Raw genomic sequence first — 115,343 nt, 5'->3', positions numbered from 1 at the left:
TATTCCTGTGACTTGGCAAGAGCATGTCGATGATAATTTTATGATTGATCAAGAGTGGTTAAATCGGGTCACTGAAATTATTGATATGAGTTTAGATGAAGGATTTTATGTGATTTTAAACGCACACCATGATGACTGGTACACACCCGATGAAGCGCATTTAACATCAGCAATCAAAAAAGTGAAACTATTATGGACGCAACTTGGCAATCATTTTGCAGAATATGACACGCATCTTTTATTTGAGAGCATGAATGAACCTCGTTTAATTGGAACAGGAGATGAGTGGGCAACTGGTCCTTATGAGTCGCAAAAAATTGTTAATCAATTAAATGAAGTCTTTGTGGAAACTATTCGCCAATTGGAGGGCTACAATAGGGAACGTTATTTATTATTACCTACCTATGCCGCACGTTTCGAAACAGCAGCTTTGAATGCATTTGAGTTGCCTTCAGGAAAACATTTAATGGTTTCAATTCATTCTTATATACCGGACTATTTTACGCAGACAGATCAAAAAGGAACAACGTTTGACCCTGAAAATTCTAAAGATACGAAATTAATCGATACATTTTTTTCAGATATTAACCAACTATTTATTAATAAAGGTATCCCTGTTGTAATAACAGAGTTTGGAGCGAGTCATAAAAATAATTTAGATGATAGACTGGCCTGGACGCAATATTTCGTAGAGAAAAGTCGGACATTAGATGTTCCCTACATTTGGTGGGATCCAGGTGGCGATAACCCCAAACACCCAGATTTTAGTTTATACGACCGCTATTATCAAAAATGGTTATTTCCTGAACTTGTCGATAGTTTAGTCAATTAAGACACTAGAAGACGTTATTCTAGTGTCTTAATTTGTTAAGGAGCTTTTTATTTTAAACAATTTAATTATAAATCTTACCTTTACGCTATGTTATAATTTATAGATGTTTTAAAATAAGGATAGCACATACACAATTTGTGAATGGAGAAAGGATGGGATAATCTATGGGGAAACGCGAAGAAAATAAAAATCAATTTGCGACTACCCGAATAGTTGAACTGGAAAAAGAATATGAACGAATTAATGTGGAGTGGTTAGGTTTTCATTATAAAATAGCGGTAGCTTTTGTTTTAGCAGCAATTTGTATTGAAATTATTGTAAGTATTATTGTGTTAAAACAACAATTGTCAACAGCTACAACGACTATGTATGTATTGAAATATTTAATCATTCCTACGACTAGTAATATCCTCTTATTAATAACGGGAAATATATTGAGGAAGAATCAGAAGCTTTCACATATGCAACGGTTATATAGTGTCTCTATTATGTTTGTGTTAATTAGTTTTGTCATTACGACGATTCATAATATTTCTTCTCCCGTTTATACCTTATACATTCTACCTATCGTTATTACAGGGATCTATGCAGTTCCTCGTTTGACGATGCGAACGGGTATATTAAGCATTTTCTTGTTTCTAAGTGCAGAATTTCTTATTCCGTGGAATCCTTCTCAAAATACTATTTTTGAGTCACCATTACGTTTGTTGGGAATTGTGTTGATTTTTGCTTTGTTAGTTATGTTTACGCTAATTTTTACAATAGGAATGTATTACTTAGAAAAGAAAAATATTGCTAGTATCAATTTAGAATTAGAACGTTATGAACTGGAGCAACAGCTGTATATTGATGAATTAACTGGTATTTTTAATCGATTGGCATTTAATACTGATTTGACTCGATTAAATGAACAGCTTGTCCCGTCACGTTATGTTTTGACAATTGCTGATATTGACCATTTTAAAAAAATTAACGATCATTATGGTCATTATATTGGGGATGAATGTTTGAAATCTTTTGCGACGGTACTTAATCAGTATTCGCAGGAACCTGTTGTGTATCGTTTTGGTGGGGATGAATTTTGTTTGTTGTTTCAAGAGAATACATTACAAGAAGCGTATGAAATTTGTCTGGAATTACAAAAGCAGATTCAAAAAATTACGATACCAGAACATCCAGAGTTAACGATTACAGCGAGTTTTGGTTTGGCAGAATCGACTTCAACAAAAGGAATGTCGGACTTGTTTCTGCAAGCAGATAGCGCATTATATAAAGCAAAACAAGAACGCAATAAAGTGGTGCTGTTTGAAGAAATGTCCTAAAAGTTATTTAATGATTGACAAACATCGGATTCTATTGTAAATTATGATTCAATAACATATACATCCATTGAAGAGAAGAGTAGTTTTCGAAGTCTTTGTAGAGAGGTTCTGGTTGGTGAAAAGAACTAAGAGGTAGAAAATGAAGATGGTCTCTGAGGATAAATCATCGATATGTAGGTGATTTCGGAAGGTTCAATCGTTATCTTGAACACTATTTCTTGTTTTTTAGGAGATAGATTGAGGGAAGTAGTTACTTCCAAACGAAGGTGGTACCGCGATTTATTCGTCCTTTTGTCAGTTTTACTGATGAAAGGACTTTTTTGTTATCTAAAGGAACACACCGTTTTACGGTTTAAATATAATAAAGAAATTAAAGGGGAGACAAAAGATGAAAAGTTTTAAAAAAGTAATCGGATTAGGAATTTTAGGTGCAACATTTTTAGGATTAGCAGCTTGCTCAAATGGCAGCGGCAATCAAACAGAGGATTCTAGTGCTTCAGCGAGTACAGAAGAGAAAACACCATTAACAGTAGGTGCCAGCTCGACACCACATGCTGAAATTTTAGAACAAGTTAAAGATGATTTAGCAGCAGAAGGAATCGAATTAAATGTTCAAATTTTTGATGATTATGTTTTACCAAATACAGCTTTAAACGATGGCGACTTGGATGCTAATTTCTTCCAACATACACCATATTTAGAAAATTTCAATGAAGAACATGGAACAGACTTAGTTTCTGCTGGAAGCATTCATTTTGAACCACTTGGAATTTATCCAGGTAAAGCGAACTCGTTAGAAGACATTTCAGAAGGTGGCAAAGTTTCTATCCCTAATGATGCAACAAATGGCGCTCGTGCCTTATTATTACTTGAAGCAGCTGGTTTAATCAAATTAAAAGAAGGTGCTGATATTACAACAACATCAAAAGATATTGTTGAAAATCCAAAAAATTTGGAAATTGTTGAATTAGATGCTTCACAAATTGCTCGTGCTGTTCAAGATGTGGATGTAGCGGTTATTAATGCCAACTATGCATTAGAAGCAGGATTTAACGTTGAAGAGGATGCTTTACAAAAAGAAGATAAAGATTCTGAAGCAGCACAAACATATGCCAACATTATTGCTGTGAAAGCTGGTAATGAAGACAGTGAAACAATCAAAGCATTGCTTGCTGCATTACAATCAGACAAAATAAAAGATTATATCAATGAAACATACCAAGGAGCAGTCGTTCCAGTCTTTTAATCCAGAAAAAGAGTTGAAGGTTTTCTTCAGCTCTTTTTGTTTGCACAAAATTTTGTTATAGTAGAAAAAAGTGAGAAAGGATGTTTTCGATGAAAGTTCATACCACAAATTATAGAGATACCTTTATTGAAATTCCTCAAAATAGTCCCATCACAACAGCCGGTATCCCTCCAGAAAGAAAACAAAAAACGATTGCTCGAAAGCAATATGAGTTGTTGATTAATCAACCCTATCAACTCACGTCTGATGAAGTCTTGTATACCACAACTGCTTTCCACAAAGGCATTTCCAAAGAAGAATTTTTTTCAAAAGGACAGCCTTGTTTTCGAGCATCTCCCTTAGTAAAGCAATATGGCTGGGGTGTTCATTTTAATCATGAAGAAAAAATGGCGATTTATCCAATGGAATCAGAGGAATATCAGCGTTTCAAACAAGATTCTAGCTTGAAGCATATTCAATCCATGCGCCAAAAAAGATAACTATCATGTACCAATGGGGTGCATGATTTTTTGCATTCATATGAAATTCATATCCATAGTGTTTACTAAAGATAGAGGAGGCAACGGAATGGCTCATATTTTATATTTAGAAGACGATCGTGTCATTCGCGAAGTTGTATGTGAATATTTGTTGTTGCAAGATTATGAAGTCGATTTAGCTGTTGATGGGCAGGAAGCTCTAGTGACATTAACACAAAAAAAGTATGATGTAGCGATTCTAGATATTATGGTTCCTTTTGTATCAGGTTTAGAAGTATTGGAAGTTATTACTCAAACACAACCGCAATGTGCAACCATCATGTTGACGGCTTTAGGGGATGAAAGCAATCAGCTTGAAGCATTTAATCGTCTGGCTGATGACTATATCATCAAACCATTTTCACCACTTGTTTTATTGAAAAGAATTGAAGCCGTTTTACGTAGAACCAGGAATAAACCGGAATTAACGAATGGTTTGGAAGTGCGTCAAGAAAATTTTCAAGTGTATTACAATCAGCAATCGTTGCAACTTACAGTCACGGAGTTTTTAATTTTTGAAGCGATGTACCAACATCCAAAGAGAGTGTATACAAGAAATCATTTGCTAGAAATTATTGCACCAGATGATTTTATGGTGAATGATCGTGTGATTGATGCGCATATTAAAAATTTGCGCAAAAAATTGCCTGTTGAAGTGATTCGAACTGTAATTGGAATGGGGTATTGTTATGAAGAAAATTAGCTTAACAATTACTCAAAAGACAATGATTTATACGGCATTTACAACATTATTATTAGGGAGCTTGATTATTGGTTATTTTCTATGGATGTTACCAGGACTCTATGCTCGTTACAAAACAGATCGGTATTTGCAAACAACCGAAGAAGTGCAACGTCGTTTTATCGAAGGAAAGCTGTTTTCCGATGACTATCAATTATCAGAAAATTTTTTGCTGATGAGTCTAAAGTTGCCTCATACCGGTGAAACCATTCAATTATCTACAACAAATGCGACCATGGATGTTGTGTTGAAAGCTCCAGAAATAAAAGAACTTTATCATAAATTACGCACATCGTTTCAGGTGAAGGATCCTGAAAAAGAATTTACACTTAGTTGGAATGAACAAGATTTTGAACCTGTTGAAAAGCTAATCAAAAACCTATCTACCCCGATTCAACAAGAACTTATTGAAATAAACAATGTCCAAACCTATCCTTTTGAAATGCTGGAAGATTCAGAAAATCAAGAAGTGTATACTACCGCAGATGATATTTTAATTTTTGCGGGGACTGTCGAACAAAATGCTAATAGCTATGCAAGTTATGTCGCTTTTAAAGAAGTTAATCAGGATATTTACGTGACGTTTGCTTCGGCGATGACGCCTAAATTAAATGAACTCTTTCCCATTGTTTTACAAAGTACGCCAATGATTGTTGCTGTTTTGTTGGTGATGTCTTTGCTGATTGCGCGATGGTTTAGCCGAAAATTAGCTTATCCTATCGAATTACTCGCTCAGCAAGCCAGAATTCGTGACAAAGAGCAAGCGCCTGTATTTCATCAGCCCAATAAAGGGGATGAATTAGAAGTCTTAGAAAAAGCGTTGAATCAAATGCATCTGGAATTACAAAAGCAGTTAAAAGAAGTACATCGTCAAAATCAAGAATTGGCAGCGATTAATCACAAGCAACAGTTGTTACTTACTAATGCCTCTCATCAATTAAAAACACCTATTGCGTCATCGTTATTACTAGTTGAAAGCATGATTCATCGTGTAGGAAAATATCAAGCAACCGCAACTTATTTGCCTGAAGTAAAAAAAGAAATTCAAAAAATGCAACAAATTGTCCAACAATTAATGTTTTTATTTGAAGAACATTCAAGAGAAGCAACTAAAGTGATTGCTGTTGATGGTATATTACAAGGGATTTGGCAAATGTATCAAGAAAAAGCCCAACAACGAGAGCTAACGATTGAGTGGGAACTGATGCCGGTTTTTATTGAAACAGAAGAAGCATTATTTGTATCAGTGCTTGATAATTTGATTCAAAATGCGGTGAAATACACGCCACGTAATCAGCGAATTAAGATTCGCTTGACATCACAAGAATTGACGATTATTAGCGAAACTGCCAAAATTTCCGAGCAACTTATTCAGCATATTCACGAACCCTTTATTCGAGATACGAAAGAAGAGGAAGCAGGAACTGGTTTAGGATTATATTTAGTTGATAAATTTGTGCATTTACTGGAAATGACGTGGACGATTAAAAATACAGTTGATGGCGTACAGGTTACTTTAAACTGGAGGGATGAAAATGATAACCATTGAACGATTAAAAGTGGCTTACGGTAAAACCGTTGCATTAGATATTGAACGTTCAATTGAAATTCAAGCAACTGATCGTGTCGGGATTATTGGTTCAAACGGCGCTGGAAAAACGACACTTATTAAAGCTTGTTTAGGATTGATTAAATATGAGGGGAAAATTCTTTCAGAAGTGCGCCCTGAAGACATGGCTGTGCATATGCAGTTTAATCATTATGTAGATACGGTTAGTTGTAAGGTAATTTTAGAAGCGATTTTAAATACATCATATAAACAAAATACGAAACTACAAGAACTTGTTACATTTTTTGCTTTTGAAGAGAATTTAAAAAAGAAATTTAAAGATTTATCTGGTGGACAAAAGCAGCGATTTACCTTAATTTTAGTTCTAATGCAAGATGCACCTATCACCTTTTTTGATGAAGTAACGACAGGTCTGGATTTTGAAACACGTCGCGCTTTAATCCAAAAAATCTTACAATGGTATGAACATAAAAATGCTGCTATTTTATTTGTAACGCACTATTACCAAGAGCTGGAACAATTAACCAATAAATTAATTATCTTACATGAAGGAAAAGTGGTTGCTTACGATTCTCATCGAGCGCTCTTTCAAAAATATTGTGGGCATGCAGTGATTACCTTTGATGAGAATGAAACGATTGCGTTAACGCAGTATCGACAATTAATTGCACCAGAAAATACGGTAGCCATTGCTTGTGACAATCAAGAAGAAGAATGGCAATTAGCCCAGCATTTAATCCAAAAAGGCATCAACTTCAAACGTAGTAATCAAGACATAGAATTATTGACTCTAAATGCGATTGGAGGGAAAATGCGATGAAAAGATATGTAAAATATGAATTGTTAAATTCACTGGGCAACTTTTTCTCTATTTTATTTGGGATCATCTTTCCGATTGTGATGACGTTACTGTTTTATTCGATTTTTAATAAACAAATCCCTGAAAGTCAGCTGCCTCAATTTAGTACACAATTATTTGTGACCAACTTGTTGATTTCGCCATTAGCAGTTATTTACATTGGTTTTGCAGCGCTGTTTTCTCAAGAAATTGAAAAAGAAGTGACTGTAAGAATGGCGTTATTTGGTTACTCAGAGAAAAAACAAATGCAAGCAAAATTTTTAGCACAAGCCATAATGTCGAGTATCTCAGTAGCCATTTATATTGCTGTAGTGACACCGTTTCTTAGCGTTCCTTTGCCAACCATTTTTGGGTTAATGGTTTTTGTTAGTGGTGTGTGCTTGTTGAGCTTTAGTTTGTTTTTAGCAGCGTACGGAATTTCTTTATTAATGAAAAAATTCAGTACAACATTTGGGATTGTGATGTCTACGTATTTTTTAATTATGATTTTATCAGGCATGATGGGGATTCAAACCAATCAATTACCAAAACCTATTCAAAGCGTTGCTAAATTGTTGCCAACCACTCATATGATTCAAGATATGCCTAAATTATGGGAGAAAACTACTTATAATTTAATGCCAATGATTCAATCGATGTTATTTTTATTGGCCCTCTCCATTTTATTATATCTCGCAGGTATTCAATCAAAAAAACGCCGAATCAATTAATTAAAACCTTTAGCAGTCGTGAGCTGTTAAAGGTTTTTAATTTTTCCAATTGTATTTTTCCATAATATCAGCTATTCTACTCAAGAAAAACTATTTTTTGTAGAAAGAAGGAATTGATGAGTTGAAACGATTGGTAGTATTTTTTGGTGGCATCCTACTCGTTTTGAGTATTTTATTTGTTAGTAAAACTTGGTTGGCAAAAGAAACGGCGACGGTAAGCGAAGCGAGTGAAAATACAGTCATTATCTTTAACTGGGGGGAATACATTGATCCCGAGTTACTAGAAGCATTTGAAAAAGAATCTGGTTATCATGTCATTTACAATACATTTGATTCAAATGAAGCGATGGAAACGAAAATCAAACAAGGTGGAACGCGTTATGATGTCGTATTTCCAAGTGAATCGATTATTCCTAAGATGATTGAAGGGGATTTGTTAGTACCGATTGATCACAGTAAAATTAAAGGGATAGAAAATTTATCGAGCTTTTTAATGAATCAAAATTTTGATGAAAATAACCAATACTCATTGCCTTATTTTTGGGGAACGATTGGAATTATGGTGAATACAGATGAGATTGAAGCCGAGGCTATTCAGAAATGGGCAGATTTATGGGAGCCAACGTATCAAAATGATATTTTAATGGTAGATGGTGCTCGTGAATCAATAGGAATTGCATTACAAGCACAAGGATTATCTCTAAATGAATTAGAAAAAGATAAAATTGAACATGGTGTAAAAAAATTAGAAGCCTTGCGACCAAATGTTAAGGCGGTTTTGACTGATGAAATCAAAACATTAATGATTAACAATGATGCACCCATCGGCATTGGTTATTCAGGGGATGCAGCGTTTGTAATGTCAGAAAATCCTGCTGTAGAATATATTGTTCCAGAAGATGGCGGAGCGATTTGGACGGATAATTTCGCTATTCCTAAAACTGTCAGCAATTTAGAAGGTGCGTATGCTTTTATTAATTTTATGCTGCGTCCAGAAAATGCCAAACAGAATGCGGAATATGTTGGTTATGCAACACCAAATGAAAAAGCCAAAGCGTTATTACCAAACGAATTAACTGATAATGCTGCTTTTTATCCGCAACTAGAGGCAATGGAACAAATGGAACATTATGAATATTTAGGAAGAGATGCAGTCGAAATTTACAATGATCTTTTCTTAGAATGGAAGTTGGGGTTATAAGATGACAATTCTACGTTCAAATTACATTTTTGATACGATTACTAAAACGACTTTTGCAGGTTTTATTCAAATAGAAAAAGGCTTAATTAAAAAAATAGGGCCATTAGCAGACATTCCTCAAGGTGAGGTTATTGATTATTCTGAACAAATGATTATTCCAAGTTTTATTGATTGTCATGTTCATTTTTATTTGTCCGCGTTAATTCATGCGGGGCATTTAATTCAATTATCAGGAATATCCGAACAAGAATTTGCGCAACAAGTACCGGCGCTCCCAACAACTCATGGCTGGAAACTGGGTATTGGTTGGTTTAGTAGTGATTTTGGGCAAAACGTCTATCCAACCAAAAATTCAATTGATACAGTTTGTTCTGATGTTCCTGTTATGCTTATTTCTGGCGATGCCCATAGTATTTGGTTGAATACGAAAGCAATGGAAGTTTTACAAATTACCAAAGAAAAAATTCCTCAAGGGATTAGTGGGGAAGCGATTTTTGAAGAAAATGAATTAACAGGTTGCTTTTTGGAAGCAGTAGCGATTAATTATCTTGCTGAAGTATTAGAAATATTTAAAGAAAAAATAGCCGATACCTATTTAGCTTATATGGATCACTTAAATCAAATGGGAATAACGACTATTGGAGATGTCGCATTAACTGGTGAAAGCTGGGATGATTTGGTGTATCCAGAATTATTTCAACAAATTGAAGAAGCAGCCACAACACGTGCCATTTTGTATCCAGCCATGCGCTCTGAAATTACGGAATTGACTGAAATTGCAGCGAAATATTGCTCACCTAAAGTGCAAATGGGTGGTGTGAAGCAATTTTTTGACGGTGTCACAAGTACGCACACTGCTTTTTTAAAAGAAGAATATGAAACACCTTATTTTGAAGGCGATGTAGGCAGTCCGTTAATTGCGACAGAACGGATGCGTCAATTGATTTTATTAGCCAATCAACAAGGATGGCCTATGCGAATTCATACGATTGGTGATGAAGCGATTCATCAAGCATTAACGTATTATCAAGAAAGCTTAGCAAAATTTCCATTGGCACAAGGCAAATACAATACGTTAGAACATTTAGAAGTGATGGATCCTACTGATTTAGCTTTAGTCAATCAAGAACAATTGGTCATCTCAGTACAACCCAGTCATTTATTGGTCGGATACGAGACATTAGAAGAAGAGGTCGGTACAAAACGGGCGGGCGAAATGTTTCCTTTTCAATCCTTCTTAACCCAAGGAGCAACGCTAGCATTTGGCACAGATACTCCAGTTGTAGTAGATGTTACACCGTTAGAGTCAATCTATTATGCAGTAGCTCGTCGGGAAAAATCAGGAGTTCCGACTGAACGTTTGATGCCAACAGAAGTCATCTCAGTAGCAGATGCTCTATATGCGCATACCCAAGGAGCTGCTAAAGCTTTGAGCCGCACGGATATTGGTACGTTAGCAATCGGAAACCATGCAGATATTTGTATTTTGTCTCAAAATTTACTTACTTGTTCAGAAGAAGAAATTTTAGAAACGGAAATACTTGCGACTATGATGGATGGAGAATGGGTGTATCAGAAGTGAGGGCTTGCGATGTTTCGCAAGCTTTTTTCTTAAAAAATAGAACCGTTTTCAATTTTCTGCTATTATAGTAGCAGAGAGGAGCGGATGATATGAAAGCAACAATGAAAGATGTAGCTGCTCTTGCAGGAGTTGGTGTAGGAACAGTTTCACGAGTTATTAATGGTGTACGTGTGAAAGATACCACAAGAGAAAAAGTTACTGCTGCAATTAAAGAATTAAATTATGAACCTGATGAATATGCACGTGGTTTAAAAACGAATAAAAGTAATACGATTGCTCTGATTCTTCCAACAATTTGGCACCCATTCTTTTCTGAATTTGCCTATTTTGTAGAAGTTGAGTTAAGTAAGCGAAATTATAAATTATTACTGTGTAATTCTGATGGAAATGCTGATAAAGAAAAAGAATATATTCAAATGGTGAAACAAAGTAAAGTAGATGGAATTATTGGAATTACCTATTCTGATATCGACAAATATGTCTCGGCTAATTTGCCTTTTGTAAGTATTGACCGTCATTTTTCTGAAGAGGTTGCTTATGTCACGGCAGATAATTTTAGCGGTGGTAAAATTGCTGCAATTGAATTAATCAAACGCGGCTGTAAAAAATTAGCTTATATTGGGGGAACGTCGCCATATCCAAATGAAACAAATAATCGAAAACAAGGATTCTATGAATTTTGTTTACAAAAAGAAATTATTCCTAGTACATTGGATATGTTTGAACCCATTACTAATTTGGAAGAACAACTTACACAATTTTTTAAGTCCCATCAAGAGATAGATGGTATTTTTGCAGTAAATGATTTTATGGGCTTAAAAGTAGTAGATGTCTTAAAAAAATTCGGGAAAGAGCCCATTAGCGACTATCAAATTATTGGTTTTGATGGAGTTAAAATGGCTGCAGATCAATCATTTGTTATTTCTACAATTGTACAACCTATTCAGGAAATGGCGTACCATTCCGTTCAAACAATATTATCTATGATTTCAAATGAAGAATTTCGTAAAAGAATTTTATTGCCAGTTATGTTTAAAGAAGGTAATACAACTAAAGTAATGAATGATTGAGAAGAAAGGAGCGAAAGTCATATGATTTTTGTTTCTTTTTTATTATTTAAAAAAAAAATCAAAAAACAATTGACAGGAAACGTTTCCAATGATATTCTCATTTTACAAACTGAAACGTTTCCAATTTTAAAATAAAACGGAAACGTTTCAAAAATCGAAAGGAGCAACACACATGAAACGAAAATTGTTAGGTTTTGCAGCGCTATCGATATTATCAGTAGGATTATTGGCAGGTTGTGGTGGAGGAAATAGTAAGAAGGAAAGTAGTGATCCAGGTGATATTAAAATTTGGGTTCAATTTTCTGATGAAACACCAGAAGGCGTTGCATGGCAAGAAATTGTAGATGGCTTTAACAAAGAAAATGAAGGCAAGTATAAAGCAGTAACAGAATATATCCCTCGCAGTGGTAGTGGCGGTGGTTATGAAGATAAAGTAAATGCTGCAATTACTACGAATGGACTGCCAGATGTCATTACTTTAGATGGTCCTAATACAGCTGCTTATGCTCACTCAGGTGTTATTGCTCCATTAGACGATTACTTAAAAGATGCTGATATGGATGATGTGTTAGATAGTATTATTCAACAGGGGACGTATGATGGAAAAATGTATGCTTTTGGTTTTTCGGAATCCAATGTAGGCGTTTACTATAATAAAGAAATGTTTAAAGAAGCAGGTATTACAGAAGAACAACTTCCAACACTTGATAACCCTTGGACATGGAGTGATTTTAGCAAAATTAGTGAAACTTTGACTAAGCATTTTGAGGGTCCAGCAATTGATATGCAAATTGCATCAAACGATGAAATGTTAACGTATGCTTATACGCCATTTATTTGGTCAAATGGTGGCGATGTGGTGAATGAAGAGGGAACAAAAGCAACTGATTATTTCAATGATAGCAAAACTGTTGAAGCTTTAGAATTTGTTCAAAGCTTGGTTAAAAATGGGTACACTACAATTAGTCCAATTGAAAAAGGTTTTGAAACAGGTAAATATCCAATGCTTTTAAGTGGTTCATGGACAATTTTTGATTTAGAAGAAAATTACAAGGATATTGATTATGGTATTTTACCTTATCCAGTTTCAGATACAACAAAAGAATTAGTCTCACCAACAGGTAGTTGGCAATTAGCAATGACAACTAAGACAGAGAAAAAAGATGCTTCAGCTGCATTTATTAAATATGCAACAAGCACAGAATCAAGTCGTATTATGAGTCTGGGTAATAGTGTTTTACCAATTCGTAACTCAACCATTGAATTAATTAAAGATGAAGTTTCTGAAGGAATGAGAACGTTAATGGAACAAAACCAACGTTCAGGTCATGCACGTCCAGTAGTTGTAGCATATCCGCAAGTTTCACGTGCTTTCCAACAAGCCATTCAAGATATAAGTTACTTCGAAGAAAATAAAGATGTTCAAAAAGTTGCGGATACACGTGCTGAAGAAATGCAACAAGCGATTGATAATTCACTAAAATAAAACAAATTGTACTCTGACAATTATTTTGTCGGAGTACTCTTTTAACAAAGGGGGAGCAATATGTTCAAGAAACCAACATTGAAAGATAATATAATCGGCTATGGTTTTTTAAGCCCGGCATTGATTTTACTAGCAATTTTTTTAGTTATTCCAGTAGGGATGGTTTTTTATTACGCTTTTACAGATTATTACTTATTAACACCCGATGCTCGACAATTTATTGGCTTAGAAAATTTTCAACGATTGATTAAAGATCCAATTTTTATTAAAAGTATCTGGAATACAGCAAAGTTTGTAGTTTGGATTATTCCCGTTCAACTAGGAGCAGCTTTAGGAATGGCATTAATTATCAACAAACAACGTAAAGGAAATATTTTCTTTAAAGTTGCTTTTTTTGCACCAGTAGTTATGTCTTTAGTTGTTATTTCGATTTTATGGTTGTATTTATTAAATCCTAACGAAGGATTAATTAATACGTTACTCACAAAAATTGGTCTTCCTTCACAACCATTCTTGACTAGTCCAAAACAAGCGATGTATACAATTGTTTTTGTATCAGCGTGGCAAGGAGCAGGTTACCAAATGCTTCTCTTTTTAGGCGGTATGCAGAATATACCCAATGATGTGTATGAAGCAGCCGAAATTGATGGCTTTTCCAAATTCCAACAATTTCGTTATATAACAATGCCTTTATTAAAACCAACAACCATTTTTGTCGTATTAACTACATTAATTTCAGCTTTTAAACTAATCATTCAGCCAATGGTTATGGCACAAGGTGGACCAATGAATTCTACAATGACGATGGTGTATTATATTTATCAAACTGGTTTTACCGATCGCATGGTAGGGTATTCTAGTTCAATTGCGTTAATCTTTACAACTATGATTGGCTTAATTACTCTCGCTCAACGTAAATTGATTAAGGAGGATAATTAAAAATGACAAGAAAAATAGGACCATTAATGATACTTGAATATATTTTATTATTTTTGTTAGCCGCACTTTTTATCTTTCCGATGTTATGGATGTTAGTTTCTTCAATGAAACCAGAAGCAGAAGTATATACAAATCTTACTTCTTTAAAAGCTTTTTTACCGAGTTTGAATCCAGCGAATTGGTTTAAAACATATCAAGAAGTACTGGAACGTTTTAGCATTACTACTTATTTAGCAAACAGTGTGTTTTATGGCTTAACGTTTGCTTTTGGTTCAATTATTGTCAATTCATTAGCAGGTTTTGCTTTTGCTAAAATTAATTTTTCAGGAAAGAAAATCATTTTTGGGATACTTCTGGCATTATTAATTATCCCAATGGAAACAGTTTTGATTCCACAATTTACGATTGTGAATACTTTAGGATTAGTAAATACACGAATGGCAGTTATTCTTCCAGCGATGGCAAGTGTATTCAATATTTATTTATTTAGAAACTTTTTCATCGCAATTCCTGAAGAAATTATTGAATCGGCACGCTTAGATGGTGCCAGTATTGTACGTATTTTCTTTAGTATTATGCTACCTATGTCGAAGCCTGCGATTGCAACAGTGGGAGTATTATCCTTTATTGGTAGTTGGAATGATTATATTTGGCCATTAATGGTACTAACCGATAGCAGCAAATTTTCGATGCAAGTAGCTATAACAACTATTAACACCACTCAACCAGTTTATATTAATCAAGTAATGGCTGTATTGACCATCTCCACGATTCCACTGATTATTATTTATATCGTGGCACAAAAGTATATTTTACAAGGTTTAGGTGGTTCAGGTACTGGTATAAAATAAAAGGACGTGAAATTATTGCATAAAATTGAAGTTGAAAAGGCAAATGAATTTATCAGAAAGAAGATTCACGAAGTAATTCCAACTTATCGTAATCACTACCATTTAATGGCACCCATTGGATGGATTAATGACCCTAATGGTTTTGTTTATTTTAAAGGGGAATATCATTTATTCTTCCAATATTATCCTTACGATAGCGTTTGGGGACCCATGCATTGGGGACATGCGAAATCTAAAGATTTAGTTCATTGGGAAAGTTTACCTGTTGCTTTGGCACCCAGTGAAGAATACGATATTAATGGTTGCTTTTCTGGTAGTGCAATCGAAAAAGATGGTAAGCTGTATCTAATATATACGGGTCATGTGGAAGAAGGAGAATATCGCAGGGAAGTTCAATGTTTAGCTGTTTCTGAAGACGGTATTCATTTTGAAAAATATGTGAATAATCCGATTATTGCAGAAGAGCATATCGATGGTATTGGTAATATTGCCGAGTTTCGAGATCCAAAAGTTTTTCAACATGAAGATATTTACTATACAATTGTCGCGTCACAAACAGAAGATAAACGTGGTCAAATGTTGTTATTTGAATCAATTGATTTATTTGAATGGCGTTTTAAATCTGTTGTGGCAGAAGGAGAAGCAGACCAGGGAGTTATGTGGGAATGTCCCGATTTATTTCATCTAGATGGAAAAGATGTGTTGATTTTTTCTCCAATCGAAATGGAGCCAGTAGATTATTCATATTTGAATACTAGTTCAACAGTAGTGTTTATTGGCGAAATGGATTGGGAAACAGGAAAATTGGCTGTTGAGAATTATCATGAGATTGATTATGGATTAGACTTTTATGCACCACAAACATGTGAAGGTCCAAATGGGGAACGTATCATGGTTGCCTGGATGCAAATGTGGCACCGAACGATTCCGACACATGACTTAAAACATTTATGGTCAGGTTCAATGACGTTACCAAGAGAATTGCATGTCAAAGATAATTGTTTGATACAGACACCACCTAAAGCAATCTACGATGAATTTGAAGAAATAATTAGTATAGAAGACCAAATGATTGCCAGTGGTCAAATTAGTTTTGCAGGTAGTGTCTTTAATCAACAATATATACAATTAATTGTGGATATTGTTGAAGGACAAAAAATTACGTTCTTATATGCTCAAGATAAAGAGTCTTTACGACTTGAATATGATACGTCAACCTCGTTATTAAGTTTTTCACGAGAAAATATGGGTTATGATATTAAAGGGATTGAAAAAAAACAATTAACCAAAAGAGAAGTACGCATTCCGTTAATGGATAATCAGCTAAAATTAGAAATTTTCAGAGACACTTCTTCAGTGGAAATCTTTACTGCAACGGGTGAAACAATGACATTCACATTTTATGAGAAAGAAAAAGGAAACCATATGCATTTGCAAACTAGTGAAGGTCCTTTAGTAATTCAAAAGTTTAAGAGTAGTAAGATTTCTAAATAAGTAAAAACTATGCCTATGCACTACAGGCATAGTTTTTTTCATTTTCACAAGCAGTAACCATAAGCACCTTTCTAAAATGTGATATAATTTTCAATCGTGGAAGTTATTTAAAAATTTTATCTAAAGGAGCTTTCTATGAAGAAACTAAAGATGCAAGAACTTATTTTTACAGGTGTATACACAGCCATCTATTTTTTTGTGGTTGCGATTGTGATGGTTGTTTTAAAATTAGCTGTACCAGTCTTTGATTCCTTATTATTACCGGCTGCGTCAGCACTTTTTTCAGGAATTATTTATTTGTTACTTTTACAAAAAGTACCCCGTTTTGGTGGCATATCTGTTATGGGAGGGGTATTTGGTCTACTCTTTTTAATTACTGGTCATTTTGCTTTGTCATTTATTCCTAGTTTTGTTTGTGCGATTTTGGCTGATTTTATTCAATATCGTTGGAATGCGGATGAAAAATTACGTACATTGGTTAGCTATACAGTATTTAGTTTTGGATTGACAGGACCATTATTGCCGATGTGGTTTATGAAAAATGCGTATGTGGATTCATTAATTCGCCGAGGAAAAGATGCTGACTATATTAATTATGTATTTACACCGATTACAACAACTGGTTTCATTGTCTGTGTCGTATCAGTAATTATTTGTTCGATTGCAGGAATATATATTGGTCGTAAGCTATTAACGAAACATTTCCAAACAAAGAGGTAAACTATGCGTACAGGACTAACATTCGATCCTCGAACAAAATTATGTGTCATTTTATTTGCGAGTTTTAGCTTGATGGTTCCGCTCTCGTTCATTTATGAGTGTTTATTTATGACGATTTTGTTCATTTTATTTTTAGTAATTGGAGAATGGAAAAAAGGTATCGGATATTATTCCGTGTTTTGGTTATTGGCAGGGTTGGACTATTGGATGTATCCGCAAGGGAATCAAGTGATTTTTGGGCTATTATCTTTTGTTTTGATTGGTAGTCGACGGTTGTTGCCAACATTGATGTCTGCCAGTTTTGCGATGAGTGGGACAAAAATTAGTGAGTGGATTGCAGCTTTGCAAAAATTGCGTATTCCTTTTGCTTTGATTGTTCCTTTAACCGTGTTGTTTCGTTTTTTTCCAACGTTATTTCAAGACTTTAAAAATATTCGCAAAGCCTTACGTTTTCGAGGAATTGCGATGAGTTATTGGGAAATGCTGTTACATCCACTTACAACGATGGAATATATCATCATTCCGATTTTAATGTCAGCTGATAATACAGCAATTGATTTATCTGCAACGGCTATGGTTCGCGGGTTAGGCAATGCTAAAAAACATACAAGTATTTATCCTCTGCGCTTTAAATGTCAGGATTATGTTTTAATCGTCGTACTGGTTTTATGTATAGGAGGAAGATTGTTATGGCCATCATTGAGTTAACTGATTTTTCCTTACAATATCAGGAACAGGAACTCTTGAAAAAGATTAATTTGAAAGTTCAAGTAGGAGAAATGCTTGTGCTTTGTGGAAAAAGCGGAAGTGGTAAGTCCTCACTCATTAAAGTATTTAGTGGATTAATTCCAGAGTTATATGAAGCAAAGATGCATGGTGTAGGAACTGTTTTTCAGCAATCGTTAGAAACGCGAGAATTCACCAATCATGTAGAAACGATTGGGATGGTTTTTCAAAATCCTAAGACTCAGTTTTTCACCCAAGACGTGTATTCAGAGTTGGCATTTCCCATGGAAAATGCAGGGATGGCACAACCAGAAATGGTGGAACGTGTAAAGTCGGTGGCAAAAGAATTTAATTTGGCCCATTTATTAGACAAAAGTATGTTTCAACTTTCTGGTGGAGAAAAACAGCTCGTTGCATTTGGTTCTGCGTGTACCTTAGTACCAAAACTTTTTTTGTTAGATGAACCGTCGAGTAACTTGGATGAAGCAATTATTGATAATTTGCGAAATTATTTAGCTTGGTTAAAAAATGAAGGTTTTACGATTGTGATTGCAGAACATCGGCTTTCTTATTTAATGGATAGCGCAGACCATTTTTTGTTTTTACCAGAAGGGATTCATTGGACTAAGGCCAAATTATTAGCTAAGGAATCTGCAGAAGTGGAGCAATTAGGATTACGTAGTTTGCAACCTATTACGATTCAATCCACAGAACATAACTTAGCAACAACGTCGATTCTTAGCGTAGAAAATCTAAGGTATCGCTATCCAAAGCAACAAAATGAACTGACAATTCCTCACTTAACCTTAGCAAATGATGAAATTATTGGTTTAGTAGGTAAAAATGGTTCAGGCAAATCAACACTTTCTCAATTGCTAACAGGATTATTAAAACCTAAACAAGGGAAAATTAGCTATCGTGGCCAAAAAGTATCGATGAGACAGTTAATTAAAGAAAGTTATATTGTCATGCAAGATGTGAATTTACAGCTTTTCTTTGAAACTGTCGAAAAAGAAATTACAGCTAAAGCCCAAAATTTAGAAGCATATGATGAAGTGGTAAGCTGTTTGTCATTAGAATCTTTATTACAAAGACACCCGCAAACCCTATCAGGTGGCGAAAAGCAACGGGTGGCGCTAGCTGCGGCCATTTTGTCAGGAAAAAAAATTCTAATTTTTGATGAACCAACTAGTGGTTTAGATTTAGAACGAATGAAAGAAGTTAGTCAGTTAATTCAATGGCTTCAGCAAAAAGAAGTGTTAATTGTAATTATCACACACGACAAAGAATTTCTACAGATGACTTGTCAGCGAATGTTGGAAATGGACCAAGGGAAAATTATAGCAGATCGCAAAATTATTCCTAAAAAGACTATACTATAGATTAACGCAAGATAAAGTATCCAAACTATAATGAAGTAGCTGTCTATCTAGATAGCTTCACATTTTGACAGTTTGGATACTTTATTAGTGAGTAGATTTATAAGGTAGTCTTTTTTTGTTTAGTAAAACACAAACATTCGTAAGAAAATGTAGAAACTCCCGACACTCTAAATTGCTATCGCAACTTTTTTGATTTACTATGAACAAGAAGATGGATTAAAGGGGAAGTAACATGGAATTAACAATTTTAGCAACAAGTGATATGCACGGCTATCTCATGCCAACCAACTATACAGAACGAGGGTTGGATTTGCCATTTGGGACAGCAAAAGTTGCCACAAAATTAAATGAAATACGACAAAATGCAGTTGGACCGGTTGTTTTAATTGAGAACGGTGATTTTATACAAGGATCGCCTTTAAGTTATTATGTTCGTAAACATCGACATCAAGGTGCACAAGCCATTACAAAAATTATTAATCATTTAAACTACGATGTCAGTGTATTAGGAAATCATGAATTTAATTATGGAATTGATTATTTACAAGAGGTAATTGCAAGCTATCACCATCCAGTCTTAGCCGCTAATATATTAAATGAAGCGGGTGAACCAGCATTTGGTCAGCCTTATGTAATCCTAGAAAAAGCATCAATCAAAATTGCTATCTTAGGAATGGTAACACAATACATTCCTCATTGGGAACAACCACAAATTGTTGAGAATTTAACCTTTGCAAGCGTGATCGATACAGCCAAAAAATATATTCCACAATTACGCAAAGAAGCAGATGTTGTGATTGTTGCGTATCATGGCGGTTTTGAAAAAAATCTGGAAACCGGTGAACCAACAGAACAGTTGACAGGAGAAAATGAAGGCTACGATTTGTTGCAGGAAGTTGCGGGAATTGATGCATTAGTGACCGGCCATCAGCATCGAAAAATAGCCACAAAAATCAACGGTATTCCCGTTATTCAGCCAGGTTTTCAAGGCGCTTTTTTAGGAGAAATTACGTTAAAATTAGATGAAACAAAGACTATTGTGGACAGTAAAGCAAAACTCTATGCAATGGCAAATGAAAAAATAGATGAAGTGATTGCCGATGAATTGGCGGAATTAAACGAAGAAGTCGAAACTTGGTTGGATCAGCCAATGGGACATGTCAAAGGTGATATGCGGATTTGCGATGCCAATCAAGCACGAATTGTGGAGCATCCTTATATTGAATTTATCAATAAAGTACAGATGGATGCCAGCGGAGTAGATATTTCTGGTACAGCATTATTTAATAATGAAGGACGGGGCTTTAATGAAGTAATTACGATGCGTGATATTATTACGAATTATGTTTACCCTAATACACTTGCTGTCTTAGACGTAACAGGCGCAGAGTTAAAAGCAGCCTTAGAACAAAGTGCAGACCATTTTATTTTTAACCATGAGAACATTATCTTTAATCCTAAATATATTGTTCCTAAACCGCAATATTACAATTATGATATGTACGAAGGAATCGACTATGCCATTGATTTGCAACAACCTGTTGGTCAACGAATTGTAACGCTTAACTATCACGAAAAACCAATCCATGCGACGGATCGATTGGAAATTGTATTGAATCAATACCGGGCTGTGGGTGGCGGAAATTATGCAATGTATGGGGCTGAAAAAATTGTTCGTGAAATTAAAATAGATATGGCTGAACTGATTGGGGAATATCTGCGTAAACATCCAATTATTGAAGCGACAGCCAATCATAATTTTAAATTTATTAGTAAAAAACCATGCTGAAGAGGATTTAGCATGGTTTTTTGATGTAGGTGGTTAATGGTTTTTGATACTGTTCTGTTTGCCAAGTGGTTGTATTGAAATAATTCGCCAGTAGATAGCCGATATAAGGTCCTGTAGTTAGTCCCGAAGAACCTAAACCACTCGCTACTACTAGATTATTTTCTAATGGTCCAAAAAACGGAGCGAAATCTGACGTATAGGCACGAGTTCCCACCAAATAGTGTGGTGTTTGGTTCAAGAATAAAGTAGGGTCTGTTAAAAATTTTTGGGTGCCTGAAACTAATTGTTCAAAAGCTGCTTGGGTTGGGGTCAAATCCCAACCACCCTCATTTTCATGAGTCGCGCCTAATAAAATTTTCCCGTTCATAAAAGGAATTAAGTCAGCCTCGCCATCTAACATCGCAACAGGCCAATGGTGACTTTCTTTATAAGGGGTATCAAATGCTAAGAGTTGTCCTTTTTGAGGACGAATATCCACGTCATAATCCAGATTTTTTAAGAGTGGTTGGACAAATGGTCCCGCCGTGAGCGCAACGGCATCAACTTCAAGATTATGAGTAAGGCTAGTAATTTTCCATGACTCATTTAGTGGGTGAATGGTTGCTTTCTCCCGAATAATTGTCACCCCGTTTGCTTCGGCTTGTTTGGTTGCGTGACTAAGATAGGCACGACCGTCTAAACGTCCACCACCTGAAACGTAAAGTGCAGGAGCGGGTGTTAATAAAGGCAGTTGTTGCTGTGTTTGTTCAGCTGTTAGCAGTTGAATCTCACCAATTTCTGGTGCTTCCTGTTTTCTTTCTTCGGCTAGTTCAGCTAGAGAGAGTAAACTATGTTGTTCACGTAATAATAACGTGCCACAAGTGGAATAGATTGTTTCATCTAAAGTTAAATCTTGAATTAATTTTGGGAAAAATGCTGCACCATCTTTGGCAAGCTGGTACCATTTTTTATTTCGTCTTTTGGATAACCAAGGAGAAATAATGCCCGCACTAGCACCGGTTGCTTGACCGATGCCTTCATCAAATAAAGTGACATCAAATTTGGTTGAATCTAAGTAATTAGCTAGAGTTAATCCAATAATTCCTCCGCCAATAATTGCAATTTTTTTCATGAGTGGCTCCTTTCTTCACTAGTTTTAACACAAAAGCGGTATAATATAAAGTGCTTTGTCAATTAGAAGAAATCGGAAAGGAGTAATGAAAATGACCGATTATTTAGATTTTTTTGCAGATTGGTATCCTGAATTTTTGGGAAATCAATTTTATCCAGTTCGAGCTGCTAAAACATTTACCATGAAAGAGCGTGAAGCATTGCTACACACGCTAACTAAAGAGCAGAGACATTTATTAGAACATCATCGAAAATACCGTATTCGCTCGTTGTTTTTAAAAAATAGTTATATGCAATCAACACAATGGCGTTTTTCGGAATTAAAAATTAATCCTTTTTATCCAGATACGTTTCCTGATGGAACAAAACTAACTTGTAAATGTGGAAGACCTTTAAAATTTCAATTTATTTTGCATTCTACAAAAAAAGCCCAAACAATGGCGTTAGGAATCAATCATTTTGCCGATCATTTGCATATTCCGATTGAAGTTGCCCGAGAAATTCAAAAAGGCGTCAATGAGATTGATATTGCCTTAGACGAACTATTATGGCTAAAAAAGCATCAAGTTCAATTTCCCGAACAAGTTTGGCAACGTTATTGTTATGCAGTTTTTCGTAATAATCAACTGGCAAAACCGATTCAAATGAATCAAAAACTACCGCAACGTGTCTTAGATTTCAGAAAAGCCAAGATGCCCATTTACATTGCTGACTACGAAGCCTTAGAAGCAGAAATACGTCGTGTGAATCAGCAAGCCAAAGGTGATTCCGCCCAGTTTTTAGCAAAAAAAGAGCTGTTTGAAAACTTCTATCAGGATTTTTTAGTTGATTTGCAAACGACGAATATCTATTTGGACAAATTATTTTTAACAAAGAAAAGTCAGTTGTTGTTACCAAACGATACCACTCAATCTAAACTACCACGTGAGTATTACTCAGAACTGTTGCATCAATTACAGCAAATAAACAGAGACGATCCTGAAACTTCTTTTTTAATTTTGCAACAGTTTAATGAACGAACCAACTTATTAATAGAAGAAATCATGCGAGTAGTGGTCAGTGTATATTTAAAATATGGCTTCGAACAATCATTCTTTTTAGGAATTCCTAGAATGCTGCGCAATGGGTTATTGCGAGCGATTCGTTTAGAAAAAGAGGAATATGAACAGTTTTTTACCGAAAAAATGACAGAGCTTCCCGATGTTTTTTTTGAGACGTTAACAATGTTGTTAAAAAGTCCTGAAGTTCATAAACAATCGGAAATAGTAACTAGTTATATTCATAGTATTTTAGGTGAAAATCCAGCCTACGTAACGGGTGAACAGTTATTAGATGGTGCACAGCAGCATTTTTTAGGCACATCATTCACTGAAGCATTTGCGTTGATTGACCCACGATTGCAGAAGCGACTGAAAGATTTTTTCTAGAGGAAACTTGTTTTCAGAATTAGAGATATGATACTATGCAGTTAAAATATGAGAACAAGAAGGTAGAAAAATGGAAAAAAGTATGAAACCTAAAAACAGAGTGTCACTTCCACGCTACCAGCAGATTGCCGTTGAAATTGCCGAACGGGTAGTGGAAGGGCGTTATCAAGTCGGAGAGAAAATTCATGCACGGTCAACTTTAGCCAGTAATTTCAATGTTTCCCCAGAGACTGCACGTAAGGCGATTAATGTTTTAGTAGATTTAGAAATTATGGAAGTTCGTCATGGCAGTGGTGCATATGTTTCGTCAAAAGAAAATGCTCAAAAATTTGTGGAAAAATACCGCAATGTTCAATCGGTCAAAGAAATTCAGCAAGAAATTGCAGATAGTGTGGATCGACAACGACAAGAAATCGCTAATTTTTCTGAATTAATAGACGTATTGGTGAATCAAACGAAACAAGTTCATGACATCTCACCTTTTATTCCATACGAATTAAAAATAACAGAAAAAGCCTTACATTTGGAAAAAAGCATTGTGGAATTAAATATTTGGCAGGTAACAGGCGCAACGGTTGTCGCCATTCAAACAGAAACAGAATTGTTATTGTCGCCTGGACCTTATGCAAAATTGAGTATTGGGAACATTGTTTATTTTGTTGGAAATGAGTTGAGTTTTCAACGAATGCAGAACTTTTTTTATCCAAATGAATAACGAAAACACACAATTCTAAAAAGAGTTGTGTGTTTTTTTTGACAAAGTGACCACACGATGTTACGATAGTATGGTCACTTAGGTGAGGTTTTCAGAAAAAATCATGAAATAAATGAAAAGGAGTGTTTTTGTTTGAGTAAAGTTCGTGTTGAACATCTAACAAAAGTCTTTGGGAAAAAGAGCCAACAAGCATTAGCTATGGTTAAAGAAAATAAAAGTAAAAATGAAATCGTCGAAAAAACGGGGGCAACAGTCGGGGTTTATGACGCAAGTTTTGAAGTGAACGAAGGAGAAATTTTCGTTATCATGGGATTATCTGGTAGTGGTAAATCTACATTAATCCGTTTATTGAATCGCTTAATTGAACCTTCGTCTGGAAATATCTACATTGATGGAGAAGATGTTTCAAAAATGACCAAAGAACAATTGCGTGAAGTACGTCGTCATAAAATTAACATGGTATTCCAAAACTTCGGACTATTTCCGCAACGAACGATTCTAGAAAATACTGAATATGGATTAGAAGTACGTGGCGTGGCAAAAGAAGAACGTCGCCAACGTGCCGAGCAAGCTCTAGATAATTCTGGCTTGCTATCATTTAAAGATCAATATCCAAACCAATTATCTGGTGGGATGCAACAGCGTGTAGGTTTAGCTCGCGCATTAGCTAACGATCCGGAAATTTTATTGATGGATGAGGCTTTTTCTGCACTTGATCCATTAATTCGTCGTGAAATGCAAGATGAATTATTAGAGTTACAACAAAGAGTACAAAAAACGATTATCTTTATTACACATGACTTGAATGAAGCGTTGCGTATTGGTGACCGTATTGCTTTGATGAAAGACGGTCAAATTATGCAAATTGGTACAGGAGAAGAAATTTTAACAAATCCTGCAAATGACTTTGTTCGTGAATTCGTTGAGGATGTAGATCGTTCGAAAGTATTAACTGCAGAAAACATCATGGTACCAGCTTTAACAACGAATATTGAAATTGACGGACCAAATGTTGCACTACAACGTATGCGTAAAGAAGAAGTAAGTATGTTGTTAGCAGTTGACCGTAAACGTCAATTGAAAGGTAGCTTGACAGCAGAATCTGCACGTGAAGCACGTAAAAATGAATTATCACTAAAAGAAGTCATTGATAAAAATGTGCAAAAAGTACACAAAGATACTTTGGTATCAGAAATCTTTAATTTAATTTATGATTCACCAACACCACTAGCAGTAGTGGATGATAATGATCGTTTGATGGGCGTTGTGATTCGAGGAACTGTCATTGGCGCATTAACTGACATTGAATCAAAAGATGAAACCACACACGAAGGAGTAACTACGAATGCTTAATTTTTTACAACAACCGATTCCTGTATCAGATTGGGTAACCAATGCAACTGATTGGCTAACCAATACATTCGCAGGATTATTCTCAGTTTTACAAACGATTGGACAATTTGTCATGGAAGGCATGACGAATGGTTTATTATTAGTACCACCGCTACTAATGTTATTAATTGTTACTGCAGTCGCTTATTTTATCTCAGGAAAAAAATGGGGATTAACTGCATTTACCTTTATTGGTTTATTATTTATTTATAACCAAGGTTTATGGACAGCCTTAATGAATACTGTCACATTGGTTATTATTTCAAGTTTAGTATCAATTATCATAGGTGTTCCATTAGGTATTTTAATGGCGAAAAGTGAAAAAGCTCAAAGTATTATTACACCAGTTCTTGACTTTATGCAAACAATGCCGGGATTTGTTTATTTAATTCCAGCGGTTGCTTTCTTCGGAATTGGGATGGTGCCAGGAGTATTTGCTTCTGTTATTTTCGCATTACCACCAACTGTTCGTATGACTAACTTAGGGATTCGTCAAGTACCAACTGAATTAGTTGAAGCTTCTGATTCATTTGGTGGAACAGGAAAACAAAAATTATTTAAATTAGAATTACCATTAGCTAAAAGCACAATTTTTGCCGGTATTAACCAAACAATCATGCTAGCTTTATCAATGGTTGTTATTGCATCAATGATTGGTGCACCTGGTTTAGGTCAAGGGGTCTTATCGGCTGTTCAACGTTCACAAGTAGGTAGCGGTTTTGTTAACGGTTTGGCATTAGTTGTTTTAGCGATTATTATGGATCGATTTACACAAAATATGAATCGTCCAAAAAGCAATAAAGAACCAAAAACTGCTAAACAAAAGAAAGTCATTACAGGCGCAATTATTGCGGCAATCGTCGTTTTAGTTGGCGGAACAGTCATTAGTTCAATGCTAGGTGATAAAAAAGAAACAGTAAATCTAGCTTATGTTGAATGGGACACAGAAGTTGCTTCAACGACGGTCGTTTCCGAAGTATTGAGAGACATGGGTTATGAAGTGAACATGACACCTTTAGACAATGCAATTATGTGGGAAGCTGTAGCAAATGGTGAAGCAGACGGTATGGTAGCTGCTTGGTTGCCAGGTACACATGGTACGCAATATGAAAAGTTTAAAGATAAAGTTGAAAACTTAGGGCCAAATTTAGAAGGTGGCGCACGTTTAGGTATCGTCGTTCCTTCATATATGGATGTTGATTCGATTGAAGATTTATCTGATCAAGCCAACAAAACCATTGTAGGAATTGAACCTGGTGCAGGAGTTGTTTCTGCTGCTGAAAAAACAGTGGAAGAATATCCAAATTTATCTGATTGGAATCTAATGACTTCTTCTGGTGGTGCGATGACGACAGAACTAGCTAATGCAGTGAAGAATGAAAAAGAAATCGTCATTACTGGTTGGTCTCCACATTGGATGTTTTCTCGTTATGACTTGAAGTATCTGGAAGATCCAAAAGGGACGATGGGTGGCGAAGAAAGTATTCATACAATGGTTCGTCAAGGTCTGAAAGATGATATGCCAGAAGTTTATAATGTTTTGGATAATTTCTCTTGGGAATTAGAAGATATTGAAGGTATGATGCTAGAAATCGAAAATGGTACTGATCCAGTTCAAGCAGCAAGAGACTGGATGGATGCACATGAAGAAATCGTAAATAGCTGGAAACAATAACAATTAAAAAGCTTGTAAGATAACGTAATGTTTTCCTACAAGCTTTTTATTTATAAAAGAAAGGATTGTTACACGTTTATGAAAATGAAAATAGGAAGTATGTTGGTTTTAGCCGGAACAGTATTATTAGCTGGTTGCGGGGCAGAACAAGCAACGAATACAGAAAATATCGAAGAGTTTGTTGATTATACAATTACTGGTGTGGAACCTGGCGCAGGAATAACTGAAGCTGCGCATAATACGCTAGATGCTTATGAAAATTTACAAGGTTGGACCTTACAAGAAAGTTCAACAGCTGGGATGTTAGCTTCACTACAACAAGCCATTCGGAATGAAGAGCCAATTATTATTACTGGTTGGACGCCACATTGGATTTTTGAAGAATATGATTTAAAAATGTTAGAGGATCCACAAGAGACGATGGGTGGCGCGGAGGAAATCCGAACCATTGCTCGCAAAGGATTAAAAGAAGAACAACCCGAAGCCTATCAAATTATTGATAATTTTAATTGGACACTAGAAGATATGCAAGAAGTTGTAAATAATGGGGTAGATCGACCATTTCCAGAAGTAGTAGAAGAGTGGATTACAGCCAATACTGATAAGGTTTCTGAATGGACAAAGGGTACAAAAAAAGTAGAGGGTGAAACACTTGAGTTGGTGTCAACACCTTGGGATACCGAGCGTGCGTCTTCTGAATTAATCAAACAAGTATTAGAAGGTCAAGGCTATACTGTAAAAATGACTGATGTAGAACCAGCTATTATGTTCCAAGCAGTTGCGTCTGGACAAGCCGATTTTAGTGTGGCACCATGGTTGCCATTAACGCACCAGTCATTTTATGAAAAATACAGTGATGACATTGATGATTTAGGTGCAAACTTAGTGGGTGCACAAAACGGTTTTGTTGTGCCAAGCTACATGGAGATTGACTCAATCGAAGACTTACAAGCCAAACCATAAAAAAATAAGGCATCCATGCGGTGCCTTATTTTTCTGCAATTTTCTGTGCTTTTTGTGTGTTCGCAAAATGTAATTTTGCATAGTCTGATAAAAGTGATAAGCCACCTTTTTTTAAAAGTTTTGCAGCTACTTGATCGGATTTATTACCAGCACCGGATGGAAGCGTGTAACCCACTTCTTTTGATGCACGCTCTAATTCTTCTAGGAAATGTGCGCGACACAAAATAGAGGCAGCAGCAACTGCTAAGTGGTACTGTTCTCCTTTAGTAATGAAGTATAAATTTTCTGTTACTTGTGTTTTTTCCATTTGTAGATACTTACGATAGTTTTTTTCGCTTGTAAACTGATCAATTAAAATTCCCTCAGGTTTCGTGGGTGCAATTTTTTGAAGCAATAATTGAATCGCTTGATTATGCAAAGCAACTTTCATTCGTACAGCATTGTATTGTGGCTGGATTTGATTATATTTTTCAGGCGTAACAGTCAATAATTGAAAAGGGACAGCTTCTTTAATTTGCGGAGCTAATTGTCGAATTTGGGGGTCAGTTAACATTTTGGAATCTTTGACACCTAATTTTTTTAAGGTTGGCAAGATTGCTGTTTCTGCATACACAGCACAAACAATTAATGGACCAAAGTAACTACCATTGCCCACCTCGTCACTACCAATAATACTTTTTTGTGAGAAATTTTTTGGTAATTCATTGCTACTTGGAATAGTAGTTGTTTGCCAACGATTTGCTTCTGCTTCGGCATTATTTCCTTGAAACATCACTTTTCCTGAGATATAGGCAGTAATAGTTGTGCCGTCTTTTTTGGCAACGAAATGGGTATGTGGCACTTGCTTATTTAAGAGATACGCTTGATAATACTCACGGACATTGGATAATTCATTTTTGGCTAATTTGATGACACTTGTACTCATAAGTTCAGTCCTTCCTATTTTTTGATTTTAACACACAAAAAAATTATTTTGAACATGGAAAAAAATTCTTGTTTCTTTTATAATTTTAAGAAGTGTGTAAAGAAAAAAATAATATAAAGTGCTATAATAGAAAAGACTTGCAAGAATGAGGGAGCTGAAACATGTGGCGACGCAAAAGAAACGTTATAAAGCTATTATCGATAATCAAAGCTACACAATTATCGGTCCAGAAAGTTCACAGCATATGGATCGAGTCACACAACTTGTCAATGCGCAACTGAATGAAATAAAAGCTATTTCAACACATATCGATACAGAGCAAGCAGCAATATTGTTGGCAATCAATGCAATTTCTGATCAATTGAAAAAACAAGAACAACTTCTTTTGCTTAAAAAGAAAAATGAAGAACTCCAACAAAAGGCAATCCGCGTTGTCGAATTGGAAAATCGGATTCAACGAATTGAAGCAATCGAAGTCGAAGCCAAAGAAGTTCTTGAACGAACAGGACAGTCAGATAAAAAAATTCGGAATCACGTTGAAGCTCAACAAATTTTGAATGAAGAACGCAAACGAACGATACAGCAAAAAGCCTCACAGGGGTAGCAGAAAGGATACTTGAATGATTGGATTTTTACTCTTTTTAATTCTACTTTTCGCTTTTTATGAAGGTGCTAGAAGAAGAACTACTTTACAATTGGTTTATTTTGGAGGTTTTGTTCTCTCTTATTGGGTTGCAAAACATTTTTACCAACCACTGGGGGAGAAATTGGAATTGTACGTTCCATATTTATCTGTTTCGCCAGACACTAAAATGGTTTTTTATAGCCAAGAACTGTCGTTTGATTTAGATCAAGCCTATTATGCAGGAGTGGCGTTTATTACTTTAATGGTTCTCGGTTGGTTAGTTACAAAACTAATTGGCGTAATCTTAAGAGATTTACGTTTTAGAAATAGTTTATTTGAATATGATTGGGTGGTTGCAGGTGTTTTGAATGTGATGATTGTCTACACATTTATTTTCTTAGTTTTATTCCTGTTAACAACTATTCCATTCGATGCTATCCAACAGTTATTTGAAAAGAGTGGATCAATGAGGTTTATCATTGAAAAATCTCCATTCCTATCAAAACCATTCTATCAACTATGGATCACAGATATTATTCGCTAAAAAAGTAGAGCAGCTGTGTTGTTAATCAACCCTGCTCTCTTTTATTGGCAACAAAATGAATGAAGAAATGTAGGTGAATAATGAATGAATAAACGGATTTTAGAAACACTAGAGTTCAATCAAGTAAAACAACAGATTTCGCAATATTTAGTGACTGCCCAAGGACAAGAAGAATTGCGTGATTTATTGCCCGTAACAGATATACAAGTCATTACTGCTTGGTTAGAAGAAACAGAAGATGGGATTAAAGCGCAACGTCTGCGTGGCGGAATCCCTGTACCTAAAATTGAAAATATTCGTCCCCATATGAAACGAATTGAGATTGGGGCGGATTTGAATGGTATCGAATTAGCACAAGTCTCACGAGTTTTATCAACAACGAATGAAGTCAAACGTTTTTTAGAAGATTTACGTGATAGCGAAATTGAATTTCAACGTTTGTACGATTGGGAAGAACAGCTGACGACGTTACCTGAATTAAGTCGTCGATTAAAAACCGCAATTGATGAAGATGGACGTGTGACTGACGATGCTTCATCCGAATTACGAATCATTCGTGGCAATATTCGTCGTAGTGAACAAACGATTCGAGAGAGTCTTGATAATATTGTCCGTGGAAGTAATGCTCGTTATTTAAGTGACGCGATTGTTACTATGCGTAATGAACGTTATGTAATTCCTGTAAAACAAGAATATCGTGGGATTTTTGGAGGTGTTGTTCATGATCAAAGTGCTTCAGGACAAACCTTATTTATTGAACCTCGTCAAATCGTCGAATTAAATAATCGATTGCGTCAGCACCAAATTGCAGAGCGTAATGAAATTTCTCGTATTTTATCTGAATTGTCTGCGGAATTAGTTCCGTATCGTAAAGATATTCTTCATAATGCGTATGTTATTGGAAAATTTGATTTTATGAACGGAAAAGCACGCTTTGCAAAAGAACTAAAAGCTGTTGTTCCAGCGATTAGTGAAGAAAATCATGTCTTATTTAAACAAGCGCGTCATCCATTAATCGATCAAGAAAAAGTCGTAGCAAATGATATTTTGATTGGAGACGAGTATCAAGCAGTTGTAATCACCGGTCCGAATACAGGTGGTAAAACAATTACTTTAAAAACACTAGGTTTACTACAATTAATGGGGCAATCTGGTTTGCCTATTCCTGTTGATGAAGAAAGTCAAATGGGAATTTTTAAAGAAATTTTTGCCGATATTGGCGATGAACAATCAATTGAGCAGAGTTTGTCTACATTCTCTTCACATATGACCAATATCGTTGCGATTTTAGATAAGGTAGATAGTGACAGCTTAGTTTTGTTTGATGAATTAGGTGCGGGGACTGACCCTCAAGAAGGGGCAGCTTTAGCCATTGCAATTTTAGATGAAATTGGAGCAAAGTCTGCTTATGTCATGGCAACAACGCATTATCCTGAATTAAAAGTCTATGGTTATAACCGACCTAAAACAGTGAACGCTTCAATGGAATTTGATGTGGATACGTTAAGTCCAACTTATCGTTTACTAATCGGTGTTCCAGGCCGTAGTAATGCCTTTGAGATTTCAAAACGACTTGGCTTGACAGGTCACATTATTGATGCGGCCAAACAAATTATGGACGGCGAAAGTCAAGATTTGAACGACATGATTGCCGACTTAGAAAATCGTCGTAAAATGGCCGAAACAGAATATTTGGAAGTTCGTCAATATGTTGATGAAGCCCAACGCTTGCATAAAGAATTACAGGATGCGTATGGTTATTTCTTTGAAGAACGTGAAAAAGAACTAGCGAAAGCGCGTCAAAAAGCCAATCAAATTGTAGAAGAAGCGAAAGAAGAATCCGAGAAAATTATCTCAGATATTCGTAAGATGCAATTAACAGGTGGACAAGCTCGCGTAAAAGAACATGAGTTAATTGATGCTAAAACACGTCTTTCCGATTTACATCAAGAAGAAAACCATTTGAAGAAAAACAAAGTCTTGAAAAAAGCCAAACAAGCGAAAAAGTTAAAAGCAGGCGATGAAGTTCTAGTAACTTCTTATGGACAACGTGGTGAATTGATTAAGCAAACCTCAAATGGACAATGGGAAGTTCAACTAGGCATTCTAAAAATGAAAGTTGATGAAGCAGATATTCAACCTGTTGCCCCTGTAAAAGAACCGGTTCAACGAATTGTGAATACTGTTCGTTCAGCAGATAGTTCTCATGTCTCCAATCAATTAGATTTACGTGGCAAACGTTACGAAGAAGCATTAAATGAAGTCGACCAATATTTAGATGCCGCAATTTTAGCTGGTTATCCCCAAGTAACAGTCGTTCATGGAAAGGGAACCGGTGCTTTACGCCAAGGAATCATTGAGTATCTAAAAAATCATCGCAGTGTAAAAAGTTATGAATTTGCTCCAGCAAACCAAGGTGGTAATGGAGCAACAATCGTGAAATTTAAATAACTTATCAAGAGTAAGCAAGATAGTTTTCAAGTGTAAATGAAGATGCTATACTTTTGATATTGAATATTGGAGGTTACAAAAATGGCAAAAAATATTACAGATGCAACATTCGCTGAAGAAACAGATAAAGGTTTAGTATTAATTGACTTTTGGGCAACTTGGTGTGGACCTTGCCGTATGCAAGCACCAATTTTAGAACAATTAGCTGAAAATTATGATGAAGATGAATTCAAAATCGTAAAAATGGATGTTGATGAAAACCCAGAAACACCTGCATCATTTGGTGTAATGAGCATTCCAACGTTAATCTTGAAAAAAGACGGCCAAGTCGTTGATAAAGCAATCGGTGTCCAAACAAAAGAACAAATCGAAGCAATGATTGCACCACACATGTAAGAAAGAGAACCTGAGATGTATGACACATCTCAGGTTTTTTACTGCGAATCACTATGATTCGCCGACTGAAAGGAGAGCGAGAATAGCTGATGAGCAGTACTAGTCGAACGAAGCGAGAGTAGTTACCCGTAAGGAATCACTATGATTCGCCGACTGGAAGGAGAGCGAGAATAGCTATTATTTTACTTTATCACAGCAAGCATTAAACAAATTTACATAAAACTAAAACACTACGAACGGATGTTCCGATGTGCTATAATAATACAGAAAGAACGGAGGATGTCGTTTGCATGAATGAGCAAATTAAAAATAAATTAGCCTTATTACCTGATCAACCTGGATGTTATTTGATGAAAGATAAAAATGGCACGATTATTTATGTCGGAAAAGCGAAAATTTTAAAAAATCGTGTCCGTTCTTATTTTACCGGAAGTCATGATACCAAGACGGAGCGTTTAGTCAGTGAAATTGAAGATTTTGAATATATTGTAACGGAATCTAACATTGAAGCATTGTTGTTGGAGATTAATCTAATTAAGAAAAATGATCCTAAATACAATATCATGTTAAAAGATGATAAAACGTATCCGTTTATTAAAATTACGAACGAAGCTTATCCACGACTGTTAATTACTCGTAAAGTTTTAAAAGATAAAGCACTTTATTTTGGCCCGTATCCTGATGTGCGTGCGGCAAATGAAACGAAAAAATTATTAGATCGGTTATTTCCCTTACGCAAATGTAAAGTATTGCCGAAAGAAGTTTGCTTATATTATCATATGGGACAATGTTTGGCACCGTGTGTCTTTGATGTACCTAAAGAAACTTACACAGAGATGGTAAAAGAAATCAAGCAGTTTTTAAGTGGCGGCCATAGTCAGATTCAAGCTGATTTAGAAGCTAAAATGAATGATGCTGCAATGAATATGGAATTTGAAAAAGCTGCGGAATATCGTGATCAAATTCGAGCGATTGAAACTGTTATGACTCGCCAAAAAATGACTCAAACAGATTTGATGGACCGAGATGTGTTTGGTTATTCAGTAGATAAAGGCTGGATGTGTGTACAGGTATTTTTTGTACGCCAAGGAAAGTTAATTGAACGCGATGTGTCTATTTTTCCTTTTTATAATGAAGCAAGCGAAGATTTTCTAACGTATATTGGTCAATTTTACCAAGAAAATGAACATATTATTCCCAAAGAAGTCTTGATTCCGGATGACATTGATCAAGAAAGTGTGCAAGCACTACTGGAAACAAAAATTTTACAGCCCAAACGTGGCGAAAAGAAGAAACTCGTCGAATTAGCGAGCAAAAATGCCAAGGTTGCTTTATCTGAGAAATTTGATTTAATCCAACGCAAGGAAGAACGAACGATTGGTGCTGTTGAGAAATTGGGCAATGTCATGGGCATTCCGACGCCAACACGGATTGAAGCATTTGATAACTCAAATATTATGGGAACGGATCCGGTTTCGGCAATGGTTGTTTTTATTGATGGGAAACCTGCTAAAAATGAATATCGTAAATATAAAATTAAAACGGTCAAAGGTCCCGATGATTATGCGTCCATGCGTGAAGTGATTTATCGCCGATATGCTCGTGTTTTAAAAGAAAATCTGCCATTCCCCGATTTGATTATCATTGATGGTGGCAAAGGACAAGTAGATGTTGCGAGAGATGTGTTAGAAAATCAATTAGGTTTAGATATTCCAATTGCTGGTTTAGCCAAGAATGATAAACACAAAACGAGTGAAATGTTATTTGGTTCCGAATTAGCAGTGGTGCCTTTAGAACGTAATTCAGCGGAATTCTTTTTACTTCAGCGGATTCAAGATGAAGTGCATCGGTTTGCAATTACTTTCCATCGCCAACTACGTAGCAAAAATAGTTTTTCATCTCGTTTAGACGGAATTGAGGGCTTAGGACCTAAACGAAAGAAAATGTTATTAAAAGAATTTAAATCTCTGAAAAAAATTCAAGAAGCAACAATAGAAGAGCTACAAGCACATGGATTACCAGAAAAAGTTGCTCAAAATGTCTATCATGAATTACATCAAGAAGAAAGCTAGCTTTTGAAGCTGGCTTTTTTTTTCTTGGCAAAAATTCAGAAAATTAAAACATTTCCTTGAAAAAGTTGTTGAAAATGAACTATAATACGAGGAAGGAAAATGAATAATTATAAAAATATTCATTAATTAGGAGGTTTACCTATGAGAAAAAAGGTAATTGGTTTAATAGGTATGTTAGTGGTTTTTCTACCTATGTTATGGAGTGTAGATGTTTTTGCACAGACAGATGATTCATTACAAAAAGTCTTAGATCGTGGGACATTAATAGTAGGAACATCAGCAGATAATCCACCCAAAGAATACATTCGTATGAACAATGGGAAAGAAGAGATTGTTGGATTTGATATTGATATTGCTAAGAAAATTGCTGAAGAATTAGGTGTAGAATTAGAAATTACCAATATGAAATTTGATGGATTGGTACCAAGTGTTCAAGCGGGTGAATTTGATATGGCCTTAGCTGGATTTAATCCGACACCTGAACGAAAAGAAGTTATTAGTTTTTCAGATAGTTATCATAATTTGCCTTTTGTTATTTTGACAACTAAAGATAAGGAAGAGCAGTTTACGTCACTTGACTCACTAACAGGCAAAGAAGTAGCGGCTCAAAAAGGTTCAACACAAGAAACAATTTTACATGACTACATTGGTCATGCACATCCAGTTTCTTTAGGGAAGTTGCCTGAAGTAATTGCCGAAATCAATGCTGGAACGGTTGATGCGGGCGTTGTGGGTTACTTAGCTGCACGAAATTATTTGGATATTTATCCGAATCTTGTGATTGCTGATATTGAAATTGAGGTACCAGAAGAAAAAACAGCACAATCAATTGCTTTTCCAAAAGAAAGTCAAACATTGATTACGGAAGTCAATCGAATTATTGCTGATATGCAAGAAGAAGGCTTGATTGAAGAACTTCTCGAAAAAAATATTGAAGAAGCCAAAGCAGGCGATATCGATTCACGGAGTACCTTGCAAATTTATGGCCCACTTTTCTTAAAAGGTGCGTTGACCACAATAGGTGTAGCTTTTGTCTGTGTGATTGCAGGAACATTATTAGGAATATTGGTGGCATTATTACGTCTATCAACGAATAAGATTATCAGTAGTATTGCTTATTTTTATATTCAAGTCCTACGAGGCACACCAGCCTTGCTACAAGTCTTTATCTTTTATTTTGGTCTATCTACGTTACTGAAAATCCCAGCGATTCATATTTGGGATATTAATATTGCTCGATTGATTCCTGGTTGTATTGCATTATCCATTAATTCAAGTGCGTATGTTGCTGAGATTATTCGTTCAGGAATCAATGCAGTGGATAGTGGACAAATGGAAGCCGGCTATTCACTTGGCTTAGATCGCCGAACAACAATGAAAGAAATCATTTTGCCGCAAGCAATCCGTAACATTCTACCCGCTTTAGGAAATGAATTTGTATCGATGATTAAAGAGACTTCACTTCTATCAGTAATTGCCGTATCCGAATTAATGTTTGTTGCCGATACCGTTAAAGCAGCAACTTATCGTACAATGGAAGCATTATTGATTGCAGCCGTTATTTACTTCATTATTACATGGAGTGTTTCTTGGTTAGTCTCACGATTTGAAAAAAGACTAGCCCGTTCATCAAAAATTTAGAAGGAGATGAAAGAAATGACAGAGTTGATTAAAGTAGTTGATTTGCATAAAGCATTTGGTGATAACCAAGTATTAAATGGAATTGATACAACCATCCAAAAAGGAGAAGTCGTAGTAGTCATCGGTCCTTCTGGTTCAGGAAAGAGTACATTTTTACGTTGTTTAAATTTATTAGAAGTGCCGACAAAAGGGTCGATTATTTTTGAAAATCAAGAATTAACTGATCCAAAAATTGATATTTTTAAAATTCGCGAAAAATTAGGAATGGTTTTCCAATCCTTCAATTTATTTCCGCATAAAACAGTAATGGAAAATATTTGTTTAGCACCGGTAAAAGTTGGCTTGCGAACACCTGACCAAGCAAAAGAAAATGGGATGCGTTTATTGAACCAAGTGGGTCTAGCTGAAAAAGCTGATGCGTATCCTAATTCATTATCTGGTGGACAAAAACAACGGATTGCGATTGCTCGAGCACTTGCAATGGATCCAGATGTGATGTTGTTTGATGAACCTACTTCTGCCTTAGACCCTGAAATGGTTGGCGAAGTATTAAATGTTATGAAAGATTTAGCTAAAGCTGGAATGACAATGGTAATTGTGACGCATGAAATGGGATTTGCCAAAGAAGTGGGCGACCGCGTATTATTTATGGATGGTGGGAAAATTGTTGAAGAAGGAACACCAGAAGCATTATTCGATCAACCATCTCATCCAAGAACCATTGATTTCTTGAGTAAAGTATTACATTAATTAAAGATTGGAAGTAATAAAACATGTATATTAAACCATTTGGCGTTGAACGCTGGTTAAACATTTATGAAACGGAAGTGGATTATAATTTAACAAGTACGTCGATTATGCCATTTTCGTTACAAGAATTAATTCAACTAACTGGTGAAGATGAACAAAAAGTAAAAGAAGATATTTTCTCACGTAAATTAAATTATGGTGTTATTGAAGGTCATCCCGATTATCGTGCTGGAATTGCACAACTTTATGATACTATCTCTCAAGAGCAAGTTATCTCAACACATGGTGGAGTGGGAGCTTCGCATTTGACGATGGTGACGGTGATTGAACCTGGTGATCATGTAGTAGCAATTTTACCTGCGTACCAACAAATCTATTCTGTTCCCGAATCAATTGGTGCAAAAGTGGATTATCTGTTTTTAGAAGCGACCCCGACAGGATATACCATCGATTTGGATAAATTAGCTGCATTAACGACTGATCAGACCAAAGCAATTGTGTTTAATAATCCTAATAATCCTACAGGCGATGTGGTGAGTGACGAACATTTACAACAAATGGTAACCATTGCCCGTCAGCATGATGCGTATCTGATTTGTGATGAAGCCTATCGTGGGCTAACTCACAATGTTGGTTTTTCGGCATCAGTGGCTGATTTATACGAAAAAGGAATAAGTTTGGGAAGCATGTCGAAAGCCTTTGCCTTAGCTGGTTTGCGTTTAGGTTGGATTGCTTCTCAAGATCAGTCATTTATGGAAGCTGTTCACATTCATCGTGATTACACGATGATTAGTAATGGTGGAATTGATGAATACATTGCGGCACTAGCGTTAAAACATAAAGATGTGGTACATCAACGAAATATGGCGATTACAACTGCGCGTGCTGAAATGTTTACAAAATGGATTGATAGTGAGCCTAAATTATCATGTACACCATTTAAAGGTGGTACGGTGGCATTGCCTTCATACGAAAGTTCACTGAATTCTGAAGAGTTTTGCCGTCGAGTGATTGAAGAGCAAAGTGTTTTATTAATGCCCGGTTTTGTTTTTGATTTAGAAAAATGTTTTCGTATGGGTTATGCCAGAGAACCAGAAGAGCGTATGATTGCTGGTTTGGAACGTTTATCTGATTTTCTTGCAAAATTAGATAAATAAAGGAGAATTATTGTGAGTAAAATTCGTGTATTAAGTCAACAAATGGTGCAACAAGTGTTGTCACCAAAACAAACTATTGCGACAGTTGAAAAAGTATATCGTAGTAAAGCTTTGGAAAACAGCACTCTATGGCCGATGATTTTTTATGAATTTGAACCAGGTGTCGCTGACATGGATATCAAATCGGGTTACATGAAAGAATTAGCCATTTACGGCTTGAAATTAGTTTCTTGGTATGGTGAAAATCCGAAGAAAAATCTACCTGCTTTATACGGAACCACAATGCTATTTGATAGCGAAACAGGACAACCGATTGGCTTAGTGGATGCAGGATATATTACAGGTGTCCGTACAGGTGCTGCGGGGGCCATTGGTAGTAAATGGTTAGCCAGAGAAGACGCAACGACTTTGTTAATGGCTGGCACAGGACACTTGGCATTGTTTGAAATTCTTAGTCATATGATTGCAGTCCCTCGAATTCAAAAAGTGATTATAAGTAGTCCACGTGATTCAGATTCAGCAGAAAATTTTGCGACAACTTGTCGCAAGCAGCTGTTGAATTTAGTTGAGTCGAGTCCCTTGATTGACGAGCTACCTGAAATAATTGAGCATATTCAAACAATTGAGATTGTGACGTTGCCATTAAAAGAGGCTGTGCCAATCAGTGAGATTATTGTGACTGCGACACCTGCTAAAGAGCCTTTTATCAAAAAAGAATGGCTTCAACCAGGGACCCACATTAGCTGTATGGGAGCTGACATGGGTGGCAAGCAAGAAATTGAAACGGCTATTATAGAATCAGCTCGGATTTTTGTCGATGACTTGAATCAATCGATGACGGTTGGGGAATTAGAAATACCTATTCAAAGTGGCAAAGTGCAACCTGAACAACTAACCGAAATTGGGCATTTATTGTTAGGACAAGTAGCTGGGCGGCAATCAGCCGAAGAAATTACAGTTTTTGATTCAACAGGAATTGCTTTACAAGACTTAGCAGTGACAAAACAAATTTTAGACACTGCAGCAGAAAAAAATATCGGACAAGTCGTCGAATTATAAACCAAAGCTAGCAATCTTTTGAAAGATTGCTAGCTTTTTTGGTATTTTTCCTCATGTTAGTTGTCAATTGACAAAAAATATATCACTTGCTAATATATCATTAAGTGATATATCGGATGATGATATAGGTGAGGTGATTAAGATGGATGAAACATTAACAGATTCCACCTATTTAATTTTATTAGCTTTATTAAAACCGCAACATGGTTATGCCATTATGAAGGAAATAACTGTTTTAACAGAAGGAAAAGTTGAGATTGGACCTGCAAGTATGTATACCATCTTAAAAAAACTAGTAAAAAGTGAATGGATTCGATTAGAAGAAAGCTCGGATCGTAAAAAGATTTATCATATCACACCAAAAGGAATTGATGTGTTAAAAAAAGAAGTCCAACGACGAAAAATATTTTATCAAGCAGGTGCAAAAATGTTGGAACAATTTGATTAGTGTTGGGAGGGGATTGACGTTGAAGCAGAAATATTTATATAGCTTAGGTGTTAGCTTTTATGCTGAAAAAGAAATGTTAAGGCTGGCTAAGCAAGCACGTAAAGGATGGCAATTTGTCAAAATGAACCAATTAGGATTTTTGGTTTTTGAAAAAGCACCCATTCAAGAGAAACAATTTGCGATTGATTTTTATACAGGAAATCAAACACAAGAAGAAATAGATGAGTATTTAGAAATGTATGAAGCCAGTGGTTGGACCTATTTAAGCAATTATCACAAAAGATATTTCTATTTTATGGCTGACCCAGACACGCCTAATATTTTTTCGGACAAAGCAAGTTATGCAGAACGTCTAGAAGTAGAGCAAAAATGGCTGTTTAAAAATTCATTTAAAACAACTATCGTAGGGTTTATTATCTTAGCGTTAGTAACTATTTTGTTATCTTACCAACTTGTAGAAAAGAATTTTTTTAGCGGTCTTTTTATCGGAGCTGGAATAGGATTATTTTTCTTTCCACTTATTTATTTTATCGGAGGACGTGTAATGCGTTGGCGATATAAAGATCGTTCAGAATTTTTTAGCAATCCTGAAGAATTTGCTAAGAAGCAGCGTTTTTGGTTAGATACATTATTTAACTTATTATTAGGTGCGATTCTTGGTGGATTAATCGGTTTTATTTTTGGGTATTTTTTCTGAGAGAACTAGAGGAGGAGTTAATATGTTAGAAGCAAAGCATTTAGTCAAAAAATTTGGCGAATACAAGGCAGTCGATGATTTGTCGTTTCAAATTCAAGATGGCGAAATTATGGGATTAATCGGACAAAATGGCGCGGGAAAAACGACGACTTTTCGTTTGATTTTAGACTTTTTACGAGCAGATCGTGGGGAAGTCTTATGGAATGGGCAACCATTAAGTGCCAAAGATTACAATGTAATTGGTTATTTACCAGAAGAACGCGGATTATATCCGAAAGTTTCGATTCAAGATCAATTAATTTATTTTGCTAAATTAAGAGGAAAAACTAAAAAAGAAATTGAACCTAAAATTGATGAATGGATGGATAAATTTCAAGTAAAGGGAAAAAAGACGGATAAAATTAAATCTTTGTCGAAAGGGAATCAGCAAAAAGTGCAATTGATTTCTACCTTAATTCATGAACCTAAATTAGTCATTTTAGATGAACCGTTTAGTGGCTTGGATCCAGTAAATGCGGAACTTTTAAAAGACGGTATTATCGAATTAAAATCAAAGGGCTCATGCGTTATTTTTTCAAGTCATAATATGGATAATGTGGAAAAAATATGTGATCATTTGATTATGTTACGTAATGGTGCGATGGTTTTAAACGGGAAAGTTCATGAAATACGTGAATCATTTGGACGAACCAAAGTTTTTTTGGAATCTAGTCTAAACAAAGAGTCTATTGAACAAATGAAGGATATTCAACAAGTTAAAACACGTGAAGATGGCTCGTTGGAGATTACTTTAAGCAACCCTGAAGCTGGTAAAGAATTATTCAATCTAGCAACCGCAGATGGTTATATTCCAATGTTTAATCAACAACCACCGACGCTAGAAGAAATCTTTAAATTGAAAGCAGGTGACATCAATGAATAAATTTTGGGTGATTGCAAGCGATGTTTACAAAAAGAATGTAAAATCAGTCTCATTTTTTATTATGTTACTGGTACCATTTATTATTGGCGGATTGGCTTATGCAGGTGGGCAATTTGCTAGTCGTGCAAGCGATGTTGATAAAATTGCGATAGTTTCTGATCAACAAGAGTTAGCTGAAGCGATGGCTCAAACAGCAAACGAGGCGTATAAGTTTGTGGTTTTAGATTCCCAAGCAGATGCGGAAAAACAAATGAGTGAAGAAAAAATCGATGCCTTTCTTGTATTACATGCAACAGATACTACGGTTAAGGGAGAGTTGTTCAGTGAATCCAGTTTAGGACAAGCAACTGAATTAACCTTACAACAAATTTTATCTAGTATTCAAGGCTCTGCTCGCGCACAACAATTAGGTTTAACCACTGAACAAGTAGCAAGTCTTAATCAACCAGCCGAATTTACGAAGCAAAAAGTAAACTTTGACGACAATGGTAAAATGATGATTGGGGAAGACAATAGTGCCGTCCAATACATTATTAGTTTTGGTGGGACGATTCTTTTATTTGTTTTTATCATGACCTATGCGGGAATTATTGCTCAAGAGATTGCTTCTGAAAAAGGCACTCGTATCATGGAGGTAATCTTATCAAGTACACGCGCACAAACACATTTTTATGGTAAATTATTTGGAATTTTATTAGTTGCCTTAACACAAATGGTGGTTTATGCAGTAGCTTTTGCCATTAGTTATAATTGGGTAAAAGATATGGAAGTGGTAAAAACATTCTTAGCCAACATTTCATTGCAAGCTATTTTAGGCAACTTTTTAATCTTTACATTAATTTTTGTTTTATTAGGTATTTTCATTTATGCTGTTTTAGCAGCTCTATGTGGCTCATTAGTCAATAAAGCAGAAGATACCTCGAAAGTTATTTTACCAGTTACGTATCTATCATTAGGTGGTTATATGCTTGGAATCATGTTGGGCGCAATGGATCCTAATAATATTGTGATTCGTGTGACCTCATACATTCCGTTCTTATCGTCTTACATTATGCCAATTCGCTTGGCAAATGAGACAGTTGGTATTGGCAGTGCGTTAATTTCGGTAGCAATTTTAATCGTTGCAACGATTGCGTTAACACTTGGTTGTGCCAAAATGTATAAATCAAATGTATTAGTTTATAATGATAACGGTATTCTAGCGACATTGAAACAATCATTCCGTTTAATGAAAAGTCAAAATTAATTGAAAAAGAAGCGATAAAAACAAGATGGAACTACCCGAACTTTTATAGTTCGGATAGTTTATTAGGAAAGAGGCTTGAATCACAGCCTCTTTTTTGTTCGTCTAAATTTCGTTTTTTCGGTACAATAAAGCTAATGAGAAAACTAGGAGGAATGTATTGTGAAAAAAGCCTTACTTTATGGGAGTCTAATTGGTGCTGGTATTGGATTTTATGCGTTATTCCGCAATCGACCAGAAACCATTGCTATTGAAGAGGAGCTCCCGTTTGATGAACAAGGACTACTTAAAACGACGACAGAAGATATTTTTTTGGTCGCATCAGATGGTCTACCATTAGCATTAAGTGTCGTGCGCCCAGCTTATCGTCCAGTAAAAGCTGTTGTTCAAATAATTCATGGTATTTTGGAGCATCGGAAACGTTATTTAGATTTTGCCCATCATTTAGCAGAAAATGGGTATGCCGTAGTCATCAGTGACAACCGTGGCCATGGTCAATCAATTAACGAGCAGTTTGTTTTAGGATATATGCCTAGTACAGATCGGATGGTTGAGGACCAAGCCAATATTACAACATTTATTAAACAGCGATTTGCAAATAAACCAGTCTATTTATATGGTCATTCGTTTGGTTCAATGGTAGCTCGCGTCTATTTACAAGAACATGATGCCGAAATTGATAAATTACTATTAACTGGAACCGTACAATACGAAAAAAATGTAAAATTAGCATGTGTAATTGCTGAAATAGCTAATAAAGTAGCTGGCGAGCATAGTTTTTCATGGATTTTGAAGAAATTATCTGATTTTGGCTCAGACGACAAAACCTGGTTAACCTCTAATGAGGAGCATGTAGAAAAAGCGATGAATGATCCTTGGATGATTCCAGGATATGACAATCGAGGGGTAGCGACTATTTGGCAAACAAACCGTGAACTAAAAAAACAAGTTAAATTTGCCTGTCAGCATCCAGAATTACCAATTTTAAGTATTACTGGTGCGGAAGATTGGGATATTACAGGTGGTGAACAAGGTTTACTTGATACAGAAAATACATTAAGACAAATCGGTTATCGTAATATTGATATTATCGATTTACCACAAATGAAACATGAAGTTCTCAATGAAATCGAAAATAAACTAGTGTATCAATTAATTGTAGATTTCTTTGAAGGGAGTTTAAAATGAATATTCATTTAATTAGTAAGCGTGAAGCGCAACTTACGTGTTTAGTTGCTGTTTGGGAATCGGCAGTCCGAGCGACACATTTATTTTTGACAGAAGCTGATATTAAAGAATTAGTGCCCGAAGTGAAACAAGGATTGCTAGCAATTGATACGTTGCTTGGCGTGTATGAAGAACAACAACTTGTTGGTTTTTTAGGAATTCAAAATGAAAAAATCGAAATGTTATTTATTGATAATGACTATCGTGGTAAAGGTTATGGTAAAAAATTAATAGAAGCAGCTTTAGAGAACTACGTGATTCATTGGGTGGATGTGAATGAACAAAACCCAGAAGCACTTGGCTTTTATCAACATATGGGGTTTGATATAATGCAACGCTCAGACATGGATGAGCAAGGACGTCCGTTTCCCATTTTACATTTAAAAAAAGCGTAGTAAGTCTATCTAACCGTAACTAACTGAACTATAAACGAGTGTTCTATGATTCAATAGAATGAATGTCACTCACTATAGTTCAGTTGTTTGTATTTATTTCACAGATAGTTCCTCTCTAAATTTTCTTAAGTTTTTTGCTTTTCAATTTTTGATATGACATAATTAATGGAAAAGAAAGTGGGGAAAACGAATGACATCAAAGAAAATAGCAATGATTGTCGGGACCATTGTTGCCATTGGCGCACTTGGTGGAGGGACTTATTGGTATTTCCAAGGAACAAAAGAACGAGAAGTTAAACAACTAGCCGATAACTACGTTGAAGCGTTAGAAAAGGGTTCTTATGAAAAAATGGTCGAGAGTTTCAATTCAACTTCTATTAAAAACAGTGGCTACACAAAAGAAGAAGTACTCGATAAATATCAACTTATTTTTTCTGCATTACATACGGATAACGCCAAAGTTTCTGATGTGAAAATTAAAAAAAATAAAGAAGAATATACGATCTCTTATACAGTGTCTTTTGATACTTTATTAGGTAAGTTAGAAGATGTTGCATACCAAACAACGGTAGAATTTGTGGATAATCAACCTGTCATCGATTGGGCACCTAGTCTGATTTTCCCACAAATGGAAGGAAAAGATAAAATTAATATCCAAGAGGATCCTGCAGAACGAGGAGAAATTGTGGATCGCAATGGTGAAAAGTTAGCAACGAATCGTGACTATCAACAATTAGGTTTAAACCCTAGTAAGCTAGGAGACGGAGAAGAAAAAGAACAACGTTTGCAGGCAATTAGTGAAGCATTTTCAGTTTCCGTCGATCAATTAAAAGAACGTTTATCGCCAGAATGGGCAACGGGAGATGTATTTGTCCCTGTGAAAATTTTATATGGCAATGAAGAAAGTAATCCGTTAAAAGATTTGCCAGAAGGAGCGGTCATTGGTCACGTCAATAAGCGTTATTATCCGTTAAAAGAGGCCGCGGCTCATTTAATTGGTTATGTGAGCCAAGTCACGCAAGAAGATATCAAAAAAGACGCAACTTTAGATGAAACAGCTGTGATTGGAAAAGCTGGTCTAGAAGCAACTTTTGATAAACAACTACGTGGCGAATCAGGTGGACAAATTGAAATTTTGACGGAAGAAGGCGAAGTAAAAGCGGTTTTATTAGAAAAAGAACGTAAAAATGCTGACCCCTTAAAATTGACTCTAGATGCTAAAGTTCAAGAAACAGCCTTTAAAAATCTAGACAATGCACCTGGTTCTACAGTAATCATGCAACCACAAACCGGTGATTTATTAGCGACAGTTAGCTCACCTTCTTACGATCCCAATAAAATGATGTTGGGAATGACTCAAAAAGAATACGATGCATATGCGAACGATGAAAAATTACCGTTCATGACTCGTTTTACGAACCGTTATGCACCTGGTTCCACATTTAAAGTCATTACGGGAGCAATTGGGCTAGATGAAGGCATTATTAAACCAGAAGAAGAATTAGCGATTTCAGGATTAAAATGGCAAAAAGATCAAAGTTGGGGTTCGTATGAAGTGACTCGCGTCAAAGAAGCTTCGCCAATTAATTTGGAGAAAGCGCTCGTTTATTCCGATAATATCTATTTCGCACAAAAAACTATAGAGCTGGGTGAAGATAAATTCAGAGAAGGCTTGTCTCGTTTTATTTTTGATGAAGAGTTGGATTTGCCTTTCTATATGGAACCAGCGTCTCTTTCTAATGAAAAATCTTTTTCAACGGATATTCTGTTAGCTGATACAGGGTATGGTCAAGGAGAACTACTCATTTCGCCTATCCAGCAAGCAGCGATGTATAGTGTTTTTATGAATGATGGCCAATTAACTTATCCACGCTTAATGGATTATCAAAAGACGGAGGTCAAAGAAAACGTGATTTCCAAAGAAGCTGCAACAACCATCTTAGCTGATTTGGTGCACAGCGTTTCGGATGAAGAAGGCTATGTCCATCAATTTTATAATCCTGATTTTGTGTTAGCTGCAAAAACAGGAACGGCAGAAATCAAAGAAAAACAAGATACAACTGGCATTGAAAATAGTTTCTTGTTATATTTTGATACTGAAAACAAACAATTTATGGGAATTACGATGGTGGAAGATTCTCGAGAAAATGGGACCGCTATTGAGCATAGCGACGATTTAGTGAAGTATTTAGAACAAGAGGAATAATGGAAAAATATCTAATAACTTTTGTAGAAACAAATAGATCTAGAACAATCGGATCCTTCGAAGTTTTGTATCATTAAAAAGACTGTGATATCAGTACATTGAACAACTATCCAAACAATCTAGTGAGGCGTGCTACAATCTAGCAGCCCACTGTCTGACGGATTCGTTTTAATGTTTACTGATGTCACAGTCTTTTTATAATTCTTTAACAAAATAAGTGAATAATTGTTGTTCAGTTGCAAAAGCATTTCGAGTTAATTCTGGATGCCATTGAATAGCTAAAATTGGTAAATCGTTGGCCTCAATTCCTTCGATAATACCATCTGGTGCTTGAGCAATTACTGTAAAATTAGGGGCAACATTTTTGATAGTTTGATGATGATAGGAATTAACCGAATAATCTTCAGGTAAAAAAGTTGCCAAGCGACTATTCGCTTTAATTCGAACAAGATGCGTTTGCTTCGTCATTTCAGATTCTTGGACGTGTTTAATAGATGTGGGATCAAATAAAGAAATATCTTGGTGCAAACTGCCACCAAAAGCCACGTTTATTAGTTGCATGCCTCGACAAATCCCAAAAATTGGCTTTCCTTGCTTGATTGCTTCATCAATTAATTTTAATTCAAAAGCATCCCGTTTTTCATTAATTTCTTCTAAATAAGGATGAGGTTCTTGACCATATAATTTAGGATTGACATCATGTCCGCCTCCTAAAAGTAATTTATCAATTCGTTGAATATATCTTTTTGCGTCTTCAGGTTGTCCAATAGGTAAGACTAGCGGCAATCCTCCAGCATCTTGAATGCCTTCTACAAAATTACGTGAGGTATAAGACAACCAAAACGTTTCGCCCATAGTCATCGTACGTTCATTACCAGCAATACCAATAATTGGTTTCAAATGCCAAACCTCCTTGATAAAAAATAACTCCTTCTAATCAGTAGAAGGAGTTGTGCGAATTAGCGTTCGCGGATAACTTCAATTTTGTATCCATCTGGATCAATGATGAAATAATATGAAGGAGGAACTCCTGGTAAACCTTTTAAATCAGTTACGTTAAAGCCTGCTTCTTTGTGTTTAGCATGTAAGCCTTCCACATCATCAGATGAAATAGCAATATGGCCATAACCATCACCTAGATCATATCCCGGATGATCATAATTGTAAGTCAATTCTAGTTCATAGTCATCTCCAGGTAATGTTAGATAAACTAATGTGAATTTTGCATCTGGGAAATCGCGACGACGGCTTTCTTCAAAACCAAATGCTTTTGTATAGAAGTCTAAAGATGCTTCTAAATCTTTTACGCGTACACATGTGTGTGCCATTTTCATAAATGTCATCATCCTTTCTTATTTCAATATGTTTATCATAACATATCAGTTTTTTATTGATAAGAAAACTGTCCCATTTTTTTGCAAATTTTCCTTAACGCTGAAACTTGTCTGCAAGTCAACTATCCGTTACAATCAAAAGAAAACAGTTTTACAAGGAGGATAAAATGGAAAAGCCGATTTTTGGAAAAAAAGAAATTAATAAGGTTTACAAACCGCGTTTTGGTGCCTATGTTGTGATTCATCGAGAAAACAAACAAGAAATTATTATTGTTCAAGCGCCAAATGGAGCCTACTTTTTACCTGGTGGTGAAATCGAACAAGGAGAAAACCATTTACAAGCCATTAATCGGGAAATGCTAGAAGAGGTTGGTTTTGAGGTGAAAGTAGGGAATTATTTAGGAGAAGCACTTGAATATTTCTATTCCAGCCATCGCGATACCTATTATGAACATCCAGGCTATTTTTATGTTGTGGATGAATGGGAAAAAGTAGCTGAACCAACAGAAACTACCAACGAGCTTGCTTGGGTAACACCAGCAGATGCGATGTTGTTATTAAAACGTGGCAGTCATCGTTGGGCAGTACAAGAATGGTTGAAAGAAGAATAAAAATAAACCCGCAAACTTTTTTTATAGGTTTGCGGATTTTTGTTTAGTTATTTAATATATATTGTTTAATCGCTTCGGCAACACCATGCTCATCATTTGAGGCAGTAATAATATCTGCAACGTTTTTAACATTTTCAGTTGCATTGGCCATTGCAATACCTAAGCCAGCATATTCAATCATTGTAACGTCATTTTCGTTGTCCCCTAATGCCATAACTTCTGAACTATCTAAACCTAAATGAGTAGCTAAACGTTCTAGAGCAGCACCTTTATGAACTTCTTTATTTAAAATCTCTAAGAAGAATGGCGTGCTTTTAACCACGGTATATTTTTCCATAAAGCTTTTTGGAATAAGTGGGATAATTTCATCTAAGAGTGCTGGTTCATCAATCATCATCATTTTGATAATTGACAATTCTTCGGTCATTTCTTCTGGTGTTCGATATTTTAATGGCATATTCACTAAAGATGCTTCATGAATAGTATACGGACTAATATCTCGATTAGAAGTATACATGGTATCTTCTGTTTCAGTGTGCAAATGAACACCTAATTTACGGGCTAGTAATTCGATTTCTAGATAATCATCATGGCTTAAACCGAATTTTGAAACGATTTCCTTATCATGTGTGCGTTGAACAAGTGAACCGTTGTATGTGATAACATAGTCGTTCCCGCTAAATAAATCCAACTCTTCTAATAAAGATTCGACTCCGGTTAAAGGACGTCCGGTACATAAAACAATTTTAACGCCTTGCGCTTCTGCTTGTTTTAAAGCTGTGTGCACCTCATTTGTTAATTGATGGTGACTATTCAATAGGGTCCCATCGATGTCGATAGCAATTAATTTAATTGACATGTTTTCCTCCTTGTTATTCAACCAATTCGCCATTATGAATATGATTAGCGAATTGTTGATATGACTCTCCAAATAAATCATAGTTGTCTTGGGTCGATTGGTCAACCATTTCTTTAGGAAAATAAAAACGGTGGTCGCCTTGTTCTTGACCAGCTAAAGCTTTGACTAGTGGGCTAACTTTTGATAATTCAACCAAGGTCCCATCTTTTTGTTGCAATTCAATTTGTGTACGATGTTTGTCATGCTTAGGATGATAAAAATCATAAGGTAAATCAAAGTCAGAATTAATCCCTGTATAATATTTAGCATTAAAGCCGACTTCAGATACAATAGCTTTCATTTTATCAATTAACGGCATTTGTGTATCTGGATAGAAACGACAAGATTTAAAAGGTTTCCGATTTAAAAAGCGAACAGCCAAATCATTTAAGATTGGGTCATTACTATCTAGCCAATGATTGAAGTACGTGTTCAAGACGCCATCATCTAAGCGCAGGTAATCTTCTAAGGAAAAATTTTCCTCCAAAAACGGTAACAAAAGCTGTGACGTCTTCTCAAAAAATCGAGGATCTTTTTTATATAAGACATGCGCACGATGAAGAAGATGTTCTAGGACAACTTCCATTCCACGCGATGTTGCATGGAAATAGATTTGTACATACATTTGATAGCGACTGACAATGTAGTCTTCCACGGCATGCATGCCATTTATTGAAAAAGCAAGACCACCTTTGTATGGACGAATGACGCGCAAAATACGTGTTAAATCAAAAGTTCCATATTCTGTTCCTGTAAAATAGGCATCTCGCAACAAATAATCCATTCGGTCAGCATCGATTTGACTTGAAATCATTTGCACCACTTGAGGGTTAGGATAAGTTTTCATAATAACGCTAGCAACTTTTTCAGGAAAACCGTCTTCCACGCGATTTAAAATTTGATAGATTTCAGTATCAGGAGATGTGATAATTTCAACGGTAATAGCTTCGTGATTCGTATGAAAAATATGCTCAAAGGTGTGTGAATAAGGCCCATGACCCACATCGTGGAGCAAGGCGGCACACAAAGCGATTAGACGTTCTGAATCATCCCAACCATCAATAAGTTGATCTATTGAATAATTTCGTTTAAAGACATCACAAATTCGGCGAGTAATCTCATAAACGCCTAACGAATGGGAAAAACGACTATGTTCAGCGCCGTGAAAAGTAAATGAAGTCGTCCCTAATTGTTTAATGCGACGGAGACGTTGGAATTCTTTCGCATTAATTAAATCCCAGATTACTTGATGTTGGACGTGGACATATTGGTGGACAGGATCACGAAATACTTTTTCTATAGGTAATTTTCGAAATTTATAGGGAATAGCCATCATGTAACTCCTTTATTTGTAAATTGCGTTGTTTCATACTAGCTAATTTTTTTTCTAGTAATTCAGCATGCAACGCTTCTTTGACCCAATGCAGCGGATCAATAGCTGTAGGTTGAATATTTAGTGTTTGGATGAATCGTTCTTTTGTTTGCTGAATCGACATTGGTTGTCCTAGTGCTGTTTCAATGGTTGTCATACAAGCGGGATCAACGGCCGGATAGCCATCTGTCCCAAATTTTTCTTTTAGGCTTTGTTGATAGAAATTACGGACAACTTCGCCACGTTGATGTTGATTGCCATTAACACTGAGATACATCATAACTGCCACGCCATTTTTGACTCGTCGTTGAGCAATGCCAGCAATTTTTTTTCCATCAATACTCAAGTCAAAGGTTCCTGGGCAATAAGAATTACTAATTTCATAAGCAGCTACCTTTAATTCGGGAAATGCTTGCTGCGTTAAGTCCATCATTTGTTCGTAGGCACTATCAGTCGTAGTATGTTCTTCTCTAGGAAAAATCAGTGAGACATTTAAGACACCTTTATCTGCAATGACACCTAAGCCACCAGAATTTCTGACGACTGATTGATAATTATCTTGAAAAACCTGTGACAAACCTTGTTGTAGATGAGGAACACGCGTATCTTTCATTCCTAAAATAAATGTTTGGTCACATTGCCAAAAATGAATCATTTCTTGTGAGGTTGCACTAGCATGTTCCGTAAAGACATCTGTTAAGGCAAAGGGAAGATACGCATTGTTTTCCGTAAATATTGCTTGATCGAATAATTGCTTCATGGAGATTTCCCTTCTTTAATAAATTGTTTTCTTTTATTATATACGAAAAAAATTTGAAAACACGTGAAAAACATCCAAACAGTTTGTTTTATTGACAAATATGCTGAAAATGTGAACAATATAAAAGAATAGTATAGGAGGGAAGAATGTGGATTTAACTAAAGGAATACCTGTTGCCATTCGTTTGAAAACAGAAGTAACCCAAAACAATGAATTACAAGAATTTTTATTTGAACTATCTGGACAAGTTGTCAAGATGGGTGATACGCTTTATATCCGTTATAAAGAAGTTCAAGAAGATCAATCTGAAGTGCCTGTTACAATGAAGCTTTCACCTGATGGCACCATTCAATTGATTCGTTCTGGCGAAATGCGTCTGCGTTTAAAATTTGTTTATCGAGAAAAAGCAGATACGAGTTATCAAACTCCATATGGCGTGATGTTTTTCAGTACATACACCAATAATCTTCATTTTAGTTTAAAAGACCAACCGACTTCTGGGAAAGTGTCTATTGATTACGATTTATTTACAGCAGGCGATAAAATCGGTGAGTATAAACTCTCATTAGAATTTACTGCTTGATTTTTGATGTTTTTTATCAGAATAAATTGCTTTTTTGCAAACATTTTTGTATGATTAGACGTAGACTGTGAAAGGACGTGTCCCGATTGGAAATTAATGTATTTGAAGGTGTAAATAGAAACGAATTATCCATGATTGAAGTTGCCTATGCAATTTTGTCTCAAAAAGGCGATGTAATGGATTTTTCAGATTTAGTAAATGAGATTCAAACCTATTTAGGGAAATCTGATAGCGATATTCGTGATTCATTGGCGCAGTTTTATACAGACTTAAACATTGATGGTAGTTTCATTTCTTTAGGTGATAATCGTTGGGGCTTACGTTCATGGTATGCCATTGATTCGATTGACGAAGAAGTAAACCATGGAATTGACGAAGATGACGAAGATGCACCACGCCGTCGTAAACGTAAGAAAGTAAATGCCTTTATTAGTGATGATGAAGATGCTATTGACTACAACGATGATGATCCAGAAGATACAGATCTAACTGATGAAGAAGAAGATGATGATTTATTTGATGATGACGATGAAGATGAAGAAATCGCAGCATATAACTCTGATTTACAAGAAATTGGCGCAACCAACGATGATGATGAAGAAGAACTTCCAGGAAGTATTGAAGAAGACTTAACAATCATTGACGATGATGACGACGATGAATTTGATGACGAGGAAGAAGAATTATAATCATTGCAAAACACCCAAAAGCTTATTAATAGCTTTTGGGTGTTTTTTGTTTAATGATGTCGCTTTTGTTATTTACCAAAATTGTGTATGATAAGCAAAACAAAAGAGTTTAAAAAAGGTGGAATAAACATGAATAAAGTACGTTTTAATCTTCCAAAAGAAATAGTTGAAAAATCAAAATTAATCAAATGGTCAGAAGGAGAAGGGGAATTAGATGTAAATACAGGTGTTTTGACAATAAAAGAAAAAGAAACTACTATGAGTAGCCAAACTATTTCATTACGTTTGTTTTTTGTTCCATCCTTTTTGTCTGCCTTCTTGTTTTTTCTTTATTATTATTTTACAAAACGAACCCAAATTGCTTTGTCAGGGTATGACTCAATAGGTTTTATGTTGTCAACCTTAGGAACACTCACAGGTCTTTTGACATTGACACTTATTTTTACCAGTATAAAAAAAGGCAAGCGGTTTTCTCAAGCTAAAAATTTATATTGGCGTAATTTTCCAGCATTATTTATTTCATTAGGCATTATGTTATTCTTAGGAAGTCTTTTTCTCTTTCGAATCTTACGTTATATGTTTCCTGGATTAGTTTTTGATTTATACACTGCTACAGGGCTTTATTTTGTCAGTATAGCAATTATTAATTACTTTATTATTTATATTGTAATGGAATTGACCCCATTGTTATTAACTAATATTTTGACCTTTGTAATTATTGGTGGTGTCGTTGGTGCGATGGTAACTAATCGAGAAAATCAGTGGTGGCAACATAATTTTAGTTTTTTAGGTACCAGCGAAGCGACAAACCGTTGGCAATTCAATCTCACCTTAGTTTTATCGGCCATTTTGATGATTGCATTAATTGATTATATTTTTGTGAATTTGCAAGAACGATATCCAGGAATGAAACTTCAGATTTTACGCTGGCTATTAATTTTGATTGCTGTAAATTTAGGTGGTGTAGGGATGTTTCCATATAAAGAAGGTTCTTTATCGGCTGTGATTCATAATCATGTTGCCGCAAACCTTGTTTATTTAGTTATTCTGTTAATTGTCACATTACCTTGGTTATTACCTAGAATTACAAGAGAATTTAAAATCACTTCATTTATTGTGATGGGATTGCTTGTTTTATGCGTATTTTTGTTTATGGGTGTTCATTATCTATCATTAACAGCTTTTGAGTTTCTAGCATTTTTAGTAGCTTTTGTTTGGCTATTGATGTTTTTCCAGTTTTTACAATTCTTGGTTCTTGAATCGCCAGAACATCGTTTGGTCATTGAAATTAAAGACTCTGAAAATGAACGATAGCCCTCTCTAAAAAAGAGAAGGCTATCTGACGAATCAATATATTTATTTTAAAGTTGATACCAATTATAACTATTACTAAAAATTAACTATTTCTCATTTAAACGATATATTCCCTAACCTCTAATACATCCTTGTAACCCTGTAGTTACGCCAGTGTGAATAAATTTCCTAAAAACAAATTAAAGTGTCGCATAAAAATATCTTTCGCGTTACTTAAGTATAACATATTTCTTCTTGAAAAGAAAATTTATAGGAAAATTTCAAGAAAATTACTAAAAAGAGAGTTAGTCATTTCACTAACTCTCTTTTTTTAAATTCTTTATTGACTTATACTTTTTAACAAAACTCAATATGATAGGGTTTTGCCATTTAACGTAGCATCAAGTATAATGTAATCAGTTACACGAACGCACCTTAAGTTCTTCCGCTTGCCTCTTTGCTAACAAAAAGACCATTGCGATATTATCATCTAAAACTTTAATATCAATAGTGTAAAAGTTTGTTTTTACATGTACATAGTCATTGATAATAAAAACTTTCCCAACTCTATTTTCAAAATACAACATATTAGCACCTCCTCTTATAAGGTACTATTGATTTATTGTAATCAACTGCTGGAATAAAAATATTTTCGTATTATTTAAAAAACGATATAAATTTTATTTAACTGTAAATTCTGCTGTACCAAAATTATCGCCTAGCATGCTTTCAGCATTTAATGTGACTGGAGTTTCTGTATCAGTCAATACATAACCAACTGCATTAGAGACTGTCCCGCCTGGCTTAATGTCACTAGTCTGTGTATCACGATACTGTGGATCAGGCAGAGGTGCAACATCAAGCTTATTAATAATATTTGGATCATTATCTTGTACAGCGTTAAAATTACTAATCCATGCCATAGTTGGATTAATACTTTTTTCGTTGTCATAATCAGGATTTACTAAAGTGTCATACCAAAAAGCAATAATAGGAGTGTCGCCATATTCGTTGCCCTGTTCACCAGCAAGTATTACTTTATAGTCTGTAATTTTAATTGTATAAGTATTACCTTTTAAAGTGGTGCCATCAAAATATGCATCGGCTGCTGTTTCAACAAAATCACCGCTTGTTTCCGTTACTTGGGTATCTTTAATGGTTGATGTTACATTACTAGATTGGACGTTATTTGTAGTAGTATTTGTATCTGAACTTTCTTTATCTTCTCCGGCACAACCTCCTAATATAAAACCACAAAATAGCACCAACCCTAAAAATTGCATCTTTTTCATTTGATTACCTCCAACAAATTTTTATTTTATTAATTGTACCATTTACGAAAAGGTGTTTCCATAAAAAAAGTGATACAATCGATTAAGATTGTATCACTTGCCAATGTTATTCTCGCCTTCAACAGCAATATTTTTTTCAATATTAAACGCACAAATGGCGCACAAATAATAGTCGCACAAGAGACGCACAAAAAAATTGCGACTATTTGTATATCATAAAACGCCATATGATAGGGTTTTGCCATTTAACGTAGCATCAAGTATAATGTAATCAGTTACACAAACGCACCTTAAGGGAATCGAACCCCTGTCTCAAGAACCGGAATCTTGCGTGATATCCACTACACTAAAGGTGCTGAACACTTTACATAGTTTAGCGAACTTTAAGAAAAAAAACAAGGGGAAATCCAAAATGAAATTTGAACAGCAGTTTTCGCAGCAACAAAAGCAAACACAGAAACTAGCGATGACACAAAAATTACAGCAATCGATTCAAGTTTTGCAGTTTTCTACAGAGGAATTAACACAATTTATTGAGAATCAAGCCTTAGAAAATCCACTACTTGATGTCATTCAACCTAATTATACTTCAAACTACTCAAAACCACGTACATCAACAGGCACAGAAATGACACGTTTAAACCAAATCCCTGATACGACAATTTCATTATTCGAGCACTTAATTGATCAAATTCATTTGAACTATCGTGATACTTATTTAAGGACACTGGTTCTGTATTTGGTAGAATATATTGACTTGAATGGTTATTTAACAATTTCGCTGGACGAAGCAGTTGAACAGACAGGTGGGACGCCGATTCAACTATTGGATGCTTTGACCCTAATTCAGCAATTAGAACCAGCGGGTGTAGGTGCTAGAAATCTGCAAGAATGTTTGATGTTACAAACCGAACGAGATAACTATGCACCAGAAATTGCGTATTTAATATTAGAAGAATATTTTACAGAATTAGTTGAAAGAAAATGGGAAAGTATCGCTAAAAAGTTAGTCATCTCTTTGACAGATATTCAAAAAGTATTTGATTATATTCAAACATTAACGCCAACACCAGGGGCAGTCTTTGGTTCGACAGAAGGCTTGTACATCATCCCTGACTTAACGGTTAGAGTTGACGGACAACAAGTGACGGTAGTCTCAAATCGTAGTGGAATGCCAGAAATCAAATTTCAGCAAAATTATTTTGAACAAATGACTCAAAGTGGAGATTCAGAAGTGTTAAACTATCTGAAAGAAAAACAACAAGCGTTTGAGTGGCTGAAAAAAACCGTGGAACAACGTGGAGACACTATTTACAATGTGGGGAAAGCAATCGTTGAAAGACAACAAGAATTCTTTCTCAATAAAGAGCATCCTATCAAGCCATTAATTTTAAAAGATATTTCAGAAGAATTGGCTATTCACGAATCCACAGTCAGTCGTGCTGTGAATGGCAAATATTTAGAAACGGATTTTGGCGTTTTTGAATTAAAACATTTCTTTAGTCAAAAACTCGCCTCTGATGAAGGAGAACGCTCGACAAATGATGTGAAACATCGCTTGCAAACGTTAATCGATTCAGAAGATAAAGCTAAACCCTTATCCGATCAAAAATTAGTGGAACTTTTGAACGATGAAGGCATAGATATTTCACGAAGAACAATCGCTAAATATCGCGATTTATTAAAAATTCCATCGTCAACCAAACGTAAGCGATACGATGAAACATAAGCATTGAGAGGGGTTTCATGAATTTTTAGTGAAATTCCTCTGTTTTTTGTGATTTTTTAAAGAAAAACAAGGATTTTTGATTTTTTTCTTTGAGTATTAGTTGATAAATAAAAAAGAACATGCTAGAATTATTTGTGTAAGGAATTGGTACTGAAAAGTAAATTCGCTTTTTTTTACAACACATGGGTCATATTAAGTCTATCTAGGACAAAAAAAGTCCAACGGAGGTTGCATATGCTTGATGAAATAAAATTGATTGAAGCTATTGCTCCAGATATTTTGACGGTTCTCCAAGAAAGATACCGAATATTACAAAATATTTACTGGATGCAGCCGATTGGTCGACGTACGTTGGCTGAGAGTTTAGATTTAACAGAACGTGTGTTGCGAACAGAAACGGATGTATTAAAACGACTGAAATTGATTGAATCTTCAAAAAGCGGCATGATGTTAACAGCTAAAGGCGAAGATGTTTACAATCAACTAGGAAGTATGATGGACCAATTATTTGAAATGCACCAGATTGAAAAGCGGTTGGCTAGTTATTTTGGGATTTCTCGTTGCTTCATTACAGGTGGCGATAGCGATCAACAAGTAAAAGTAATTAGCGAATTTGGACATCTTCTTTATGAAGCACTGGACGAAAATTTGCCAAATGGTAAAAACATTATTGCGGTAATGGGTGGGACCACCATGGCACAAGTTGCAAGCGAGCTCTCTGATTTAGAAACAGAGCAACGTGAAAACTTATTCGTACCTGCTAGAGGAGGAATTGGAGAAGCTGTAAGTGTACAAGCAAATTCTGTAAGTGCTGAAATGGCGATCCAAACCAATGGCAAATATCGCGCATTATATGTTCCTGAACAATTAAGTACAGCCACATATAATTCACTGATGCAAGAACCTTCTATTTTAGAAGTTCTAAACTTAATAAGCGAAGCAAACTGTGTCATTCACAGTATCGGAAAGGCCTTGCACATGGCTGCTCGACGAAAGATGACTGAAGAAGAGATTCTGATGCTAAAACGCAAAAATGCTGTAGCAGAATCATTTGGTTATTTTTTTGATGAAGAAGGGCAAGTCGTTTACAAAATCCCTCGTATAGGTTTACAATTAAAAGACATACAGAATATCCCTTACGTATTCGCCATAGCTGGTGGGAGAAGTAAAGCAAAAGCCATTCGCGCTTATATGAAAAACGCACCAAAACAAACGTGGCTCATCACAGATGAAGCCGCAGCAAATGAGATTTTAAGAGGGGCGACCCTTTAAAATAAAATTTTTTTGATTTTCATAAGGAGGAAATCTTAAATGACAGTTAAAGTAGGTATTAATGGATTTGGACGTATCGGACGCTTAGCTTTCCGTCGTATCCAAGATGTAGAAGGAATCGAAGTGGTTGCAATCAACGACTTAACAGATGCTAAAATGTTAGCACACTTGTTAAAATATGATACAACTCAAGGACGTTTCAACGGTACTGTTGAAGTTCACGAAGGTTCTTTCAATGTAAATGGTAAAGAAGTGAAAGTTTTAGCTAACCGCAACCCTGAAGAATTACCATGGGGCGATCTAGGCGTAGATATCGTTCTAGAATGTACTGGTTTCTTTACATCAAAAGCTGCTGCTGAAAAACACTTGACTGCAGGCGCTAAACGTGTTGTTATCTCAGCTCCTGGTGGAGACGATGTACCAACAATCGTTTACAACACAAACCATGAAATCTTAACAGGCGAAGAAACAGTTATCTCTGGTGCTTCATGTACTACAAACTGCTTGGCTCCTATGGCTAAAGCATTAAACGATAACTTCGGCGTTATTGAAGGTTTAATGACAACTATCCACGCTTACACTGGTGACCAAATGACTCTTGATGGACCACACCCTAAAGGTGACTTCCGTCGTGCTCGTGCGGCTGCTGCAAACATCGTTCCTAACTCAACTGGTGCTGCTAAAGCTATCGGCTTAGTAATTCCAGAATTGAACGGTAAATTAGATGGAGCTGCTCAACGTGTTCCTGTTGCTACTGGTTCATTAACTGAATTAGTGACTGTTTTAGACAAACAAGTTACTGCTGATGAAATCAATGAAGTGATGGCTAAAGCTGCTAACGAATCTTACGGTTATACTGAAGACGAAATCGTTTCTTCTGATATCGTAGGTATGACTTTCGGTTCATTATTCGATGCTACTCAAACTCGTGTAATGACAGTTGGCGACAAACAATTAGTTAAAACTGTTTCATGGTATGACAATGAAATGTCATACACTGCACAATTAGTTCGTACTTTAGAATACTTCGCTAATTTATAAGATAATCTAATTATCTGAATTGGCAGTATCAAAGCGGGGAAGCGACGCGCTTCTCCGCTTTTTTTAAAGAGAAAGACCGATATTAGGAGGCAATTTCATGGCTAAAAAGACTGTACAAGATATTGATTTAAAAGGTAAAAAAGTTCTTGTTCGTGTTGATTTTAACGTTCCATTGAAGGATGGCGTAATCACTGATGATACACGTATTAAAGCGGCTTTACCAACAATCAACTATGTATTAGACCAAGGTGGAAAAGCAATTCTATTTTCTCACTTAGGACGTGTAAAAACAGAAGAAGATAAAGCTGGTAAATCTTTAGCACCTGTTGCAGATCGTTTAGGCGAATTACTTGGTAAAGAAGTAACATTCGTTCCTGAAACTCGTGGTGAAGCATTAGAAGCTGCAATCAACAACTTAGAAGACGGTGGCGTAGTTGTCTTTGAAAACACACGTTTTGAAGATGTAGATGGTAAAAAAGAAAGCAAAAATGATTCTGAATTAGGTAAATACTGGGCATCATTAGGTGACGTATTCGTAAATGACGCGTTTGGTACAGCTCACCGTGCACATGCTTCTAACGTAGGAATTGCTTCAACAGGCATTCCAACAGTAGCTGGATTCTTAATGGAAAAAGAAATCAAATTTATCGGTGAAGCCGTTGAAGAACCTAAACGTCCAATGGTGGCAATTTTAGGTGGCGCAAAAGTTTCAGATAAAATTGGTGTAATCGAAAACTTAATTCCAAAAGCAGATAAAATTCTTATCGGTGGTGGAATGACTTATACATTCTATCGTGCAAAAGGAATTGAAATTGGAAAATCATTAGTTGAAGCTGACAAAGTTGAATTAGCAAAAGAATTAATTGAAAAAGCTGGCGATAAGTTAGTATTACCAGTTGATTCAGTAACTGCTCCTGAATTTTCTAACGATGTACCAACTGAAGTTCATGAAGGCGGCGTGCCAGTAGATCAAATGGGTCTAGATATTGGTCCTAAAACAGTTGAATTATTTGGCGATATCTTAAAAGATGCTAAAACAGTTGTTTGGAACGGTCCTATGGGTGTGTTTGAAATGTCTAATTTTGCTAACGGAACAATTGGTGTTTGTGAAGCAATTGCTAACTTAGAAGACGCAACAACAATTATCGGTGGAGGAGATTCTGCAGCAGCGGCTGAACAATTAGGCTTTGCAGATAAATTTACTCATATCTCTACTGGTGGTGGCGCAAGTTTAGAATTATTAGAAGGTAAAGAATTACCTGGCTTGGCAGCAATCAACGATAAATAATCGATCTTTTCATACGTAGAACTAGCTATTTCTACGTATGAACGAATTGAAAAAAGGAGTGTCATATAAATGCGTAAACCTATTATCGCAGGTAACTGGAAAATGAACTTAACAGCATCAGAAGCAAAAGCTTTTGCAGAAGCTGTAAAAAACAATATCCCTAGCAATGACAAAGTAGATTCAGTAATTGGTTCACCAGCGCTATTTTTAGAAACTTTAGTAGAAGCTGCAAAAGGAACTGATTTAAAAATCTCTGCTCAAAATTGCTATTGGGAAAACTCAGGAGCATTCACAGGTGAAACTTCACCAGCTGCATTAGCAGATTTAGGTGTAGACTATGTAATCATTGGTCATTCAGAACGTCGTGAATACTTCCATGAAACAGATGAAGACATCAACAAAAAAGCAAAAGCTATTTTTGCAAACGGATTGACACCAATTCTTTGCTGTGGTGAGTCTTTAGAAACATATGAAGCAGAAAAAACTGCTGAATGGATTGAAGGACAAATCACTGCTGGTTTAGCTGATTTAACAGATGAACAAGTAAGCAACTTAGTTATTGCTTATGAGCCAATTTGGGCTATCGGTACTGGTAAATCTGCAGATGCAACAATTGCAGATACTATCTGTGGTGTTGTACGTCAAACAGTTGAAAAACTTTATGGTGGCGAAGTAGCTGCAAAAGTTCGTATTCAATACGGTGGTTCTGTTAAACCAGAAAACATCGCTGAATACATGGCAAAAGAAAATGTTGATGGTGCTTTAGTAGGTGGCGCAAGCTTACAACCAGAATCATTCTTAGCTTTATTAGACGCTGTAAAATAATTCGATTTCATTTTCGAATTTTGTTTGCAGTATTGCTTAAAATTCATTAAAATAGAAGTATCACAAGGGAGTTCCCTTACGATAAAACAAACTCAAAGGAGAGACAAAACATGTCAATTATTACTGATGTTTACGCTCGCGAAGTCTTAGACTCACGTGGTAACCCAACAATCGAAGTAGAAGTTTATACTGAATCAGGTGCGTTTGGACGCGGTATGGTTCCTTCAGGAGCTTCAACTGGTGAACATGAAGCGGTTGAATTACGTGATGGCGACAAAGACCGTTATTTAGGTAAAGGGGTATCTAAAGCTGTTGATAACGTAAATAACGTTATTGCTGAAGCAATCATCGGTTACGATGTTCGCGATCAAATGGCTATCGATAAAGCAATGATCGAATTAGATGGAACTCCTAACAAAGGTAAATTAGGTGCGAACGCTATTCTTGGTGTTTCTATTGCTGTAGCTCGTGCTGCTGCTGATTACCTAGAAGTGCCTTTATACCACTACCTAGGCGGATTCAACACTAAAGTTTTACCAACTCCAATGATGAATATCATCAATGGTGGATCTCACTCAGATGCTCCTATCGCATTCCAAGAGTTCATGATTTTACCAGTTGGTGCGCCAACATTTAAAGAAGCTTTACGTTGGGGTGCAGAAGTATTCCACGCTTTAGCTAAAATATTGAAATCTCGCGGTTTAGAAACTGCTGTAGGTGATGAAGGTGGATTTGCACCTAAATTTGAAGGTACTGAAGACGGCGTTGAAACAATCTTAGAAGCAATCAAAGCTGTTGGTTTAGAACCAGGTAAAGATGTATTCTTAGGATTCGACTGTGCATCTTCTGAATTCTACGAAGACGGCGTATACAACTATGCTAAATTCGAAGGTGAAGGCGGAGCGAAACGTACTGCTGCTGAACAAGTTGACTACCTAGAAGAATTAGTTAACAAATACCCAATCATCACTATCGAAGACGGTATGGATGAAAATGACTGGGATGGATGGAAACTATTAACTGAACGCTTAGGCGATAAAGTTCAATTAGTTGGTGACGATTTATTCGTAACAAACACTGAAATCTTAGCTAAAGGTATCAGCCAAGATATTGGTAACTCAATCTTAATCAAAGTTAACCAAATTGGTACTTTAACTGAAACTTTTGAAGCTATCGAAATGGCTAAAGAAGCTGGCTACACTGCAGTTGTATCTCACCGTTCTGGTGAAACAGAAGATTCAACAATCGCTGACATCGCTGTTGCAACTAACGCTGGCCAAATCAAAACTGGTTCTCTATCACGTACTGACCGTATTGCTAAATACAATCAATTACTACGTATCGAAGACCAACTTGGTGAAGTTGCAGAATACAAAGGTTTGAAATCTTTCTACAACTTGAAAAACAAATAATCTGTTAATGTAAAAGTAACTATACCAATTTTTCAGACATGATAAAATTAGTGTAAAAAGTGTTTCTACTTTTATGTTCTAGTATTATTGCTAAGTGCCTTTCTTATGTCAACTAATGACATGAGAGGGGCATTTTTTTATGCACTATGAACGATTAGTAAAGGAATACTTGTTAGAATTGAAATTGGAAAATTATTCAAAAAGAACGATTGAGTCTTATGAACAACATCATCGAAAATTTATAGACTATTACAGAAAAGAAATTAGTTCACCGCTTTTAATTGAAGATGTTTCGAAAATTCATTATAAGTTGTTCATCAGTTTTTTATTGGATTGCCAATTAAAAAGTAGTTATATAAATGCAATTTTAAAAACTCACAAAGCATTCTGGAACTATTTAGTAGCTGAGAAAGTAGTCAAAGTTAGTCCTCTGGAAACGATAAGGTTATTAAAGGAAACAAAGCCATTATTAACTACATTCAATGATAAAGAAGTAAAGGATATGCTGAATGTGTGGAAATTTGATACCTATTTAGGAGCAAGAAATAAGTGTATTGTTGCTCTTTTAGCAGATACAGGTATACGTGTATCTGAACTATTAAATTTAAAGGATACAGATTTAGCTGAAAACTATATCCGAATATTAGGAAAGGGGAGTAAATGGCGAGTAGTTCCAATTTCATCTGAATTAAATTATTTTATTACTCGATATAGAAGGATTCGAGATAGTCATTTTTATACACTTAGAAATTATCATGGCAAAACAAGGAAATTAGATGAACAGCTAATTTTAGGGAAAACAGGAAGAAAAATTAAAACGGTGACTAATATTGAATTGATATTGAAAGAAACAGGTAAGAGGGCAGGCGTTAGGGCAACTGTTAGATGCAGTCCCCATACACTAAGGCATTATTGGACGGTAAAAAATTTGCAGATGGGTCAAGATATTTTTACAATAAGTAAGATGTTGGGGCATTCCAAACTAGATACAACGAAAATTTATATCAGTAGTATCACGGATGAACAATTAGTAGATAAAGCGGTAAAGACAAGTGTGTTTTGCAAGACCTTCCTACACAATATTGCAAAGAAAAAGTACACACCTTTGCGCCTGAAATTTTTCTCTGATTATTTTGGTCTTGATAGAGCGTTTTTGAGCCGGAAGCTCTCTCCGGTGAAGCTTAAAATGTGTGCGTGATGAATTAAGCGGTCCACCAATGCCGCCGTCAAACGTGTATCGATAAACACCTTATTCCATTGGCTGAACTCCAAATTACTGGTGATGATGATACTTTTCGTTTCATACCAATCACTGATCAGCTGGAAGAGCAACTCGGCACCTTCCTTAGTGAACGGCACATAGCCCATCTCATCTAGGATAACCAACTTCACCTTGTCAAAGCGGTGCTTGAAGGTCTCCAACGTGTTGTTCTTCCATTGACGTTCCAATTCTCCCACCAATTCAGAGACTCGCCAGAAGCGTGTTTCAACACCAGCATGCGTGGCCATTTGGCCAAGAGCACAAGCTAAATGCGTCTTACCAGTTCCTGGGGTACCCACGAAAACGGCGTTTTCTTTTTGGCGGATAAAGGAGAGGCTGATTAACTCTTCCTTTGTGGTCGGATTTGGCAGCGTGATATGATCATGCCAGTCGTAGTTGTCTAAAGTCCGGCGTACAGGGAATTTGGCCTGTTTGAAGAGCCGAGCTGTCTTTAGTTCTTCCCGGCACTTCAATTCATTCTCTAACAGGAATAGCAACCAATCTTCTTTGGTTTCAAAGCCCTCCGTTCCAATGACTCTAGGAATATGAGAGAGCCGCAACTGCTTACAAACCTCTTCTAAACGATCGGTTTCCATCAACTCGCCGCCTCCCCATTAGATGACTTGAGAAATGCATCATAGTCATTCCAATCCACATCATAGGCATCCGTTTCTTTCGAAGAACCGATAAGGTCGTAGAAGTTCTGATCAATACCTAACATATCGTTGGTGACGAGAAAAACGAGAAGCTGATCTACACGCTTTGCCTGTTCTTTCCAATCGGGATGGCTGAGATAGAGCTTGATGCGTTCGGGTAGATATTTCCAGTAACGAGAGTAATGCATCGCACGCAATTTGCGCCGCCAATCGAGTAGTATTGCTTGCCAGTCAATCGCTCGTTTCTTCATCATGTAGGGCCGGGGGCCTTCAGCGATAATTTCACCATCCGTGCTAACCAGTTGATAGGAGTCAAAGCGAAGCAGCCCGTAGATGATGGAATGGTTCCGGGCGCGAGGAACATGGATTCGCTCGCCATCCAGCTTGATTTCGTTGTACTTATTGGCTTTTACTTCGATTTCCTTGAAGACTGGATATGCGACATCGGGCAATGCCAAAAGATCCGCTTTTTCCTCAAGCCAGAGTTCACTGATAAGTACATGTTTCTCATAATGAACGCGTTCCCTGTCTTTCGCTAATTGAACCGCCAATGCCTCATTAAAGCTTGCGAAGTCCTTCATGATTGGAGTGGCCGGAAAGAAGTTGTAGCGAACATAGCCGACTTTATTTTCTACGCTGCCTTTTTCATTTCCGCTTCTAGGGTTGCACACCTGTGTCTCAAACCCATAATGCGTAGCGAACTGCAGAAACCCATCCGTTAACACTGCTGGTTCCGTCTTCGACTTTACTTGCGTTACTGCCGTAGACATATTATCAATGCGAATTTTTCGTGGGACGCCGCCAACTTGTCGGAATAGCTCCTTCATTCCTTCAAGTAGACACTCTTGATTCTCCGCTGGTAATGCCACCGCAAATCCGCCGTTACTATAAGGAAAAGACATCACGAGTGCTTTGATATCCTTAAAGGCTCCTTCATGGCAGACCTCCATGGTGCCAAAATCCAGCTGCGCTTCCGCCGGAGGATGTTCCAAACGCTCAAAGCCTTGATCTTCATTGGCTTCAACGTAGTGAGTGGCTTTCCAGTCCCTAACGAAATCACAAACCGTGCGATACGAACCGGGGAACCCCTGGTTCTTCAATTCTTTAGTCATAAAGTCAACGGTCCTACGCTTCTTCTTCGGGAGCTTAGAATCTTCAGAAAGCCAGAGAGCAACGATGCCTCCCCAGTGTTCCACATACATCATGCCCGTTTTCTTTCGGACCTTCGGCTCAGGTAAAAGATCCTCATCTGCATACTTTTTTGCGGTGCGCCAGTTGATTTCCAATTCGTCAGCTATGTGTTGAATAGATTTATCGTGATTGTTTCGTAGATTTCTGATAGTATTAATATCGGTCATTGCGAGCATTCCCTTTCTTACCTCCAGTTACAGTGTCGGAACTATAACTTTAGAGGAATTTCAGGACGCCCGCAATGGCTTTTTATTTTACCCTAAGCTGCTTGCGGAGTTATGTACTTTTGCGCTGCAATTGTATGTACGTCTATCTTGCCACAAACAACAAGTCCTTTGGGTAGTATACTTTAAATTAGTAGTCAAATTCAGGAGAACATGCTTAAATAGTGTTCTCCTTTTGATTTTCATATATTTAATCACTTGTGATTGTGTGTTCTACAAATTTGCAACCTCCAAATTATGATGCTATAAAGGACCCTAGCAGGGATACTTTTATAATTAGTATCCATCACGAATCCTATTTTATCAATCTTTCATTTTTGATTTATAGGGAGATGGATACTTTTATATTGAAATACACTATAAGTATCCATAAATAGTGCATATTTGGGAGGTAATTTATGGGACAAAAAATGATTAATGTCAAACCGATAAAAAATAAAGAAACGCTAATTCAATTTGGAGAAGAATTACAAAAGGGCAAACACGGAAAAAGAGATTATTTGATTATGGCAATTGGAATAAAGATAGGGTTACGGATTTCAGATATATTGAACCTGAAGGTATCTGATGTGAAAAACAAGACGCAAACAGAAATTATTGAAATAAAGACTGGTAAAAAAAGAACTCTTCATCTGAAATCATTAACATCAAACATTATTGATTATTTAAATACAGAACATAGTGCGGAATCTGAGTGGTTATTTCCAAGTCCAACAGATAGTAGTAGACATTTAGCCAGTCATCAGTATTATAAAATCCTACAGAAAATTGCAGATAATCTAGGTTTAGATTATATTGGCACACATACACTTAGAAAGACATTTTCCTATTTCTTTTTAAAGCAAAACAAAGGTGATATTGTTACGCTGATGAAGATTTTAAATCATAGTAGCCAAGCAGTTACGCTTAGATATGCAGGGATTGAAGAGGAAGATATAAAAGCTAAGCTTGAAGACTTTGACCCATTTAAGTAAGTAAAAGCACAATCATTTAAGATTGTGCTTTTTGCTTGTCTTTTTTTAATTGAACAGTATTATACTTTTCTTTATTCAAATAACTTTGAAAATACAAGTCATCTGCATTATCATATTCTTTTCTATTATCAGAAATATAAATGGCATCTTTAGAATTTTTGTGTAAGGTTAAATAATAGAAGAAATCAACTATACAGGGAATTGCTTGTAACTTATATTGATTCTTTTCTTTCACAAAGTAACAAAGTTCATTAGAATCATTCAGAAAAATCAAAATATCATTTCTAATGAGAGTGCTATTATTTTCTAGATTTCTAAACGACACATCTGCTAAGTTGGATTGTATTGCTGGGATAAATTCTTTATTAGGTAGTGCAAGAATATCTACAGTATCTATAGAAGTTGTATAGTATTTTTCTTGTAATATATCTGAAAAAGAAGCTACTCTAATTGGGAATTTAGTCAATTCGTTGACGATAAACTGACTAAAATACTTTCTATTTTCTTCAGAAGTTAATTGATTATACTGTTTATTTGCAAGTTTTTTTATAGCTTCATCGTTTTTAAAGTTATATTTGCCTGAGGTAAATACTGAAAGATAGAGCTGTTTGTTTTTGTCTGGTGAATCAATCACTTGAATTTTATTGGTATATAAGCCAATTGAAACGAAATATTGAACGACCATTGACTGCAAGTCTAAATCCTTCATATTTTTGAAGTCATATTTCTCAACATAATAGAAATGCTTATTTACTTTTCCTTTAGAGATGATTTTGTTCTTTTTTAAAGTTTTTAATCGTGCTTCTAAGCTGATACGATTGCATTGTAACAGCTTAATCATGGTGTTCTCATATATTCCGTTTGCATTGGTTATGATGTCTATTAATTCCTCAGAATCAATTGCCCGATTGTTTACAAAAAGTGTGTTCATGTTCACTCCCTCCTATTGTGTTATCAATTTTATTTTATTAAAGTATCCATTCTCGTAACTATCCATAAGTAACCCTACACTCATAACTATCCATTCTCATTTTTATCCATCATTTAGTGGTTGTAATTGAATAGAATTTTTTTTGAATTTTTTCATGGGCAGCTGTTTTTGAAAATTCACGGAGGTTTCCATTGCGATTTTTCCGAATTCACCTCAAAATTGGTATAGTTTTCAAAAAGTTATCACGAAAGTTATCATTTTGTTATCATTTGATTTTTTGAAAAAATCTCTTTTTTAGGGTTGATGTAGGGTTTAAGTAGGGGATGAAAATCAATAGATGCAGGGATTATGAAGGGGTTCATAATTTAATAAAGTATCCCTGATTTCTAAAGGTAACCATCTCATAACTATCCCTTTTAATAACTATCCATCTCTATTTTATCATCTAAAAGTAGGGGATGGAAATTTGAACGTTGTGTATAAATCGACTTGACTATAAAAGTGGTGTGTGACAATAATATCGCTCAATGCATGAGCGATACATAGATGTATTTTCCAATTAAAATAGGCATGGGAAGACCCATGCCTATAATTATCACTCCACAATTTCAACATTTTCTAAGTGTATGAGTATTCAAAATTTTTTCCAGCTAGGATTGTTTGTGTATGATATGGTGTATGTTTTTTGCTATAATATATTTTTCCATATTGTTTAACTGCAGTTTTTGAATATGTTCCAAATGAATGATGAAAAGCACCGTCACCTATTTTTTTTAATTTCTCGGGAAAGATAGTAGATATATCTTTAAAATGAGCACTAAAAAAAGCATTTACTCCAATATATTCTATATTTTCATTGAACTTAAATGTTGGTTGAGATTTATAATAATAACAATTATCATAAACATAATCATCCGGCCACGGATTTGATGTATAAACTTTACAAAATTTATTATCACCGATTGAATATTCTCTAAAGCTATTTGCAAATGCCTTATTACCAATGTATGAGGTATTATTAGGTATTACGAAATCTCCAGAAAATATAGCTTTTTCAAATGCAGAATCTCCAATATATTCTAAACTATCTGTTAAATTTAATTTGTATTTTTTATTTACTGATGCAGTAGTTTCCCTAGGAGACCCTACTTTATCTGTAACTGTAACATCACTGTAACTGTTGTAAAACGCATAATTTCCTATGTGTTTTAGATTCTCTTTCATTGTTAGGTTGCCTTGCATAGTGCTATTATAGAAAGCATAATCACCAATATGTTCTAGTTCCTTAGGTAATATCCAATCTTTATTAATGAATTTACTACTATAAAATGCATTATCACCAATGTATTTTACACTATCTGGTAAATACAAAACACCTGATAAATTAGAATTTTCAAAGGCATTATCTCCAATGACAATTAATTCTGTGTTGTCTTTCAAATCAAGTTCTGTGAAATTAGAGTTTTTAAAGGCATTGTCACCGATAATTGATACGTTAGATGGGATATTTGGTTTTCCTGTAAATTTAGAGTTCTCAAATGCACCATCTGCAATTACAACTCCACTATCAGAACTATATCCATGACTGCTTCCAGAACCATTTCCAAAACCACCAGAGGCATTTCCAGAACCACTGTCAGAACCATTGCCAGTGCCACCAGAGGCATTTCCAGAACCACTACCAGAATTATAGCCATGACTACTTCCAGAACCACTACTAGAGCCACTTCCTGAACCATTGCCAGTGCCACCAGAACCACTACCAGAGCCACTACCAGAGCCACTACCAGAACCACTACCCCCTGTTCCTACATTACTTCCAATACCGTTAAAAGAACCTGTAAATTTAGAATTGTGGAAAGCATCCTTCCCAACAAAATCAACATTAGGTAAATTTGGTAAATTTCCTTCAAATTCAGACTCTTTAAAAGCGTTATCTCTGATTTCTTTAATATTAGGCATTTCAGGAAGTTCCCCTGTAAATCTTGAATCTCTTAACGCTTCAATACCAATGATTTCTAAGTTTTCTGGGAATCGTGCTTCACCAGAGAAATATGATTGTTGGAGAGAATAATCATCTAAGATAATTAATTCATCTGGTAATTTCATTACATTTGCAAATTTTGCATTTCTAAATGAACCTATACCTATATTTTCTATGATTAAACCATTTCCAACTGTATCTGGGAAACTTATATCTCCAATAAGAGTAGCTCCCAAATCTCCTTCAGAAAATTGGTCTTTATTACCTGAATCTATAATTTCAACATGTCCATTATCTAGTTCTTTGACTAATACCCATACTTCACTCCATCCTTTCTCAGGCGTTGCCTCTCGAATTTTGTAATATGTCCGTTGAATTTTATCCTTCTGACCCTCACTATCTACACCACAATTTCCCAACTTTCCAAAACCAGTATTTTTACTCGTAATAGTAAACGCATCACAATAAATTCTAGCTAATGCAGGTTTCATAGTATCTCTGAACAAAATATAGCTAATGAAACAAAATAAGCCAAATATTACTAATGCTACTATAACGAAAATACCTTGACTGCTTCCGTTTGTCATAATTTTTGTAACCTCCTTTTCTTTTAAATTCCTAATTGACCCCTATAATGCTTTTTTATTCCTTCATGTAGTTTTTTTAAACCAGATGAACCTAATGTAAGTTTTCCATGATAGAAATTCAATAAATGTTGATAATGAATATCAGTTTTGTGAGAAATAACGGTAATTGGAATCCCATGCACTTGTTTTAAATAGTCTATCTGTTTCCATAATTGGTTTATTTGTTTATTTATATACATAAATACCTCCTTTTTTGATAGAATCAAAATCATTTATTTGTTATTTTATATCTATATTAATTATATCAAGTGCGTATCTAATTACAATTTTTTAGAATGTGTTTTTTATGATTGGTTACTTTTATGTCAGTGTTTTGTCTGTGGTTTATAGGAGTATAATAAAAAAGTAAAGGGATAGCTTATTTTATAGACAATCGTTATTTTTTATGTAATAATATAAGTATACCTTGACGAGAACCATTTGAAATATTCACCTCTATGTGTGATAAAATTTTCATTCACCCTGACTATTTCCCCGTTAGTCAGGGTATTTTTGTATTTAAATTTATTTTTGAATTAAACTAATTAGAAAGAAAGGAGGAAGTTTATTATGGCAAAGAGAGTAGGTTATATCCGAACAAGTAAAAATAATCAAAATCTAGGGGTAGAAGTTCAAAAAGAAGCATTTAATCGTTATGTAATTGATTCTTATTTCATTGAACAAATCAGTGGAAGGAAAGAAAATCGTAAAGAATTAAATAGAGCATTGGATATTTTAGAAGCAGGAGATACGTTAATTATTTATAAAATTGATAGGTTAGGTCGTTCTACTAAGCAGTTAGTAAATATCATGAGTGAACTGCAAGAAAAAGGTATCAATTTAATTAGTATTAAAGAAAATATTGATACATCGACACCGATGGGAAAAGTTATTTTTACTATATTATCGGCTATTGCAGAGCTGGAAGCCGATTATATATCTGAACGAACCAAAGAAGCATTGGCAATTTTAAAAGAAAATGGCGTTCAATTGGGCAATAGGGGATTAGACGAACGAACTATCAATAAAATTAAAAAGTTATATGTAGAAACGGATTTAACGCAAAAAGAAATTGCAGAAAAATGTGACGTTTGTATTAAAACAGTATATAATATAAAAAAACGGTATCATTTAACTAGATGATAGCTTCATGATTATATATAATCTGGTATAATAATTGCCGGTAATGAACGTTCGTTTGTTACTGCTGAAGTATAAAAAAATATAAATACATAGCATGGTTGATAACTCTGATGTTTTCTTTTCAGAATTATCAGCTTTTTTTGTTGGTTTTAAACGAACGTTCGATTCATATAATTAAAGAGGAGAAAGGATTGAGAAAATGGCATTAAAAGGTGGTCGTATTTTTCAGGAAATGGTAGAAGTTCCTGATGAGAAAGAAAAAGGGTGTGGATGCATTGCTTGGATAATTTTTGCAGTAATTATCATTGCTGTCGCGATACATGTATTAGATTTTATTTTTCAACATCTGTTTATTTCTTTTTTATTTGTTGCTGGAATAGTGTTTGTGATTAATTTATTTAATAAAAGATAACAGAAGAGGTGAATAAAATGAAAAAATGGATGAAAATTGGAACAGCTTTAATTGGAATTGTTCTGATAAGCGGTGGAACAGGAGCCTATTTATATTCACAAATAAATGAACCAGTGGTAGCAAAAGCAGTTAATAGCAATTTTTCGACAATTAAAGAAGAAGCTATTGAAATTGAAAGTAGTTCTAACAGTAATATATCTACAGATTCAACTGAAGAAGTTGAAGAACTAAGTGTAATAGATGAATTTAAACAGCTGAAAAATGATGAAAGTAATTCTCAAATATTATTAGAAAATAAGATAAAAACTGAGGATAATAGGTTCAATACGAATATTGTTGTAAATCAACAAGATATTTATGAAGCTTTTGAGATGGATGGATTAAATGTAGGCACTTTATTTTATAACGGTAATCCTAGTGCTTCAAACCCTTTTTTTTATATAGGTAACTCTAAAGCCGAAGTAGTAGAGGCAACAGAAATTGGTTCAAATCTACAAATTGATAGTAGTAAATATGATAAATTTGTGACTCTGCTTTTAAATCAAGGTTCTGGTGAAACAAATTATCATTTAGTAACTCAAAAAGCTGATGAAATAATAATAAGTTTACACACTGTAAAAGACTTGGTAACAGAAGAGAATCGTGTAGAAAAAGCATTACTGGTAGTAAAACCCATCCATTCAAAGCAAGCAACGGATACAAGAGATATAAGTAAAATGTTAAGTAGTCTAGAAAATGAAGAAGCTCCATCGCTTGCGGTTTTAAACAACCAAATGAGTATAAATGGAAAAAATACTTCTCATTTGGATAACGTATATGTCTCACTAACCGATAATAATGAACCTATTTATTTATATAAACAAGCGTTCGATGGAGTGTTAGATGAATTTGAACAATATTTTTTCACTATTGCAATGTTTGACCACTTTTTCATGTAAGGAGAATAGATGAATACTAATCAATTAGCCCAAAAGAAATATGTTCAAAATAAAGTGAAGAAAGTATTTGTTCAAGCGAATGTAACTATTCCTAAAGTAGTAATCAATAAAATAGCTAAGGCTCTATACACGGAATTTACAAATTTATCTATTGAAGAACAAGAGAGAGTATTATTCAGTGAAGAATTAGTAGCTTGTCTTTGGGAGAAACATGTAGTAACAAAAGAAAAAGAATTGTTAGAAGAGATGTGAGTAAAGTCATGTCTCTTTTTTTTTACAAAAATCTATCTCAAAAATATTGTCAAAAACCACTTAAAAAATGACCCTTTAAAAAGCCAGTAAAATCAAGGGTTTTCTACTTGTTGACAGAAATACAAGATTATTGTAATATCAACGATTTTTCAATGAATTTTTGAAAAAACACCTCTCAAACGACACGAAAAAATTTTTGTGGGTAATTCTACGCTTAAATGAATCTGAGAGGTGTTTTTTTAGTATGTAGATATATATATAATTAGAATAAACCTTGATATATCAAGGTTATTAAGTTCTTTTTATCTATTTAAAAAAGTCGTAGAAAAAGGCAGGTTATAAAAGATGATTTTTGATAAAAAGCCACTAATTATTTTTTAGTGTCCGATTGTGACAGAATTACTTTACTTCAGATTGAAATGATGATATAGTCCGGCAACAATGATTAATAAAATAATTAATGGAGGATAAATATATGAATGTAAAAAAATTAACAGAAGAGGAATTGATTGAGAAACAAGAAAAGGTAAAAGCTTTGCTACATATCTTAGATAAAATTTACGGAGTTAAAATGACAGTGTTTTCTAAGGCAATCGGTATTCATAACCAAAACTTGCACAATTTTCGAAAAGGGAGACGTGGATTGACAGAAGAAAAAACTATATTACTAGAAAAAATAATCGTTAGAAAGTATGGTAGATTGTTAATGTTGGAGGATAGTGAGTATGAAAGTGTATTTAAGTAATATTTTAAATAAAGAAAAACCAGACCAATACAAAGTAAAGAAGATTTCTAATACGATTATGAATAATCTAAGAGAAATAACAATACAAGAATTTGCAGAAGAATTAGCAGTAAATGGAAAAACAGTGGTTTTAGCTGAATTATCAGAGAATAAGTTATCAAAAATGACGAAAATTCTTGGTCAAGAACTAGTGATGTTGGATTTTGATAACAAGGATGAGAAGAATTTATATACGATTGAATATTTAGAAGCTGATTCTTTTATGCAGGAAAATGCTAGTTTTATTTATCGAACATTTAGTGACTTGTTCTCTGAGGTTGATAAATTTAGAGTTGTTTTTCAATTGGATAAATTAGTAACAGAGAATCATGAGATAGAACAGATTTATCAATCTTTATTTAAAAAGTATCCACAAGCAGATAGTAGCGTTGGTCAAACCAATAGATTATTTTTTGGAAGCAATAGTGGATATGAAGTGATTGATTGGGATAATCGGTTAGATACTACAAAATTAGCAGAGGTAAGAAATACAGATATTTCTAAAGAGGTCAAAGCTATAAGTGGTGAAATGATTGATGATTCTATACCTAATTATGAATTATTAAAATTAGGTAGATTGGATATTGTTAAAAATAAACTAGGAGATAATTATAAACAAGAATTTCCTGATGATTATAATGCAATGAACTACTTCAAAGCATTAGACATGAGAGAGTTTCTTGAATTATCTGAAGAAAATCCATTTTTTGATATTTTCCATAAAGAAGATAATCCTAGTGCAAGTGTGTTTTATGCTGAAGAACATGGGATATATCTATATAAATGTTTTTCTTCCAGCAATAAGTATTGTGGGAATATTATCTCTTTACTGGAGCGTTATTTAAAAATATCTTCAATCGAAGTAGTTAATTTATTAGTAGAACTTACTGGCTCGACTGTAACAAATACTTCACAACTAGGTCAAAGTAAATTTAATGCTCAAAAATTTAAGCGAGAACTACAATCAGGAGAATTAAAACAAACGTATCCTGAACTCTATCAATATTTTAGTAAATATCAAGTTGAAATTCCTATTGTTTTAGACTTTATGTATGATTATGTTTATATGGATGATAATGGTGAACTAAGATATTTAAATTATTACAGCATTAAAAATCTGGCAAAGCAATTAGCTAGAGTAACGAACCAAAAGAAAGTAAGCTTAGATAGGACAAGAAAAATTCTTTATCATATGATTGTTACTGAGATTGTTAAAAAGAAACCAGAAGCAGAAATTCCTAAGGATATATTTAATGGTTTGATACTGGAACAAAAGAAAGATTGCACTAAGCTAAGAACGAGTAACATCTACGAACCAACAAACTTGACGGATGAAAACACAGCAGTTAGTGAAGGAATCGCTAAGGTTTTAAGAGAAAATAAAGTAACAGTCGGTAGTTTAAGTTATGAATTGGTATATAGACTTTTTGGAGAAGAAAAGGCTTATCAGGATTTTCCACAATCTTATAAACCACTTGTTGAACAGAAAAAAATAAAGATGAGTAAAGCAGACAGTAATTTAAGCCAAGCAAGTGAGAAATTGGAAAAAGCTTCAGTTAGAATTATCATGAACGAGATAGAAGAAAAAGGATATGTATACGAAAAGGATGTTATTTCTAAGTTAGCTAAAGCAAGAAGATTAAAGGTTCGTGACACTGCAGAAAGATTTAAGAAACTAAGAGCGGATATATACAATAAATATGGTTTAAATACGTGTAGACTAACTAAAGAATTGTATAATCAATTAGGGATTAAGGAGAAGTATTCATCTAAGAATGTTATATATAAAGTGAATTAGCATATTAGACAGGTAGTGTTTCTATCTGTCTTTTTCTATTAGAAATCATTGATAATAAAGGGTTATTTCTATATATTAAGAATATTATCTCTTTTTATATCAATTCAAAATTGCGTATTGAACAAGAAAAATACGTATAGTTTTCCCTAGAAAATACTGGCATAATTGATAGAAATCATTATACACATCTATATAAGATATTCCCTCTAGATGTGTATAATGAGGAGGCTTATAAAAGCCAATAAAATCAATAGAAAACTACGTGTTTTTTCTAAAATCAATACGCACTTTTTATATTCCCTCTAGATGTGTATAATGGGAAGGTCAAAAAAAGTCAATAGATTCTAGGGTAATTTACCTGTTTTCACACATATCTTTACGCAAAAACTTATTTACACTTGATAATTGTGTGATAAAAATAGCTATAAAACGTTGATATATCAGTATTTATCTTTTAGTGCCAGCGAGATTTCATCTTGCTTACTTAATTGATGTGCCTAGGTTCAGTAAAATAGCTGAAATTTACTCTTTATCAGTGATTATGTATTTTTATATATAACGAAATTCTATGTTTATCTCTTTTTGATTTACTATATAAAAATACTTGGAAAATTTATATGAACCTCTATCTAACAATAATATACATAATATTATATAAAATGAATTAATGAATTTTCGGGATGATAAAATAACTCTAAATGTGTTTTAAACAGCACATATTATCTCTAGAGAGTGTTAGAAAATATTTTCGATAAATTTATACATAAAAATTTAAAACGTCTTAAAACGCAAAATAAGCAGCGTAGAATCGATTGTAGAAATCTATAAAATATTTTGAAACTTTTAAATAGTAAAAAGACTTTGTGAATAGTAAATCATAATCTGATGGAAAGATAAAAATCTTACTTGTACCAGTTTTATAATTTGAAAAACTATATGTAAACATTGATATATAAACATTTAAGCATAGTTTAGAAAAATCTTTGATACAAAAAACACCTTTCAGATAACTTTAAGCGTAGAATTACCCACAAATTTTTCTTCGTGTCGTCTGAGAGGTATTTTTTGAAAAATAGTCCTTTAAAAGCTTGATTTAACAATAATCTATTGATTTTGTCAACAAAGAGAAAACCCTTGGTTTTATTGACTTTTTCAAGTGTCATTTTTTAAGTGGATTTTTACAAAAATTTTGAGATAAAAAAGAATCATAATTTTGAATAGTCAATTTAGATTAATTTCTTTAATTCGATTTCAACAATTTCAGTGCTGATAAAATATTCTGGTGTTTGGCTACGATAAGGAGTATTTGCTAAGAATTTCATAATAGTTGGTTGTAGATTCGTTTGGAGATCAATTTCTTCAGTAAAGAATTGACAGTGTTGAATCATATTATTGTTGATACTGATAATTGAACGATTATAATTTGAAGAAATTTCCAATCTACCAGCTTTTAGAAAATACTTTTTAATTTGAACAGGTGGTATATCACTATAACTAAATACTTCTTCAATTCCTGATTTAATCATATCGTTTAAATCTTTTTTATTTTTAGCATTAATATCAGCTAATACGATTGGTGAAAATGATTTATCATTCACTAGCACCAAAATCTTTTTTCGGTTAAAAGTAAAGTAGTTTGCGTGCCAAGAATAAAAAGAACGTTCTAAATTAGGCGATTCTTTTTGTGAATTTGGAAAATTTGAAAATAGAGGCAATGCTTTTTTAGTGGGTATGATATTCATAATGTCCTCCAAGTGATTTTCTCTTATTATATCAGAGGAATTTCTGTTAGGAATTGATTAATTTACGTTTTTTGAAAGCAATAAAACACCCTTTAATTTTTTATTAAATATAACGAATAATTGGATTTATATAAATAAGTAAAGTTAGATGTGAAGTGTTGATACGACAGTTAAAATTGCAATTTAAAAATGACGATGATACTATATAAATATAACATGAATATTCATTATTCTTGTATAAAATTTTATATTAAAGGAGGTCATTTTTCATGACAGATGGAGCTTCACAAGGACTTTTTGTAATAGTAGCGGTAGTAATTTTTGGTATTTTTGTATTAATCGCTTATATCCTATTCCGTGAGACATTAAAACCTTCATTGGAAGGAATCTTCAAAAACGCAACTTCTGATGCAGGAGCAAGCTTGAATTATACACCTGCTGGGTAAAAAGTGTTCTATAAATTTGCAATTATAGAAAAAGGATGTTATGTTATTTATAGAGATGCGAATGATAAGAAATGTCATTTTAAATTAAGAGAACAGTCTAGTCCACTGTTCTCTTTCCTTTTGGGCAAGTAGATTACTCTGCTTGTCTTTTTTGTATACTTATTGAACAAGAAATATTAAAATTAAACCAACAGCTATAGATTTTAAAAATTGAATAAAAATATAATTAATAGCAAAATGATACATGAAATTTGAAAAATCTTAAAATACATTATAGGTAATATAGAATTGAACCTAAAGCTAGGAAGTAAGTTTTTTCTTGTTATTTAAAACGTTGATTTATCAACGATTATTTAAGCAGATATAAATAGTTTATATAAAAAATACCTCCCAGATAGCTTTAAGTGTAGAATTACCCATAAAAATTTCATCGTTACATCTGAGAGATATTTTTTCAGAAATTCATTGAAATATCGTTGATGATACAGTAAGTTTGTATTATTGTCAACAAGTAGAAAACCCTTGAATTTACTGTCTTTTTTGAAGGTCATTTTCTAAGTGTATTTTGATTAATTTTACGAGAAAAATTTTCGCTATATTTGTAGTAATAAATTGATACCTGATAAAAAAGCAATGATTTTCGAGCTAGAAAAATTTGAAGAATTATTGCCGTTCATACCTAGGAATACAAAATAAACTCGTATGTCTAATAAATTATATAAAATCTAGTCTATTATAGATTAGATTTTTTGTTTCCCAAAAACAATTAGGAAACTGTTATAATTAGGTAGAATATTTTACGAAGGAGAAAAATAATGACATTTGATGAACTTATTCAATTAGCAAGGGAACAATCAAGTGAGATTCAAAGAGATAAGGGGACTCTTTTTGAAAAAATCGCACAAATTTATTTCAAAAATGAACCCACATACAAAAACTTATTTTCAGATGTTTGGTTATTAAATGAAGTTCCAGAAGAATATGCAATCCCCAAAAAAGATACAGGGGTTGATTTAGTAGCAAGAAATGAAGCAACAGGGGATTTAACTGCTATTCAAGCCAAATTTTATGACAATAAAATATATAAAAGACATATTGATTCATTTTTAGCTGAACTTGGGAAGTCTTATTATTCTGATGGAATTATTGTTTATTCACTAGATTCATTGAGTAGTAATGCGGATGAAGCGATTAATCAATTATCAAAACCAGTAGCACAAATTGGTTTGAGTGATTTAAGAAATAGTCAAGTTGATTGGGAATCTTTTATTCCAAGTAGACCGAATGAAGTAAAAGTAAAGAATGTGAAGAAAACTAGACCTTATCAGAATGAAGCAATTGATTTAACAATTGAATACTTTAAAGAAAATGACCGTGGTCAATTAATTATGGCACCGGGAACAGGGAAAACCTTTACCAGCTTGAAATTAGTTGAAAAGATGGCTAAACAAACGAATAAAGAAACCTTTAATGTTTTATATTTAGTGCCAAGTATCCAATTATTAAGTCAAACATTGATTGGTTGGAATAATGACACGAAACTAAGTATGCATTCATTTGCTGTGACAAGTGATAGGAATGCTTCTAAAAAGAAGAATGCTGATGAATTATCTGCTAAAGATATTGGTTTTCCTGCGACAACAGATTCAGAAAAATTACTATCCAATTATAAAAAAATAGAGAATAATCAACGTGACTTAACGGTTGTGTATTCTACTTATCAATCTATTGAAGTTCTACATGAAGCACAAGAAAAAGGATTTCCTGAATTTGATATTATTATTTGTGATGAAGCACATAGAACCACAGGGGCTAAGGCTTTAGGAGAGGAAGCAAGCGTATTTACAAGGGTTCATAATGACAACTATATCAAAGCAAATAAACGCTTGTATCAAACAGCAACACCTAAAATTTATGGAACAGATGCGAAAAAAAAAGCAGAAGATTCTAGCATTGTCTTGTCATCAATGGATAATAAGGATATTTACGGAGAAGAAATTTTTCGTTTAGGATTTGGTCAAGCAGTTTCAAATGATATTTTGACTGATTATAAAGTAATGGTCTTAGCAGTCGATGAAAAAGTGATTCAAAAAGACATGCAGAAAGTATTATCTGATAGTGAAAATGGCTTAGATGTTGATGATGTATCTAAATTAATCGGTGTTTGGAACGGATTAATGAAAAGAAGCAGTGTAGATAAAGATGCTGTTTTTGAAGGAAAACCTATGCAGAGAGCTATTTCTTTCATTAATACCATAAATAATTCAAAGAAAATTTCTTCTCAGTTCAATGAAGTAGTCAATGAATATCTAGATGGAAATGAGAGTATTCAGCAATCAATAAATGTTAGACATGTAGACGGTATGATGAACACCTTAGAAAAGAAAGAAGCGTTAGATTGGTTATCAGAAGATTTTGCAGAAGATGAAACACGAGTGTTATCTAATGTGAAATTTTTGACAGAAGGAATTGACGTTCCTAATCTAGATGCAGTGATTTTTCTAGCACCTAAGAAATCACAAGTAGATATTGTCCAAGCAGTTGGTCGAATCATGCGGAAATTTAAAGACAAAGAGTATGGTTACATTATTCTACCTATTGTTATTCCTGAAGGGACAACTCCGGAATCAATTTTGGATAATAATAAAAAATATGAAGCGGTTTGGCAAATTCTAAATGCTTTGCGTTCAGTGGACGAGCGGTTTTCAGCAATGATTAATAAACTCGAATTAAATAGAAAAAAACCTGAAAATATGGATGTTATCGGTATAGGTGAAGCCCCATCAGTTGAAGATATGGAGAATACTTCAACAATTGGTGAAAAGGACGATACCATTTACCAAACTTCTTTAGAGTTAGATTGGGGAGAAATCGAGAATGCTATTTATGCAAAAGTTGTCAAAAAAGTAGGAGATAGAAGATACCTTGAAGATTGGTCAGAAGATGTTGCCAAAATAGCACAACGTCATATTGAACAAATAACCATTATGATTAAAGATAAAAACTCTAAAACCGCTATTGAATTTGATAAGTTTTTAAAGAGTTTACAACATAATATCAATGAAAGTATTGATGAAAAACAAGCAATTGAAATGTTAGCTCAACACCTAATTACTGCTCCTATTTTTGAAGCTCTATTTGGCGAATATAGCTTTGTAAATAACAATCCTGTTTCAGAAGCAATGGATAAAATTGTAGAAGAGTTGTCAAAATTTGGTGGATTTGATAAAGAACAAGATGAATTAAAAGAGTTTTATGATTCTGTAAAACTACGTGCTGAAGGTATTGATAACGCAGAAGCAAAACAAAGAATCATTATTACTTTATACGATAAATTCTTCTCTAAAGGATTCAAAGAAACTACGCAACGGTTAGGTATAGTCTTTACTCCTGTAGAAGTGGTTGATTTTATTGTAAAATCAGTCGATGATGTGTTGAAAAAACACTTTGGAAAAGCTATTGAGGATGAAGGAGTTCATATCCTTGACCCCTTCACAGGAACAGGTACTTTTATTGTTCGGACATTACATTACCTAAAAGATAAATTGGCTAAGGGAGAAATAACTTTAGCTGATATTACGAGGAAATATACGCAAGAATTACATGCAAATGAAATTGTGTTATTAAGTTACTATATTGCAGCAATTAATATCGAATCCACTTTTGCAGAGATGAATCATCAGGAGTATAAACCATTTGAAGGGATTGTATTGACTGATACCTTTGAATCCACTGAACAAGAAGATACGTTAGATGATACTTTCTTTAGAACAAATGATGAAAGGTTGAAACGTCAACAAGAAGTGCCTGTCAAAGTAATTATGGGCAATCCACCGTATTCTGCCAAACAAAAAAATGAAGATGGAAATCAAATTAGGACTGCTTATGAAAAACTAGATTCCAGTTTACAAACCTTTTGGGTAAAAACTTCAACAGCGACCAATAAGAACAATCTTTTTGATTCCTATATCCGTGCTATGCGTTGGTCATCGAATAGAATTTCAGATAATGGTGTGATTGGATTCATTACAAATAATTCGTTCATAGATGGGAATGCAATGGACGGAATGAGAAAATCACTCTTGGAAGAATTTTCTGATATTTATATATTAAATCTTAAAGGTGGGATTCGTGGTAAAACTAAGGAGCAGTCTGTATTAGAGGGCGGAAATATCTTTGATATTATGACAGGGGTTACTATTATTCTACTGATTAAGAAATTAAATAATACAGGAAAAGGTCAGCTTCATTATTTAGATATTGGTAATAATCTTAATAAATATCAGAAGTTAGAAAAATTGAAAAAATGGAAAGGCTTATCTGGAGCAGAATCAGAATTCCAAAGTATAACGCCAAATGAAAAAGGGGATTGGATAAATCAACGTAATTCTAATTTTGATGAACTTATCCCTCTAGGCGATAAAAAAACACAGAATGCTCTTTTTATTGATTATACTGGAGGGATAACAACTGGTAGAGATGGTTGGTCTTGGAACTTTTCTCAGTCTCAGGTTGAAGTAACAATGAAAAAAAGTATTGATTATTATAATCAATACCTTGGTGATACAAAAATTTATAAAGAAAATGTTCCAGACATTTCTTGGACTCGTTCACTGAAGCAACGCTTTGAGCGTAGAGAATCTCAATCTTGGCAAGGCGACAGAATGTATCTTGGAATGTATCGCCCGTTTACCAAGAAGCATGTCTATTACGCACAAGCGTGGATAGATAGGCAATACCAAATGTCTAAGGTATTGCCTATCTCAACGGCTTCAAATTTGATGATTTCGTTGTCAAATAAAACAGGAGGAAAACAATTTTCGACCTTAATGGTTGATGTTTTACCAGATAGAAATATTTTTGCGGGCGGTTCACAGAATTTACCAAAATATATTTATCATATTACTAACGATAGTTCTTTTTTTGATGTTGATGAAAAATATTCAGCTATTCGTCCCGAAATGCTAAGAAAATTATCAAACTTGAGTGAAGAGGACGCCATATACTATGTTTACGGAGTTTTTCATAGTGCACAATACGGAAAACTATATTATGAAGATTTAGCAAAATCCTTTCCCAAAATTCCTAATGTTAAACATAAAGAAAAATATATAGAGATTGGTAAAGAATTAGCTGATTTACACTTAAATTATGAAAATGTTCCTGCTTATGATGACGTAAATATTATATTTAAATCAGATAATCCAACTTTCAAAGTGAAGAAAATGAAACATCCTAAACGTGGTCAACTAGATACAATTATCTTTAATGAAGATATCGTTATAACAGATATTCCTGAACGTGCATATGAATATGTTGTGAATGGAAAACCTGCTATTGAATGGATTATTGACCAATATCAAGTGAAAAAAGATAAAAAATCTGGAATAGTAGATGACCCTAATGAGTTCTCAGATAATCCAAAATATATATTTAATCTATTGTTGTCTATTATTAATGTCTCTATGCAAACAATGGATTTAGTAGAAAGTTTACCTCCTTTGGAGATAATTGATTAAAGTTTAAATATTTACAATAAGAAGCCTTTAAATAGGCTTTTTATTATAAATATGTGTTCGTATAATTGAAAGGGTGTTGTATTAATTTGTATAACAATATTAAAAGCGTTTTTTATAAAAATTTAAAAAAAGAAAATTTGGACAAAAATTTAGAGAAATCTGTAGTTCACAGTAGATATATGGATTTTTCTCAAAGCATAATTGTTCCAGAGGATGAAACACTTACTATAGCTAAATTTCCACCAAATAGATTTTCTGAAAAAATAGGAACACATCCAGATTTTACTGATGATAGTTTACTTCCAAAGACACAATATATTTGTTCAATTTTTTTAGATATTAAAGGTTCTACTAGATTAGCACTCAAGTATGATTTAGAAACTGTTCAGAAAATAAAAAATGCTGTTCTTTCAACTGGAATTGAAATTATTAGATATTTTGGTGGTCATATCCACCGACTTCAAGGAGATGCAATTTTTGCTTTTACTGGACATAGTAAAATTTCAAAAAGTGATGCAATAATTCAAGCTATAAATGCAGCTGCAGTCATACAATACATGAATCAAAATATTTTAAAAGAATACTTTGAAAATGTTTTAAGTGTGTCATCATTAAAAATAAGAATTGGCATAGATTTTGGGGATGATGATGAAGTTCTTTGGTCTAAATATGGCATTGATGATATTAATGAAGTTACTGTAACAAGTTTACATGCTGATTTATCATCTAAGCTTCAGAATAAAGCATCTGAAAATAGTATTATGATTGGTGAAAATGTTTTTTCATACTTGCAATTACCAGATGATTTGCTCAGTGATATCTACATTAAAGGTAACTCTGAAGAAAAAGACTATTATATTATGAAATACAAGTCATTTAATTATAAAATGAAAAATTTTGATTGGTCAAAATATTTGGAAAGAATAGCCCATTTTGAGTCTTATGAGGGAGACTTTCAAATGAAATGTTATTACTTTTCAGAAAGCGAAGAATGGATACCTTACTATTCAGAAAAAGCATTAGCAAAAGATACAGACATAGTTTATCGGATTGAAGCTAGTCAGCAGTTGCTGCATAAAATTAATAGTGTAGAATGGATTGTTTCAAACTCTGGTATTGAAGCTTCTGAAGAAGAAGAAATAGAATATGTAGTCCCAAAGGAAGCATTCTCGGAGGAAGATATTGCTGATTTTAGATGCCCGAGGCATACTGCTTTTAATGGTCTGCATTATATGATTTGCAAGATAAAATCTGAAGGGAATATTACCAAAAATAAGTATTTTAATTTATACGTTAATGACAATGATTTATCTAAGAGTTACTTAAAAAAAGCTGAATTGGAGTGATATTTACATGTCATCATCAAAAAAAGACTTTGTTTATTCACAAAATGACTATCTAAACAATTATATACAGTTTGCAGATACTAAATCAGCAGTATTTATAACTGTAAACGGTGTATTGATGGGCTTTTTGTATACTCAATTTAAAGATACTTTGCCTTTCGAATTCGAAAAATCGAAACATCTTGTTTTATTAGCGAGCATCGGACTGTTACTCGTAGCTTATGTTTTTTTATTTTTAGTTATCTTTCCACGTAGAAGCTATAGAAATGGCAACGGAATTATTTTTTGGGAAGATGTAGCTACCTATAGAGATGCTGAATCTTATAAAATGAAAGTATCTGAAATCCCTCAAGATAGTTTTGAAGAAGTCATGATTGAACAAAACTATTATCTTGCAAAGACAGCAACAAAAAAATATAAAAACTTACACTGGAGCTTTATTTTTTCAATAGCTTCTTATATATCTGTAGTTATTTTCTGTATTTTAAATGTTTTACAATAACTATTGAAATATGTGATTACTGAACTTTATGGGAAATTTTTACTAAAGTGTGACATATAACTAAACCTATGATTATCTTGAAATAATAATGAGTTTTATATATAAACCAAAAGTCTTCTTGACTTATCCAATAAACAAAGAAGTAAAAAAGGAGAATGATATGAACATCAAGAAAGCTTTGTTAGAACTTACCATAGATGAAGCAATCACATGCAAACAGCTTGCCAATTTTTATGATATTTATAATGAAGATAAAGAATTTAAAGATGCAGTTGATTTTCTAAGTGGAAGTGTCGTAATAGATATGGCTCAATTAAAAGAGGAATTATATACTTCTGAAGATTCACATGAGTTAGGTGCTGTGGAATATATGCAAAAACATTACCCTTCAGCAGTTTTATTCATCAATTTAATCCCTAAAAATAAGAGAAAATTTATCCACTAGTCTCTTGGAATGTTTAAAACTCTAATGTAAGGAATAATAATCAGTTATGTAAAATTTTCAGTATTGCAAAGTAGAAACAGTAATTTTTATGTTTCTACTATTATATACTGGAAAATCTAGACATTGTTTGATAAGATGCTAAAGACATAAGAAATGCAATCTAAAGATTGTAGATAGCTGACCACGTATTTATGCTTTCTCGATTGACAATGCTGATTTATCAGCATTCATTGAGTAGAAGAACAAAAAGGAATTTCTACATGCTGTTGCAACGAACCGCTGGTGAAATCAAAGGGAATAACTTGCGAAGCAACGTTATTCGATGGTTCTCTATCACGTACTGACCGTATTGCTAAATACAATCAATTATTACGTATCGAAGACCAATTGGGTGAAGTAGCTGTTTACAAAGGTTTACAAGCTTTCTACAACTTAAAAAATAAATAATTTTTCAAGTGAATAGAACAAAAGAGTACTGCTGAAAAGTGGTGCTCTTTTTTGTTGCCTAAAATTGGTGCTTTGCTGTGAACGATGATATACAACAAGAAATGAATGGAGTCATCGTAGCATGGAATATTGCCTATCTTTACAATTCTTTGCTACAATAGAATAACAGAAGTAAGCGGTATTGATGAAGTTGAAATAAGAAATGGATTATCAAGGTATTTTATTTAAGAAGTCAGTAAAAGGAGGACTTATGATGGAAAATATATTTAGTGAAGATTAAACGACATGAGAGTGAAGAGCCAAAAATTTACGAACCATAGAAAATACTTTACTTACAAAGAAATGGCTCGTGATGTTGGCCGTTTAAAACTTTTTCAAAATTCGTATGCTATTGCAAATTTGCTAAATGCTCATTAAGTGTTCTTAATATAGGAGAGTGATTTTGATGTGTACAAGTTTCACTTTGCAAACCAATCAATTGAATAATTTTCTAGCTAGAACGATGGATTTCTCATTTCAATTAAACGGCAAACCAATTGTGATTCCAAGAGGCTTTCGCTGGCAGTCACAATTAGGGTTTAATGCAGTTACACGCTTTGGTTTTATCAGTACTGGTAGAGATGGAACTGAATACGTGTTAGCTGATGGCATGAACGAAAAGGGGGTAGCGATGGCAGAACTGTATTTCTCGAATGAAGCGAGATATAGTGAAACGCCTGAGATTGGTAAAATTAATTTAGCGCCACATGAATTTATTCTGTGGGTGCTAGGAAATATAGCTAGTATTGACGAATTAAAAAGCAATATTGAAACCATTAATTTAGTTCATGCAGAGATTTCGTTATTAGGCGCTGTTGCTCCATTGCATTATATTGTTACAGATAAAACAGGTACCTGCGTGGTTATCGAGACGAATAGAGGAATGATTGAAATCAAAGAAAATCCTTTAGGCGTACTTACAAACAGTCCGGAATTGGAATGGCATTTGAAAAATTTAAGTAATTATTTATCATTAACACCTAACAATTTTCCATCAAAATATTTCTTGAACTACAAAGTAAGCCCCAATGGATTAGGTTCTGGTACATCTGCTTTACCAGGAGGACTTTCCTCACCCGAACGATTCGTACGAGCAGTATACACGAAAGAATTTATAGATAAAGGAACGACTTCAAAAGAAACGTTAAATGCAATTTTTCATCTATTAAATAATTTTACAATTCCTAAAGGGCTTATGTTGGAAGCTAATGGTGAATCGGAATACACGCAATATCGAGTTGTTTTTAATCTGAGTGAATTGGAATATTATTTTAGCCCCTACGAAACACAAGAAATTTTTTCTATAAACTTAAATGAGGCATTATTAAACTTAGAAGAGCCAAGAGTATTTGAAACGGAGCTATCTTTTAAAGTGACGAAATTATAAGGGAGGAGAATAATGAAAAAGAGAAAAAAATTTTGGTGGACTATGGCTATCATTATAGTCGGTATTTGTGGTGGCACTGTGGTAAATTGGGAAGAGAATAATCAACAAAAAAAATGACGAGGCTACTATTGGCTTCGTCATTTTTTATTATAACTCTTTTGATAAATTGTAATCGGTAATGTGATACCCAACTTTTTGATAAACATGTAACGCGCGTTGGTTATAACCAAATACATGTAAAGAAAGTTTTTGGGCACCTAATTTTTGCGCATATTCTTCAAGAATTGTCATTACAGACGTTCCATAGCCTTGATTTTGATAACCTTCAAAGATATGAATATCATAGATAAAAGCCGTTTGCTCCAATGAATTGAAGAACATCCAGGTATGACCAATCAATTTCTCTTTTAAACAAATAGAATATAAGTAATGATTGGGTGTATCTATTCCTTTAGGTAACAATTGATTATAGGACTGAATAGCTAACTCATGCGCATTATTTTCTTGCCAAGTGCCACTCTTAACTTTATCAGCTGCATAATCTATTACAGCTACTTCTAAGTATTGTTGAAATGCTTCCGTTGTCATTGCCATTAATGTTAACATAGAGATACCTCACTTTAGAGTTTATTATACACGTTTTACAACTAAGTCACTCATAAGAAGGATGAAAAAGATGGCACAAAATATTTTCGATCAAATTGCTAAAAAATATGATTCACCTAAACAACAAGCCTTAGCGAAAGTGATTCGTCAAGAAATTGAAAAAGAATGGGGCAATCAATCCGATAAACGGGTTCTTGATTTTGGCTGTGGAACTGGTTTGATTAGTCTACCTTTCGCTGGAAAAGTAAAACAGTTATTTTTAGTAGATGTATCAAGTGAAATGACCAAAATTACGCAAGAAAAAATTACACAACAAGGGTTACTAAATACAACCGTGTTGACGGCAGATTTTTTACAAGATTTACCTACGTTCAAAGTGGATACCATTCTAGTCTCTTTAGTACTTTTGCATATTCCGCAAACAGCAGAGATTTTGCAACGCCTAGCAGATATGCTGACAGAAAGTGGTCAATTAATGATTGTTGATTTTGATAAAAATCCGCTCGTTTATCATGAACGGGTGCATAATGGTTTTGAACAAACGATGCTGCAACAGATGCTGTCAAAAAACTTTTCTAAAGTTCATAGTAGAACTTTTTATGAAGGAGATCATTTATTTATGAATCAAGCAGCAACGATGTTTATTTTACATGCGGAAAAGAACGAAATGCTAAAACCACTTCCACTAGTCAATTGACAAAATTTATGATAAAGTATATGAGACGATATTTAGGGTAGGAGGTTCCCATTGTGTATAGTTTTATTTTAGGAGTAGTTGTTGTACTCTCATTCATTTTAATTATTGCAATCATGATGCAGCCAAGCAAACAAAATAGTGCGGCAAGTGCATTTACTGGTGGCGCGGATCAACTTTTTGGTAAACAAAAAGCACGCGGTTTTGAAGCCGTGATGCAACGAGCAACGGCTGTTTTAGGTGCTTTATGGATGATACTATTATTTGTATTAGTTTTACTATCTTCAACAAGATAAACAAAAAAGAGTTTGGGACGGATGACATCTCAAACTCTTTTTTTACTTTTACTATGTTAAAATGAGAGGCAGAGAGGTGTTGTTAAATGAAAATGAGTTTACCGAAAGAATTATTTGCGGAACATGGAAAAAGAGCGGTGTTATTACTGCACGCATATTCAGGAAGCCCAAATGACGTGCGCATGCTTTGCAGATCTTTAGAAAATGCAAATTATACGGTGTATTCGCCTATGTTTGCGGGACACGGTACTTTAAATCCGAAAGATATATTAAAAGAAGAAGTCACTACGTGGTTTGAAAACACAAAAACTGCGATTCAATTTTTAAAGGACAAAGGCTATCAAGAAATTGCTGTTTTAGGCTTATCGATGGGTGGCATTATGGCGATGGGTGCTTTAACTGCGGAAGAGGAAGTCATAGTTGGGGGTGGTGTTTTTTGTTCGCCCATTTTTAAAGCAGAAAATCACGTGCCAGAGAATTTTGTCCGCTATGCAGAAAAAGTCTTAAGTTACTCTGAATTTACGTCTGAGGAACAACAAGCTATGTTGCCTGAAATTGCTAAAGCTGCCGATAAGCAATTGCTAGCGATTGAATCCTTTGCACAAACAGTTAATCAAAAATTAACCAATATTCATGTCCCAATCTTTTTAGCCCAAGCGGGTAAAGATCGGATGATTGATCCATTGACGGTCTTTGATACAGCTAAAGGTTTAGCCCATACCAAAGTGACATTGCAATGGTACCCTGAGAGTGGACATGTCGTCACTGTAGATAAAGAAAGAAAAGAATTTGAAAAAGACGTATTAGCTTTTATTGAAAGCTTGTCTTGGAATGAGGAATAAATAAATGAAAGAAACCATAAAAACAAAAGTCTTACTCTTTATGGAACAAAGTCGCAAAAAAAGTTTTTCCATGGAAGAGCTAGCTGAAAATCTTGAATTACAAAAAAGTGAAGATTTTAAAGCACTGATACAAACAATTGCGACAATGGAAAGAGAGAAATTAATTGTTTTCAATAAAAAAGGGAAGATTAAGCTTCCCCAACAACAAATCGTCGTTGAAGGAACTTTTCGTGCCAATAGTCGTGGCTTTGGTTTTGTAACGATTGATCCTGAAGAGGAAGATATTTTTATCCCGAAAGAAGCCACGGGTTATGCTATGGATGGAGATATTGTTGCGATTGATATTGTTAAACCAGCTGATCCATTCAGTGATCGTGGAGCAGAAGGGAAAGTCGTAGAAGTTCGTCAACGTCAAGCGACGCAAATAGTTGGCGAATTTACTGCCTTCCCAGAAGAAGAGGTCGCAGAAACAGATTTATATGGCGTAGTCAAACCAAAAGATAAAAAATTAGAAGAATTAAATGTCTACGTTGCCGCAGAAGGTGTTCGTCCCGTGGATGGCAGTATTGTGGTGGTAGAAATTACTCATTATCCAGAAAAAGGCTATGCAACGAGTTTAGAAGGTATGGTAAAACAAGTTGTAGGACACAAAAATGATCCAGGTATGGATATTTTGTCCATCGTAATTGCCAACGGAATTCCAACAAAATTTCCTGATGAAGTATTGGCAGAAGCAGATGCTGTGCCAGATTCAATTAATCCTAGTGATTTCCCAGAGCGTCGTGATTTACGTGACCAAATGATTGTGACGATTGATGGGGAAGATGCAAAAGATTTAGATGATGCGGTTACTGTTCGTAAATTAGCAAATGGTAATTATTTTTTAGGCGTGCATATTGCAGATGTTTCCTATTATGTGACTACAGATAGTCAATTAGATAAAGAAGCCTTTGAGCGAGGAACAAGCGTGTATTTAACGGACCGAGTCATTCCAATGTTGCCACAACGTTTGTCAAATGGCATTTGTTCATTGAATCCAAAAGTCCCTCGTTTGGCAATGAGCTGTGAAATGGAAATCACTCAGCAAGGTGAAATTGTTACGCATGAGATTTTTCAAAGTGTTATCCAAACAACAGAACGAATGACTTACACAGCAGTTAATCAAATTTTAGAAGAGCAAAGCCCAGAAGTGATGGAACGTTATCAAGAACTAGTCCCAATGTTTCAAGAAATGGGCGAGTTACATCATATTTTAGAAGCGATGCGTATCCGTCGTGGGGCCGTATCTTTTGAAGACAATGAGGCAAAAGTATTGGTTGATAGTGACGGTCATCCACTAGATATTATTTTACGTAAACGAGGAATTGGTGAGCGATTAATCGAGTCCTTTATGTTGGCAGCTAATGAAACAATTGCTAGACACTTTAATGACCGACAATTGCCGTTTATTTATCGAATTCATGAAGATCCCAAAGAAGAAAAGCTACGCCGTTTCTTTGATTTTGCTTCAGCCTTAGGAATTGTTGTAAAACAAACGAAAGGTTCAATTACACCGAAAGATTTACAACAGATTGTTGAGGATACAGCGGAACGACCAGAAGCGATGGTTATTAATACGATGTTGTTACGTAGTATGCAACAAGCGAAATATTCTGAGAATAATTATGGTCACTATGGGTTAGCTGCTGAGGATTATACGCATTTTACTTCCCCAATTCGTCGTTATCCTGACTTAATTGTTCATCGCTTGATTCGTGCGTATGCTCAAGATGTTTCTGAAGAAACACAAACAATTTGGGCAGAAAAATTACCAGATATAGCTGTTCATAGTTCACAAATGGAACGACGAGCTGTTGATGCAGAACGAGAAGTAGATGCGTTGAAAAAAGCCGAATTTATGGCAGACCATCTTGATGAAGAATTTGATGGGATTATCAGTTCTGTAGTCAAATTTGGGATTTTTGTTGAATTGCCAAACACTATTGAAGGGTTGATTCATATCAATGCGTTAAAACAAGATTATTTCCATTATCTAGAATCCCATTTAGCATTAGTTGGTGAACGGACAGGAATGACGTTTAAAATTGGACAAAAAGTTCGTATCCGTGTAGTCAAAGCTGATCCTGAAACCAGAGAAATTGATTTTGAGCTAGTTGAGGCAGAAGAAACAGAAAGCTTACAAAGAGAACAAAATCGTCATCAACGTCGTCGTAAACCAAAAGAAAATGCTGAGATGAATACTAATAGTAAAAATAAAAAAGAACGTAACCAAAAGAAACCCCAAGGACCAAAAGGGAAACCGAAAAAAGGGAAAAAAGCGCCATTTTATAAAGGCGTGGCCAAAAAGAAAGGAAAATAACTGGAAGTAAATGGAGGGAAGACAATGCCAAAAGGTGAAGGACAACTAATTGCACAAAATAGAAAAGCACGGCATGATTATACGATTGTTGATACGATGGAGGCTGGAATTGTTTTACAAGGGACAGAGATTAAATCTATCCGTAACAGCCGTATCAATTTAAAAGATGGCTTTGTGCGAATTCGTAACGGAGAAGCTTTTCTTTATAATGTGTATATTAGTCCGTATGAGCAAGGAAATATTTTTAATCATGACCCTTTGCGTACGCGTAAATTGTTATTGCATAAAAAACAAATTACTAAATTAGTCGGTGAAACGAAAAATACAGGAATGACGATTGTTCCATTAAAAGTATACATTAAAGATGGTTATGCAAAGGTTCTAATTGGCTTAGCCAAAGGGAAGAAAGATTACGATAAACGGGAAACTTTGAAACGTAAAGATCAAGAACGACAGTTGCAACGAGTAATCAAAAACTTCTAACATTTCTTGTCGTTTTAGTAGAAATTTGATTTCTATTGCACAAGAAATATGATACTATTTACTCAAACGAAAGTGAAAGCGTTAAGGGTTTTAATGGTAAGTTGGTATATCATTACTAAATTTATAACAACGCGGATTTTCTATTCGTTTTTCAAATAAGGCATTTTGTCTAGTTTTTGCTGAAAATGCTTTGAAATTTTTCTTCTACGGTGGTATGATACCGATTGTTAAGTAAACTATGAACAAAAATGCACAAGCGTTTATGTCATAGCGTAGAAGACTATAGGAAGAGAGGTGAGAATATTGGAAGAACGTTCACTACTGTTTCAGATAGGGCCGGTATGGTTTGATGGGACAGTTATTTTGATGACACTGCTTACGTGCATCATTGTCTTTTCAATTGTCTTTGTTTGTACCCGTAATTTACAAATGAAGCCAAAAGGAAAACAAAACTTTATTGAATACGTCATTGACTTTGTGAGAGGAATTGCTTCTGATCAATTACCTAAAAAAGAAGTCAACAATTATCATTTATTGGCCTTTACCTTGTTTTTCTTTATTTTGATTGCTAATGAAATTGGTCTAGTTACTAAAATTGTGACCAACCATGAAGTCAGTCTATGGAAAAGCCCCACAGCTGATCCAATCGTGACGTTAAGTTTAGCTTTTATGGTCATCTTATTGACTCATTTCTTAGGAGCTAAAAAATTAGGATTAAAAGGGTATATTAAGAATTCATTTTTAACGCCAGTAAGCATTATTTTACCAATTAAACTATTGGAAGAATTCACGAATGTAATTAGTTTAGGTTTACGTTTGTATGGAAATATTTTTGCAGGTGAAGTTCTTTTAAGTTTAATCGTTTCTATGGTAAATAATCTAGGTTGGATTGCATTACCATTAGCTATCCCATTAGAGATGATTTGGATTGGTTTCTCCTTATTTATCGGAGGAATTCAAGCTTATGTATTTGTTACATTAACGATGGTATTTTTAAGTCACAAAATTGAAGTAGAACACTAACATATCGTTTATTTTAGGAGGAAGAAATATTATGGAATTTATCGCAGCAGGAATGGCAATTATCGGATCAGCTTTAGGTGCAGCTTATGGTAACTCACAAGTTGTTAAACAAGCATTGGAATCAATGGCTCGCCAACCAGAAATGGCAAAAGATTTACGCTCAACAATGATTTTAGGTATGGCGTTTATCGAAGCTGTGCCAATCTTGGGTATCGTTGTTGCTTTACTTCTTGTTTTATAAGAACCACAAAATAAAGCAGAAGTTATAAATCTTCTGCTTTTTTTGTGACACGTGAAGCTTATTCATAGAAAACGAAATTTCAAGTAAAGGAGTTACAGCGTATGCTAAATCACTTGGTTCTGTCAATGGCAGAAGTGCATAATACAATGATCAGTAATTTTGTTGTTGTTACAGGCTCATTTGTTCTCTTACTTGTGCTTTTAAAGATTTTTGCATGGGACTCCATCTCAGCAATTATGAAAAAGCGTGAAGATAAGATTGCCAATGATTTAGATTCAGCAGAAAAATCTCGGATTGAAGCAGCTAAATTAGAAGAAGAACGTCAACTACAATTAGTAAGTTCTCAAACTGAAGCTGCTGAGATTATTAAAAATGCACGAGATAGTGGAGAATCAAGCCGCCAAGCAATTCTGAAAGATGCCGAAGAAACAGTCACTCAAATGAGAGACAAAGCGCATAATGATATCGCAAACGAACGTCAAGCTGCGTTATCGACTGTGAAAGATGAAGTAGCTGATCTTTCTCTTCAAATTGCAGAAAAAATCTTAAATCAAGAACTATCTCTAGAATCGCATAAAGCATTGATTGATCAATGTATTGATGGATTAGGAACAACCGATGAAGCTAGATAAAATTACCGTTGCTAAACGTTACGGCAAAGCGTTATTTGAATTGGCGGTCGAATCTCAACAAGCCGAAGACGTATACAATGAATTATTGAAACTACGACAAATATTTGAAGATATCCCTGAATTGGGAGACTTATTAAGTGATGCTCGATTGGATTTAAACGAGAAGCGTAACGTAATGGATAATCTTGTGAAAGGTTTCAACGGAATCGTTCGCAATACTTTAGAAGTTATCTATCAATATAATCGCATGTATGACTTGTTATTAATTATTGATGAATATGAGAGACTATTCAATGATAGTAAAAATATTGTTTTAGGAAGTGTAACCACAGCGGTACCACTTACAAATGAACAAAAAGCGAAACTAACTCAAAAAGTAGCCAAGCAATTAGGTTATCAAAAAGCAGAGTTAACGGAACAAGTTGATCCCAATATACTTGGTGGGGTAATCGTTGAAGCGAATCACCATGTCATTGATGGGAGTATTAGAAGCCGTTTAGAATATTTGCGAAAAGAATTACGCAAATAATACAAACAGTAAGAGGTGAATCGAATGGCCATTAAAGCAGAAGAAATCAGTGCTTTGATTAAAGATCAGATAAAAAATTATCAAAGTAAGATTTCCGTCGAAGAAGTAGGAACGGTTACTTACATTGGTGATGGAATCGCGCGCGCGCATGGACTAGAAAATGCGATGAGTGGCGAATTGCTTGAATTTTCAAATGGTGCTTTCGGTATGGCACAAAATTTAGAGTCTAATGATGTAGGGATCATTATTTTAGGAGATTTTGAATCCATTCGCGAAGGCGATACAGTAAAACGCACAGGGCGCATTATGGAAGTACCCGTGGGTGATGCTTTAATCGGTCGTGTAGTTAATCCATTGGGACAACCAATCGATGGCTATGGTCCAATTAAAACAGATAAATTCCGTCCAGTAGAAGCTGAAGCACCAGGTGTTATGCAACGTAAATCAGTTTCTGAGCCAATGCAAACAGGATTAAAAGCGATTGATGCACTGGTGCCAATCGGTCGTGGACAACGTGAGTTAGTTATTGGTGACAGAAAAACTGGGAAAACATCGATTGCCATTGATACAATTATCAACCAAAAAGGGCAAGATATGATTTGTATTTATGTGGCAATTGGGCAAAAAGACTCCACAGTTCGTACACAAGTAGAAACACTACGTAAATATGGTGCAATGGACTATACAATTGTAGTATCAGCAGGAGCATCACAACCAGCGCCGTTGTTATATATTGCACCTTATGCGGGAACAGCAATTGGTGAAGAATTTATGTATAACGGAAAACATGTATTAATTGTTTTTGATGACTTATCGAAACAAGCTGTTGCTTATCGTGAGCTTTCGTTACTATTACGTCGTCCTCCAGGTCGTGAAGCATACCCAGGGGATGTGTTCTACTTGCATTCACGTTTATTAGAACGTGCAGCGAAATTAAGTGATGATTTAGGTGGTGGTTCAATGACTGCCTTGCCATTTGTTGAAACACAAGCAGGAGATATTTCTGCTTATATTCCGACAAACGTTATTTCAATTACAGATGGACAAATTTTCTTAGAAAGTGACTTATTCTATTCAGGTGTTCGTCCAGCCGTAGCTGCTGGATTATCTGTCTCACGGGTAGGTGGTTCTGCGCAAATTAAAGCAATGAAAAAAGTTGCGGGTACATTGCGTTTAGATTTAGCTAGTTACCGTGAATTAGAAGCCTTCACTCAATTTGGTTCTGATTTAGATGCTGCGACACAAGCGAAGTTAAATCGTGGTCGTCGTACAGTTGAAATTCTAAAACAAAAATCACATGCGCCACTTCCTGTAGAAAAACAGGTGGTTATCTTATACGCATTAACACGTGGATTTATTGATAGCGTACCTGTAAATAGTATTTTGGACTTTGAATCAGAATTATTCGATTATTTGGAAGCAAATTATGCACATTTATTTGAAACAATTCGTACAACGCATGATTTACCAGCTGAAGCTGATATGAATCAAGCAATTAAAGAATTCCAAGAATTATTTATGGCAGGAAAAAGCAATCAAAACAAAGAGTTTATTAAAGAACATTTAGCGACGATGGAGCAATCGTAAAAGAGGTGAAGAATAATGGGTGCTTCTCTAAATGAAATAAAACAACGGATTACTTCCACAAAGAAGACCAGTCAAATCACCAGAGCGATGCAAATGGTATCGGCTTCGAAACTGACAAAATCAGAAGCGCACTCTAGCCAGTTTCAAATTTACGCAAAAAAAGTGCGTGAATTAGTGACACATATTACTACCAGTCAGTTAATTGAGATGGAAAAATCAGAAAAGAAACAAGAACTAGACTTTAATAGTATGTTAGTTAGTCGACCAGTGAAAAAAACAGGGTATATTGTTATTACTTCAGATGGTGGATTAGTTGGCGGATATAATAGCTCTATTTTAAAACAAATGATGACGATGTTAGCAAAAGATCATAAATCTTCTAACGAATATGTAATGATTTCGATTGGAGCAACCGGGGCTGAATTTTTTAAAGCACGGGATATCCCATTAGCGTATGAATTACGTAACTTGTCAGATCAGCCAAGTTTTGAAGAAGTAAGAAAAATTGTTAATATGACTGTTTCAATGTATCAAAATGAAGTGTTTGATGAGTTATATGTTTGTTATAACCATCATGTCAATTCACTAACAAGTCAATTCCGAATGGAAAAAATGTTGCCTATTACAACAATTAATCCGGAAGAAGCTAAAACGTATGAACAAGAATACATTTTTGAACCTTCTAAAGAAGCAATTTTAAACCAGTTGCTTCCACAATATGCAGAAAGTTTGATTTATGGAGCAATTGTTGATGCGAAAACTGCTGAGCATGCTGCGGGTATGACCGCAATGAAAACAGCAACAGATAATGCAGGAAATATTATTGATGATTTAACGATTTCTTATAATCGTGCACGTCAAGGGGCAATTACCCAAGAAATTACTGAAATTGTGGGTGGAGCAGCAGCTCTCGAATAATTTCGTGAATGAATGGAGGAAAACAAATGAGTTCAGGCAAGATTGTTCAAGTCATCGGTCCCGTAGTTGACGTGGAATTTTCTTTGGACCAATCCTTACCAGATATCAACAATGCGTTGGTAGTCTACAAAAAGAATGATGAAAAAACGAAAGTTGTACTTGAAACAGCATTAGAGCTTGGTGACGGCGTCGTGCGTACGATTGCAATGGCATCTACAGATGGCTTACAACGTGGTATGGAAGTCATCGATACAGGAGCTTCAATTTCTGTTCCTGTTGGGAAAGAAACGTTAGGTCGTGTATTTAATGTTTTAGGAGATACAATTGATTTAGATGAACCATTTCCTGAAAAAGTAGAGCGCAGTGGTATTCATAAAAAAGCACCTGATTTTGATGAATTAAGTACAAGTACAGAAATTCTTGAAACTGGAATCAAAGTTATCGATTTATTAGCACCTTACTTAAAAGGTGGTAAAGTTGGTTTATTCGGTGGTGCCGGTGTAGGTAAAACGGTATTAATCCAAGAATTAATTAATAACATTGCACAAGAACATGGTGGGATTTCAGTATTTTCAGGTGTCGGTGAGCGTACGCGTGAAGGAAATGACCTTTATTACGAAATGAAAGAATCAGGCGTTATCGAAAAAACAGCCATGGTTTTTGGGCAAATGAATGAACCACCAGGCGCACGTATGCGTGTAGCATTGACTGGTTTGACGATTGCAGAATATTTCCGTGATGTGGAAGGACAAGACGTATTGTTATTTATTGATAACATTTTCCGTTTTACGCAAGCTGGTTCGGAAGTTTCAGCGCTGTTAGGTCGTATGCCTTCAGCGGTGGGGTATCAACCAACATTGGCTACTGAAATGGGTCAATTACAAGAACGTATTACTTCAACGAAAAAAGGTTCAATTACATCCATTCAAGCGATTTATGTACCTGCCGATGACTATACGGACCCGGCGCCAGCAACTGCATTTGCGCATTTGGATGCGACAACCAACTTAGAACGTAAATTAACAGAACAAGGGATTTATCCTGCGGTAGACCCATTAGCATCTTCTTCTAGTGCCTTAGCACCTGAAATTGTTGGTGAAGAGCATTATCAAGTGGCTAGTGAAGTACAACGTACATTGCAACGCTATCGTGAATTACAAGATATTATCGCTATCTTAGGGATGGATGAATTATCTGATGAAGAAAAAGTCTTGGTATCACGTGCCCGTCGTATCCAATTTTTCTTATCGCAAAACTTCCACGTAGCTGAACAGTTTACAGGCCAACCTGGTTCATATGTTCCTGTTAAAGAAACAATCAAAGGGTTCAGAGAAATCCTTGATGGAAAATATGATGAACTTCCAGAAGAAGCTTTCCGTAGTGTCGGACGTATCGAAGAAGTAGTTGAAAAAGCGAAAAACTTAGGATACTAGAAAGAGGTGCCTTATGGATCAACATTTAACGGTCAATATTGTGACACCTAGTGGCGTGGTGTATAATCATCATGCGAAAATCGTTGTAGTCAAGACAATAGATGGTGAAATGGGGATTTTACCTCATCATGCTCCAATCATTGCACCATTAATTATCGATGAAGTACGTATCAATCGAATCGATTCAGAAAATCATATTGATTGGGTTGCTGTAAATGGCGGAATAATGGAAGTGCGTGATAATATCGTTACGATTATTGCGGATAGTGCAGAACGTGAGCGTGAAATTGATATTGCACGTGCTCAACGTGCGAAAGAACGCGCCGAACGAATGATTGCTGAAGCGAAAGCCCACGATAATGTGGATGAATTAAAACGAGCGACAGTAGCGTTACATCGTGCGTTGAATCGAATCAATGTGTCAAATCATCTTTAAAAATGAGAACTTTCTCTTTATGAGAAGGTTCTTTTTTTTAATTTGGACTGGAAAATAATCTATAAAAAAGTAAGTAGAAGAGTTGATATAACAAACTTTTTAGCAAATGGTAATCATGATAAAATAATTAAAAAGTTTTTTAAAAAATGTTTTAAAAACTTTTTGCGGGGACAATATTTTTTTATTTTCTTGATTTATGGTATTATCTATATGTTGAATTTTCGTAAAGAAGGAGTTTTTGTATGCAAGTTTATGGTATTGATGCATTCATCCGAATTGTTAGTCATTTAGCTTTTATTTATCTAGCTTTTTGGGCGTTAGGTTCTGTGAGAATCGAAACGTTTTTTAAAGCCCTTCATACAACGCAAATTCGCTTAATTCTTGTGTTAATTTCGGTGGCAATTGGTTTTACCGCCAGCAATTTTTTTCTAGAAATTATTATTTTATGCAAGAATTTATTTTTAGTAGGTTTTTAACAGTACTGCTTGCTATTTAAAATAAAATGAATATGCTATAATAAAAAAGATTTTGATTGAAATGTCACATAGCGTTCTATTTGGAGGGAACAAGATGGAAGAGATTATCGTTCAAGGTGGTAATCAGTTAAAAGGAACTGTAAAAATTGAAGGAGCAAAGAATGCGGTGTTACCGATCTTAGCTGCCACTTTATTAGCTGAAGAAGGCACAACAACATTAAAAAATGTCCCAATTCTTTCAGACGTATTTACAATGAACAAAGTGATTCAACACTTAAATGTAGATGTTGATTTTGATACTGATAAAAATGAAGTTGTCATTGATGCATCACGACAATTAGAAATTGAAGCGCCGTATGAATATGTTAGCAAAATGCGTGCCTCAATTGTTGTAATGGGTCCTTTATTGGCTCGTAATGGTCATGCAAAAGTTGCAATGCCAGGTGGATGTGCCATTGGAAAACGTCCGATTGATTTACATTTAAAAGGATTCCAAGCTTTAGGTGCTGAAATTATTCAAAAAGATGGTTACATTGAAGCTATTGCAGATGAATTAAAAGGCAATAATATCTATTTAGACTTTCCTAGCGTAGGAGCTACTCAAAATATTATGATGGCTGCTGTCAAAGCGAAAGGGACAACAATTATTGATAACGTAGCTAGAGAACCTGAAATTGTAGATCTTGCGAATATTTTAAATAAAATGGGTGCAAAGATTTATGGTGCGGGAACTGAAACAATGCGTATTGAAGGTGTAGATCATTTACATGCAGTTAATCATGCAATTGTACAAGATCGTATTGAAGCAGGAACATTTATGGTAGCTGCTGCTATGACAGAAGGTAATGTGTTAATTCAAGATGCTATTTCGGAACATAATCGTCCGTTGTTGTCTAAATTAATCGAAATGGGTGCTAAAGTAATTGAAGAAGACAATGGTGTACGTATCATTGGACCAAAAGAACTAAAAGCAACAGATGTTAAGACAATGCCACATCCAGGCTTCCCAACAGATATGCAAGCTCAAATGACGGCAATTCAAGTCATTGCTAACGGGACAAGTGTTGTTACTGAGACAGTTTTTGAGAATCGCTTCCAACATTTAGATGAGATGGTTCGTATGAATGCTCATGTTAAAATCGATGGGAACGTAGCGATTATTGAAGGTGGACATCAATTACAAGGTTCTTTAGTTTATGCAACTGATTTACGTGCTGCGGCAGCTTTGATTTTGGCTGGCTTAAAAGCAACGGGTCGTACACGCGTGCGCAATTTGAAATATTTAGATCGTGGTTATTATAAATTCCACGAAAAATTACAAAAATTGGGTGCAAATGTAGAGCGAGTGAACAGCTCTAAAGAAGCTGTAGAAGAAGCGGTTGTTGCACAACCATAAGGAGGATGGCAGAATGGAAATAAGCGAAGACATTCTTAAAACCCTAATTAAAATTCTATCCATCGTATTTGGCGCTATTTTGTTGTTTTTCATCGGTTTAATGATTGGATACGGTGTGATTGGAGATGGATCTCCGTTCCACGTTTTCAATCGCGAGCTATGGCAACATATTCTAGATTTTTTTAATATATAAAGTTAAGGGGAAAGACAGGTTTGAGACTGTTTTTCTCTTTTTATTTTAGTAATTTTTAAGTTTGTATCAAGAACTAAAAAAAGATATACTTTGAATGAAAAGAGGGAAAAGCATGCAAAAGATATTAATTTATTTTGTTCGAGGGTACCAACGGTTCATTTCGCCATTATTTCCGCCAAGTTGTCGTTATTATCCAACTTGTTCGAGTTATACGATTGATGCCATTCAAGTACATGGTGCGGCGAAAGGAACCTTGATGGGAATTGCGAGAATATTACGTTGTCATCCATTTGTTAAGGGTGGAATTGATTACGTTCCACGAAATTTTACTTTAAAAAGAAATACAACAGACGAAATACGCCCCAATTATACGTATCGAAAAGAAAATAAAAAATGAAAAACTTTCACAATCTGGGGAGGTTTTTCATTTTTTTTATGAAAATCCACTGCCGTTATTCAATGAAATAGCGTTGAAAAACTATTATTTAAGCGTGCTCTTATCAATTTGTTATTAGATTGTCAAAATGTATAAAATATTCTGAAAATTCATTGACAATTACTGAAAAATTCTGTATATTAATTTCATACTCAGGGGAGTAAAAAAGGGAGGAATTAAGTATGAAAAAGAAATTTGCATTTCTATTTGCTAGTTTGTTTCTACTAGGTGCTTGTAGCGCTGGCCCAAGTGGCGGTGGTAACTCAAATGGCAACTCAAACGGTGGTGGCAACACACAAGAAGGGGACACAATCAAAATTGGTTTGAACCTTGAATTATCAGGAGCAGTTGCTGGATACGGGACACAAGAAAAAGAAGGTGTCGAATTAGCCGTTGAAAAAATCAATGCTGATGGCGGTATCTTAGGCAAAGAAGTTGAATTAGTGATTAAAGATAATAAATCTGATAGTAATGAGGCGGCTACAGCAGCAGCCAATTTAACAACAAACGATGGAGTTGTTGCCATTATTGGCCCAGCAACAACTGGTGCAAGTAAAGCAGCTATTCCTAACGTTACCAAAGCACAAGTACCAATGATTACACCTTCTGGTACAGATGATGCGATTACTGTGAATGGTGATAAAGTGCAAGAATATGTTTTCCGTTCTTGTTTCCAAGATAGTTTCCAAGGTGTTATTTTAGCAAACTATGCTGACGAAACTTTATCAGCTGAAAAAGCAGTTATCTTTGGAGATAATTCAAGTGACTATGCAATTGGTTTAACGAAAGCCTTTGAAAGTGCATATGATGGAGAAGTGGTGTTAAGAGAAAACTTCACAAAAAATGATAAAGATTTCCAAGCTCAATTAACTAAAATTAAAAATGCTGACTTCGACGTATTGTATTTACCAGGTTATTATGAAGAAGCTGGTTTGATTATTAAACAAGCGCGCGAAATGGGAATTGAACAACCAATTTTAGGTGCTGACGGTTTTGGTGATGAAAAAATGATTCAACTTGCAGGTGCTGAAAATGTATCGAATGTCTTCTATACAGGTCACTTCTCAGCATTAGCTCCAGCAAATGATACTGTACAACCATTTATTGATGCATTTAAAGAAAAATATGGCAAAGAGCCATCTACGTTCAATGCATTAGCTTATGATGCAATGTTTATGATTAAATCAGCCATTGAATCACAAGACTCTGCGGATTCAGCGGCAATTACAAAAGGTCTTGCTGAATTGAAAGATTTTGTTGGGATTACAGGAAACATTACAATGGATGCAAACCATAACCCAGAAAAATCAGCTGTTGTTATCGGTTTTACAGATGGTAAAGAAAGTTCAGCTGATACAGTAAATCCATAATTGGATGAATTGAACATATAAGAGCTGGGACAAAATCAAACAATCGGTTTTGTCACAGCTTTTATTTTTTGCTACAGTGGTAAAAAAAGTAATAAAAATGAACTATTTGGATGTGATAAAGATGGAAGTAATGATCCAACAATTAATTAATGGACTATTCCTAGGTAGCATATATGCCTTGATGGCACTAGGATATACAATGGTCTATGGTATTATTAAACTTATTAACTTTGCTCATGGTGAAATCTATATGATTGGGAGTTTTATCGGATATTTTTTGATTAATTCTTTTAATACGTGGGGAATTTTACCAAATGCCTGGGGCTTTTTCATAGCAATGATTATTTCAATGGCAGCTAGTGCCTTGTTAGGTGTGGTTGTAGAATTTTTAGCCTACCGACCTTTAAGAAAATCAACGAGAATTGCAGCATTGATTACAGCAATTGGAGTATCTTATTTATTACAAAATGTAATGATTTATTTCTTCTCACCAGATACTCGCCCGTTTCCACAAGCAATTGCTCGCAAAGCGTTCTCAATTGGCTTTGTTTCAGTAAGTAATATTCAATTATTGATTTTAGGTATTTCCGTATCCTTAATGATTATATTACAATTAATCGTTCAAAAAACGCGTATGGGAAAAGCAATGCGCGCAGTAAGTGTGGATACCGATGCAGCTCAATTAATGGGGATTAATGTAAACAGAACTATTTCATTTACTTTTGCCTTAGGTTCAGCTTTAGCAGCAGCAGGCGGAATGCTGATTGGTTTGTATTATAACTCAATCGATCCAATGATGGGTGTGGCACCAGGTTTGAAATCCTTTGTTGCAGCAGTTTTAGGTGGGATTGGAATTATTCCAGGAGCAGCGCTAGGTGGGTTTGCAATTGGTCTAATTGAAACAATGTCAACTGCTTTAGGTTTTTCTGATTACAAAGATGCATTAGTATATGCCGTTTTAATTATTATTTTATTGATTCGTCCAGCCGGAATTCTCGGCAAAAATATTAAAGAGAAAGTGTAGGTGTCAGCAATGAAGAAGAATTTAAAATACAATTTGACTTGGTTAGCAATTGCGGCTGTCATCTATTTTGGTTTATTTGCTTTATATAATGGCGGAGTAATCAATCTATTTACCGATGCGATTATTGCCAATATTGGTATTAATATTATCTTAGCAGTAAGTTTGAACTTAATTATCGGTTTTTCTGGTCAATTTTCATTAGGCCATGCAGGATTTATGGCGATTGGGGCATATGCAACAGCGATTATTACACGTGATAATCCTACATTTGGTGGCTTTGCAATGGGAATTCTTTTAGGCATGTTGTTAGCCGGTGTGATTGCTTTAGCAGTAGGTATTCCAACACTGCGTTTAAAAGGAGACTATTTAGCAATCGCTACATTAGGTATTTCGGAGATTATTCGTATTTTAATAATTAATCTGAGCGGTCTTACCAACGGACCAGCAGGGATTTTTGGTTTGCCACAGTTTAGTAATTGGCAAGTAATCTTTATCATGATGACTTTGTCTATTTTAATCGTTTCGAATTTCATTCATAGCGGTCCTGGTCGTGCGACTTTGTCTGTTCGTGAAGATGAAATTGCTGCGGAATCAATGGGTGTTAATACAACTAAATACAAGGTAACAGCTTTTGTATTAGGTGCAGTGTTAGCAAGTGTTGCTGGTTCATTGTTTGCTAGCTATCAACAATCTGTATTCCCACAAGATTACGGATTTATGAAATCAATTGATGTGTTGATTATTGTGGTATTTGGCGGAATTGGGAGTACAACAGGCGCAGTGGTGGCAGCCGTGGTATTAGGTTTCTTAAATATGTATCTGCAAGATTTTGGAAACTTACGTATGATTATTTACGCTTTAGCGATTATTGTAATTATGATTTTCAAACCAAGTGGTCTATTGGGAACATGGGAATTCTCAGTAAAACGTATCTTTAATAAATTTTCTAAAAAGGAGGATGACTCAAATGCCTCTACTAACAGTTAATCAATTAACAAAAAATTTCGGTGGTCTAGCTGCCGTTTCACATGTCAATATTACTTTGGAAAACAATGAATTAGTTGGTTTAATCGGCCCAAATGGTGCGGGTAAAACCACATTGTTTAACCTGTTAACCGGTGTTTATGAACCAAGTAGTGGGGATGTATTGTTAAATATGGATGGAAAAGAAGCGCGTCTAAATGGTATTAAACCGTATAAAATTGCAGATTTAGGCTTGTCTAGAACTTTCCAAAATATTCGTTTATTTAAAGATTTGACAGTTATGGATAATGTCTTGATTGCGATGAATTCGAAAAATAAAGAAGGATTCTTTAGTACGATTTTACGCTTACCCAAATTTTATCAAACTGAAGAGATGATGCGTCAAAAAGTACGTGAACTTTTAAGTATCTTTGATTTGGAAGAGAAAGAAGAAACGTTAGCTAAAAATTTACCTTATGGCCAACAACGCCGCTTAGAAATTGTTCGAGCGTTAGCAACTAATCCTAAAATTCTTTTCTTAGATGAACCGGCAGCTGGGATGAATCCCCAAGAAACTGCTGAATTGACAAAATTAATTCGTCAAATTCAAAAAGATTTTGGTTTAACTATTGTTTTAATCGAACATGATATGAATTTGGTTATGGATGTTTGTGAGCGAATTTATGTGTTAGAATATGGTCAAGTCATCGCAGAAGGAAATCCAGATGAAATTAAAAATAACCCTCGTGTAATTGAGGCGTATCTAGGAGGGGAAATTTAATGTTAAAAGTTGATAATCTATCGGTGCGTTACGGTATGATTCAAGCCGTTCATAACGTTTCCTTCCATGTAAATCAAGGTGAGATTGTTTCGTTAATTGGCGCAAATGGTGCCGGAAAAACAACAATTTTACGAACAATATCTGGGTTGATTCGTCCTTCAGAAGGTTCAATTTTCTTTGAGGAACAAGCAATCGAAAAAGCTGCTCCACAAAAAATTGTTGCTTCGGGCTTATCTCAAGTACCAGAAGGCCGTCATGTCTTTGCGGGGTTAACTGTTCAAGAAAATTTAGAAATGGGTGCGTTTCTGCGTAAAGATAGTGGCGTAAAAGCAGATTATGAACAAGTATTTGCTAAATTTCCTGTTTTAAAAGAGCGTAAAACCCAAGATGCAGCAACGTTATCTGGTGGAGAACAACAAATGTTAGCGATGGGGCGCGCGTTAATGTCTCGTCCTAAATTATTATTGTTAGATGAACCATCAATGGGATTAGCGCCAATTTTCATCCGCGAAATTTTTTCGATTATTCAAGAAATTCAACAACAAGGCACAACCGTTTTGTTGATTGAACAAAATGCACACATGGCTTTATCGATTGCTGATCGAGGATATGTATTAGAAACAGGTAAAGTAGTTCTTGAAGGTACTGGAAAAGAATTGCTATCTAGTGAAGCTGTTAAGAAAGCATACTTAGGAGGGTAAAAAATGAGCGTAAGTGATTTTATGACCACAGATTTAGTAACTGTAACAACCGACACACCGATTTTTGATGCAGTAGATTTGATGAAAAAGCATGATATTCATCGTTTGCCAGTATTAGAAAATAATCAATTAGTGGGATTAATTACAGAAGGAATCATTCAAGAAGCGATGCCTTCAAAAGCCACTAGCTTGAGTGTTTATGAAGTCAATTATTTATTAAATAAGACGACTGTTCGTGATGTAATGATTAAGGATATCGAAACAATTTCACCAGAGGCATTATTAGAAGATGGAATTGCCATTATGCGTTCGAAAAATATCGGTGTCTTACCGGTAGTAGAAGGTCCTAATTTATTAGGGATTATTACAAATAATGATATTTTTGATGCCTTCTTAAAAATTACTGGTTATAACAATGGTGGAACACGAGTAACCATTCAAATTACGGAAGATCAAAAAGGAATTTTAGCTGATATTGCCCAGTTATTAGCTAACAATGATTTTAGTATAGCGACGATTGTCGTGAATCGTGTAAGTGACGGAACAATTATTGAAATCCAAGTCGAATCTCAAGCAGTTGCTACTATTCAACAGGCTTTAGAATCAGCTGGTTATAATGTAGTAAATGCAGTATTAACGAATCAATAAGATAAAACAACTTCTCAGAAACTTTTTGAGAAGTTGTTTTTATAAAAATAGCGAAGAAGAGAAGTTTCTACTAGGAAATAAATAAATTTATGATAGAATGTAACTCGAGGTGAAAATTGTGAAAAAAAATAAAGATATTGAAGTACGTATTGAAGAAACAAAAAAAACAATTAGCGGATCAACTTATGATGTAACTGAATTATATATTGGTAAGAAAAAAATTGGTGAAGTTTTAGCATATGGACCAAAAGAATTTCAAAGCTTTATGGACAATGAAGAACTTGGTGCAAGTAAGACATTAGACCTTGCAATTGAGTCAATTATTCGTCAGTGGAACTTACATGAATAATTTCTAGAAAAAATAAAAAAACTTGAAAAAAGTATTGCAAAGTAAAAAAGAATATTGTATTATAACTAAGTCAGGTTGATCAAACAACCTTTTGGAGGAGTAGCGAAGTGGCTAAACGCGACGGACTGTAAATCCGTTCCTTCGGGTTCAGTGGTTCGAATCCACTCTCCTCCACCATTGGGGTATAGCCAAGCGGTAAGGCAAGGGACTTTGACTCCCTCATGCGTTGGTTCGAATCCAGCTACCCCAGTTTTTACGACACGTTTAAGACGTGTCTTTTTTTATTTGAATAAATTTTAATTTTGCGATACTCTAAAATAAAAAGGGAGTGTTTAAGATGAAACTACCATTTAATTTAAAAGAAAAAATAACAGAAGCAGCTGAACACATTCATGATATTACTAAAAAGGATGTTACAGTCAATTTATTGAAAAAAGATGGCGTAAAGGTAACACGACCACGTCCAACCAAACATACAATTAAGTGGCGTTCTAAGAACTATTAAACTAGAGAACTTTCAACAGTTTTATGTTGAAAGTTTTTTTTAGGAGTTTTATTTGAATTTAGAAGGATAGTAGCTATAATAAAGAGAAAAGAAGGAGAGGGTAAAAAATGGTAGATACATTGCCTGTATATATTCAAATACATGATGCAATTAAAGAAAAAATTGAAACAAATTATTGGAAAATAGGAGATCGTCTTCCTTCAGAACGAGAACTTTCTACTCAATTTGGTGTGAGTCGAATGACCTTACGACAAGCGATTCAAACTTTAGCTGATGAAGGAATTCTTGAAAGAAAAATTGGCTCAGGAACATATGTGGCACGTCGAAAAGTGCAAGAAAAAATGACAGGAACCACAAGCTTTACCGAAATTATGTTGTCTCAAGGGAGAGAACCATCTAGTCGTGCAGTTTCTTATTTTTTTACTTCCCCAAGTTCTAGTGAGATGGATAAGTTACAATTAACCAAAGACGATATTATTTTGAGAATGGAACGTATTCGTTTGGCGGATGATATACCGATTTGTTTTGAAGTGGCAAGTGTTCCTGAAAAATTAATTCGGGAGTATAGCAAGTCAGAAATTACCTCATCACTTTACCGAACACTGGAAGAAAAAGGGCAGAAAAAAATTGGCGGTGCAAATCAAACTATTTCAGCAATGATTGCATCAGAAAAAATTGCGGATTACTTAGATATCAAAAAAGGCGATGCGATTTTACGTATGCGTCAAGTCTCTTTCTTATTAGATGGACAGCCTTTTGAGTATGTTCGTAGTCAATATGTTGGCAATCGTTTTGAATTCTTTTTGGAAAAATAAAAACAAGCTGGAGCGTGCTTCAGCTTGTTTTATTTGCTACTGGAATTTCCACGTAAGAATATTCGCCATCTTCAAACGATACTTGCCCATTTAATAAATCGATAACTGCTTGTTTGAAGCTTTCTTCATTTTGTACCATAACGCATAGTGTAATGTTCTCCAAAAACTGCGTATCCTTAACGTAAAATTGATTTTGTTCCAAATAATGTTGCAATTTGCCTAATAGTGGATATTCAACTTGTACAAAAACTTCTTTTTGAAGCTTTCCTTCCACAATTCCAATTTCATTTAGCGCATGAGAAACAGCACTTGAATAAGCCCGAATGAGTCCACCAGCACCTAATTTGGTTCCTCCGAAATAGCGAGTGACAACTGCGACAACATTTATTAATTCATTTTTTTTCAAGACTTCTAGCATAGGAACACCAGCAGTCCCACTAGGTTCACCATCATCGCTTGAACGTTGGATGTCATTTTTTTCACCTAATACAAAAGCACTGCAATTATGGTTCGCTTTCCAGTGTTCTTTTTTTAAGGCTTGAATGAAGTCCTTGGCTTCTTCTTCTGTTTCAATTCGTTTCAATGAGCAAATAAAACGGGATTTTTTTATTTCTATTTCACTTTGTCCATCTTCTTTAATGGTCAAATAAGTATCAATCAAGATTGTTCACCCCTTTTCTACAGTATAGAAAAAAACGAATTAATTTTCAAATTGATGCAAACCTTGCAATTTTTTTATGAAAGCGTAATAATGAATAAAAGGAGGGGTAAACCATGGTAAAACGCAAAAAAAAGTATGATGTCATTACAACTTACTTAGTAAACAATGGTGGTTCACAAGTAACCTTGACGTTTACTCAGTTTGACGAATTATTATTTCCAGCGAATGGTTTACCACGAACTGCGCGAACAACGCTTGATTGGTGGACAAATGATTACAAACATCCTGAAAAAGGTGCCTATGCCTGGATTAATGCTAAATATGAAGTAGTCCATGTGAATTTAGAAAAAGAGTATGTTGTATTTCGTCCATTAGTCAAATCAACTTGGTTAGAGTTAAATTAAAAGGAAGCGTTGACAAAGAAGGAGTTTATTTTATAATAGAACTATGGTTTGTATATAAAATAGTATAAATAATAATGATTATGGAATAGTTAAGGGGAGATTTATTATGGCAAAAAAAACAATTATGTTAGTATGTTCAGCAGGAATGAGCACTAGTTTATTAGTAACAAAAATGCAGCAAGCAGCAGAAACAAAAGGATTAGATACAGATATTTTTGCAGTTTCAGCATCTGATGCCGACAACCATTTAGCAAACAAAGATGTTAACGTGTTATTATTAGGTCCTCAAGTTCGTTTTATGAAAGGTGACTTCGAAAAACGACTAGCATCAAAAGGAATTCCTTTAGAAGTAATCAACATGGCAGATTATGGCATGATGAATGGTGAGAAAGTGTTACAGCAAGCACTAGATTTGATTGGCGAATAATTCACCCCTTCATAAATAAAAATGAGTAAAGCGAGGAAATCGATAAAATTTCCTCGCTTTTTTGCGTAGTTATAGGTAGGAGGGAGGCTATTATGGACGAGTTAGGGAGGCAAATTGCTATTTCTAAAAAAGACTTACCTACATTAAGTGATACCACGATGGTGCGAGAAGCTCTTGATGTAGACAAAGGACAGTGTCAGCGATGTGGAGGTTTGTTTGCTCAAGAAAAACATTTTTTACCAAATGGAAATTATTATTGTGTCGCATGTTTGCAATTTGGACGTTTAACTAATGAAGACGTCTTATTATCTAAAGAAGATAATGATTATCAACAACGTAAGGTATGTTTTGATTGGCAAGGAACATTCACACCACCACAACAGGAGATTGCTGATTCTCTTTTAAAAAATAATAAAAAAAAGCAACATTCATTGGTTTGGGCTGTTACTGGATCAGGCAAGACTGAAATGATTTTTCCAATTATTCAGCAAGTATTATCAATAGGCGGACGAGTAGGGATTACTTCGCCACGTATTGATGTGTGTCGTGAATTATTTCCCCGTATCCAACAAGCATTTCCAGAAGAAAATGCGTTATTATTGTATGGAAATTCAGAAGAAAAGTATCGTTATAATAAATTGACAGTTTGTACAACACATCAATTGTTCCATTTTTACCACGCGTTTGACTTATTAATTGTAGATGAAATTGATGCGTTTCCTTATGAAGGGAATCAACAATTACGTTTTGCAGTCCGCCAAGCACGTAAACCTGAAGGACTATATGTTTATTTAACGGCAACGCCTTCTCAGTCTTTGTTGGCAGAAATTCAAGAGACGTTTGCGATTATGAAATTACCTATTCGCTATCATCAACGTCCATTAATTGTTCCAGAAGTATGTTGGTATGAACACTGGGCGAGCTGTTATCAACGTAAATGGAAATTAAAAAAACTTCTTCGGTTATTAAATGAATTGCTACAAGACAATGCAGTTTTAGTATTTTGCCCGAGTATTGCTTATATGAAGAAATTATATGCAGCAGTCAAAGCGTATTTTCCGCCCGAGCTGATTGCGTGTGTCTCTTCTCAAGACGAACAACGAAAAGAAAAAGTACAAGCAATGCGGGAGCAAGTATATCGTGTGTTGTTTACTACGACCATTCTTGAAAGAGGAGTCACTTTTGAAAAGGTTTCTGTGATTATTATGGGAGCGAATCATCCAATTTATACAAAATCTGCTCTTGTTCAGATTGCTGGTAGAGTGGATCGCAAAGGGGAATTTAATGGTGGACGAGTTGTTTTTTTCTTGAATCAACAAACATCTGCTATTCGAATGGCTTGTCAAGAAATTAAGGAAATGAATAAGTTAGCAAAAAGGTGGCGAACGAATGCGCTGTAATTGGTGTCAAAAAACAATTATTCGTAACTTAACTATGCCAGAAATAGTATGGCCATTTCATCTTGATGAGGAACGATGTCAGGCTTGTTCAGAATTACTGACACCTATTGTGGCAGGCTGTCCAACCTGTCGCAAAGCTGGATCGTCGATACCTTGTCAGGATTGCTTGCGTTGGCATAAAATTTATCCAACGTATAATTTTCAACATGAAGCATTTTTTCAATACGATGATGCTTTTCACCAATGGATTCATCAATATAAATTTTTAGGTGACTATCGCTTGAGGAAAACGTTCGTTGTTGAATTACGACATTTTTTTAAGAAAGAGAAATTTGATGTTATTTGTGCCATTCCTTTGTCCAAAGAACGTTATCTTAAACGCGGTTTTAATCAAGTAGAAGGCATTTTAGAAGCAGCTGCTATTAAGATAGAAAAATTATTAGATAAAAAAGTGAATACAGTGCCGCAAGCAGAAAAAAATCGTTCAGAAAGATTGATAACACCACAACCATTTGAAATTGTTGCGACAGAGCAACAGATTACTGGCAAACGCATTCTATTAGTCGATGATGTCTATACAACTGGGCGAACTTTATTTCATGCGGCAGAGGCATTAAATGCGTATCATCCAAGAGAAATAAGGACATTATCTTTGGCACGATAAAATATTTTCTGTTTTTGATACCGATTTCTTTTGCATTTATAATAAAGTTCGATATAATAGATATAAGAAGAGGAATATAGAGTGGTCCTTATTCCTCTTTAATTGGTAGATGAAAGGGGCAATTGTTATGTTTAGATATAATGTACGCGGAGAAAATATTGAAGTTACTGAGGCAATTCGCGACTATGTGGAGAAAAAAGTAGGGAAATTAGAACGCTACTTTAGTGATGCACCTGATGCAACAGCTCATGTAAACTTAAAAGTTTATACAGAGAAAACAGCGAAGGTAGAAGTCACAATCCCACTACCATATCTTGTGTTACGCGCGGAAGAAACATCACCAGATTTATACGCAAGTATTGATTTGGTTGTCGATAAATTAGAGCGTCAAATCCGCAAATTCAAAACAAAAATTAACCGTAAATCTAGAGAAACAGCTTTACCAGATGTACAAGCAGCAATTTTTTCAGCACCTGAAGAGGAAGAAGAAAATGGTTCTGAATTAGATATTGTTCGCACAAAACGTCTTTCATTAAAACCAATGGACAGTGAAGAAGCTGTATTACAAATGAATATGTTAGGACATAACTTCTTTATCTTTGAAGATGCAGAAACAAATGGCACTAGCATTGTTTATCGTCGTAAAGATGGCAAATATGGCTTAATTGAAACAGATTAATCAATAAAACTAAGAAATCTAGGTGGAGACGCCTAGATTTTTTTTATGCTTTTCTTAAAAACAAAAGTCCGTCTGCGTGAATTAGCGGAAAAAGTAGCAATCAAAGGAAACAAGTGATAAAATGGATTGAAGACTTTCCAATGTTATATTAGGAAGTGGAACAATGTTTAAAAGGAGAATCGTAAAGGGATGGCCAACTTTTTTAGAACACTGATTGAAAATGATAAAAAAGAAATTAAACGACTAGATCAAATGGCAAATAAGATCGAAGCGTTAGCAGATCAAATGAGTGCATTATCAGATGAAGAATTACGTGCGAAAACAGATGAGTTTCGTCAACGTTACCAACAAGGAGAAACGTTAGATCAATTATTAACAGAAGCGTTTGCAGTTGTCCGTGAAGCAGCAAAACGTGTCTTAGGACTATATCCATATCATGTACAATTAATGGGAGGGATTGTCTTACACGACGGGAACATTCCAGAAATGCGTACCGGTGAAGGTAAGACTTTAACTGCGACCATGCCTGTGTATTTAAATGCTTTAACAGGCGAAGGGGTTCATGTTGTAACTGTAAATGAATACTTAGCAACTCGTGACTCAACTGAAATGGGTGAATTATACAATTTCTTAGGAATGACAGTTGGTTTAAATATCAACTCAAAATCTTCAGAAGAAAAACGTGCAGCGTACGCGTGCGATATCACATATAGTACTAACAACGAACTAGGATTTGATTATTTACGTGACAACATGGTGGTATACCGTCATCAAATGGTTCAACGTCCATTGAACTATGCAATTGTCGATGAGGTTGACTCAATTTTAGTCGATGAAGCTAGAACAC

General features: G+C 34.8%; 113 protein-coding genes, 3 tRNA genes, 1 pseudogene and 1 other annotated feature (2 of these 118 cut by a window edge). Of the genes and pseudogenes, 99 read left to right on the top strand and 18 right to left on the bottom strand.

Annotated features, from left to right (window positions below; genetic code table 11):
* The 19 genes from AC4BC7_RS07190 to AC4BC7_RS07100 all read left to right on the top strand — a co-directional run.
* Positions 1 to 832, top strand: the 3' portion of a protein-coding gene (locus AC4BC7_RS07190; RefSeq protein WP_490504250.1) for a glycoside hydrolase family 5 protein. 194 nt of this gene lie to the left of the window's left edge; the window shows 832 of its 1,026 coding nt (coding positions 195–1,026); the start codon falls outside the window, past its left edge; the stop codon is at positions 830 to 832.
* 164 nt (positions 833 to 996) lie between these two features.
* A complete protein-coding gene (locus AC4BC7_RS07185; protein WP_490504249.1) occupies positions 997 to 2,154 on the top strand; it encodes a GGDEF domain-containing protein in 1,158 nt (385 codons plus the stop codon).
* A 58-nt stretch (positions 2,155 to 2,212) separates the two neighbouring features.
* Positions 2,213 to 2,448 (top strand) — a binding site (T-box leader).
* 94 nt (positions 2,449 to 2,542) lie between these two features.
* Positions 2,543 to 3,400, top strand: a complete 858-nt coding sequence (locus tag AC4BC7_RS07180; protein ID WP_490504248.1) for a MetQ/NlpA family ABC transporter substrate-binding protein — start codon at positions 2,543 to 2,545, stop codon at positions 3,398 to 3,400.
* An 89-nt stretch (positions 3,401 to 3,489) separates the two neighbouring features.
* Positions 3,490 to 3,879 (top strand): DUF6157 family protein, encoded by a 390-nt coding sequence (locus AC4BC7_RS07175; protein ID WP_207941215.1) that lies wholly within the window; start codon positions 3,490 to 3,492, stop codon positions 3,877 to 3,879.
* An 88-nt stretch (positions 3,880 to 3,967) separates the two neighbouring features.
* A complete protein-coding gene (locus AC4BC7_RS07170; protein ID WP_207941213.1) occupies positions 3,968 to 4,621 on the top strand; it encodes a response regulator transcription factor in 654 nt (217 codons plus the stop codon).
* On the top strand, positions 4,608 to 6,209 hold the full coding sequence (locus AC4BC7_RS07165; protein WP_207941211.1) for a HAMP domain-containing sensor histidine kinase: 1,602 nt from the start codon (positions 4,608 to 4,610) through the stop codon (positions 6,207 to 6,209). Before AC4BC7_RS07170 ends, AC4BC7_RS07165 begins: the two co-directional genes overlap by 14 nt.
* The gene (locus AC4BC7_RS07160) at positions 6,196 to 7,050 is read left to right on the top strand and encodes an ATP-binding cassette domain-containing protein (protein WP_207941210.1); all 855 of its coding nucleotides are present in this window, start codon (positions 6,196 to 6,198) and stop codon (positions 7,048 to 7,050) included. The genes AC4BC7_RS07165 and AC4BC7_RS07160 overlap by 14 nt, the downstream gene beginning before the upstream one ends.
* The gene (locus AC4BC7_RS07155) at positions 7,047 to 7,799 is read left to right on the top strand and encodes an ABC transporter permease (RefSeq protein ID WP_207941209.1); all 753 of its coding nucleotides are present in this window, start codon (positions 7,047 to 7,049) and stop codon (positions 7,797 to 7,799) included. The genes AC4BC7_RS07160 and AC4BC7_RS07155 overlap by 4 nt, the downstream gene beginning before the upstream one ends.
* Positions 7,800 to 7,920: 121 nt before the next feature.
* Entirely contained in the window at positions 7,921 to 9,000 is a 1,080-nt protein-coding gene (locus tag AC4BC7_RS07150) for an ABC transporter substrate-binding protein (RefSeq protein ID WP_490504246.1), read from the top strand.
* A gap of 1 nt (position 9,001) precedes the next feature.
* On the top strand, positions 9,002 to 10,582 hold the full coding sequence (locus AC4BC7_RS07145) for an amidohydrolase (RefSeq protein WP_490504245.1): 1,581 nt from the start codon (positions 9,002 to 9,004) through the stop codon (positions 10,580 to 10,582).
* 89 nt (positions 10,583 to 10,671) lie between these two features.
* The gene (locus AC4BC7_RS07140) at positions 10,672 to 11,652 is read left to right on the top strand and encodes a LacI family DNA-binding transcriptional regulator (RefSeq protein WP_207941206.1); all 981 of its coding nucleotides are present in this window, start codon (positions 10,672 to 10,674) and stop codon (positions 11,650 to 11,652) included.
* Between the two features lie 172 nt (positions 11,653 to 11,824).
* Positions 11,825 to 13,138, top strand: coding sequence for an ABC transporter substrate-binding protein (locus AC4BC7_RS07135; protein WP_490504244.1), 1,314 nt, complete (start codon positions 11,825 to 11,827; stop codon positions 13,136 to 13,138).
* Between the two features lie 60 nt (positions 13,139 to 13,198).
* Entirely contained in the window at positions 13,199 to 14,077 is an 879-nt protein-coding gene (locus AC4BC7_RS07130; protein WP_207941204.1) for a carbohydrate ABC transporter permease, read from the top strand.
* A 2-nt stretch (positions 14,078 to 14,079) separates the two neighbouring features.
* Positions 14,080 to 14,928 (top strand): carbohydrate ABC transporter permease, encoded by an 849-nt coding sequence (locus tag AC4BC7_RS07125; RefSeq protein WP_490504243.1) that lies wholly within the window; start codon positions 14,080 to 14,082, stop codon positions 14,926 to 14,928.
* Positions 14,929 to 14,943: 15 nt separating this feature from the next.
* Positions 14,944 to 16,422 carry a glycoside hydrolase family 32 protein gene (locus AC4BC7_RS07120; protein WP_490504242.1) on the top strand — a complete coding sequence of 493 codons (1,479 nt, stop codon included), beginning with the start codon at positions 14,944 to 14,946 and terminating at the stop codon, positions 16,420 to 16,422.
* Positions 16,423 to 16,557: 135 nt separating this feature from the next.
* Positions 16,558 to 17,142 (top strand): MptD family putative ECF transporter S component, encoded by a 585-nt coding sequence (locus tag AC4BC7_RS07115; RefSeq protein WP_490504241.1) that lies wholly within the window; start codon positions 16,558 to 16,560, stop codon positions 17,140 to 17,142.
* 3 nt (positions 17,143 to 17,145) lie between these two features.
* Positions 17,146 to 17,850, top strand: a complete 705-nt coding sequence (locus tag AC4BC7_RS07110; RefSeq protein WP_207941197.1) for an energy-coupling factor transporter transmembrane component T — start codon at positions 17,146 to 17,148, stop codon at positions 17,848 to 17,850.
* Positions 17,832 to 19,250: an ABC transporter ATP-binding protein gene (locus AC4BC7_RS07105; protein WP_490504240.1), complete on the top strand. Its 1,419-nt coding sequence runs from the start codon at positions 17,832 to 17,834 to the stop codon at positions 19,248 to 19,250. Before AC4BC7_RS07110 ends, AC4BC7_RS07105 begins: the two co-directional genes overlap by 19 nt.
* Positions 19,251 to 19,482: 232 nt before the next feature.
* The gene (locus AC4BC7_RS07100) at positions 19,483 to 21,039 is read left to right on the top strand and encodes a bifunctional metallophosphatase/5'-nucleotidase (RefSeq protein ID WP_490504238.1); all 1,557 of its coding nucleotides are present in this window, start codon (positions 19,483 to 19,485) and stop codon (positions 21,037 to 21,039) included.
* A 7-nt stretch (positions 21,040 to 21,046) separates the two neighbouring features.
* Here AC4BC7_RS07100 and AC4BC7_RS07095 read toward each other — a convergent pair whose 3' ends face one another.
* The gene (locus tag AC4BC7_RS07095; RefSeq protein ID WP_490504237.1) at positions 21,047 to 22,150 is read right to left on the bottom strand and encodes an NAD(P)/FAD-dependent oxidoreductase; all 1,104 of its coding nucleotides are present in this window, start codon (positions 22,148 to 22,150) and stop codon (positions 21,047 to 21,049) included.
* A gap of 91 nt (positions 22,151 to 22,241) precedes the next feature.
* On the opposite strand from AC4BC7_RS07095, the gene AC4BC7_RS07090 reads away from it, so the two are divergent.
* From AC4BC7_RS07090 to AC4BC7_RS07070, 5 genes are all read left to right on the top strand, one after another.
* Entirely contained in the window at positions 22,242 to 23,576 is a 1,335-nt protein-coding gene (locus AC4BC7_RS07090) for a hypothetical protein (RefSeq protein WP_490504236.1), read from the top strand.
* 70 nt (positions 23,577 to 23,646) lie between these two features.
* The gene (locus tag AC4BC7_RS07085) at positions 23,647 to 24,291 is read left to right on the top strand and encodes a GntR family transcriptional regulator (protein ID WP_207941190.1); all 645 of its coding nucleotides are present in this window, start codon (positions 23,647 to 23,649) and stop codon (positions 24,289 to 24,291) included.
* Positions 24,292 to 24,423: 132 nt separating this feature from the next.
* Entirely contained in the window at positions 24,424 to 25,644 is a 1,221-nt protein-coding gene (locus AC4BC7_RS07080) for a quaternary amine ABC transporter ATP-binding protein (RefSeq protein WP_207941189.1), read from the top strand.
* Positions 25,637 to 27,358, top strand: coding sequence for an ABC transporter permease/substrate binding protein (locus AC4BC7_RS07075; RefSeq protein WP_207941188.1), 1,722 nt, complete (start codon positions 25,637 to 25,639; stop codon positions 27,356 to 27,358). Before AC4BC7_RS07080 ends, AC4BC7_RS07075 begins: the two co-directional genes overlap by 8 nt.
* A 78-nt stretch (positions 27,359 to 27,436) precedes the next feature.
* Positions 27,437 to 28,321: a glycine betaine ABC transporter substrate-binding protein gene (locus tag AC4BC7_RS07070; RefSeq protein ID WP_490504235.1), complete on the top strand. Its 885-nt coding sequence runs from the start codon at positions 27,437 to 27,439 to the stop codon at positions 28,319 to 28,321.
* Positions 28,322 to 28,346: 25 nt separating this feature from the next.
* Here AC4BC7_RS07070 and rnhC read toward each other — a convergent pair whose 3' ends face one another.
* Positions 28,347 to 29,246, bottom strand: a complete 900-nt coding sequence (gene rnhC / locus AC4BC7_RS07065; protein WP_490504234.1) for a ribonuclease HIII — start codon at positions 29,244 to 29,246, stop codon at positions 28,347 to 28,349.
* Between the two features lie 163 nt (positions 29,247 to 29,409).
* Here rnhC and zapA point away from each other — a divergent pair, with 163 nt between their 5' ends.
* The 16 genes from zapA to pbp4 all read left to right on the top strand — a co-directional run bounded on the left by zapA (position 29,410) and on the right by pbp4 (position 47,079).
* A complete protein-coding gene (zapA, locus tag AC4BC7_RS07060) occupies positions 29,410 to 29,850 on the top strand; it encodes a cell division protein ZapA (RefSeq protein ID WP_490504233.1) in 441 nt (146 codons plus the stop codon).
* Positions 29,851 to 29,866: 16 nt separating this feature from the next.
* Positions 29,867 to 30,415: a CvpA family protein gene (locus AC4BC7_RS07055; RefSeq protein WP_207941183.1), complete on the top strand. Its 549-nt coding sequence runs from the start codon at positions 29,867 to 29,869 to the stop codon at positions 30,413 to 30,415.
* Between the two features lie 84 nt (positions 30,416 to 30,499).
* On the top strand, positions 30,500 to 32,866 hold the full coding sequence (locus tag AC4BC7_RS07050) for an endonuclease MutS2 (RefSeq protein ID WP_490504232.1): 2,367 nt from the start codon (positions 30,500 to 30,502) through the stop codon (positions 32,864 to 32,866).
* Positions 32,867 to 32,947: 81 nt separating this feature from the next.
* Entirely contained in the window at positions 32,948 to 33,262 is a 315-nt protein-coding gene (trxA, locus tag AC4BC7_RS07045) for a thioredoxin (protein WP_207941181.1), read from the top strand.
* A 290-nt stretch (positions 33,263 to 33,552) separates the two neighbouring features.
* Positions 33,553 to 35,334: an excinuclease ABC subunit UvrC gene (gene uvrC, locus AC4BC7_RS07040; protein ID WP_490504231.1), complete on the top strand. Its 1,782-nt coding sequence runs from the start codon at positions 33,553 to 33,555 to the stop codon at positions 35,332 to 35,334.
* A gap of 141 nt (positions 35,335 to 35,475) precedes the next feature.
* Entirely contained in the window at positions 35,476 to 36,975 is a 1,500-nt protein-coding gene (locus tag AC4BC7_RS07035; protein WP_490504230.1) for an ABC transporter substrate-binding protein/permease, read from the top strand.
* Positions 36,976 to 36,990: 15 nt separating this feature from the next.
* Complete coding sequence (locus AC4BC7_RS07030; protein WP_490504229.1) at positions 36,991 to 37,725, top strand: amino acid ABC transporter ATP-binding protein; 735 nt, start codon at positions 36,991 to 36,993, stop codon at positions 37,723 to 37,725.
* Between the two features lie 23 nt (positions 37,726 to 37,748).
* On the top strand, positions 37,749 to 38,882 hold the full coding sequence (locus tag AC4BC7_RS07025; protein WP_490504228.1) for an aminotransferase class I/II-fold pyridoxal phosphate-dependent enzyme: 1,134 nt from the start codon (positions 37,749 to 37,751) through the stop codon (positions 38,880 to 38,882).
* Positions 38,883 to 38,894: 12 nt separating this feature from the next.
* Entirely contained in the window at positions 38,895 to 39,941 is a 1,047-nt protein-coding gene (locus tag AC4BC7_RS07020; RefSeq protein WP_490504227.1) for an ornithine cyclodeaminase family protein, read from the top strand.
* Positions 39,942 to 40,083: 142 nt separating this feature from the next.
* Positions 40,084 to 40,389: a PadR family transcriptional regulator gene (locus AC4BC7_RS07015; RefSeq protein WP_207941173.1), complete on the top strand. Its 306-nt coding sequence runs from the start codon at positions 40,084 to 40,086 to the stop codon at positions 40,387 to 40,389.
* A 19-nt stretch (positions 40,390 to 40,408) separates the two neighbouring features.
* Positions 40,409 to 41,086: a DUF2812 domain-containing protein gene (locus AC4BC7_RS07010; protein ID WP_490504226.1), complete on the top strand. Its 678-nt coding sequence runs from the start codon at positions 40,409 to 40,411 to the stop codon at positions 41,084 to 41,086.
* Between the two features lie 22 nt (positions 41,087 to 41,108).
* On the top strand, positions 41,109 to 42,008 hold the full coding sequence (locus AC4BC7_RS07005) for an ABC transporter ATP-binding protein (protein WP_207941170.1): 900 nt from the start codon (positions 41,109 to 41,111) through the stop codon (positions 42,006 to 42,008).
* The gene (locus AC4BC7_RS07000; protein WP_207941168.1) at positions 42,001 to 43,254 is read left to right on the top strand and encodes an ABC transporter permease; all 1,254 of its coding nucleotides are present in this window, start codon (positions 42,001 to 42,003) and stop codon (positions 43,252 to 43,254) included. Before AC4BC7_RS07005 ends, AC4BC7_RS07000 begins: the two co-directional genes overlap by 8 nt.
* A gap of 159 nt (positions 43,255 to 43,413) precedes the next feature.
* A complete protein-coding gene (locus tag AC4BC7_RS06995; protein WP_490504225.1) occupies positions 43,414 to 44,439 on the top strand; it encodes an alpha/beta fold hydrolase in 1,026 nt (341 codons plus the stop codon).
* Positions 44,436 to 44,873 (top strand): GNAT family N-acetyltransferase, encoded by a 438-nt coding sequence (locus AC4BC7_RS06990; protein WP_207941164.1) that lies wholly within the window; start codon positions 44,436 to 44,438, stop codon positions 44,871 to 44,873. Before AC4BC7_RS06995 ends, AC4BC7_RS06990 begins: the two co-directional genes overlap by 4 nt.
* A gap of 190 nt (positions 44,874 to 45,063) precedes the next feature.
* Positions 45,064 to 47,079 carry a penicillin-binding protein PBP4(5) gene (gene pbp4 / locus AC4BC7_RS06985; protein WP_490504224.1) on the top strand — a complete coding sequence of 672 codons (2,016 nt, stop codon included), beginning with the start codon at positions 45,064 to 45,066 and terminating at the stop codon, positions 47,077 to 47,079.
* 195 nt (positions 47,080 to 47,274) lie between these two features.
* Here pbp4 and AC4BC7_RS06980 read toward each other — a convergent pair whose 3' ends face one another.
* Both AC4BC7_RS06980 and gloA read right to left on the bottom strand, forming a co-directional pair.
* A complete protein-coding gene (locus AC4BC7_RS06980) occupies positions 47,275 to 47,979 on the bottom strand; it encodes a gamma-glutamyl-gamma-aminobutyrate hydrolase family protein (RefSeq protein ID WP_490504223.1) in 705 nt (234 codons plus the stop codon).
* A gap of 59 nt (positions 47,980 to 48,038) precedes the next feature.
* The gene (gloA, locus tag AC4BC7_RS06975; protein ID WP_207941158.1) at positions 48,039 to 48,413 is read right to left on the bottom strand and encodes a lactoylglutathione lyase; all 375 of its coding nucleotides are present in this window, start codon (positions 48,411 to 48,413) and stop codon (positions 48,039 to 48,041) included.
* 167 nt (positions 48,414 to 48,580) lie between these two features.
* Between gloA and AC4BC7_RS06970 the strand changes: the two genes are divergently transcribed.
* Positions 48,581 to 49,024 carry an NUDIX hydrolase gene (locus tag AC4BC7_RS06970; protein ID WP_207941157.1) on the top strand — a complete coding sequence of 148 codons (444 nt, stop codon included), beginning with the start codon at positions 48,581 to 48,583 and terminating at the stop codon, positions 49,022 to 49,024.
* A 43-nt stretch (positions 49,025 to 49,067) separates the two neighbouring features.
* On the opposite strand, the gene yidA is transcribed toward AC4BC7_RS06970, so the two are convergent.
* From yidA to AC4BC7_RS06955, 3 genes are read right to left on the bottom strand one after another with little or no spacing between them, the layout of a single operon-like run.
* On the bottom strand, positions 49,068 to 49,883 hold the full coding sequence (gene yidA, locus AC4BC7_RS06965) for a sugar-phosphatase (protein ID WP_207941155.1): 816 nt from the start codon (positions 49,881 to 49,883) through the stop codon (positions 49,068 to 49,070).
* A gap of 13 nt (positions 49,884 to 49,896) precedes the next feature.
* Positions 49,897 to 51,255: an HD domain-containing protein gene (locus AC4BC7_RS06960; protein WP_490504221.1), complete on the bottom strand. Its 1,359-nt coding sequence runs from the start codon at positions 51,253 to 51,255 to the stop codon at positions 49,897 to 49,899.
* Positions 51,239 to 52,054 carry a lipoate--protein ligase family protein gene (locus AC4BC7_RS06955; RefSeq protein ID WP_207941152.1) on the bottom strand — a complete coding sequence of 272 codons (816 nt, stop codon included), beginning with the start codon at positions 52,052 to 52,054 and terminating at the stop codon, positions 51,239 to 51,241. Before AC4BC7_RS06955 ends, AC4BC7_RS06960 begins: the two co-directional genes overlap by 17 nt.
* 148 nt (positions 52,055 to 52,202) lie before the next feature.
* Between AC4BC7_RS06955 and AC4BC7_RS06950 the strand changes: the two genes are divergently transcribed.
* From AC4BC7_RS06950 to AC4BC7_RS06940, 3 genes are all read left to right on the top strand, one after another.
* Complete coding sequence (locus AC4BC7_RS06950) at positions 52,203 to 52,637, top strand: DUF1934 family protein (RefSeq protein WP_207941151.1); 435 nt, start codon at positions 52,203 to 52,205, stop codon at positions 52,635 to 52,637.
* An 86-nt stretch (positions 52,638 to 52,723) separates the two neighbouring features.
* The gene (gene rpoE / locus AC4BC7_RS06945; protein ID WP_490504219.1) at positions 52,724 to 53,326 is read left to right on the top strand and encodes a DNA-directed RNA polymerase subunit delta; all 603 of its coding nucleotides are present in this window, start codon (positions 52,724 to 52,726) and stop codon (positions 53,324 to 53,326) included.
* A gap of 129 nt (positions 53,327 to 53,455) precedes the next feature.
* Positions 53,456 to 54,640: a DUF998 domain-containing protein gene (locus tag AC4BC7_RS06940; protein ID WP_490504218.1), complete on the top strand. Its 1,185-nt coding sequence runs from the start codon at positions 53,456 to 53,458 to the stop codon at positions 54,638 to 54,640.
* 395 nt (positions 54,641 to 55,035) lie between these two features.
* Here the strand turns inward: AC4BC7_RS06940 and AC4BC7_RS06935 are convergent, their stop codons facing one another.
* The 3 genes from AC4BC7_RS06935 to AC4BC7_RS06925 all read right to left on the bottom strand — a co-directional run bounded on the left by AC4BC7_RS06935 (position 55,036) and on the right by AC4BC7_RS06925 (position 56,267).
* Complete coding sequence (locus AC4BC7_RS06935; RefSeq protein ID WP_490504217.1) at positions 55,036 to 55,206, bottom strand: hypothetical protein; 171 nt, start codon at positions 55,204 to 55,206, stop codon at positions 55,036 to 55,038.
* 93 nt (positions 55,207 to 55,299) lie between these two features.
* Positions 55,300 to 55,911: a DUF5067 domain-containing protein gene (locus AC4BC7_RS06930; RefSeq protein WP_490504216.1), complete on the bottom strand. Its 612-nt coding sequence runs from the start codon at positions 55,909 to 55,911 to the stop codon at positions 55,300 to 55,302.
* 284 nt (positions 55,912 to 56,195) lie between these two features.
* Positions 56,196 to 56,267 (bottom strand) — tRNA-Arg (locus AC4BC7_RS06925).
* Positions 56,268 to 56,323: 56 nt separating this feature from the next.
* Here AC4BC7_RS06925 and rpoN point away from each other — a divergent pair.
* From rpoN to AC4BC7_RS06890, 7 genes are all read left to right on the top strand, one after another.
* On the top strand, positions 56,324 to 57,640 hold the full coding sequence (rpoN, locus tag AC4BC7_RS06920; RefSeq protein WP_490504215.1) for an RNA polymerase factor sigma-54: 1,317 nt from the start codon (positions 56,324 to 56,326) through the stop codon (positions 57,638 to 57,640).
* Positions 57,641 to 57,874: 234 nt separating this feature from the next.
* On the top strand, positions 57,875 to 58,912 hold the full coding sequence (locus AC4BC7_RS06915; RefSeq protein ID WP_207941145.1) for a sugar-binding transcriptional regulator: 1,038 nt from the start codon (positions 57,875 to 57,877) through the stop codon (positions 58,910 to 58,912).
* A gap of 39 nt (positions 58,913 to 58,951) precedes the next feature.
* A complete protein-coding gene (gene gap / locus AC4BC7_RS06910; protein ID WP_207941143.1) occupies positions 58,952 to 59,953 on the top strand; it encodes a type I glyceraldehyde-3-phosphate dehydrogenase in 1,002 nt (333 codons plus the stop codon).
* A 97-nt stretch (positions 59,954 to 60,050) separates the two neighbouring features.
* The gene (locus AC4BC7_RS06905; protein ID WP_207941141.1) at positions 60,051 to 61,241 is read left to right on the top strand and encodes a phosphoglycerate kinase; all 1,191 of its coding nucleotides are present in this window, start codon (positions 60,051 to 60,053) and stop codon (positions 61,239 to 61,241) included.
* 69 nt (positions 61,242 to 61,310) lie between these two features.
* Entirely contained in the window at positions 61,311 to 62,066 is a 756-nt protein-coding gene (tpiA, locus tag AC4BC7_RS06900) for a triose-phosphate isomerase (RefSeq protein ID WP_207941139.1), read from the top strand.
* A gap of 110 nt (positions 62,067 to 62,176) precedes the next feature.
* The gene (eno, locus tag AC4BC7_RS06895) at positions 62,177 to 63,478 is read left to right on the top strand and encodes a surface-displayed alpha-enolase (protein WP_490504214.1); all 1,302 of its coding nucleotides are present in this window, start codon (positions 62,177 to 62,179) and stop codon (positions 63,476 to 63,478) included.
* Positions 63,479 to 63,617: 139 nt separating this feature from the next.
* Positions 63,618 to 64,676 carry a tyrosine-type recombinase/integrase gene (locus AC4BC7_RS06890; protein WP_490504213.1) on the top strand — a complete coding sequence of 353 codons (1,059 nt, stop codon included), beginning with the start codon at positions 63,618 to 63,620 and terminating at the stop codon, positions 64,674 to 64,676.
* Here AC4BC7_RS06890 and istB read toward each other — a convergent pair.
* Positions 64,607 to 65,335, bottom strand: a complete 729-nt coding sequence (gene istB / locus AC4BC7_RS06885) for an IS21-like element helper ATPase IstB (protein WP_490502869.1) — start codon at positions 65,333 to 65,335, stop codon at positions 64,607 to 64,609. The two genes, AC4BC7_RS06890 and istB, sit on opposite strands and share 70 nt — an antisense overlap.
* On the bottom strand, positions 65,335 to 66,762 hold the full coding sequence (gene istA / locus AC4BC7_RS06880; protein ID WP_093365140.1) for an IS21 family transposase: 1,428 nt from the start codon (positions 66,760 to 66,762) through the stop codon (positions 65,335 to 65,337). The genes istB and istA overlap by 1 nt, the downstream gene beginning before the upstream one ends.
* Positions 66,763 to 67,208: 446 nt before the next feature.
* Between istA and AC4BC7_RS06875 the strand changes: the two genes are divergently transcribed.
* On the top strand, positions 67,209 to 67,784 hold the full coding sequence (locus tag AC4BC7_RS06875) for a tyrosine-type recombinase/integrase (protein WP_060791511.1): 576 nt from the start codon (positions 67,209 to 67,211) through the stop codon (positions 67,782 to 67,784).
* Between the two features lie 16 nt (positions 67,785 to 67,800).
* Here the strand turns inward: AC4BC7_RS06875 and AC4BC7_RS06870 are convergent, their stop codons facing one another.
* From AC4BC7_RS06870 to AC4BC7_RS06860, 3 genes are all read right to left on the bottom strand, one after another.
* Positions 67,801 to 68,715, bottom strand: a complete 915-nt coding sequence (locus AC4BC7_RS06870; RefSeq protein ID WP_088775023.1) for a hypothetical protein — start codon at positions 68,713 to 68,715, stop codon at positions 67,801 to 67,803.
* Positions 68,716 to 69,333: 618 nt separating this feature from the next.
* Positions 69,334 to 71,286, bottom strand: a complete 1,953-nt coding sequence (locus tag AC4BC7_RS06865; protein WP_490504212.1) for a leucine-rich repeat domain-containing protein — start codon at positions 71,284 to 71,286, stop codon at positions 69,334 to 69,336.
* 23 nt (positions 71,287 to 71,309) lie between these two features.
* Positions 71,310 to 71,525, bottom strand: coding sequence for a hypothetical protein (locus AC4BC7_RS06860; protein ID WP_088775025.1), 216 nt, complete (start codon positions 71,523 to 71,525; stop codon positions 71,310 to 71,312).
* Positions 71,526 to 71,895: 370 nt separating this feature from the next.
* On the opposite strand from AC4BC7_RS06860, the gene AC4BC7_RS06855 reads away from it, so the two are divergent.
* The 6 genes from AC4BC7_RS06855 (at position 71,896) to AC4BC7_RS06830 (ending at position 76,652) form a co-directional block, all read left to right on the top strand.
* Positions 71,896 to 72,468 carry a recombinase family protein gene (locus AC4BC7_RS06855; protein ID WP_088775026.1) on the top strand — a complete coding sequence of 191 codons (573 nt, stop codon included), beginning with the start codon at positions 71,896 to 71,898 and terminating at the stop codon, positions 72,466 to 72,468.
* Positions 72,469 to 72,667: 199 nt separating this feature from the next.
* On the top strand, positions 72,668 to 72,880 hold the full coding sequence (locus AC4BC7_RS06850) for a hypothetical protein (RefSeq protein ID WP_053108542.1): 213 nt from the start codon (positions 72,668 to 72,670) through the stop codon (positions 72,878 to 72,880).
* Between the two features lie 17 nt (positions 72,881 to 72,897).
* Entirely contained in the window at positions 72,898 to 73,818 is a 921-nt protein-coding gene (locus tag AC4BC7_RS06845; protein ID WP_088775027.1) for a hypothetical protein, read from the top strand.
* Positions 73,819 to 73,827: 9 nt separating this feature from the next.
* Positions 73,828 to 74,070: a hypothetical protein gene (locus AC4BC7_RS06840; protein WP_053108546.1), complete on the top strand. Its 243-nt coding sequence runs from the start codon at positions 73,828 to 73,830 to the stop codon at positions 74,068 to 74,070.
* Between the two features lie 475 nt (positions 74,071 to 74,545).
* Complete coding sequence (locus tag AC4BC7_RS06835; RefSeq protein ID WP_010829372.1) at positions 74,546 to 74,815, top strand: hypothetical protein; 270 nt, start codon at positions 74,546 to 74,548, stop codon at positions 74,813 to 74,815.
* Positions 74,796 to 76,652 (top strand): hypothetical protein, encoded by a 1,857-nt coding sequence (locus AC4BC7_RS06830; RefSeq protein ID WP_490504210.1) that lies wholly within the window; start codon positions 74,796 to 74,798, stop codon positions 76,650 to 76,652. Before AC4BC7_RS06835 ends, AC4BC7_RS06830 begins: the two co-directional genes overlap by 20 nt.
* Before the next feature lie 1,226 nt (positions 76,653 to 77,878).
* On the opposite strand, the gene AC4BC7_RS06825 is transcribed toward AC4BC7_RS06830, so the two are convergent.
* Positions 77,879 to 78,394, bottom strand: a complete 516-nt coding sequence (locus AC4BC7_RS06825; RefSeq protein ID WP_490504209.1) for a DUF6933 domain-containing protein — start codon at positions 78,392 to 78,394, stop codon at positions 77,879 to 77,881.
* A 269-nt stretch (positions 78,395 to 78,663) separates the two neighbouring features.
* Here AC4BC7_RS06825 and AC4BC7_RS06820 point away from each other — a divergent pair, with 269 nt between their 5' ends.
* From AC4BC7_RS06820 to AC4BC7_RS06790, 7 genes and pseudogenes are all read left to right on the top strand, one after another.
* On the top strand, positions 78,664 to 78,840 hold the full coding sequence (locus AC4BC7_RS06820; protein WP_231437161.1) for a hypothetical protein: 177 nt from the start codon (positions 78,664 to 78,666) through the stop codon (positions 78,838 to 78,840).
* Between the two features lie 815 nt (positions 78,841 to 79,655).
* Positions 79,656 to 84,359 carry a DEAD/DEAH box helicase gene (locus tag AC4BC7_RS06815; RefSeq protein WP_490504208.1) on the top strand — a complete coding sequence of 1,568 codons (4,704 nt, stop codon included), beginning with the start codon at positions 79,656 to 79,658 and terminating at the stop codon, positions 84,357 to 84,359.
* An 86-nt stretch (positions 84,360 to 84,445) separates the two neighbouring features.
* The gene (locus tag AC4BC7_RS06810) at positions 84,446 to 85,705 is read left to right on the top strand and encodes a nucleotide-binding domain-containing protein (protein WP_490504207.1); all 1,260 of its coding nucleotides are present in this window, start codon (positions 84,446 to 84,448) and stop codon (positions 85,703 to 85,705) included.
* Positions 85,706 to 85,712: 7 nt separating this feature from the next.
* Positions 85,713 to 86,207, top strand: a complete 495-nt coding sequence (locus AC4BC7_RS06805) for a Pycsar system effector family protein (RefSeq protein WP_490504206.1) — start codon at positions 85,713 to 85,715, stop codon at positions 86,205 to 86,207.
* A 160-nt stretch (positions 86,208 to 86,367) separates the two neighbouring features.
* Positions 86,368 to 86,652, top strand: coding sequence for a hypothetical protein (locus AC4BC7_RS06800; protein ID WP_490504205.1), 285 nt, complete (start codon positions 86,368 to 86,370; stop codon positions 86,650 to 86,652).
* 324 nt (positions 86,653 to 86,976) lie between these two features.
* Positions 86,977 to 87,099 (top strand): annotated as a pseudogene (locus tag AC4BC7_RS06795) (hypothetical protein); the annotation flags it as partial.
* Between the two features lie 445 nt (positions 87,100 to 87,544).
* Entirely contained in the window at positions 87,545 to 88,525 is a 981-nt protein-coding gene (locus AC4BC7_RS06790) for a choloylglycine hydrolase family protein (RefSeq protein WP_490504204.1), read from the top strand.
* A gap of 147 nt (positions 88,526 to 88,672) precedes the next feature.
* Here the strand turns inward: AC4BC7_RS06790 and AC4BC7_RS06785 are convergent, their stop codons facing one another.
* A complete protein-coding gene (locus AC4BC7_RS06785) occupies positions 88,673 to 89,131 on the bottom strand; it encodes a GNAT family N-acetyltransferase (protein ID WP_207941131.1) in 459 nt (152 codons plus the stop codon).
* 70 nt (positions 89,132 to 89,201) lie between these two features.
* Between AC4BC7_RS06785 and AC4BC7_RS06780 the strand changes: the two genes are divergently transcribed.
* The 28 genes from AC4BC7_RS06780 (at position 89,202) to AC4BC7_RS06645 (ending at position 110,261) form a co-directional block, all read left to right on the top strand.
* A complete protein-coding gene (locus AC4BC7_RS06780; protein WP_490504203.1) occupies positions 89,202 to 89,828 on the top strand; it encodes a class I SAM-dependent methyltransferase in 627 nt (208 codons plus the stop codon).
* A 53-nt stretch (positions 89,829 to 89,881) separates the two neighbouring features.
* Complete coding sequence (secG, locus tag AC4BC7_RS06775) at positions 89,882 to 90,121, top strand: preprotein translocase subunit SecG (protein WP_207941127.1); 240 nt, start codon at positions 89,882 to 89,884, stop codon at positions 90,119 to 90,121.
* Positions 90,122 to 90,207: 86 nt separating this feature from the next.
* A complete protein-coding gene (locus AC4BC7_RS06770; RefSeq protein ID WP_490504202.1) occupies positions 90,208 to 90,963 on the top strand; it encodes an alpha/beta hydrolase in 756 nt (251 codons plus the stop codon).
* Positions 90,964 to 90,967: 4 nt separating this feature from the next.
* Positions 90,968 to 93,322, top strand: a complete 2,355-nt coding sequence (rnr, locus tag AC4BC7_RS06765; protein WP_490504201.1) for a ribonuclease R — start codon at positions 90,968 to 90,970, stop codon at positions 93,320 to 93,322.
* Between the two features lie 24 nt (positions 93,323 to 93,346).
* A complete protein-coding gene (smpB, locus tag AC4BC7_RS06760) occupies positions 93,347 to 93,805 on the top strand; it encodes an SsrA-binding protein SmpB (RefSeq protein ID WP_490504200.1) in 459 nt (152 codons plus the stop codon).
* A gap of 303 nt (positions 93,806 to 94,108) precedes the next feature.
* On the top strand, positions 94,109 to 94,828 hold the full coding sequence (atpB, locus tag AC4BC7_RS06755; RefSeq protein ID WP_207941118.1) for a F0F1 ATP synthase subunit A: 720 nt from the start codon (positions 94,109 to 94,111) through the stop codon (positions 94,826 to 94,828).
* 31 nt (positions 94,829 to 94,859) lie between these two features.
* Entirely contained in the window at positions 94,860 to 95,069 is a 210-nt protein-coding gene (gene atpE / locus AC4BC7_RS06750) for an ATP synthase F0 subunit C (RefSeq protein WP_207941117.1), read from the top strand.
* 101 nt (positions 95,070 to 95,170) lie between these two features.
* Complete coding sequence (gene atpF, locus AC4BC7_RS06745) at positions 95,171 to 95,701, top strand: F0F1 ATP synthase subunit B (RefSeq protein WP_207941116.1); 531 nt, start codon at positions 95,171 to 95,173, stop codon at positions 95,699 to 95,701.
* Positions 95,688 to 96,230: a F0F1 ATP synthase subunit delta gene (locus tag AC4BC7_RS06740; protein ID WP_207941114.1), complete on the top strand. Its 543-nt coding sequence runs from the start codon at positions 95,688 to 95,690 to the stop codon at positions 96,228 to 96,230. Before atpF ends, AC4BC7_RS06740 begins: the two co-directional genes overlap by 14 nt.
* Positions 96,231 to 96,254: 24 nt before the next feature.
* On the top strand, positions 96,255 to 97,817 hold the full coding sequence (gene atpA, locus AC4BC7_RS06735) for a F0F1 ATP synthase subunit alpha (protein WP_207941113.1): 1,563 nt from the start codon (positions 96,255 to 96,257) through the stop codon (positions 97,815 to 97,817).
* Positions 97,818 to 97,832: 15 nt separating this feature from the next.
* A complete protein-coding gene (locus AC4BC7_RS06730; protein WP_207941111.1) occupies positions 97,833 to 98,735 on the top strand; it encodes a F0F1 ATP synthase subunit gamma in 903 nt (300 codons plus the stop codon).
* A gap of 26 nt (positions 98,736 to 98,761) precedes the next feature.
* The gene (atpD, locus tag AC4BC7_RS06725; protein WP_207941109.1) at positions 98,762 to 100,168 is read left to right on the top strand and encodes a F0F1 ATP synthase subunit beta; all 1,407 of its coding nucleotides are present in this window, start codon (positions 98,762 to 98,764) and stop codon (positions 100,166 to 100,168) included.
* Positions 100,169 to 100,181: 13 nt separating this feature from the next.
* Positions 100,182 to 100,604 (top strand): F0F1 ATP synthase subunit epsilon, encoded by a 423-nt coding sequence (locus tag AC4BC7_RS06720; protein WP_207941108.1) that lies wholly within the window; start codon positions 100,182 to 100,184, stop codon positions 100,602 to 100,604.
* A 242-nt stretch (positions 100,605 to 100,846) separates the two neighbouring features.
* The gene (locus AC4BC7_RS06715; protein ID WP_207941106.1) at positions 100,847 to 101,080 is read left to right on the top strand and encodes a DUF1146 family protein; all 234 of its coding nucleotides are present in this window, start codon (positions 100,847 to 100,849) and stop codon (positions 101,078 to 101,080) included.
* 94 nt (positions 101,081 to 101,174) lie between these two features.
* Complete coding sequence (gene murA / locus AC4BC7_RS06710; RefSeq protein ID WP_207941104.1) at positions 101,175 to 102,476, top strand: UDP-N-acetylglucosamine 1-carboxyvinyltransferase; 1,302 nt, start codon at positions 101,175 to 101,177, stop codon at positions 102,474 to 102,476.
* A gap of 13 nt (positions 102,477 to 102,489) precedes the next feature.
* Positions 102,490 to 102,669, top strand: a complete 180-nt coding sequence (locus tag AC4BC7_RS06705) for a DNA-directed RNA polymerase subunit beta (protein WP_207941103.1) — start codon at positions 102,490 to 102,492, stop codon at positions 102,667 to 102,669.
* 112 nt (positions 102,670 to 102,781) lie between these two features.
* Positions 102,782 to 103,066 carry a membrane protein insertion efficiency factor YidD gene (gene yidD / locus AC4BC7_RS06700; protein WP_207941101.1) on the top strand — a complete coding sequence of 95 codons (285 nt, stop codon included), beginning with the start codon at positions 102,782 to 102,784 and terminating at the stop codon, positions 103,064 to 103,066.
* A gap of 221 nt (positions 103,067 to 103,287) precedes the next feature.
* Positions 103,288 to 104,475: an ABC transporter substrate-binding protein gene (locus AC4BC7_RS06695; RefSeq protein ID WP_207941100.1), complete on the top strand. Its 1,188-nt coding sequence runs from the start codon at positions 103,288 to 103,290 to the stop codon at positions 104,473 to 104,475.
* Positions 104,476 to 104,596: 121 nt separating this feature from the next.
* Positions 104,597 to 105,499, top strand: coding sequence for a branched-chain amino acid ABC transporter permease (locus AC4BC7_RS06690; protein ID WP_207941099.1), 903 nt, complete (start codon positions 104,597 to 104,599; stop codon positions 105,497 to 105,499).
* A 9-nt stretch (positions 105,500 to 105,508) separates the two neighbouring features.
* Positions 105,509 to 106,486, top strand: coding sequence for a branched-chain amino acid ABC transporter permease (locus AC4BC7_RS06685; protein ID WP_207941098.1), 978 nt, complete (start codon positions 105,509 to 105,511; stop codon positions 106,484 to 106,486).
* Positions 106,467 to 107,243 carry an ABC transporter ATP-binding protein gene (locus AC4BC7_RS06680; RefSeq protein ID WP_279381651.1) on the top strand — a complete coding sequence of 259 codons (777 nt, stop codon included), beginning with the start codon at positions 106,467 to 106,469 and terminating at the stop codon, positions 107,241 to 107,243. Before AC4BC7_RS06685 ends, AC4BC7_RS06680 begins: the two co-directional genes overlap by 20 nt.
* A complete protein-coding gene (locus AC4BC7_RS06675; protein WP_490504197.1) occupies positions 107,243 to 107,944 on the top strand; it encodes an ABC transporter ATP-binding protein in 702 nt (233 codons plus the stop codon). Before AC4BC7_RS06680 ends, AC4BC7_RS06675 begins: the two co-directional genes overlap by 1 nt.
* A 3-nt stretch (positions 107,945 to 107,947) precedes the next feature.
* On the top strand, positions 107,948 to 108,592 hold the full coding sequence (locus AC4BC7_RS06670) for a CBS and ACT domain-containing protein (protein ID WP_490504196.1): 645 nt from the start codon (positions 107,948 to 107,950) through the stop codon (positions 108,590 to 108,592).
* Between the two features lie 115 nt (positions 108,593 to 108,707).
* Positions 108,708 to 108,941, top strand: a complete 234-nt coding sequence (locus AC4BC7_RS06665; protein ID WP_207941471.1) for a DUF2969 family protein — start codon at positions 108,708 to 108,710, stop codon at positions 108,939 to 108,941.
* 93 nt (positions 108,942 to 109,034) lie between these two features.
* Positions 109,035 to 109,118: transfer RNA gene (locus AC4BC7_RS06660), tRNA-Tyr, on the top strand.
* Position 109,119: 1 nt separating this feature from the next.
* Positions 109,120 to 109,191 (top strand) — tRNA-Gln (locus AC4BC7_RS06655).
* A gap of 87 nt (positions 109,192 to 109,278) precedes the next feature.
* Positions 109,279 to 109,446 (top strand): hypothetical protein, encoded by a 168-nt coding sequence (locus tag AC4BC7_RS06650; RefSeq protein WP_207941094.1) that lies wholly within the window; start codon positions 109,279 to 109,281, stop codon positions 109,444 to 109,446.
* Between the two features lie 107 nt (positions 109,447 to 109,553).
* Complete coding sequence (locus AC4BC7_RS06645; protein WP_207941092.1) at positions 109,554 to 110,261, top strand: GntR family transcriptional regulator; 708 nt, start codon at positions 109,554 to 109,556, stop codon at positions 110,259 to 110,261.
* A gap of 19 nt (positions 110,262 to 110,280) precedes the next feature.
* On the opposite strand, the gene AC4BC7_RS06640 is transcribed toward AC4BC7_RS06645, so the two are convergent.
* Positions 110,281 to 110,922: a YigZ family protein gene (locus AC4BC7_RS06640; RefSeq protein WP_207941090.1), complete on the bottom strand. Its 642-nt coding sequence runs from the start codon at positions 110,920 to 110,922 to the stop codon at positions 110,281 to 110,283.
* A 113-nt stretch (positions 110,923 to 111,035) separates the two neighbouring features.
* Here AC4BC7_RS06640 and AC4BC7_RS06635 point away from each other — a divergent pair, with 113 nt between their 5' ends.
* The 6 genes from AC4BC7_RS06635 to secA all read left to right on the top strand — a co-directional run.
* Entirely contained in the window at positions 111,036 to 111,326 is a 291-nt protein-coding gene (locus tag AC4BC7_RS06635) for a DUF7662 domain-containing protein (RefSeq protein ID WP_207941088.1), read from the top strand.
* Between the two features lie 106 nt (positions 111,327 to 111,432).
* Positions 111,433 to 111,753: a PTS sugar transporter subunit IIB gene (locus AC4BC7_RS06630; protein WP_207941087.1), complete on the top strand. Its 321-nt coding sequence runs from the start codon at positions 111,433 to 111,435 to the stop codon at positions 111,751 to 111,753.
* A gap of 92 nt (positions 111,754 to 111,845) precedes the next feature.
* On the top strand, positions 111,846 to 113,153 hold the full coding sequence (locus AC4BC7_RS06625; RefSeq protein WP_490504194.1) for an ATP-dependent helicase ComFA: 1,308 nt from the start codon (positions 111,846 to 111,848) through the stop codon (positions 113,151 to 113,153).
* Positions 113,143 to 113,817 (top strand): ComF family protein, encoded by a 675-nt coding sequence (locus AC4BC7_RS06620; RefSeq protein ID WP_490504193.1) that lies wholly within the window; start codon positions 113,143 to 113,145, stop codon positions 113,815 to 113,817. The genes AC4BC7_RS06625 and AC4BC7_RS06620 overlap by 11 nt, the downstream gene beginning before the upstream one ends.
* Before the next feature lie 127 nt (positions 113,818 to 113,944).
* Complete coding sequence (hpf, locus tag AC4BC7_RS06615; RefSeq protein WP_207941084.1) at positions 113,945 to 114,496, top strand: ribosome hibernation-promoting factor, HPF/YfiA family; 552 nt, start codon at positions 113,945 to 113,947, stop codon at positions 114,494 to 114,496.
* A gap of 189 nt (positions 114,497 to 114,685) precedes the next feature.
* Positions 114,686 to 115,343, top strand: the beginning of a protein-coding gene (secA, locus tag AC4BC7_RS06610) for a preprotein translocase subunit SecA (RefSeq protein ID WP_207941083.1). The gene runs 1,859 nt beyond the window's last position; only the first 658 of its 2,517 coding nucleotides appear in the window; the start codon lies at positions 114,686 to 114,688; the stop codon falls past the right edge of the window.

It is taken from the genome of Enterococcus sp. AMC1623 (genome assembly GCF_058216495.1).
This window is presented reverse-complemented; position numbering and strand designations above follow the sequence as displayed.

Coding starts and splice junctions, on each gene's coding strand:
- AC4BC7_RS07185 (WP_490504249.1), top strand. CDS start 997: ATGGGGAAACGCGAAGAAAATAAAAATCAATTTGCGACTACCCGAATA.
- AC4BC7_RS07180 (WP_490504248.1), top strand. CDS start 2,543: ATGAAAAGTTTTAAAAAAGTAATCGGATTAGGAATTTTAGGTGCAACA.
- AC4BC7_RS07175 (WP_207941215.1), top strand. CDS start 3,490: ATGAAAGTTCATACCACAAATTATAGAGATACCTTTATTGAAATTCCT.
- AC4BC7_RS07170 (WP_207941213.1), top strand. CDS start 3,968: ATGGCTCATATTTTATATTTAGAAGACGATCGTGTCATTCGCGAAGTT.
- AC4BC7_RS07165 (WP_207941211.1), top strand. CDS start 4,608: ATGAAGAAAATTAGCTTAACAATTACTCAAAAGACAATGATTTATACG.
- AC4BC7_RS07160 (WP_207941210.1), top strand. CDS start 6,196: ATGATAACCATTGAACGATTAAAAGTGGCTTACGGTAAAACCGTTGCA.
- AC4BC7_RS07155 (WP_207941209.1), top strand. CDS start 7,047: ATGAAAAGATATGTAAAATATGAATTGTTAAATTCACTGGGCAACTTT.
- AC4BC7_RS07145 (WP_490504245.1), top strand. CDS start 9,002: ATGACAATTCTACGTTCAAATTACATTTTTGATACGATTACTAAAACG.
- AC4BC7_RS07140 (WP_207941206.1), top strand. CDS start 10,672: ATGAAAGCAACAATGAAAGATGTAGCTGCTCTTGCAGGAGTTGGTGTA.
- AC4BC7_RS07135 (WP_490504244.1), top strand. CDS start 11,825: ATGAAACGAAAATTGTTAGGTTTTGCAGCGCTATCGATATTATCAGTA.
- AC4BC7_RS07130 (WP_207941204.1), top strand. CDS start 13,199: ATGTTCAAGAAACCAACATTGAAAGATAATATAATCGGCTATGGTTTT.
- AC4BC7_RS07125 (WP_490504243.1), top strand. CDS start 14,080: ATGACAAGAAAAATAGGACCATTAATGATACTTGAATATATTTTATTA.
- AC4BC7_RS07115 (WP_490504241.1), top strand. CDS start 16,558: ATGAAGAAACTAAAGATGCAAGAACTTATTTTTACAGGTGTATACACA.
- AC4BC7_RS07110 (WP_207941197.1), top strand. CDS start 17,146: ATGCGTACAGGACTAACATTCGATCCTCGAACAAAATTATGTGTCATT.
- AC4BC7_RS07105 (WP_490504240.1), top strand. CDS start 17,832: ATGGCCATCATTGAGTTAACTGATTTTTCCTTACAATATCAGGAACAG.
- AC4BC7_RS07100 (WP_490504238.1), top strand. CDS start 19,483: ATGGAATTAACAATTTTAGCAACAAGTGATATGCACGGCTATCTCATG.
- AC4BC7_RS07095 (WP_490504237.1), bottom strand. CDS start 22,150: ATGAAAAAAATTGCAATTATTGGCGGAGGAATTATTGGATTAACTCTA.
- AC4BC7_RS07090 (WP_490504236.1), top strand. CDS start 22,242: ATGACCGATTATTTAGATTTTTTTGCAGATTGGTATCCTGAATTTTTG.
- AC4BC7_RS07085 (WP_207941190.1), top strand. CDS start 23,647: ATGGAAAAAAGTATGAAACCTAAAAACAGAGTGTCACTTCCACGCTAC.
- AC4BC7_RS07075 (WP_207941188.1), top strand. CDS start 25,637: ATGCTTAATTTTTTACAACAACCGATTCCTGTATCAGATTGGGTAACC.
- AC4BC7_RS07070 (WP_490504235.1), top strand. CDS start 27,437: ATGAAAATGAAAATAGGAAGTATGTTGGTTTTAGCCGGAACAGTATTA.
- rnhC (WP_490504234.1), bottom strand. CDS start 29,246: ATGAGTACAAGTGTCATCAAATTAGCCAAAAATGAATTATCCAATGTC.
- AC4BC7_RS07055 (WP_207941183.1), top strand. CDS start 29,867: ATGATTGGATTTTTACTCTTTTTAATTCTACTTTTCGCTTTTTATGAA.
- AC4BC7_RS07050 (WP_490504232.1), top strand. CDS start 30,500: ATGAATAAACGGATTTTAGAAACACTAGAGTTCAATCAAGTAAAACAA.
- trxA (WP_207941181.1), top strand. CDS start 32,948: ATGGCAAAAAATATTACAGATGCAACATTCGCTGAAGAAACAGATAAA.
- uvrC (WP_490504231.1), top strand. CDS start 33,553: ATGAATGAGCAAATTAAAAATAAATTAGCCTTATTACCTGATCAACCT.
- AC4BC7_RS07035 (WP_490504230.1), top strand. CDS start 35,476: ATGAGAAAAAAGGTAATTGGTTTAATAGGTATGTTAGTGGTTTTTCTA.
- AC4BC7_RS07030 (WP_490504229.1), top strand. CDS start 36,991: ATGACAGAGTTGATTAAAGTAGTTGATTTGCATAAAGCATTTGGTGAT.
- AC4BC7_RS07025 (WP_490504228.1), top strand. CDS start 37,749: ATGTATATTAAACCATTTGGCGTTGAACGCTGGTTAAACATTTATGAA.
- AC4BC7_RS07015 (WP_207941173.1), top strand. CDS start 40,084: ATGGATGAAACATTAACAGATTCCACCTATTTAATTTTATTAGCTTTA.
- AC4BC7_RS07005 (WP_207941170.1), top strand. CDS start 41,109: ATGTTAGAAGCAAAGCATTTAGTCAAAAAATTTGGCGAATACAAGGCA.
- AC4BC7_RS07000 (WP_207941168.1), top strand. CDS start 42,001: ATGAATAAATTTTGGGTGATTGCAAGCGATGTTTACAAAAAGAATGTA.
- AC4BC7_RS06990 (WP_207941164.1), top strand. CDS start 44,436: ATGAATATTCATTTAATTAGTAAGCGTGAAGCGCAACTTACGTGTTTA.
- pbp4 (WP_490504224.1), top strand. CDS start 45,064: ATGACATCAAAGAAAATAGCAATGATTGTCGGGACCATTGTTGCCATT.
- gloA (WP_207941158.1), bottom strand. CDS start 48,413: ATGAAAATGGCACACACATGTGTACGCGTAAAAGATTTAGAAGCATCT.
- AC4BC7_RS06970 (WP_207941157.1), top strand. CDS start 48,581: ATGGAAAAGCCGATTTTTGGAAAAAAAGAAATTAATAAGGTTTACAAA.
- yidA (WP_207941155.1), bottom strand. CDS start 49,883: ATGTCAATTAAATTAATTGCTATCGACATCGATGGGACCCTATTGAAT.
- AC4BC7_RS06960 (WP_490504221.1), bottom strand. CDS start 51,255: ATGGCTATTCCCTATAAATTTCGAAAATTACCTATAGAAAAAGTATTT.
- AC4BC7_RS06955 (WP_207941152.1), bottom strand. CDS start 52,054: ATGAAGCAATTATTCGATCAAGCAATATTTACGGAAAACAATGCGTAT.
- AC4BC7_RS06940 (WP_490504218.1), top strand. CDS start 53,456: ATGAATAAAGTACGTTTTAATCTTCCAAAAGAAATAGTTGAAAAATCA.
- AC4BC7_RS06935 (WP_490504217.1), bottom strand. CDS start 55,206: ATGTTGTATTTTGAAAATAGAGTTGGGAAAGTTTTTATTATCAATGAC.
- AC4BC7_RS06930 (WP_490504216.1), bottom strand. CDS start 55,911: ATGAAAAAGATGCAATTTTTAGGGTTGGTGCTATTTTGTGGTTTTATA.
- rpoN (WP_490504215.1), top strand. CDS start 56,324: ATGAAATTTGAACAGCAGTTTTCGCAGCAACAAAAGCAAACACAGAAA.
- AC4BC7_RS06915 (WP_207941145.1), top strand. CDS start 57,875: ATGCTTGATGAAATAAAATTGATTGAAGCTATTGCTCCAGATATTTTG.
- gap (WP_207941143.1), top strand. CDS start 58,952: ATGACAGTTAAAGTAGGTATTAATGGATTTGGACGTATCGGACGCTTA.
- AC4BC7_RS06905 (WP_207941141.1), top strand. CDS start 60,051: ATGGCTAAAAAGACTGTACAAGATATTGATTTAAAAGGTAAAAAAGTT.
- tpiA (WP_207941139.1), top strand. CDS start 61,311: ATGCGTAAACCTATTATCGCAGGTAACTGGAAAATGAACTTAACAGCA.
- eno (WP_490504214.1), top strand. CDS start 62,177: ATGTCAATTATTACTGATGTTTACGCTCGCGAAGTCTTAGACTCACGT.
- AC4BC7_RS06890 (WP_490504213.1), top strand. CDS start 63,618: ATGCACTATGAACGATTAGTAAAGGAATACTTGTTAGAATTGAAATTG.
- istB (WP_490502869.1), bottom strand. CDS start 65,335: ATGGAAACCGATCGTTTAGAAGAGGTTTGTAAGCAGTTGCGGCTCTCT.
- istA (WP_093365140.1), bottom strand. CDS start 66,762: ATGCTCGCAATGACCGATATTAATACTATCAGAAATCTACGAAACAAT.
- AC4BC7_RS06875 (WP_060791511.1), top strand. CDS start 67,209: ATGGGACAAAAAATGATTAATGTCAAACCGATAAAAAATAAAGAAACG.
- AC4BC7_RS06870 (WP_088775023.1), bottom strand. CDS start 68,715: ATGAACACACTTTTTGTAAACAATCGGGCAATTGATTCTGAGGAATTA.
- AC4BC7_RS06865 (WP_490504212.1), bottom strand. CDS start 71,286: ATGACAAACGGAAGCAGTCAAGGTATTTTCGTTATAGTAGCATTAGTA.
- AC4BC7_RS06860 (WP_088775025.1), bottom strand. CDS start 71,525: ATGTATATAAATAAACAAATAAACCAATTATGGAAACAGATAGACTAT.
- AC4BC7_RS06855 (WP_088775026.1), top strand. CDS start 71,896: ATGGCAAAGAGAGTAGGTTATATCCGAACAAGTAAAAATAATCAAAAT.
- AC4BC7_RS06850 (WP_053108542.1), top strand. CDS start 72,668: ATGGCATTAAAAGGTGGTCGTATTTTTCAGGAAATGGTAGAAGTTCCT.
- AC4BC7_RS06845 (WP_088775027.1), top strand. CDS start 72,898: ATGAAAAAATGGATGAAAATTGGAACAGCTTTAATTGGAATTGTTCTG.
- AC4BC7_RS06840 (WP_053108546.1), top strand. CDS start 73,828: ATGAATACTAATCAATTAGCCCAAAAGAAATATGTTCAAAATAAAGTG.
- AC4BC7_RS06835 (WP_010829372.1), top strand. CDS start 74,546: ATGAATGTAAAAAAATTAACAGAAGAGGAATTGATTGAGAAACAAGAA.
- AC4BC7_RS06830 (WP_490504210.1), top strand. CDS start 74,796: ATGAAAGTGTATTTAAGTAATATTTTAAATAAAGAAAAACCAGACCAA.
- AC4BC7_RS06825 (WP_490504209.1), bottom strand. CDS start 78,394: ATGAATATCATACCCACTAAAAAAGCATTGCCTCTATTTTCAAATTTT.
- AC4BC7_RS06820 (WP_231437161.1), top strand. CDS start 78,664: ATGACAGATGGAGCTTCACAAGGACTTTTTGTAATAGTAGCGGTAGTA.
- AC4BC7_RS06815 (WP_490504208.1), top strand. CDS start 79,656: ATGACATTTGATGAACTTATTCAATTAGCAAGGGAACAATCAAGTGAG.
- AC4BC7_RS06805 (WP_490504206.1), top strand. CDS start 85,713: ATGTCATCATCAAAAAAAGACTTTGTTTATTCACAAAATGACTATCTA.
- AC4BC7_RS06800 (WP_490504205.1), top strand. CDS start 86,368: ATGAACATCAAGAAAGCTTTGTTAGAACTTACCATAGATGAAGCAATC.
- AC4BC7_RS06790 (WP_490504204.1), top strand. CDS start 87,545: ATGTGTACAAGTTTCACTTTGCAAACCAATCAATTGAATAATTTTCTA.
- AC4BC7_RS06785 (WP_207941131.1), bottom strand. CDS start 89,131: ATGTTAACATTAATGGCAATGACAACGGAAGCATTTCAACAATACTTA.
- AC4BC7_RS06780 (WP_490504203.1), top strand. CDS start 89,202: ATGGCACAAAATATTTTCGATCAAATTGCTAAAAAATATGATTCACCT.
- AC4BC7_RS06770 (WP_490504202.1), top strand. CDS start 90,208: ATGAAAATGAGTTTACCGAAAGAATTATTTGCGGAACATGGAAAAAGA.
- rnr (WP_490504201.1), top strand. CDS start 90,968: ATGAAAGAAACCATAAAAACAAAAGTCTTACTCTTTATGGAACAAAGT.
- smpB (WP_490504200.1), top strand. CDS start 93,347: ATGCCAAAAGGTGAAGGACAACTAATTGCACAAAATAGAAAAGCACGG.
- atpE (WP_207941117.1), top strand. CDS start 94,860: ATGGAATTTATCGCAGCAGGAATGGCAATTATCGGATCAGCTTTAGGT.
- atpF (WP_207941116.1), top strand. CDS start 95,171: ATGCTAAATCACTTGGTTCTGTCAATGGCAGAAGTGCATAATACAATG.
- AC4BC7_RS06740 (WP_207941114.1), top strand. CDS start 95,688: ATGAAGCTAGATAAAATTACCGTTGCTAAACGTTACGGCAAAGCGTTA.
- atpA (WP_207941113.1), top strand. CDS start 96,255: ATGGCCATTAAAGCAGAAGAAATCAGTGCTTTGATTAAAGATCAGATA.
- AC4BC7_RS06730 (WP_207941111.1), top strand. CDS start 97,833: ATGGGTGCTTCTCTAAATGAAATAAAACAACGGATTACTTCCACAAAG.
- atpD (WP_207941109.1), top strand. CDS start 98,762: ATGAGTTCAGGCAAGATTGTTCAAGTCATCGGTCCCGTAGTTGACGTG.
- AC4BC7_RS06720 (WP_207941108.1), top strand. CDS start 100,182: ATGGATCAACATTTAACGGTCAATATTGTGACACCTAGTGGCGTGGTG.
- AC4BC7_RS06715 (WP_207941106.1), top strand. CDS start 100,847: ATGCAAGTTTATGGTATTGATGCATTCATCCGAATTGTTAGTCATTTA.
- murA (WP_207941104.1), top strand. CDS start 101,175: ATGGAAGAGATTATCGTTCAAGGTGGTAATCAGTTAAAAGGAACTGTA.
- AC4BC7_RS06705 (WP_207941103.1), top strand. CDS start 102,490: ATGGAAATAAGCGAAGACATTCTTAAAACCCTAATTAAAATTCTATCC.
- yidD (WP_207941101.1), top strand. CDS start 102,782: ATGCAAAAGATATTAATTTATTTTGTTCGAGGGTACCAACGGTTCATT.
- AC4BC7_RS06695 (WP_207941100.1), top strand. CDS start 103,288: ATGAAAAAGAAATTTGCATTTCTATTTGCTAGTTTGTTTCTACTAGGT.
- AC4BC7_RS06690 (WP_207941099.1), top strand. CDS start 104,597: ATGGAAGTAATGATCCAACAATTAATTAATGGACTATTCCTAGGTAGC.
- AC4BC7_RS06685 (WP_207941098.1), top strand. CDS start 105,509: ATGAAGAAGAATTTAAAATACAATTTGACTTGGTTAGCAATTGCGGCT.
- AC4BC7_RS06680 (WP_279381651.1), top strand. CDS start 106,467: ATGCCTCTACTAACAGTTAATCAATTAACAAAAAATTTCGGTGGTCTA.
- AC4BC7_RS06675 (WP_490504197.1), top strand. CDS start 107,243: ATGTTAAAAGTTGATAATCTATCGGTGCGTTACGGTATGATTCAAGCC.
- AC4BC7_RS06670 (WP_490504196.1), top strand. CDS start 107,948: ATGAGCGTAAGTGATTTTATGACCACAGATTTAGTAACTGTAACAACC.
- AC4BC7_RS06650 (WP_207941094.1), top strand. CDS start 109,279: ATGAAACTACCATTTAATTTAAAAGAAAAAATAACAGAAGCAGCTGAA.
- AC4BC7_RS06645 (WP_207941092.1), top strand. CDS start 109,554: ATGGTAGATACATTGCCTGTATATATTCAAATACATGATGCAATTAAA.
- AC4BC7_RS06635 (WP_207941088.1), top strand. CDS start 111,036: ATGGTAAAACGCAAAAAAAAGTATGATGTCATTACAACTTACTTAGTA.
- AC4BC7_RS06630 (WP_207941087.1), top strand. CDS start 111,433: ATGGCAAAAAAAACAATTATGTTAGTATGTTCAGCAGGAATGAGCACT.
- AC4BC7_RS06625 (WP_490504194.1), top strand. CDS start 111,846: ATGGACGAGTTAGGGAGGCAAATTGCTATTTCTAAAAAAGACTTACCT.
- AC4BC7_RS06620 (WP_490504193.1), top strand. CDS start 113,143: ATGCGCTGTAATTGGTGTCAAAAAACAATTATTCGTAACTTAACTATG.
- hpf (WP_207941084.1), top strand. CDS start 113,945: ATGTTTAGATATAATGTACGCGGAGAAAATATTGAAGTTACTGAGGCA.